We start from the raw sequence: 108311 nt of genomic DNA on the forward strand, positions 1-108311 counted from the left end.
TCGGGCAACGCGCCGCAGACCATCCGCGTCGCGGTCGATGTGCTGGAGGACCTGATGGTCCTGGTGAGCGAGCTGGTGCTGACGCGCAACCAGCTGATGCAGCTGGCCCGCGTGGAGGAGAACACGGCGTTCTCCGTGCCGCTCCAGCGCCTCTCGCAGATCACCTCGGACCTGCAGGACGGCGTGATGAAGACGCGCATGCAGCCCATCGGCAATGCCTGGTCCAAGCTGCCGCGCCTGGTGCGCGACCTCAGCCACGACCTTGGCAAGCGGATCGAGCTCGAGATGCGCGGCGCCGATACCGAGCTGGACCGCCAGGTGATGGAGCTGATCAAGGACCCGCTGACGCACATGGTCCGCAACAGCGCCGACCACGGCCTGGAGACGCCCGAGCAGCGCCGCGCCGCCGGTAAGAAGGAGACCGGGCGCATCCTGCTCAACGCCTTCCACGAGGGCGGGCACATCGTGCTGCAGATCGGCGATGACGGGCGCGGGCTGAACACCGACCGCATCAAGGCGAAGTGCATCGCGCAGGGCCTCGCCACCGAGGCCGAGCTCGCGACGATGAGCGAGCGCGACATCCACCGCTTCATCTTCCGCGCCGGCTTCTCGACCGCGGCGGAGGTCACCTCCGTCTCGGGCCGCGGCGTGGGCATGGATGTGGTGAAGACCAACATCGAGCGCATCGGCGGCACGGTGGACCTCACCTCGCGCGAGCACAAGGGAACCACCTTCAGCATCAAGATCCCGCTGACGCTCGCCATCGCCGCGGCGCTGATCGTCGAGGCGGGGGGCGAGCGCTTCGCCATCCCGCAGGCCGGCGTGCTGGAGCTGGTGCGCGTCGGCGGCGCCGATGGCCCGAAGGTGGAGCGCATCAAGGACAGCGCGGTGCTGCGCCTGCGCGGCCAGCTCCTGCCGCTGGTGCCGCTGAAGCAGGTGCTGCGCCTGGACAGCGAGGCCGGCGCGGAGACGGATGGCTTCGTCGTCGTCACCCAGGTGGCAGGGCAGCTCTTCGGCATCGTGGTGGACCGCGTCTTCGACACGGAGGAGATCGTGGTGAAGCCGGTGGCGCCCATCCTGCGCCACATCACGATGTTCTCGGGCAACACCATCCTCGGCGATGGCAGCGTCATCATGATCCTCGACCCCAACGGCATCGCCCGCGCCTCGGGCCTCGGCCTCGAGGGCAGCACGGAGAGCGGCGCGCTGGAGGAGGCCGCGGCGCTCAGCCGCCGAAGCGAGCGCCACACCGCCCTGCTGCTGTTCCGTGCCGGCCCCGGCGCACCCAAGGCGGTGCCGCTTGGCCTCGTCGCGCGGCTCGAGAACCTGGATGCCGCGCGCATCGAGCGCACGGGCGACAGCCTGGTGGTGCAGTATCGCGGCACGCTCATGCCGCTCATCCCGCTCGACCACGGCATCATGCCGCCCGAGACGGGCGAGCAGCCGGTGCTGGTCTTCGGCGATGGCGACCGCGCCATGGGCCTGATGGTGGACGAGATCCTCGACGTGGTGGACGTGCCGCTCGAGATGGACGCGGCCGGCCTGCGGCCGGGCTTCCTGGGCAGCTGCGTGGTGGACGGCAAGGTGACCGACCTGCTCGACACCGGCTACTGGCTGAAGCAAGGCCAGTCCGACTGGTTCGAGCCGCCCGTGGTCACCGGCGCCCGGCCGCGCGTGCTGGTGGCCGAGGACAGCGACTTCTTCCGCAACCTCATCGTCCCCGCGATCATGGCGGCGGGCTATGACGTGACCACCGTCAGCAACGGGCGCGACGCGCTGCGCCTGCGCGAGGCGGGCGAGCGCTTCGACGTCATCGTCTCCGACATCCACATGCCCGAGCTGGACGGCATGGCCCTGGCCCGCGCGGTGCGCGAGGGCGGGGCCTGGGCCGAGCTGCCGATGATCGCGCTGTCGGGCTCCGCCTCGCCCAGGGATGTGGAGCGCGGCCGGGAAGCCGGCTTCAGCGACTACATCGCCAAGTTCGACCGTGATGCGCTGCTGGCCAGCCTGCAGCACTGCCTCCAGCCCATGCTGGCCCGCTGAACCGAGGAAACCGCCATGCAGACCGCCCCCACCACACCGGCCGAGCCGCGGATGCCCGCCGCCTCGAACGGCCCTGAAGCCGCCAGCATGATGCTGACCCTCACCGTCGCGGGGCAGCCCTGCGCCGTCCCCGTGCTTGCCGTGCGCGATGTGCTGGGCGTGCAGGCCATCACCCGCATCCCGCTCGCCCCGCGCGAGGTGGCGGGCAGCCTGAACCTGCGCGGCCGCATCGTGACGGCGGTGGACCTGCGCGGGCGCCTCGGCCTGCCGCCGCGCGCGCCGGGCGAGGTGGCGATGTCCGTCGTCGTCGAGGTCGGCGGGGAGCTCTACTCGCTGCTGGCCGACCAGGTGGGCGAGGTGCTGACGCTGAACCCGGAGGAGCGCGCGCCCAATCCGCCGACGCTGGACCCCTCCTGGAAGGAATTCTCGCTGGGCGTGCATCGCCAGGATGATCACCTGCTCGTGCTGCTCGATGTTGACCAGTTGCTGGCGCTTGGCGCCTGAGGGAGCTTGCCATGAGCGGCGAATGCCTGGTGGTGGATGACAGCGCCGTCGTGCGCAAGGTCGCGCGGCGCATCCTGGAGCGATACGGCTTCACCGTGCGCGAGGCGGCGGACGGGCAGCAGGCGCTCGACGCCTGCCGCGCCGCGATGCCGCGCGCCGTCCTGCTCGACCGCAACATGCCGGTGATGGACGGCATCGGCTTCCTGCGCGCGCTGCGCGCCGAATTCGGGCCGGATGACCCGGTGGTGGTGATGTGCACCACCGAGGCTGGCACCGAGAAGATCCTCGAGGGTCTGGAGGCCGGGGCGCACGAATACGTGATGAAGCCCTTCGACGAGGAGATCCTGCGCGACAAGCTGGTGCAGGCCGGGCTGCTCGCCGAATGAGCCACACGGCCCCGAGCCCATCCGCGGCCGGCAAGCTGCGCGTGATGCTCTGCGACGACAGCGCCACCGTGCGCTCCGCGCTGGCGCGCGTGCTGGAGGCCGATCCCGCCATCGCCGTGGTGGCGCGGGTGGGGGATGGCGCGCAGGCGCTGGCCACGCTGGATGCGGCCCCGCCGGGCGAGCGCGCCCAGGTCGTCCTGCTCGACCTCGAGATGCCGGTGATGGACGGGATGACGGCGCTGCCGCTCATCCTCCGGCGTGAGCCGCGGCCCATCGTCATCGTCGCCAGCGCGCTGACGCAGAAGGGCGCCAGCGCCACGATGGATGCGATGCGGGCCGGCGCCTCGGACTACATCCCGAAGCCGGGTGCTGCGGGGGGCGGCCTGGCCGATCCGAATTTCCGCGCCGAGCTGCTGGCGAAGGTGAAGGGCTGGGCGCGGCTGCGCCAGCCCGCCGCGCGCGCGCCGCAGGCCGCGATGCGCCCCGCGCCCACCCGCGCGGGCGACCCGCCCAAGGTCGTTTGCATCGGCAGTTCGACCGGCGGGCCGCAGGCGCTGGCCGCGCTGGTGCGCCGACTGCCGCGGCGCATCGCCCTGCCGATGGTGATCGTGCAGCACATGCCGGCCGGCTTCACCGCGATGCTGGCCAAGCACCTGGACGCGCTGGGCGGCCCGCCCGTCTCCGAGGCGCGGCAGGGGGATGTGCTGGAGCCCGGGCGCATCTACCTGGCCCCGGGGGACCATCATCTGCTGGCGCGCGCCGAGGGCGGCCGCGCCATTCTCCACCTCTCCGACACACCGCCCGAGAATTTCTGCCGCCCGGCGGTGGACCCCACCCTGCGCAGCCTGATCGCCCTGCATGGCCGCGCCGTGCAGGCCGTGATCCTGACCGGGATGGGGCATGACGGCCTCGCCGGCTGCCGCGCCCTGGCCCAGGCTGGCGGCACCGTCTGGGCGCAGGATGAAGCCTCCTCCGTCGTTTGGGGCATGCCGGGCGCCGTCACGCGCGCCGGCCTGGCCACGGCGCAGGGAACCCCCGAATCGCTGGGCGACGCCCTGGCCCGAATCTGCGGAGCGCGCTCATGACCCCTTCCACTTTCGCCTTCCTCACCGAGATCGTGAAGACGCGCTCGGGCGGCATCATCGGCCCCGACCAGGGCTACATGCTGGAGACGCGGCTCGCCCCGCTGCTCAAGCGCGAATCCCTGGCCGATCTCGACGCGCTGGCCGCCCGCCTCAAGGCCCCGCGCGCGGATGCGCTGGCGCAGGAGATGACCGAGCTGCTCACCACGAATGAGAGCAGCTTCTTCCGCGACACCCGCCCCTTCGAGCATCTGCGCGCGCTTTTGCCGGAGATGCACAAGGCGCGCCCGGCCGGCCAGCCGCTGCGCATCTGGTCCGCCGCCTGCTCGACCGGGCAGGAGGCCTATTCCATCGCGATCATCCTGGCCGAGCTCGGCGAGGCCGATGCCTCCTTCAAGGCGCGGCGCGTGGAGATCCTGGGCACCGACATCACCACCGCCGTGCTGGCGCGGGCGCGGGCCGGGGTCTTCTCCCAATTCGAGGTGCAGCGCGGCATGCCCATCCGCACGCTGATGAAGCGCTTCGTCCAGGAGGATACGCGCTGGCGCATCCGCCCCGAGGTCGCCGCGCCCTGCCGCTTCGAGAATTTCAACCTGCTGGGTGATCCCCGGCGCCTCGGCCGGTTCGACGTGGTGTTCTGCCGCAATGTGCTGATCTATTTCGACGTGCCGACCAAGGCGCGGGTGCTGGGCGGCATCGCGCAGATCCTCGCCCCCGACGGCGCGCTCTATCTCGGCGCGGCCGAGACGGCGATGGGCGTGACCCAGGCGCTGGTGCCCAAGCCTGGCGAGCGCGGCGTCTATGGCCTGGCCGGAAGCGCGGAGCCTGCGCGCCTGCGCGCCTGAGCACTGGCCCGGTTGCCGGGGCGGAGGGCGGGCCGCACAATCGCGGCATGCCGCAAGAGATTCGCCTCAACGCCTTCGACATGGCCTGCGTGGGCCACATCCAGCACGGGATGTGGACCCACCCGCGCGACACCAGCGCGAACTACAACACGCTGGAACACTGGCTCGGCCTCGCGCGCCTGCTGGAACGCGGCCTGTTCGACGGGCTGTTCCTCGCCGATGTGCTGGGCGTCTATGACGTGCTGGATGGCAGCCCGGATGCGGCGCTGCGCGGCGCGGTGCAGGTGCCGCTGCTCGATCCCGCGATGATCGTGCCGGCCATGGCGGCGGTCACCTCCCAGCTCGGCTTCGGGATCACCGCCAACCTCTCCTACGAGACGCCCTACCTGTTCGCGCGGCGAATGACCACGCTGGATCACCTGACCAACGGGCGCATCGGCTGGAACATCGTCACCGGCTACCTCGACAGCGCCGCGCGCGCGATGGGGCTCGGCCGGCAGATGGCGCATGACGACCGCTACGACATGGCCGATGAATACATGGAGGTGGTCTATCGCCTCTGGGAGGAAAGCTGGGCCGATGACGCGGTGCGGCGCGACGCGGCGGCGGGCGTGTTCACCGACCCCTCCCGCGTGCGGCGCATCCGGCATGAGGGCAAGCAGTTCCGGCTGGATGCGGCGCATCTCTGCGAGCCCTCGCCCCAGCGCACACCGGTTCTGTATCAGGCGGGCGCCTCCTCGCGCGGAATGGTGTTCGCCGCAAAGCACGCGGAATGCGTCTTCCTCAATGGCGGGCCGGCGCCCGACGTGGCCAAGCAGGTGGCCGCACTCCGCGCCTTGGCTGCGCCGCGCCCGATCCGCGTCTTCGTCGGCGCCACGCTGGTGATGGGCCGCACGCGCGCGGAAGCGGAGGAGAAGCTCGCCGAATACCGCCGTCACTCCAGCGTGGAGGGCGCGCTGGCGCATGCCGCCGCCTCGCTCGGCATTGATTTCGGTCGCTACGGGATGGACGAGCCGATCGAGGCCGGGCCCGGCAATGCGATCCAGTCCAATGTCGCGGCGATGAAGCGCGCCACCGGGCCGCGCTTCACCAAGCGCGGGCTGATCGACCAGTTCATCCTTGGCAGTCGGCAGAAGCCGATGGTGGGCAGCGTGCAGGAGATCGCCGACCGGCTGGTGGCCTATGTCGAGGAGACGGGGGTGGATGGCTTCAATCTCTCGCGCACCGTCTTTCCGGAATGCCTGGTGGAGGTGGTGGACCAGCTCGTGCCCGCGCTGCAGGAGCGCGGTGCCTACAAGACCGCCTATGCGCCCGGCACCTACCGCGAAAAGCTCTTCGGCGCCGCGCGCCTCACGGATCCGCATCCAGCCGCGCTGGCGCGCGGGTGAGTTTTTGACGTCCTCTGACGCCGGGCGCGCTCCGCGCGCTGGGCTTCGCCGCGCGGCTGTCGTGTCGGGTTGTGCGCGCGGTTGGGCGGCGCTGGCCGCGTTGCGGCCGGATCATTTGGGGTGGACGGTCAGAGGCCGGCGCCGTCGCAGAGCGACTGGATGAGGAAATCCGCCAGGTAATGCGGCCCCGCCGGATTGGGCGCGGAGAACAGGCACATCTCGGCGGTGCCGAGCGGCGGCAATTCGGCCAGTTCCACCAGCCCCTCCGGCAATCCCGCACGGCCCATCACGGTCAGCGCGAAGCCGGCCTGCGCTGCCGCCGCGATCCCCATCAGGCTGGGCGAGGTATAGACCACCTCGGCCGCGATGCCGGCCCGCGCCAGCGCGGTCAGCGCGCGGTCGCGGAACATGCAGCCCTGCGGCAGCATCGCCAGCGGCAACGGCCGTTCCCGCGCCAGCGCGAAATCGGGTGCCGCGACCCAGACCACCGCCTCGGTGAAGATCACGCGGCCCTCGGTCTCGCCATCGCGGCGCTTGCCCAGCACCAGGTCCAGCTCCTCCCGCGCGAGCGCTGCGCGGAGTTCATGGCTGCGGCCCACCTCCACCTCGATCCGCAGTTCGGGCCAGGTGCGGGCGAAGCTCGCCAGCGCGGGCGCCAGGTGGCGCGGCACGAAATGATCCGCCACGCCCAGGCGAAGCCGGCCCGCGATCGGCGGCGCGACGAAGCGGCGCACCGCCTCCTCGTTCAAGGCCAGCATGCGGCGCGCATAGGTGAGCAGCGTCTCGCCCTCGCGCGTGAGGGAGACCTGTTTCGCGCCGCGCGTGAAGACCGGCTTGCCCAGCAGCTCTTCCAGTCGCTTCACCTTCAGGCTGATGGCGGATTGCGTGAGGCCGAGCACCTGGCCCGCCGCGGTGAAGCCGCCGCGCTCGGCGACGGTGACAAAGCCGCGCAGCAGGTCGAGGTCGAGATCGGGGACGCGCATGCGCCCTTATCGGCCGGACAGGGCGCAAAAAAAAGGGCGGCCGGAGCCGCCCTTTCCTGGAGGTTCAGCAGGCCAGGACCCGCCGAACGCTTGAAACCATCCGGCCGCCATGCGGCCGGCGCGCGAGGGCGTCGATCAAACGTCCTCGTCGTAGCCGCCGCCGGCATCGTCGTAGCTGCCGGCCGCGTCGTCATAGCCGCCGCCATTGTCGTAGCCGCCGCCCGAGGCGTCATTGCCGCCCCAGCCGGAATTGGCCGCCGCCGCGCCCGGATCGGTCCAGGCGGAGGAGGTGGGGACCGCTTCCTGGCCGAAGGCGCCGCCACCGGTGGCCGCCGCGGCCGAGCCGCCGCCCGAGAAGGCGTTCATCAGCATGTTGCCCAGCACCATGCCGCCGGCCACGCCGGCCGCCGTCATCATCGCGGTGCCCAGGAAGCCCGGGCCCTGGCGCTGCGGCAGCATGCCGCCCGGGGGCTGCATGGGCTGCGGGCGGGGCGGCATGGGCGCGGGGCGCGAGCCGCCGAAGCCCAGGAAGCCGCGGTTGTTCGCCGCCTGCGCCTGGCGCGTCGCATTCTCCAGCTCCCACTCCAGCTCCTGGATGCGGTTCTGCGCCTGGACCAGAGCGTGCTCCTGCACGAAGGCGGTCTGCGTCAGGCGGAAGCGCGCTTCCGGATACTTCTGGAAGAGCTCGGCGATGTAGGCATCCGCGGCGGGCTCGATCGGCGGCAGGTTCGCGGCCGGCTGCGCGCCCGTCTGCGGCACGCGGCCGCCCCAGGGGCTGCTGGAGGTCTGGGCGGCCTGCTGGACGCCGGCCACGCGCATCACATAATCGCCGATGATCCGGCGTTCTTCGTCAGTCATGGGGTCCTTCCCTTCAAAAAGGGGCGATTCGGGCCGCCCTGAATGGCAAGGGAAATGGCCCGGCGCCAGCGGCATTTCAAGAAGTTTAGCAAACCGTCATGCGGTGGAAATGCGATCGGGCAGGCGGGCCGGCCCCCATTCGATGACGGGGCAGCGGTCCATCACCACCGCCACCCCCTTCGCGCGGGCGCGGGCGGCGGCGGCCTCATCCACCACGCCCAGCTGCAGCCAGACGGCGCGGGCGCCCAGTTCCACCGCCTCGTCCATCACCGCCCCCGCCTCCTCGCTGCGGCGGAACACATCCACCAGGTCGAGCGGGCCGGCCTCGGCGAGGCGCGCCACGACGCGCTGGCCGTGGATCTCCTGCCCCGCCAGGCCGGGATTGACCGGCGTCACCGCATAGCCGCGGTCGAGCAGGAAGCGCATGACGCGGAAGGAGGCGCGGTCGGGCTTGAGGGAGGCGCCGACCAGCGCGATCCGGCGGGTGGAGAGCAGCAATTCGCGGATGTCCATGCGCGACATATGGGGATGGGCTTGTGCCGGTGCAGCGGGGGCGCACCTATGGGGCATGTGGAATCCCTTCGCCCCCCGCCCCCCCGTCGTCGCGCTTGTGCGGCTGGAGGGGCTGATCGCCGCCCGCACCGGCCCCTTCGGCGGGCTGAACGCCGCGGGCATCGAACCCATCCTGGCCCGCGCCTTCGGGCTGAAGCGGCTGGCCGCCGTGTTCCTGGCGATCAATTCGCCCGGCGGCTCACCCGTGCAGTCCTCGCTCATTGCCGGGCGCATCCGGCATTGGGCGGCAGAGAAGAAGGTGCCCGTCATTGCCTTCTGCGAGGATGCGGCGGCCTCGGGCGGCTATTGGATCGCCTGCGCGGCGGATGAGATCCATGCAGACCCCGCCTCCATCCTCGGCTCCATCGGCGTGATCTCCTCGGGCTTCGGCTTTCCGGAGGCGATCCAACGCCTGGGCGTGGAGCGTCGCATCCGCACCGCCGGCACCGACAAGTCGAGCAACGACCCCTTCCGCCCGCAATCGCCGGAGGAATTGGCGCGGCTGGATGGCCTGCTGGCCGGGCTGCATGTCGAGTTCAAGGACTGGGTGCGCGCGCGGCGCGGCGATCGCCTCAAGGCGAGCGAGGAGGAGCTGTTCAACGGCCGCTACTGGATCGGCCGCCGCGCGCTGGAACTTGGCCTCTGCGACGGGCTCACGACGCCGGAGGCCGAGGCCCGGCGCCGCTTCGGCGAGAAGGTGCGCATCATCCCGGTGGGCGCCCGCAAGCGGCGCTTCCCGATGAGCCTGCTGCCCGGGAGCCTGCTGCCGGGCGCCGGGGCCGCGCTCGTCCAGGTGATGGAGGAACGCGCGGCCTGGGCACGGATCGGGCTGTAGTCCTTAATCCCGATGCGACAGGTAATGCGCGAGCGCGATCAGATCCGCGTCTGACAGGCCCTGGACCGCGCCGTTCATCTGCGTGTCCGGCCCGGCGCGCAGCCCGTCGCGATACTGCGTCAGGGCGTGCAGCAGGTAGTCCTCCCGCTGCGCCGCGACGCGCGGGATCTGCGCGCGGCCGCCATAGTCGGAGACATGGCAGGTGGCGCAATGGCGCGGCCCGCTCAGCGCCTGGCCGGCGGCGAAGAGCGCGCGGTCGAGCGGGCGCCGGTCATCCGGCGGGCCCGGCGGCAGCGTGGCGAAATAGGCGGCGATGTCCTGGATGTCCTGGTCCGACTTGCCGGCGGCGAAGGGCTGCATGGCGGGCACGTTCCGCAGCCCCTCCCGCAGCAGGATCATCTGGATGGTGATGAAGTCGGCCGGCTGGCCGGCCAGCGAGGGAATGTCCGGCAACTGGCTGCGGCCATTGGCGCCGTGGCACTGGGCGCAGGGCGCGACGAGTTCGGCGCCGCGCCTGGCATCCTGGGCCAGCGCGGAGCCGGAGGTCGCGGCGGCCAACAGGGCCGCCGCCAAGGTCAGTCGAAGGCTCATCGGCGATAGGTGATGCGGTAGATCGCGCCCATCTGCTCGCCGGAGACCAGCATCGAACCATCGCGCAGCACATGCACCTCGGCCGGGCGGTCGGCGAAGCGCTGGTTCGCGTCGTCGCGGAAGCCGGTCAGGAACTCCTCCACGCGGGTCACGTTGCCCTGGGCGTCCAGATGGGCGACCACGACGTCATAGCCGCTGAGGCGCGAGCGGTTCCAGGAACCGCGGCGGGCGATGAAGATCTGGTTGCGATACTGCTCCGGGAACATGGTGCCGGTGTAGAAGCGCATGCCGAGCACGGCGGTGTGCGGGCCGAGCAGCGCGGCCGGCTGCGAGAATTCGCTGCAGGCGCGGCCGCGGTTGTACTGCGGGTCCGCCCAGGTGCCGAGGCAGTAGGGGAAGCCGAAATCCTCGCCGGCGCGGCGCACGCGCAGCAGCGAATCCTGCGGGTTGTCATCGCCCACCCAGTCGCGGCCATGGTTGGTGGCCCAGAGTTCGCGCGTCGTCGGGTGATGCGCGAAGCCCACCGAGTTGCGCACGCCGCGCGCCTCGATGCGGCGGTCACTGCCATCGGGGCGGAAGGAGACGAGGAGCGCGAACTTGTCGCGGTCCGTGTCGCACACGTTGCAGTTCACGCCGACGTTCGTATAGATCCGGCCATCGGGGCCGAGCGAGGCGTATTTCCAGTGGTGGTTGCCGCCATGCTCCTGCTCGGTCGGCAGGGCGAAGGCGGCGGTCAGGTCCACCGGCGCCGGCGGGTTGTCCAGGTTCGCCTCGACATTGTCATAGCGCAGCACGCGGTTGACGGCGAAGATGTAGAGGCTGTTGCCGATCATCACGAGGCCGTTCGGCTGGGCCAGGCCCTGGGCGAAGATGCGCGTGCGCGTCGTGCCGTCCGGGTTGCGCGTGATGGCATAGACGCGGCCGATGGCGCGCGTGCCGGCGAAGAGCGTGCCGCCCGGCGCTTCCGCGATGGCGCGCACGCCCGGGATGCCATGGGCGAAGACCTCGGCCTGGAAGCCCTGGGGCAGGCGGATCGAGGAGACCGGCACCTGGTCCAGCGGCGTCACCGTCAGGCGCGCCGCGTGCGGTGCGAGCGTCGAGCCCTCAGGGCGGCCAACGGCCCAGCCGGGCACGGGGGCCGGCGTGGCGGCGGGGGCCTGGGCGAAGGCGGGACCTGCCATCAGCAGCGCGGCCATGCCGAGCAAATTGCGTCGGATTGTCATTGGATGTTCTCCCTGCTCCCGGTTCGGGCGCCCTGTTGCGAGCGTTGCCAGGGCAGGGAAGGACGAAATCCGGTTGCTTGCAAGTCCTTGGTTACGCCCGCCGCGCGAGTTGCTTGTTCTCGAGCTTCGAGAGCAGCCGCACCACGGGCCAGAGCAGGATGAAATAGGCCACCGCCGCCGCCATGATCGGCGTCGCGTTGAAGGTGACGCTCTGCGCCTGGCGCGCCTGGAAGAGCAGCTCCGGCATCGCCACCACGGCGGCGATGGAGGTGAGCTTCACCACCTCCAGCGTGTTGGAGATGAGGTCGGGCAGCACGTTGCGCACCGCCTGCGGCAGCACGACGAGGCGCATGGTCTGCCAGCGGCTGAGGCCCATGGAGCGCGCGGCTTCCGACTGACCGGCCGGCACGCTGGCGATGCCGGCGCGCAGGATCTCGCCGTAATAGGCGCCGGTGTTGAGGAAGAAGCCGATGGCGACGGCGGCGAAGGCGCTGACTTCCAGCCCCGCGAAAGGCAGGCCGGCATAGACGAAGACCAGCAGCACCAGCGGCGGCAGCGCGCGGAACACATCCACCCAGGCCATGAGCGGCCAGCGCACCCAGCGGGTCTTCGCCGTGGAGAGGATGGCGAGGATCAAGCCACCCAGCAGGCCGAGCGGGACCACCACGGCCGAGAGCAGGAGCGTCTGCCCCAGCCCATCCAGCAGGATGGGCCAGGCTTCCATCAGGATCTGGATGTTGAAGAAGGCGTCGATGAAATCCTGCATGGCGTCAGCGCTTCGCCTTGTAGTGCTGCTCGACCCAACGGCCGGCGATCACCACGGGCAGGAAGAGGACGAGATAGGCGATGGCGCCGAGCGTGAGCGGCGTCGGGTTGAAGGAGAAGGACACGCCGGCCTGCGCCGCGCCGAGGATTTCCGGCACCGCCACGACGGAAGCCAGCGCCGTGCCCTTGGTGATGGCGATGGTGCGGTTCACCAGCGGCGGGATCACCATCCTGACCGCCTGCGGCAGGATGATGAGCGCGAAGGTGACGAGGAAGCCGAGCCCCAGGCTGCGCGACGCCTCCCATTGCCCGGTGGGGATGGCCGTGATGCCGGCCCAGAAGATCTCCTCCGCGAAGGCCATGAGCACGAGCGAGAGCGCGAGCCAGGCCGCGACGAAGCCGGACATGGAGACGCCCGCCGCCGGCAGCCCGAAATAGAGCAGCACGATGATGACGAGCGGCGGCAGCGCGCGGAACAGGTCCACCACGAAGATGATGAGCCAGTTCACGGGCCTGAGGCCCATGGCGCGGATCACCGCCAGCAGCAGCCCGACCAGCACGCCGGTCACGATGATGCAGCCCGCCAAGGCCAGCGTCAGCCATAACCCCTCGATGATCTTCGGGGTGTATTCGGCGGCGACGCGGGCGTTGAGGAAACTGTCGGCGAAGCGGTCCCATCCGCTCATGGGCGCAGCCCATGAGCGGTGACCGGCGGCATCAACCGCAACGCGGGTTCTGCGGCGTCGGGTCGTAGCCGGGCAGGCCGGGGGGGCCATAGCCCGGGAATTCGATCCGCTCCGCCTGGTCTGGCCCCGGCGCATTGCCGAACCAGCGCTCGCTGAGGCGGGCGATGGTGCCGTCACGCTTCATGCAAGTCAGCACGTCTTCCACCTGGTTGCGCAGCGCGCCGCTGTCCTGGCGGAAGGGCGTGCCCCAATGCAGGCGGGTGCCGGGCAGCACGAAATCCGCCACGTATTGCGGCGTGCGGCTGGCCGAGAAACGCACCACCGTGTTGCCTGAGAGATTCGCATAGGCGCGGCCCTGGATCACTGCCTGCACCGCATCGGGCTGGGTGTCGAAGGCGAGCAGGGTGAGGTTCAGGCGCTCGGCGTTGCGGGTCACCCACTGCTCATAGGGCGTGCCCTTGTTCACGCTGATGGTCTTTCCGCGCAGATCCTCTTCCGAGCGGATGGGCGGCGTGCCGCGGCGGATGCCGAATTGCAGTTCGGTCCAGAGATAGCCCTCGGTGAAGAGCAGGCTCGCCGCGCGCTCCGGCGTCACGGTCGTCGGCGCGCAGAGGAAATCATATCGCCCGGCATTCATCGCGGGGATGAGGCCGGAGAAGGAGGCGCTGTCGATCACGATTTCGCGCCCCATGCGGCGCGCCACCTCACGGAAGAGGTCGATCTGGAAGCCCTGCACGCCGCCTTGCAGCGAGGGGAAGGCGTGCGGCGCGAAGGTGCCGTCCACCGCGCAGCGCAGCGGCGGCTGGGCGGCCGGGGCCTGCGCGAAGGCAAGGCCGGGCAGGGCGGCGGCGAAGGCCGCGGCGGCAAGGAGAAGGCGACGCATGGGGGACCTCATCATTCCGAACAGGGAAGAAGCTTCCACCCGTTTTCGGCGTGACGCAACGTGCCCAGCGCCCAGGCAGGTCTGCCCTCAAATTGCCTCGCTTCGTCCCTTTTGCCGCCTGACCGCGCTGTCACAAGCTGCCTCCAGGAGATCATCGCCATGCAGCGCGTCGGGTTCAGCTTCGTCCTTTTCGGCCTCATCCTCATCCTGGCCGTCGTCGGCGTCCTGCTGACGGACGGGCTGGCGCCGGGCCGCGTGGCGCCGGGCTTCGCCGCGCTGGCGGCGGCGCTGGGCGGGCTGTGCCTGGTGCTCGGCCTCTACGGGCTGGAGCGCGGGCGCGACGTGACCCGCCACCTGGGCTGAGGGCCGCGCCTGGGGCTCAGGCCTTCTCGGGATACATCGCCAGCAGCGCGGCCTCATTCGCGGCGCAGCGGCCGCGCTCGGTGATGAGGCCGGTGACGAGCCGCGCGGGCGTCACGTCGAAGGCCGGGTTGGCGGCGGCGCTGCCGCCGGCCACCACGCGCACCGTCTCGATCCGCCCATCGGCGGTGCGGCCGGTCATCTCCGTGACTTCGGCGCCGCTGCGCTCCTCGATGGGGATTTCCGAGACACCGTCGCGCACGCGCATGTCGAGCGTGGAGTGCGGCAGCGCGACCCAGAAGGGCACGCCATTGTCATGCGCGGCGAGCGCCTTGAGGTAGGTGCCGATCTTGTTCGCGACATCGCCGGTGCGCGTCACGCGGTCGGTGCCGACGATGACGATGTCCACCTCGCCATGCTGCATGTAGTGGCCGCCGGCATTGTCGGCGATCACCGTGTGCTTCACGCCATGCGCGCCGAGTTCGAAGGCCGTCAGTGCCGCGCCCTGGTTGCGCGGCCGCGTCTCATCCACCCAGACATGCACGTCGAGCCCCGCATCATGCGCCATGTAGATGGGCGCGAGCGCCGTGCCCCAGTCCACGGTGGCGAGCCAGCCGGCGTTGCAGTGCGTGAGCACGTTCACGCGGCCCTTCCTCGCCGCGATCTCCTGGAGCAGGGGTAGGCCGTTCTCGCCGATGCGGCGGCAGGTCTCGGCATCGTCATCGGCGATGTGCGCGGCCTCGGCATAGGCGGCGGCGGCGCGCTGTCCGGCGGGCAGGTTGTGCAGGCGGGCGCGCTGGCGATCGAGCGCCCAGCGCAGGTTGATGGCGGTGGGGCGGGTTTCGTTCAGCGCCTCCAGCACCGGGTCGAGCGTCGCAGGGTCCTGACGCATCGCGAGGGCCACGCCATAGGCGGCGACGGCGCCGATCAGCGGCGCGCCGCGCACCTGCATGGAGCGGATGGCATGCGCGGCCTCCTGCCAGGTGGTGAGGCGGATCTGTTCCACCAGCCAGGGCAGCTTCGTCTGGTCGAAGATGCGGACGGACCACTGGTCCTGATCCAGCCAGACGGAACGGTAGGCGACACCATCGATCTTCATTGCTTCATGTCCTCAGACGCCGGGCGCGCGCTCCGCGCGCTGGGCTTCGCCGCGCGGAATCCGCGCCGGATGGAAAGGATGCCCGGGCGGCGCCGGACGCTTCGCGCCGGGATACCGGTGGCGCGTGGCGGAGCTCCGCAGCGCACCGCTAGACCCGCTGATGCAGGGCCGCGATCAGCGTGAACAACCGCCGCGCCGTCTCGAAATCCACCGCGATGCGGCCGTCCAGGCGGGTGGTGAGCAGTTCCGCCGCCTCGTTGTGCAGGCCGCGCCGGCCCATGTCGATCGCCTGGACGCGGGCGTCCATGGCGCCGGTGGTCACCGCTTCCTCATGGTTTTCCACCAGCATCAGGTAGTCCTTGATCAGCCGCCGGAAGGGGCCGAGGACGAGGATGATGGCGCGCAGCGGCGCGTCGTCCTTGTCGCGGATGTCCAGGATCAGCCGCCCCTCGCGCACCATCAGGTGCAGCGCGAAAGGGCCGGGGCCGAGGCCCACGGGGTCGAAGCGGTTGCCGCGCAGCAGGTCCTCGATGGCCTGGCGCCGGTCCGCCTCGGCATAGGCGGAGGGCGGCGGCGGCGCCTCGGGCAATTCGATGCGGATCAGGTGGCGGTCAGGCACGGATGGTCAGCCGGTGGTCTCGTTGCCGAAGCCGAAGCGGCTCATCAGCCCCACGGTGGCACCCTTCACCGGGCGCAGCAGCAAGGTGGTGGTGATGGCGAAGAGCGGAATCCAGACCGCCATCTGGATCCACATCTCCGGCGAATAGGCCTTCTCGATCCAGAGCACGGGCGGGATCAGCAGGTGACCCACCAGGAAGATGGTGAAATAGGGCGGCGCGTCATCGGCCCGCAGCTTGCCAAGTGGCGCGTGGCAGACCTCGCACTCCTTCGCGACGCGGAGATAGCCCTGGAACACATGCCCCTCGCCGCAGACCGGGCAGCGGTTGCGGGCGCCGCGCCAGAGCGAGACGCGCAGGGGCGGCAGCTCGGGGGCGGCTTCGGGCGCGGAGCGGTCCGGCTGCCAGAGGGTGGGGGGAGCGGTTTCGGGCATGTTGCACTGCACAAATGAACTGTTGCGCGCAGTGTGGCAAGAAAAACCGGTTCCTGCCATGCTGGTCGCATGCATGGCAGAATCCTCATCATCAATCCGAACTCCAGCCAGGCCTGCACGGCCGGCATCCGCGAGGCCGTGGCCCCCTTCGCCGGGCCCGGCCTGCCGCGCATCGAGGTGACGCAGCTGGATGAGGGCCCACCCGCCATCGTCACCTGGCGGGACTGGTTCGGCGTGGCCGAGCCGCTCTGCCGCCGCATCGAGGCCGAGCCGGCGGAGGCCTATGTCATCGGCTGCGTCAGCGATCCGGGTCTGGAGGCCGCGCGCGGCGTGACCGGCAAGCCGGTGGTGGGCATGTTCCGCTCGGCCGTCGCGGCCGCGCTGACGCGGGCCGAGCGCTTCGGCATCATCGGCTTCACGGAGAAGTCCCTGCCGCGCCAGCGCCGCGCCCTGCAATCCATGGGCGTCGAGGGCAACATGGCCGGCTGGATCCCGCTGAACCTGCCCATGCATGTGCTGACCGACCCCATCGCCCCCCAGGCGCGCATCGCCCAGGCGGCGCGGCAACTGGCCGACCAGGGGGCGGAGGTCATCGTCCTGGGCTGCGCCGGCATGGCCGGCCATGTGGGCGTGACCATGGAAGCCAGCGGCCTGCCGGTGGTGGAACCCTGCCAGGCGGGGGCCGCGGCCGCGTTGCTCGCCGTGGTGGGGGCGCGCATGCCGGCATTGCTCTCCGCGTGAGCGCCGATCTGCTGCGGCGCTACTACGCCGCCTTCAACGCCGCCGACTGGGACGGCATGCTCGCCTGCCTGACCGAGGATGTCGCGCATGACGTGAACCAGGGCGGGCGCGAGACCGGCCGCCCGGCCTTCGCGGCCTTCCTGGCCCGCATGGAGCGCTGCTACCGCGAGCGGGTGGAGGATCTGGTCGTGATGGTCAGCGCCGATGGCACGCGCGGCGCGGCGGAATTCACCATCCACGGCACCTATCTGGTGGCGGATGAGGGCCTGCCCCCGGCGCAGGGCCAGCGCTATGTGCTGCCCGTCGGCGCCTTCTTCGAGATCCGGGAGGGGGCCATCGCGCGGGTCACGAACTACTACAACCTGCAGGATTGGCTGCGGCAGGTGGGCGGCTGAAGCCGGGATGTTCCGCCGCGTGATGGTCTATCTCCTCGCGGCGCTGCCGCTGCTGCTGGTCCTCGCCGTCTGGTGGCTCTACACGCCGGACAAGCCGCGCGCCGAGTTGGAGGCGCGCCATGCCGCGGCCCCCTCCCAATTCGTCGAGCTGGACGGGCTGCGCCTGCACCTGCGCGACACCGGGCCGCGCGATGCGCCGCCGGTCCTCTTCCTGCACGGCTTCGGTTCCTCCCTGCATACCTGGGAGGAGGTGGCGGCGGCGCTCGACCGCGATTTCCGCGTCATCCGGCTCGACCTGCCCGGCTTCGGCCTGACCGGGGCGGACCGCACGGGCGACTACAGCGATGCGCGCAGCCATGCCGTGATCCTCGCCCTGATGCAGCGGCTGGGGCTGGCGCGCGTGGCGCTGGTCGGGTCCTCCATGGGTGGGCGCATCGCCTGGAGCTTCGCCGCCGCGCATCCCGATCGCGTCACGCGCCTGGTGCTGATGGCGCCGGACGGCTTCGCCAGCCCGGGCATCGGCTACGACCAGCCGCCCCGCGTGCCGCTGCTGCTGCGCGTGCTGCCCTATACCCTGCCCGAGGGGATGCTGCGCGGCTCGCTCCGCCCCGCCTATGGCAATCCGGACGTGCTGACCGAGGCGCTGTTCGAGCGCTATCGCGACATGATGCTGGCCCCCGGCGTGCGCCAGGCGATTCTCGACCGGATGGGCCAGCATATGCTGCGCCCGCCCGAGCCGTTGCTGGCGCGTATCCCCGTGCCGGTGCTCCTGCTCTGGGGGGACCGGGATGCGATGGTGCCGGTCAGCAACGCGCAGGATTACCTGCGCGCCCTGCCCGATGCCCGGCTCGTGACGCTGCCAGGCATCGGCCATGTGCCGATGGAGGAGACCCCCGCCGAGGTGGCGCGGGTGCTGCGGGACTTCCTCAGCGCGCGCTGATTTCGCGGATCAGATCCGGAAATACGCCGTCATCACCAGCGCGAAGCCCACCAGCGCGGTGAACACCGGGATGAACAGGCTCGGCATCGGCTCGTCCGGATCGGCCAGCGCGACCAGGCCCGCCGCGCGGCCGCCGCCGGCGAAGCCGAGGCCGAGGCCCAGCACCGCCATGATGGCCGTGTTCAGGCGCGCATGCTCCGCGTCGAAGGCGAGCAGCCCATCGCGCGCGGCCTCGGCCGCGGCGAGCATGTCCACCGTCAGGAAGAGCTGGCCGAGCAGCCAGAGCGCGGAACCGGCGAAGACCAGCGGCAGGGCGATGCTCATGAAACCGCCCTGCTGGCCGGTGAGCCTGCGCGTCTCGGCCAGGACAAAGGAGGCGGCGAGAAGCCCGAGCGGAATCCAGATCGTCACGCTATTCTCCGAGTGGTGAAGTCGGATGTTGGTCACCACACCGGGAGGCATTTGGCAAGCGCGGAGTTGGCAAGGTTTTGGCAACTCCGCCCGTGGCAGCCCATCTGTGGCAGCCCGCCCGTCGCAGCCGCCCCGGCTCAGGCGCGCATGCGGCCCGGATTGAGCAGGCCGCGCGGGTCCAGCGTCGCCTTCACCCGCCGCGCGATGGCGGCAAGCGGCGGCGCCTCCTCGGGCAGAACGGGGACGGTGGCGGCGAGCGAAGCCGGGGCGCGGAACAGGGTGAAGCTGCCGCGCGCGCCGGCGGCCGCCTGCATCACCGCGCCATGCGCGCGCTCGGTCGCCGGGCCCGCCACCCAGATCAATCCGCCGCCCCAGTCGAGCAGCAGCTTCGCGTCGAAGGCGGCGCGCAGCGCGATGACGGCGCGCGGCGCGGCTGAGGGGGCGACGGAAAGGCGCCAGATCGCCTCCTCCGGCGCGGCACCCAGCGGCTCGGCGTCGCGCACGGCGCGCCAGAGCGCGTGGGAGGCGTCGGTGTCGAGCAGGGTGGCCTCACCCAGCGCCGCCAGCTCGTCCCGCAGCTTGCCCATGCGGTAGGTGACGCTCTCGCGGAAATCCTCGATGCGGGCGAGGGCGACGAGGCCCGAGAGGCCCATGGGCGCGTGGCCCTCCATCAGCAGCGCGGCGCCGCTCACGCCATAGGGCGAGCCGAGCGCGGCGCTCAGCGCCGCGACCCCGCGCGCGACGTCGGGCACGCGGATGGCGAGCGTGCCGGTGGCCTCGGCGCGGGGCAGCACCTTCAGCGTCACCTCGGTCAGCACGCCGAGCGTTCCATGCGCGCCGGTCAGCAGCTTGCAGAGATCAAGCCCCGTCACGTTCTTCAGGACGCGCCCGCCGGAGCGGAACACCTCGCCCTCGCCGGTTACGGCGCGGATGCCCAGCACATGGTCGCGCATGGCGCCCCACATGATGCGGCGGGGCCCCGAAAGGTTGGTGGAGACCATGCCGCCCAGCGTCGCCGCCTCGCTGGCGCCGAAGAGGGCGGCGAGGTCGGGCGGTTCGGCGATGATCTGCTGGTTGTTCTCGGCCAGCGCGGCCTCGATCTCGGGGATGGGCGTGCCGGCGCGGGCGCGGATCATCAGCTCGGTCGGGCGGTAGAGCACGATGCCGGTGAGGTTGCGGGTGGACAGCGTGCGGGCGGCCTGGACCGGCCGCAGCATGGCGCGCTTGGTGCCGCGGCCCTCGATGCCCAGCGGCTCGCGCGCGGCATGCGCGCGTGCGATCTCGGCGGCCAGCGCCTCCTCAGTGGCGGGAGCGGTGGCGCTCATGCCGCGATCTTCGGATTGTCGGTGAGCGGGAAGACCTTGGCGGTGTTCAGCAGCCAGTCGGCGTCGAAGGCGGTCTTGATGGCGCGCTGCAGGTCCAGCTCGCGCGTGGTGAACTGCGCCGTCATCAGGTCGCGCTTCTCGACGCCTACGCCGTGCTCGCCGGTCAGGCAGCCGCCGACCTCGACGCAGAGCTTGAGGATGTCGGCGCCGAATTCCTCGGCCTTGCGGAAGCTCGACGGGTCATTCGCATCGAACATGATGAGCGGGTGCAGGTTTCCGTCGCCCGCGTGGAACACATTCGCCACGCCCAGGCCGTATTGCACGCTCATCTCGCCGATGCGCTTGAGCACATGCGGCAGCTCGCCGGTCGGGATGGTGCCGTCCATGCAGAGATAATCGGGGCTGATGCGGCCCACCGCGCCGAAGGCGCCCTTGCGCCCTTTCCAGATGGCGAGCGACTGCTCGGCGCTTTCGGCGAGCTTCATGCTGATCGGCTTGAAGCGCGCGCAGATGTCGCGGATCTTGCCGAGCAGCATGTCCTGCTCCTCGGTGCTGCCTTCCACCTCGATGATGAGCATGGCCTCGGCATCCAGCGGATAGCCGGCATGGGCGAAGGCCTCGCAGGCATGGATGCAGGGCTTGTCCATGAATTCCAGCGCGACGGGGATGATGCCCGAGCCGATGATGGCATCCACCGCCGCCCCCGCGACCTCCACGGAATCAAACGCCGCCAGCATGGCGCGCGCGCCCTCCGGCCCGCGCAGGATGCGCACCGTCACGTCCGTCACCATGCCGAGCTGCCCCTCGCTGCCGGTGATGAGGCCGAGCCAGTCATAGCCCGCGGCATCCAGGTGATTGCCGCCGATCTCCAGCACCTCGCCCTCGATGGTCACGAAGGTGACGCCCAGCAGATTGTTCGCCGTCACGCCGTATTTCAGGCAATGCGCGCCGCCGCTGTTCATCATCACATTGCCGCCGATCATGCAGGCGAGCTGGGAGGAGGGGTCGGGCGCGTAGAAGAAGCCATCGCCCTCCACCGCCTTGGTGATGCCGATATTGGTCACGCCCGCCTCGACCACGGCGTAGCGGTCCTCGAGGTTGATCTCCTTGATGCGGTTCATCCGCATCAGCCCCACCACCACCGCATCCGAGAGCGGCAAGGCCCCACCCGAGAGAGATGTGCCCGCCCCGCGCGGCACCACGCGGATGCCGTTCGCATGGCAATAGCGCAGCACCTGCGCGACCTCCTGCGTCGTGCGCGGCAGGACGACGGCGAGGGGCATCTGCCGGTAAGCGGCCAGTCCGTCCGTCTCATAGGGCTTCATGCGGATCTCCTCGCCGATCACCGCATCGGCGGGGAGCAGGCGGCGGAGGTCGGCCAGGATCGTCTCGCGCCGGGCGAGGATCTCGGGCTTGGGGGCAGGAAGGCTGATCATGGGGCGCTGTCCGCGGGTGTCTCTGGCCCGCAACATGTCGTCGGGGGGGCTTTCCCGCAAGCGGTGGGCCGCCCATGCTTTCGGCCCCTCTCGCCCGGAGCCCCGCATGCAAGCCTGGCGCGCCAGCCTGCCCATGTACAACCTGCCCGAGATGCGGGCGGAGAACGCCGCCTTCTGGGCCGCGCTTTACGTCGAGCTGGGGGCCGAACTGGGCCCCGAGGGCATGACCCACCTGCCCGAGGAACTCACCTTCGACCGGCCGCCCGTGCCCGGCGCCATCGAGGCGGAAAACCTCTTCACCCAGGTCTGCGGCTATCCCTTGCAGACCATCTTCCGCGGCCAGGCCCGGCTGCTGGGCGTGCCGACCTACATGGTGGAGCATTGCGCGCCCGGGCGGCATGCGGCGGTCTTCATCGTGCGCGCCGATGCGCCGTATCGCGCGCTGGCCGATCTGCGCGGGGCGAAGTTCGTCTTCAACAGCCCGCATTCCAATTCGGGCATGAACCTGCCGCGCCTGGCGCTGGCCCGCTTCGGCGCCCGCGCGCCCTTCTTCGGCTCCATCACCGAGACGCACAGCCACCCCGCCAATGTGGAGCGCGTGGCGAAGGGCGAGGCGGATGCGACCTGCGTGGACAATGTCACCTACGCCTTCATGCTGCGGCACCGGCCCTGGGTGGCGGAGCGGACGCGCATCCTGGCGCCGACGCCGAGCACGCCCGCCATCCCCTTCGTCACCGCCATCACCACGCCCGAGCCGATCGTCGCCGCGCTCCAGGCCGCGCTGGGCCGCGTGGCGCGTGATCCGCGCTGGGCGGTGGCGCGGGCGGGGCTGATGCTGGCCGATATCCTGCCGCCCGAGGGGACCGACTACCCCGAGCAGCTCCGCTTCGTGGAAGAGGCCGCGGCGCTGGGCTACCCCGAGTTTCGCTGAGCCGCTTGTTCCTTGACCGTAATGGCGGCCGGGCGCAGCCTTCCTGCAACACAGGAGGAAGACCCATGCCCCGATTCCCTTGGCGCGCCCCCTTGCTGGCGCTCGCCGGCCTTGCGCTGTCCTTCGCGGCGTCGGCGCAGCCGGCCGCCCCCGCCTCCAACACGCTGGATCAGGTGCGCGCGCGGGGCACGCTGGCCTGCGGCGTGAACGCCAATACCCCTGGCTTCACCACGGTGGACAGCCGGGGCGAGTTCCGCGGGATGGTGGCCGATCTCTGCCGGGGCCTGGCCGCCGCCATCTTCGGCGACGCGACCAAGGTGCGCTTCGTGCCGCTCTCCTTCGCCACGCGTTTCACGGCACTCGGCGCGGGCGAGGTGGACCTGCTCTTCCTCACCAGCACGCAGACCGTGCTGCGTGACACGACCCTCGGCCTGCGCTTCGTGCATCCCTACTTCTATGACGGCCATGGCTTCATGGTGCGGCGCGACGCCAATGTGACCGAGGCGCGCGGCCTGGCCGGCGCCACCATCTGCCTGCAGCCGGGCACGACGAACGAGCAGATCACGGCCGAGTATTTCCGCAGCCAGAACCTTGCCTTCCGGCCCGTGCTCTTCGAGCAGAACGAGCAGGTGCGGGCCGCTCTCGCCGCCGGGCGCTGCGACGCCTTCGGCTTCGACGCCTCGGGCCTCGCCGCCATGCGCTCCTCCCTGCCCGACCCCAATGCCTGGGTCATCCTGCCGCAACTCTTCTCGAAGGAGCCCTATTCCGCCGTGATCCGGCGCGGCGACGAGGGCTGGTTCGAGCTGCTGCGCTGGTACACCTTCGCGCTCTTCGAGGCGGAGGAGGCCGGCGTCACCGCCGCCAATGCGGATCAGATGCGCCGCACCACGCAGGATGCGAATCTGCGCCGCCTGCTGGGCGCCCTGCCGGAGGTGGGCCAGGCGCTGCGGGTGGATCCCGCCTGGGCGCTGAACGCCATCAAGGCCATCGGCAATTACGGCGAGCTCTATGCGCGCCACCTGGGCCCCGCCACGCCCCTCGCCATGCCGCGTGGCAGCAATGAACTCTGGACGCGCGGCGGGTTGCACTACGCGCCGCCGTTTCGCTGAAAAGGGGAATTACAATGCGGTCACGCCGACATCAGATCGGTTGACTCGCATGGCGATCCCGCCCGACCATCCCACTCAGAAAATCAAGGTTGAGGCAGGCAAAGCATGAAGTGGGATCGGTCCATCCGAGCCGCGCTGGCGGCAGCATGTGTGGCATTCTTCGGAACGGCGGCACAGGCCGGTCCGACGCTCGATCAGGTCCGCGCACGCGGCACCCTGGTCTGCGGCATCCACACCGGCGTCGCGGGCTTCGCGCTGCCCGACAGCCGCGGCACCTGGCAGGGCCTCGACGTGGATCTCTGCCGCGGCCTCGCGGTCGCCATCTTCAACGACGTGTCGAAGGTGCGCTTCGTCCCGCTCTCCTCCTCCACGCGCTTCACCGCGCTGGGCTCGGGCGAGATCGACGTGCTGTTCCGCACCTCGACGCAGACCATGCTGCGCGACACCACGCTCGGCCTGCGCCACGTCACCACCTATTTCTATGACGGCCACGGCTTCCTGGTCCGCAACAGCCTCGGCGTGCGCCAGGTGCGCGAGATGAACGGCGCCACCATCTGCCTCATCCAGGGCACGACGAACGAGCAGGTCACGGCCGACTACTTCCGCAGCGTGAACGTGCCCTTCCGCCCCGTGGTCTTCGAGCGCACCGACCAGGCGGCCGCCGCCCTGCAGGCCGGCCGCTGCGACAGCTTCGGCTCCGACGCCTCGCAGCTCGCCGCCGTGCGCTCCACCATGCAGAACCCGCGCGAATGGACCGTCCTGCCCGAGCGCTTCAGCAAGGAGCCCTACGGCGCCTATGTCCGCCGCGGCGATGACGACTGGTTCGAGCTGGTCCGCTGGTACACCACCGCCATCATCGAGGCGGAGGAGCAGGGCGTCACCGCCGCCAATGCCGAGCAGATGCGCCGCACCAGCACCAACCCCAACACGCGCCGCCTGCTGGGTGTCACGCCGGAGCTGGGGCAGTCCTTGAAGCTCGATCCGCTCTGGGCCTACAATGTGATCCGCGCCATCGGCAACTACGGTGAGCTGTATGAGCGCACGATGGGAGAGAATACGCCCGTGGCATTGCCGCGAGGCCCGAACAACCTCTGGACCAATGGCGGGCTGATGTACCCCCTGCCGATGCGGTGACCAGGGTGACGAGATAAGGTCCGGCCCCGACACAGGGCTGGATCATTCGCGGCGAAAGCCGGGACTGAGCCCCCTTCGGCCGCAAGGTCGGGGGGGTTTTTCGTTGGCCAGGCCTAGACGGTGAAGAGGCGGCCGTGCTGCGGCATGGCATCGCCGATGCCGCAGGCCCTGAGCGCGCGCCAATAGCTCACCGGGTTGCTGGCCAGCACCGGCTTGCCGATCTCGCGTTCGGCCAGGCGGGCCACGCCGGCGAAGGGCAGCCCGGTGCCGACCTGGATGATCACCTCCACCTCCGGCCCGTTCAGCTCCGTGACGGCGGCGCGCAGCCGCTCCAGCGGGACGCGCCCGATCGAGGCCGGGCTGGGGGCGCGCAGGCCGATGAGCCGCACCACCTCATGCCCCGCCTCCTCGAAGATGCGGCGGGCCGCGGCATCGCCGATCGGCAGGAAGGGCGTCAGCAGCCCGATCCGCAGCTTGCGGCCGAACAGCGCGTCCAGCGCCAGGCGGATCGCCGAGGTGTAGTCGGTGACGCCGCAGCCAAGCCGCTCGCCCACCTCGCGCACCAGGGCCTCGCCCGCGCCACCTCCGCCCACGAAATTCTCGACCATGACCCCGAGGATCACATGGTCCGGCCGGCAGGGGGCGAGCGTGTCCACCGCGCCCATCAGGCCGCCCACCATGGCCGCGCGCACGGCCAGCGTATCGGCATCGGCGGCGACGCGCTGCTCCGGGTTGGCGATGCGGGCATGGGCGTTGATCACGCCCTCCGGCCGCAGGTCATCCATCTCGGCCTGCACGGCGGTGTTGGTGGCGGGGGCCACCACGCCCATCAGGCAGCGGTGGCCGAGCGTGTCGCGCGGGTTGATCTCATCCATGCGGCCCAGATTGTGGTCAACCGCGGTGGACCACAATCCGGGCTGGCCCCGCTACGGCACCACCCCCGCCGCCTGGTTCACGCGGGAGCGCGCACGGCTGGCCGCGATGCTGGCGGCCCCCTCGTCATTCGCCGCCTCCAGCCGGAGCTGGCGGACGCGGAACAGGTCGAAGGTGCCGGTCTCGCCGGCGCGGAAGGCGCGCAGCGCGACCGCCTCCTGCTCGCGCGCCACGGCGAGGCGCTGGCGGGCGATGGCCAGCGCGGCATCCGCCGCGCGCAGTTCGGCCTGGGCGCGGGCGGTGGCCGCCTGCACGAGCCGCCGCGCCTGGGCCAGCTCGGCCGTTGCGCGCGTCACCTCGCTCTCGGCCTCGGCGCGGCGGGGGGCGTTGCGCGCCTCGGTGCCGAGCGGGATGCGGACCCGCAGGCCGAGGCTGGTCGTGTCACTCATGCCCGTGCCGCCCTCCTGCCGACCGAAGAGGCCGAGCTCGGGGTTGTCGCGCGGGGTGGCGGCCACGAGGCGCTGCCGCGCCTCGGCATGGGCCAGCGCCGCCTCGGCCGAGACCAGCGCCGGGTGGCGCGCGGCCTGGCGGGTCGCCTCCACCGGCAGGTTGGGCTCCAGCCCGCCGGTCAGCGTGCGGTAATTGGCCACGGCCTGGGCCGCCGCCGCTTCCGCCTGGGCCAGCCCCAGCTCCGCGCTCAGCGTCTCGTTGCGGGCGAGCAGCGCCTCGGTGGGCGGGATATCGCCCAGCTCGGCGCGGCGCGCCACGTCACGCGCGATCTCGCGCGCCGTGCTCAGCCGCTCGCGCGCGAGCTGGGCTGAACGGCGGGCTTCCGCCGCGTCCCACCAGGCCTCGCGCAGCTGCCCCGCCACTTCCAGGCGGCGCAGCGCGATGCGGCTCTCGACCTCGTTCACGGCGCCATCCACCGTCCCTTGCAGCGCGCCGCGCTGGCCGGGCAGCCACATCGGCGCGGCGAGCTCGAGATCCAGCTCGCGCACCTGGCCCGGGCCCTGCGTGCCGGAGCGCAGCGAGCCGCCCAGCGCGGGCGAACCCGCGATGGGCGAGCGCGCGGTCGCACCGCGCGCCGCCGCGGCCCCGCGCTGCGCCTCCAGCGCGCGCAGGCCGGCATCCAGCGCCAGCGCCGCCTCCAGGTGGCGCGAGAGCTGGCCCTGCCCCTGGCCCTGCCCCTGGGCCAGCGCCGGCGCGCCGGGCAGCATCAGCGCCGCCAGCACCGCCGCCACCGCCACCGCCTTCACCCGCGGCAGGGCGAAGCGCTCATAGAGGATGGGCAGCAGGATCAGCGTCAGGCTCGTCGCCGTCACCAGCCCGCCGATGACGACGATGGCGAGCGGCCGCTGGATCTCGCTGCCCGGGCCCGTCGCAAAGAGGAAGGGCACGAGGGCCAGCGCCGCGATCATCGCCGTCAGCACCACCGGCGTCATCCGGCGCTTGGCGCCCTCGCGCACCGCCTGTTCGAGCGACAGGCCCTCCTCCGCGATCAGCCGGTTGATGTAGCTGATCAGCACCACGCCGTTCAGCACCGCGATGCCGATCAGTGTCAGGAAGCCGACCGAGGCCGGGACGGAGATGAACTCGCCCGAGGCCCAGAGGGCGATGACGCCGCCGATCAGCGCGAAGGGCACGTTGCAGAAGACCAGCGTCGCCTGCCGCGCGCTGCCGAAGGTCAGGTAGAGCAGCAGGAAGATGGCGCCGAGCGCGATCGGCACCACGATGGCGAGCCGCGCCTGCGCGCGCTGCTGGTTCTCGAACTGCCCGCCCCAGACGAGGCGGTAGCCCTGCGGCAGCTGCACGCGCTCGGCGACGCGGGCCTGCGCCTCCGCCACGAAGCCGCCGATGTCGCGGCCGCGGACATTGCTCAGGACCGTGGCGAAGCGCTCGGCCTGTTCGCGGATCACCTGCACGGCGCCCTCCTCTTCGCGGATTTCCGCCACCTGGCTCAGCAGCACCGTGCCGCCGGCCGGAAGGGCGATCTGGACGCGCGCGAGATCGGCCGCGGAACGCCGCAGGCCCTCCTCGCCGCGCAGCAGCAGCGGGATGCGGCGGTCGCCCTCCAGCACCTGGCCGACATTGCGGCCATCCACCCAGACGCGCAGCGCCTCCTGCACGTCGCTCGCGTTCAGGCCGAGGCGGCCGGCGGCGAGGCGATCCACGCGGACGGTGAGATACTTCATCCCCTCGTTGCGCAGCGCGAAGACGTCGGCGCTGCCGGTGATGCCGCGCACCGCCTCGGCCACCTCGCGGCCGATGCGGTTCAGCTCGGGGATCTCGGGGCCGAAGACCTTGATCACCACGTCCCCGCGCGCGCCGATGATCATCTCCTGTACGCGCATGTCGATGGGCTGGCTGAAGGAGAAGCTGGTGCCGGGGAAGCCGTCCAGCACCTGGCGCACCTGCTCCAGCACCCAGGGCGTGCCGCCGGCCTTCGCCTCGGCCCGCCACTCGGCCTCGGGGGCCATGGTGAAGAACATGTCCGTCTCGTTCAGGCCGACCGGGTCGATGCCGAGTTCGTCGGCGCCGGCGCGGGTCATGATGCCGCGCACCTCGGGCACGCGGGCAATGATCTCGCGTGCGATGCGCTGGTCGGTCTCGGCGGCTTCCTCGATGCCGATGGTCGGGTGCTTGCGGACCGTGACCACGGGCGTGCCCTCATCCATGACGGGGATGAAGATGCTGCCGATCTGGGTGAAGGCGAGGCCGGCGAGCACGAGGCCCACGCCCGCCGTGGCCGCCACGCGGAAGGGGCGCGCCATGGCCCATTCGAGGAAGGGGTCATAGGCGGCGTGCAGCTTGCGGACGAGCCAGGGCTCCTGGTGATGGCCGCCGCGCAGCAGGAAGGCGCACATCACCGGCACCACCGTCAGCGCCAGCGTGAGCGCGGCCACCAGCGCGAAGGCGATGGTGAGCGCCACCGGCCCGAAGAGCCGCCCCTCCAGGCCCTGCAGCGAGAGCAGGGGCACGAAGACCGCGATGATGATGATGACGCCCGAGACGAGCGGCACCATCACCTCGCGCGTCGCCTCCGCCGTGAAGCGGATGCGCTGGGCGATGGTGAGCTTCGACAGCTTCTCCATGCCGAAGCGGTGCGCCGCGTTCTCCACCACCACCACGGCGCAGTCCACCAGCAGGCCGATGGCGATGGCGAGGCCGCCCAGCGACATGATGTTCGCGGACAGCCCGAAATAATGCATGAGCCCGAAGGTCACGAGCACGGCGAGCGGCAGGCTGAGCGAGACGACCAGCGCCGCGCGCCAGTTGCCGAGGAAGAGGATCAGCAGCACGACGACCAGCGCGATCGCCTCCAGCAGCACCTTCTGCACGGTCCAGACCGCCTTCCCGATCAGGTCGGCGCGGTCATAGAAGACGACGAGGTTCACGCCGTCCGGCAGGGCGTTCTGGATGGCCGGGAAGCGCTCGCGCGCGCCCTCCACCACCGAGCGCGCATTGGCGCCGCGCAGGCCGAGCACGATCCCCCAGACCGCCTCGCCCTCGCCGTCGCGCGTCACCACACCGTTGCGGGGCAGGGCACCGAAGCGGACATCGGCCACGTCGCCCACGCGCACCACGCCGGCATCCCGCGCCAGCAGCACGATGGCGCGCACATCCTCCAGCGTCTGGATGCGGCCCTCGGCGCGCACCAGCAGCGCCTCCTCGCCGTCGCGGATGCGGCCCGCGCCGTCATTGCGGTTGTTGCGCTCCAGCGCCTCCTCCAGCATGGCGGTGGAGATGCCGCGCGCGGCCATGGCGGCGGGGTCGGGCACCACCTCATAGGTGCGGACGAAGCCGCCCAGCACGTTCACGTCGGCCACGCCCGGCACGGCGCGCAGCTGCGGCCGCACCACCCAGTCCATCAGCGTCCGCGCCTCGGTGGGCGAGAGGTTCCCGCCCTCCAGCGTGAACATCAGCATCTCGGCCAGCGGCGTGATGATGGGGGCGAGGCCGCCCGAGACGCCGTCGGGCAGCTGGTCCTCCAGCTCGTTCAGGCGTTCGTTCACCTGGGCGCGCGCCCAGTAGATGTCGGTGCCCTCGGCGAATTCGAAGGTCATCAGCGTGACCGAGAAGCGCGTGACCGAGCGCATGAAGACGAGGTTCGGGATGCCGCGCATCGCGAGCTCGATCGGGTTGGTCACGCGGCGCTCCAGCTCCTCCGGCGTCAGGCCGGGGGCGCGCATGGAGACGAGCACCTGCGTCGGCGCGACGTCGGGGAAGGCATCGATCGGCAAGGCGCGATAGGATTGGAAGCCCCAGACGGCGAGGCCGAGGGCGGCGATGAGCACCAGCAGCCGCTGGCGCAGCGCCGTATCAACCAGCTTGGCGAGCATGGATCAGCCCCCATCCGCTTCGGACAGCTCGGCCAGCAGGGCGAGCAGGCCACGCGTGGCGATCTGGTCGGTGGGCGCGAGGCCGCCGCGGATCGAGGTGAATTGCGCCGTCTCGTTCAGCACCGTCACGGGGCGCGCGGTGAAGCCCGTGGGCGTGCGGATGAAGACCCAGCTGCGCTCGCGGTGGCGCACCACGCTGCCGGCGGGCACGCGGTATTGCGGCATGCCGTTGGCGCGCAGCTGCAGTGCCACGGTCACCGCCTGGCCGGGGCGCAGCGCGTCGGCGCCGCGATGCATCTCGGCCACCGCCGTCACGCTCTGCGTCGCGGCGTCGGCGGTGCGGCCGATGCGCAGCACGAAGCCTTCTGCGCCCTGCGCCGGGACCAGCACGCGAGCATTGGCCTCCAGCGCCGGCGCGCGGGAGAGCGGCACCTGGATGTTGACCCAGAGCGTGGAGAGATCGCCGATGGTCATCAGCGGCGCGGCCTGGGCCACGCGCTCGCCCGGCGTCGCGGCGCGGCCGAGGACCACGCCCGCGACCGGGCTCGTCACCGTCAGTCCCTGCTGGATGCGGCGGCTGCGGCGAAGTTCCGCCACCTCGGGATCGGTGAGGCCGAGCAGGTTGAGCAGCTGCGTGCGCTCATCCAGCGCGGCGGCGGCACCCGTGGCCTCGGCGCGGGTCACGATCAGGCGGCGCTCGGCGATCACGCGCTCGCGGAACAATTCCTCGTCGCGGCGGAGCTTTTCCTGCGCGAGCTCGGCGGCGGTGGCTGCCTCGAGGAAGAGGCGCTGCGCCTCCACCAGCTCGGTGCTGCGCAGGCGGGCCACGGCCTGGCCGGCGCGCACCCGCTCATCCGGGGCGACGAAGAGGCTCTCGATCAGCCCCGCCGCGGGTGCGGCGATCACGCGCAGCTGGGTCGGCGGCACCACCACCTGGCCGGGGAGGAGGATCTCGGAGGGGCCGGTCTCGGGCTCCACGCGGCCGAGTTCGAAGCCGCCGGCGCGGAACTGCCGCTCATCCAGCCGGATCTGGACATCGGCCGTGCCGGGTTGTGCCGGGGCAGGGCGCGCCACCAGGGGTTGCAAGGCGGCAAGCATAAGCATGGGCGCGCAGAAACGGCGCGCGATGCGGGCATACATCACGACTCTCCAAACATGTGTCTTCTGGAGAGCGCACGGCTCAGCGCTCAGGGTCCCGGACGGGGTCCGGAAGTCGGCTCAACAGGCCCCTTGGACAGATGGGACGTGTCGCATGCCTGCGATCTCCAGCGCCGGCCGACAGATGACATTTGGTTCATCTTACGGAAGGTTTCAAGTCCCGGCGTGGCGGGGCATTACAGAGCGCCGCCTTGACCCTGCCTGAACCGAGGCTTGCGCCAAACTGAACGGAGCATTCGCATGATCATCCTCGTCACCGGCGCGACCGCCGGCTTCGGCCGCGTCATCGCCGCGCGCTTCGCGGGCACGGGCGCGCGCATCATCGCCGCGGGGCGCCGCGTGGAGCGGCTGGAGACGCTGCGCGCCGAACTGGGCGCGGATCGCGTGCTGCCGCTGACGCTGGACGTGCGGGACCGCGCGGCGGTGGCCGCCGCCATCGCGAACCTTCCGGCCGAATGGGCCGATATTGACGTCTGCGTGAACAATGCGGGCCTGGCCCTCGGCCTCGCCGGCGCGCAGGACGCGGACCTCGATGACTGGGACGCGATGGTGGACACCAACATCAAGGGCCTGATGTATGTGACGCGCGCCGTGCTGCCGGGGATGGTGGCGCGCAACCGCGGGCACATCATCAACATCGGCTCCACGGCGGGCGAATTCCCCTATCCGGGCGGCAATGTCTATGGCGCGAGCAAGGCCTTCGTCCGCCATTTCAGCCTGAACCTGCGCGCCGACCTCTGGGGCACCAGGGTCCGCGTCACCGACATCGAGCCGGGCCTGGTGGGCGGCACGGAGTTCAGCAATGTCCGCTTCCATGGCGATGACGCGAAGGCGGCCGGCATCTATGCCGGCGCCGAGCCGCTGACGCCGGAGGACGTGGCCGAGGCGGTGCATTGGTGCGCCACGCTGCCCGCCCGCGTGAACATCAACACGCTGCAGATGATGCCGGTGGGCCAGGCCTTCGGCCCGCTGCGCGTCCACAAGGAATGAGCGGCACGACGCCGCCCTTCCCGCCGCGCCACCGGGGCGAGGTCCCGGTCACCGATCTGCTCGCCAAGGCCTCCCGCAGCCTGCTGGAGGTCTGGGGCGAGGAGATGTTCCGCAATGCCGGCACGAAGCTGGAGGTGCTGGGCCAGCGGCTGATCGTCTTCAACCGGCCCGCCGCCATCGAATCGGTGCTGGTGACGCAGGCGGAGGTCTTCGCCGCCAAGCCCGCCCAGCTCACCAAGCTGCTGGCGCCGCTGCTGGGGCCCGGGCTCTTCGTGGCCGAGGGAAGGGCCTGGCGCGGCCGCCGCGCGGTGGTGGAGGCGGCGATGGCCGCGGCCCTGGACGGCGCGGGCGGCGCCACCGCCACCGGCTGGGCCGCCCGCCCCGAGGGGGCCGCGCTGGACGTGATCGCGGAGATGGAGCGGCTTTCGGCCGGGCTGCTGCTGCGCCTCATCTTCGGCGAGGCCGCGGGCGAGCCGGACGAGATCGTGCGCCTGGCCCGCGCCTATCGCGCCAAGATCAGCGGCGGCGGGCTGCTGACGCTGATGGCCCTGCCCGATCCGCTGGTGCGGCTGCGCCTGGGCGGCGATGCGAAGCGCATCCGGGCCGTGGTGGAGCCGCTGCTGGCGCGGGCGCGCCGCTCGCGCACGGGTCTCGCCGCCGCCCTGCCGGCGGAACTGGCGCGGGACGAGGTGATCTCGCTCTTCGCCATCGGGCATGACGCGCTGTCGGGCCTGCTCGCCGCCGCCTGGTTCCTGCTGGGCCAGGCGCCGGAGGTGGAGGCGGCGCTGCATGCGGAACTGGATTCGGGCGCAGCGGAGGCCCCCCTGCTGCGCGCCGTCCTGCAGGAGGCGTTGCGCCTCTATCCGCCGCTGCCGCTCATCGCGCGGGTGGCGGGGCGGGCGACGGAGGTGGCAGGCCTGCCCGTGCCCAAGGGCAGCATCGCCTTCGTGGCGCCCTGGCTGGTGCACCGCCACACCGCCCACTGGGAGGCGCCGGACGAATTCCGCCCCGCCCGCTTCCTGCCCGGCGCGCCACCGCCGCCGCCCTTCAGCTACCTGCCCTTCGGCCTCGGCCCGCGGCAATGCGTGGGCGAGGCCTTCGCGATGCGGGCCGCGATGCAGGCGATCGCCACCCTGGCCCGCCGCTTCCGGCTGCGCCCGCTGCCCGGGCCGGCCGTGGTGCCCACCGCGGGGCTGACGCTCACCCTGGCCGAACGGCTGCCCATGCGGCTGGAGCGGCGCGATTGCCCCGGGGGCTGATCCGCGCTTCAACCGCGGCATGAGCGACACGCCCCGCCTTTCCCTCGCCGAAGCCCGTGCCCTGGCCGCCGCCGCGCTGGCCGCCGCCGGCGCCAATCCGGAAATGGCGGCGCTGACCGCCGCGGCCCTGGCCGATGCCGAGGCGGAAGGGCAGGGCGGGCACGGCCTCTCGCGCGTCGCCATGTATGTGGGCTTCCTCCGCGAGGGGCGCGCCGATGGCGCGGCCGTGCCACGCGTGACCCATGCGCGGGGCGGCGCGGCGCTGGTGGATGCGGGCAACGGGCTCGCCTATCCCGCGCTGCACCTGGCGGAGGCCGAGGCGGCGCGGCGCGCGGCCGAGCACGGCGTCGCCTTCATCGCTGTCACCAACAGCCACCATGCGGGCGCCATGGCCCTGCCGGTCCGGCGCCTCGCCCGCCAGGGGCTGGTGGCGCTGGCCTTCACCAATTCGCCCTATGCCATGCCGGTGCCGGGCGGCAGGCGCCCGCTGCTGGGCACCAACCCGGTCGCCGCCGCCTTCCCGCGCCGGAATGCGGCGCCGATGGTGGTGGACCTCGCCCTCTCGGAAGTCGCGCGCGGCAAGATCATGGTCGCCGCCAAGGAAGGCCGGCCCATCCCGGAGGGCTGGGCGCTCGATGCCGAAGGCCGCCCCACCACCGACGCCAAGGCCGCGCTGGACGGCGCCATGCTCGCCATGGGCGGCACCAAGGGCGCGGCGCTCGCGCTCGTGGTCGAGGTGCTGTGCGTGGCGCTGGGGGGCGCCGCCTTCGGCTTCGAGGCGGACAGCTTCTTCGCCCCCTCGCCCAACCCGCCGCGGCTCGGGCATGCCATCCTGGCGGTGGACCCGGGCGCGCTGTCCGGCAACGACGCCTTCCTGGACCGCATGGAAGCCCTGGTCACCGCCATGCTGGGCGATGAGGGCGTCCGCCTGCCCGGCGCGCGGCGGGATGGGCTTGCCGCCCGCGCGGAGGCCGAGGGCATCGCCGTGCCCCCGGCCCTGCTGGCGCAGCTCAAGGCCATGGCGGATGTCTGAATTCCGCGGCGGCTACGGCCCCTCCAGCTTCCCACCCCCGCCGCGCCGGCCGGAGCCGCAGCGCATCTGTGGGGTGAATGCGGTGCGGGCCCTGTTCCTCCGGCGGCCCGAGGCGGTGCAGCGCCTGCACTACCTGGCCGAGCGCCGGCCGGTGGCGGGCCCGCTCTGCCGCTACCTCGCGCGGCACAAGAAGGCCTATCGCGAGGTGCTGGAGGATGAACTGGCGCGCATCGCGGGCACCGAGCACCATGGCGGCATCGTCGCCATCGCCGATCCGCGCAGGGCGCTGCCGATCCCCACGCCGCCGCCGCCTGTGCTCTTCGCCGCGCCCGTGCTGCTGGTGCTGGATGGCATCGGCAACCCGCACAATCTCGGCGCCATCGCCCGCGCGGCGGCCTTCTTCAACGCCAAGGCGCTGCTGCTCTCGGGCGATTCGCGCCAGGCCGACCTCTCGGACGCCGCCTTCCGCACCTCGGAGGGCGCGCTGGAGCATCTGGCGGTGTTCCGCGCGGAGGATCTGGGCAGCACGCTGCGCCGGTTTTCCGGGCAATGGCATGTGGTGGGCGCGGTCGCCTCGGGCGGGCTGCCGCCGGCCCGGATCGCGCGGACCAAGCCCATCGCGCTGGTCATGGGCGCGGAGGAGACGGGTCTCTCGCCCGACATCCTGGCCTGCTGCGCCGAGCGGGTGACGCTGCCGGGCTCGGGCCTCGTCGAGAGTCTCAATGTTGCGGCAGCCACGGCCGTGCTGCTGCATGCGTTGCAAGGCTGACATCCGGGGAAAGTCCTTGAAGCCCCACACGCGGGACGTGCATGGTCCCGGCCAGATGCCAAGCGCCCCCTTCCAGGCCGAGACCGAGGCCGGCCGTCTCGTCCTGCGCTTCAGCGGCACGCTCGACACCGCCGCAGCCGCTTCCGGCTGGGACGAGGCGCACCGTGCCACCAAGGCCGGTGCGCCGGTCACGCTGGATGCGGCGGGGGTGACGCAGCTTGATTCCGGCGGGGCGGCCCTGCTGGTTTCGCTCGCGCGGCGGGCGGGCGAGGCGGAGTGGCGCGAACCCGAGGAGGCCAATCCGCGCGCCGCGCTCGAGCGCTTCCGCAAGGCCATCCCGCCCGAGCCACCGCCGCCGCCGCCCCGGCCCTTCCGCCCGCTGACCGCCATCGGCGCCGCGACGCTGGACAAGCTGCGCGGCATGGCCGGCCGCATGGTCTTCCTGGGGGAGACGGTGCTTGCCTCCGCGCGGCTCATCCCGCGCCCCTGGCGGCTGCGCTGGGCCGAGGTGCTGCGCCACCTGGATGAGGCGGGCACGCGCGCCTTTCCGCTCTGCATCCTGCTCGGCACGCTGATCGGCGTGATCCTGGCCTTCCAATCCTCGGTGCCGATGCGGCAATTCGGCGCGGAGATCTTCATCCCGCAGCTCGTCGGCATCTCGCTGACCCGCGAGCTGGGGCCCCTGCTCGCCTCCATCATCCTGGCCGGACGCACCGGCTCCGCCTATGCGGCCGAGCTCGGCACCATGCGCGTGAACGAGGAGGTGGACGCGCTGAAGATCATGGGCCTCGACCCCGTGGCCTGGCTGGTCGTGCCGCGCATCCTGGCCTCCACCCTCGTCATGCCGGCGCTGGCCATGGTGATGAACGTCACCGGCATCATCGGCATGATGATCGTGATGGCGGCGCTGGGCTTCCCGCCCGTGGCGGTGCTGAACCAGCTGGAGCAATGGCTCTCGCTGCAGGACCTGGCCGGCGGCCTGGGCAAGGCCGCCATCTTCGGCCTGGCGATCGGCTATATCGGCTGCCAGGCGGGGCTTTCGGCCGGCCGGGGCCCGCGCGCGGTGGGCGATGCCGCGACCTCGGCCGTGGTGGGCGGCATCGTGGCCCTGGTGGTGCTGGACGGCATCTTCGCCATCCTCTTCTTCCGGCTGGGCTGGTGATGGTGGAGACCCCGAATGCGCCGGCGGTGCTGAAGGCCGAGGGCGTCGCCATGCGCTTCGGCGCGCGCACCATCTTCAAGGACGTGACCTTCGAGGTCCGCCGCGGCGAGGTCTTCGTCATCCTGGGCGGCTCGGGCTGCGGCAAATCCACCCTGCTCAAGCTGCTGATCGGCCTGATGCCGCCGACCCATGGCGAGATCCGCGTGCTGGATGGCGACTGGACGGCGCTGGAGGGCGAGGCGCGGCGCGCGCTGCTCCGGCGCATCGGCGTGATGTGGCAATCGGGCGCGCTGCTCGGGTCGCTGACGCTGGCCGAGAACGTCATGCTGCCGATCGAGGCGCATACCAAGCTGCCCCAGGCGGCACGCGCCCTGGTGGCCAGCGCCAAGCTCGGCCTGGTCGGCCTTGGTGACGCGCAGGACCGGTTGCCGGCGGAGATCTCGGGCGGCATGCTGAAGCGGGCCGGCATCGCGCGGGCCATGGCGCTGGACCCCGAGATCCTGTTTCTCGACGAACCGAGCGCGGGGCTTGATCCCATCACCTCGGCCGGTCTGGACGCCTTGATCCTCTCGCTCGCGCGCGAGACGGGAACGACCTTCGTGGTGGTGACGCATGAGCTGCAATCCATCCTGGCCATCGGGGACCGCTGCATCATGCTGGACAAGGAGGCTCAGGGGATGATCGCCGAGGGCGACCCGAAGCGGCTGCGCGACGAGAGCGAACACCCCACGGTGCGCGCCTTCTTCCGGCGGGAGGCCCCAAGGGAGAACCCAGGGGGGGCGATGTAGATGGCCAGCATGCGCAAGATCCAGCTCTCGGTCGGGCTGATGGTGGTGGTGGGCCTCGGGCTGCTCGTGGGCGTCGTGCTCTTCCTGACGCAGAACCGCCTGGGCCGCAGCGACGTGATGTTCGAGACCTATATCCGCGAATCCGTGCAGGGGCTCGAGGTCGGCTCGCCCGTGCGGTATCGCGGCGTGGCGGTGGGGCGGGTGACGGAGATCGGCCTCGCCGCCGCCGAATACCGCCGGCCGGAGGGGGAGGCCTTCGCGGCCGCCTTCCAGCTCGTCGTGGTGCGCTTCGCGGTCAGCCTGTCGCGGGTGGGGGATGTGCCCTCCACCGATGACGCGGTGGCGGCCGGGCTGCGCGCGCGGCTGGCGAGCCAGGGCATCACCGGCGTCGCCTATATCGAGCTCGATTTCCTGGATGCCGAGCGCTACCCGATCCCGGCCCTGCCCTGGACGCCGCGCTTCGCCTGGATTCCGGCCGTGCCCTCCACGGTCGCGCAGGTGACCAGCGCGGCCGAGATGCTGCTGCGGCAGGTCCAGGGCATCGACTTCGTGGGGATGGCGGCGAACATCAACGACCTCTTCCTCGACCTGCGGCGCCAGACCGACACGGGCGAGATCGCGGTGGCCCTGCGCGAGGCGGCGACGCTGATGCAGGAGCTGCGCGCCATCGCCAGCGCGACGGATGTGCCCGGCGCGGTGGCCGAGCTGCGGGCCACGGCGGGCGCGATCCGGAACCTGACCGAGGGGCCGCATGTGCGGGAGACGCTGACCGCCATGGGGGCGGCGGCGCAGGATCTGCGCCGGGCGACGGCGCGGCTGCCGGGGACGATCGGGCAGCTGGATTCCAGCCTGCGGGCGGCGCGCAACGCCACCACCGATGTCCAGGCCGATCTGGCCCCCGTCCTGCGCGACCTGCGCGCGGCGACGGCCAATCTGCGCGAAACCACCGAGGCGCTGAGGCGCTCGCCCTCCCAGGCCTTGTGGGGCGCGCCGCCCCCGGCCCCCGCCGGAGCCAACCGATGAACCGTCGCCTCGTCCTGGGCCTGCCGCTGCTGGCGGCCGGCTGCTCGGTCCTGCCGGACCGGCCCTTCATCGAATCCCAACGCTTCACCCTGTCTCCTCGGCGGGAGGGCCCGCCCGGGCGGCGGCTGCGCCACGCGCTGCTGCTGCGGAGCATGCGGGCCGCGCCGGGGATGGAGCAGCGCGGGCTGCGCCGCGTGCGGAGCGAGGGCCGGGTGGAGGTGGCGCCCTATGAGGAATGGCTGGCCCCACCGGGCGAATTGGCCGAACTGGCGCTGCGGCAATGGCTGGTGGCCTCGGGCCGATTCACGGCCGTGACGGCGCCTGGTTCACGTTTGGCGACATTTCTCGTTTTAGAGACAGAATTGGTCGCCTTACAGGTGGAGCCCGATGGCGCCCGCGCGGCGGTGGCGGCGCTGCTACTGGGGCAGGCGGAAGGCCTCGGGGATGCCCGCGTGCTCGGGCAAACCTTGGTGGAAGGCCGCTCTCCCGTCGCGTTGGAGGCGGATGCGCCGCAACGGGCCGGGGCGATGCAGGCGGCCCTGGGCCAGGCCTTCGCGCAGCTCGAGTCTTGGATTGTCTCCAACGTCTCAGTTTAGGAACGCGATTAACCAAGAATAAACGCTTTTCCCGACATATTCTCAAAATGGAGACTTTGCTCCGATTTGAGCTTCAGTCATTCTCGGTCTGGGGAATATGGGGGATTTAAGATGACGACCACGTGTCTCAATACGTGGGACGAGGTCTGGGCGGAGTTTGACGCCCGCCAGGCCGCTCGTTCCGAAATGTCCAACCCGGCGGCGATGGTGGCGGGGGCCACCGCAGCCGCACCGAGGAAGGACCCGGTCGCCCGTTTGCGCGGCCTCATCCATGCGCGGCGCAGCCGTGCCGACGCCATCCGGCGTCCCTTCCTGGAAGACGCCGTCGAGCGCTGGAGCACAGAGGCCGAGCGCCTGCGTGCCGCCCAGGCCGCCCGCCGGCGGGCCCAGCCGAAGCGCGGGCTCGGGCGCTTCAAGCGCGTCCTCGCCGTCATGGCGTGCACGCTGGTCGCGGTCTATGCGGGCTCGCCCGTCGCCTCCGCCGTGCAGGTGGCCGCCGCCATCCAGCGGGGCGATGCCGCGGCGCTGGCCCACTACATCGACTGGAATACGCTGCGCCCCGCGCTGAACGCGGCGCTCGCCGCCGAGACGCAGCGCAATTCCAGCGCGCCCATGCCGGACTTCATCACCGGCATGGCGCAGGACATGGCCGACCGCCTCGCCTCGCCCGCCGGTCTCGCGCTGCTGCTGAACGAGCGCCTCGCCGCCGGCGGCGCCCAGCCCGCGCGGGACATGCTGAGCCGCGTGCGCCTGATCGAGGCCGGGCTGTGGGAGGTGACGCTGACCTCGGTCAATGTGCCCGACCGCTCGGCCACGCTGACCCTGGCCCTGACCGACCCGATGCGGCTGCGCTGGGAAGTCCAGGCCATCCAGCTTCCGGCGCAGCTGCCCGCAAGGCTGCGCTGAACCCCCTCCCCCCCCGGGGATGGCCGGGAGCGTGATGGACGGGCAGGCCCTGTCCATCGCCCTCCCGGCCCCGACGGGGCCGGGGGTCATTTTCCCTCTTCGTGCCAGCGGCGCAGCAGCAGGTGCGAAATGAGGGTAAGGCTCAGGAAGATCAGGATCCCGAAGCCCGAGACCAGGACGAGTGCGGCGAACATGCGCGGGATCTGCAGCTGGTAGCCGGTCTCCAGGATGCGCGAGGCAAGCCCCGAGGAGGAGCCACCCGTGCCGGCCACGAATTCCGCGACGATCGCGCCGATCAGCGACAAGCCGCCCGAGATGCGCAGCCCCGCCAGGAAATAGGGCAGGGCCGTCGGCAATTGCAGCCGCACCAGCACCTGCCAGCGGCTGGCGCGATAGAGGCGGAACAGGTCCCGTAAATTGGGGTCCACGCTGTTCAGCCCGGTGGTGGTGTTGGCGAGGATCGGGAAGAAGGCGACGATCCACGCGCAGATCAGCAGCGCCAGCCAGAGATTGTCCGCCCAGATGATGATGAGCGGCGCGATGGCGACGATGGGCGTCACCTGCAGGATCACCGCATAGGGGTAGAGGGACATCTCCACCACACGCGACTGCGCGAAGAGGATGGCCAGCGCCAGGCCCAGCGTGGCCGCGACGAAGAGCGCCGCGAAGGTGATCTGCGCCGTGATGAGCAGCGAGGGCAGCAGCGAGGCCCAGTCCCGCACCAGCGTCTGCGCGATCAGCAAGGGCCCGGGCAGGATGTAGGGCGGGATGTCCTGCGCCCGCACCAGCCATTCCCAGCCGAGCAGGAAAAGCACGCCCACCAGCGTCGGCGCCGCGATGCCGAGCGCCCGGTTCATGCGGCCATCGCCGCCGACAGTGCGTGGGAGACGGCGCGGCAATGCGCCGCATAGGCCGCGGAGGTGCGGAATTCCGGCGTGGCGCGATCCCCTGGCGGGACATGCAGCTCGGCGGCGATGCGGCCGGGGCGGGGTGTCATCACCAGGATGCGCTCGGCCAGGAAGACGCTCTCGAAGGTGGAATGGGTGACGAAGACCACGGTGAAGCGCTCGTCGCGCCAGAGGCGCAGCAGGTCCTCGTTCAGCCGGTGGCGGGTGATTTCGTCCAGCGCGGCGAAGGGCTCGTCCATCAGCAGCAGGCGTGGGCGGGTGACGAGCGCGCGGGCGATGGAGACGCGCATCTTCATGCCGCCCGAGAGCATGCGCGGATAGGCGCCCTCGAAGCCGGTAAGGTCCACGCGGGCCAGGGATTCGCGCGCGCGGCGCTCGGCCTCGGCGCGGGGCGTGCCGGCCAGTTCCAGGGGCAGCGCCACGTTCCGCAGCGCCGTCGCCCAGGGCATCAGCGTCGGCTCCTGGAAGACGAAGCCGACCTTCCCGGTGACATCGGCCTGCCAGCCGAGCCGGCCTGCGCTGGGTTCGATCAGCCCCGCGATCATCCGCAGCAGGGTGGACTTGCCGCAGCCCGACGGGCCGAGCAGGGCGAGGAAATCGCCCTCGGCGATGGCGAGGGAGACGTTCTCGACGGCGGTCACGCCCGTCGGGAAGCGCTTCCCGACGGCGTCCAGCCGCAAGAGAGGGATCAGAGCCCGACCCGCTTGTTCACGAAGCGCAGATCATAGCCGCGCTTGAAGTCGAGCCCGGCGGGATAGATCCCGGCATCGCGCATCGTGTTGTAGAAGCGCTCCCACCGCGCATCGGTCATCGCACCCACGCCCATCGTGTTGGCATCGCCCGAGATGACGATGCCCTGCTCGTTCATCACGCGGATGGCGTAGGCGATGCGCTCCTCGTTCATCTCCGGGTTGTCGCGGATGATGAGGCGGTTGGCGGCGGCGATGTCCTGGCCGCGCATGTATTGCGTCCAGCCCTCGATGCTCGCGTTGATGAAGCGCTGCACCACATCGGGCCGCGCCTCCATCTGGGAGCGCATGATGTCCACGGTCGTCTGGTAGTTCTCATAGCCGGCATCGGCGATGAGGAAGACCTTGGGGCGCGCGCCGGCCTGGATGGCCGAGAGCGGCTCGGACGACAGAAAGCCCTGCTGGATGGCCATGCGGTCCACCAGCCAGGGCTGGATGTTGAAGGTGTAGGGGCGCACCTGGTCATCGGTGAAGCCGAAGCGCGCCTTGAGGAAGGGCCAATAGGTGACCCGCCCGCCGGAGCCCACCAGGATGGGCCGGCCGCGCATATCCTCGAAGCTGTTGATGCCGTTGCCTTCATGCGTCATCAGGACCTGCGGGTCCTTCTGCATCATGGCGGCGATGGTGAGTGCCGGCACGCTCTCGCGCACATAGGTCAGCGCCTGGAAGCCGTTGGACATGATCATGTCCACCCGGCCGGCGACCAGCAGCCGGACCGGGTCGAGATTCGGGCCGCCCTGGCGGAGATCCACCTCGAGGCCGGCGCGGCGATACAGCCCGGCGGCGACGGCCTGGTAGTAGCCGCCATGCTCGGCCTGGGCCCGCCAATTCGTGTGGAAGGAGACGCGGTCCAGGCTCTGCGGGACCGCGACGCGCGCGCCGGGCACGGCGGCAAGGGCGAAGGCGGCGCCGCCGCCCAGCAGGGCACGGCGTTGGATGCGGTAGCGGGTGCGCATGGCTCTCTCCTGCGGGGCTTCGGCGATTATGTGATGCCGGGCCCCCGATGCGCCAGGGGTTCTGAAATCACCCCCCGCGTGACGTTCCGCGCAGCATGTTGATGATGCCGGAAAAGTCGGACCCGGCGCCGCCCTCGGCCGCGAAACGCTCGTAGAGCGCGAGAGCGGCCGCACCGAGCGGCGTGGCCGCCCCCGCGGCTTCCGCCGCCTGCTGCGAGAGGCCGAGATCCTTCAGCATCAGCGCGGTGGCGAAGCCCGGCTTGTAGTCGCGGTTGGCGGGGCTGCCGGGCACCGGCCCCGGGACCGGGCAATAGGTGGTCAGCGACCAGCACTGGCCGGAGGATTTGCTCGCCACCTCGAAGAGCGCCTCATGGCTGAGGCCGAGTTTTTCCGCCAGCGTGAAGGCCTCGCTGGTGCCGATCATGGAAATCGCCAGCAGCATGTTGTTGCAGAGCTTGGCCGCTTGGCCCGCGCCCGCCTCGCCGCAATGGACGATGGTACGGCCCATCTTCTCCAGGATGGGCCTGGCCTTGGCGAAGCTCGCCGCATCGCCGCCCACCATGAAGGTGAGGGTGCCGGCCTCGGCGCCCATGGTGCCGCCGGAGACGGGCGCGTCCAGCATCGGCTTGCCGGCGGCGACCTGGCGGGCGGTCTCCACGTCGATGGTCGAGCAATCGATCAGTACGGCATGCGGCTCGGCCACCGGCGCCATCTCGGCCCAGGCGGCGCGGACATGGGCGCCGGCCGGCAGCATGGTGATGACGATGTCGGCGCCGCGCGCCGCGTCGGGCGCGGATTGCGCGCGCTGGATGCCGCCTTCTGCGGCCGCGTCCATGGCGTCGGCGCTCAGGTCATAGCCGCGCACCTCATGCCCGGCCTTGGCGAGGTTGCGGGCCATGGGCAGGCCCATATTGCCGAGACCGACGAAACCGATGCGTGCCATGAAGCGTCCTCCGTGTTTGCGGGAAGGCTAGTCCAAGCCTCAGGCGCGCTCCACCCCGCCGCCGCGCAGCGACGTGACGAAATGCCCGGCGGTTGTCAGCGGCGCGTCCGGCTGCTGCACGAAGGGGACGGCGCGGTAGATGGCGTGCAACTGGTCGCGCCCGGCCACATGCAGCGTGTAGCCGCGCCGGTTGCTGTTGAACCTGAGGTGCGGGTTCGCGGCCATGATCTCGGGCGCCGTTGCCTGGATGTCGCTCCCATCGCCCTCGCTGCTGATGGAGGTGCCGACGAATTCCACCAGCGGGCCGACCTCATTCGCCCAGGCGCGATGCACGTCGCCGGTCAGGACCACGCCGCCGGGACGCCCGGCGAACATGTCCAGCAGGCGCTGGCGGGCGGCGGGGTAGCCGTCCCAGCTGTCCATGCTGAGCGTGCCGCGCGGGAAGCGGCGCGGGGCGAGGAAGATCTGCTGCGCCAGGACGCGCCAGGTTCCGGGGCTGGCGTTGACGTTGGCACGCAGCCAAGCCTCCTGCGCCGTGCCCAGCACCTGGGCGTCGGGCCGATCCACTGCCGCACAGGGCACAACATTGCCATCGCCACAAGGCTGGTCATCGCGGAAGCGACGTGTGTCGAGTACGTGCAGGTCCAGCCGCCGGCCGAAGCGCAGGCGGCGATAGGCGGTGATCTCCGTGCCACGCGGCTTCGCGGCGGGCCGCACCGGCATGTGCTCGTACCAGGCCTGGAAGGCGGCGGCGGCGCGGAGCGCGAAGGTCTCGGGCGGCGTCGCCACCGGGAAGCGCGCCCCCCCGTCACGCTGGCTGATGAGGCCGACCCAATTGTTCTCCACCTCGTGGTCGTCATAGGTGACGACGAAAGGGTGCGCCGCATGCGCGGCGGCGAGGTCAGGGTCGGTGCGGTATTGCGCGTAGCGCGAGCGGTAGTCGTCCAGCGTCAGCGTCTCGCCGCCGTGATGCGTGCGGACCACCGGCCCCCAGCCGCGCGAACCCGACTGGCGGCCGGCATATTCGTAGATGTAGTCGCCGTAGTGGAAGACGAAGTCGATCTGTTCCTCGGCCGCCGCGTGGCGCCAGGCGGTGAAGTGGCCATGCTCGAAATTCTGGCAGCCGGCGTTGAGGAAGCGGATATCCCTATCCGTGTCGGGCCCGGGCGCGGTGCGGGTGCGGCCGATGGGTGTCTCGAAGGCGCCGAAGCGGAAGCGGTAAAAATAGGTTCGCGCGGGTTCGAGGCCGTAAAGGACGAGATGGACGGAATGCGCTTCCTCGGGCCGCGCCACCACCTCGCCGGAACGCAGGATGCGGCGCATCTGCGCATCGGCGGCGAGCTCCCAGCGGAGCGTGACCGGCACGGGCGCCATCCCGCCGCCGGGCTCGAGCGGCGCGGGGGCGAGGCGTGTCCAGAGGACGACGCTGTCTGGCCAGGGATCGCCGGAGGCGACGCCGAGCGTGAAGGGGTTGCCCGGCGCCTGGGCCCGGGCGCGCGGCGGCTGCGCCACGGCGAGGGCGGCGAGGCCGGTCGCGCCGCGCAGCAATCCCCGCCGGGCGAGGGCGAGGATGTCGCGCGCCGCGCTATCCATCGGCCAGGGCGTCGCGCACCACGGAGCGGAACTCCCGCCGGTGCAATTCGCGCAGCACGAGCAGCGAGGCCAGGATGAGCGCCACCGGATGGATGATCCAGGCGAGTGCCGCGAGGCCGAAGTAATAGGCGCGCAGCCCGGTGTTGAAGTGCCGCGCCGCGCGGTTCGCCACCTTCGCCGCCATCTCGGCCTGGGGCGTGAAGCTGGGGCCCAGGCCGATGCCGCCGATCACGATGGAGCAGTAGTTGAACTGCCTGAGCGCCCAGGTCAGCTCGAAGAAGGCGCGCACGAAGATCAGCACGAGCAGCGCGATCCGCATCTCCCAGGCGATGTCGCTGACCGGCGCATCGGTGAAGGGAAGCGCCGCCAGCACCCGCCGCCCCAGATCGGGCGAGCCGAGCAGCGCCACCAGGCCCGCCAGGATGAAGATGGAGGTGTTGGCGAGGAAGCCCGTGCTTTGCATCAGGTTGCCGATGATCGCCGTGTCGCTGATGCGGTTCTCGCGGTCCAGCAGGGCGATCATCCACCGCCTGCGGTGCTCGTCCATCGCGGCGATGACCGAGCGGCGCTGGATGCGCGGCACGCGATCCACCACGGCGGTATAGCCGGCCCAGCAGGCGAAGAAGACCGCCAGCGCCACGGCATCCAGGGGCGTCAGCAGCCCGCCCATCATCGGCCGGCGAGCTTCCTCTCGACGAAGTCCAGCCGGTCCTGGCCCCAGAAGATCTCGCCGTCGATGACGAAGGAGGGCGCGCCGAAGACGCCACGGGCCAGTGCGGCCTCGCTGTCGGCCTGGCGCATCGCCGCCCATCGCGGATCGGCGCCCTGCGCCAGCAGGGCCGCGCCGTCCTGACCGCATTCGGCGGCGAGTGCGGCGAAATCGGCCACGGGGTCACGATCCTCGGCCCAGAGGGCGGCCATGATCCGGTGCGCGAGGCGGATGGCGGGCGCGTCGCCCTGCGTCTCGCGCAGCGCGATCACGGCGTTCGCCAGCGCGGCCTCGGGGAAGGGGAAGTGCTTGGGCTCGAGCGTGAGCGGCAGGCCGGTCGCCATGCGCCAGCGGCGCAGCTCCATCATCCGGTAGGCCTGGCGCTGCGGCGAGCGCTTGGGCAGCGGCAACCCGCCCGAAGCCGGGAAGATCAGCCCGAAATCCACTGGCCAGAATTTCAGCGTGGCCCCATGCGCCGCGCAGAGCGCCTCGATCCGGGCCGAGCCCAGATAGGTCCAGGGGGAGTTCAGGGAACCGTAGTAGTCAACATGCATGGCCAGCATCCTCCAGATGGATGCAGCCTGGGGGAAAAATCCGCCCCCCGAAACCCTCCCGTGGCTTTGCCACGGGAGGAAGAGTCGAGCCCCGGAGAATCAGAACCAATCCGGGGTCCCAAGGAAGACGCGAAGCGGCTTTTTGGGGGGTTAGGCCATCGCCTTCTTCAGGTTCTCGTCCAGCGCGGCCAGGAAGGCCTGGGTGGAGAGATAGGGCTGGTCCTTGCTGATGAGGATCGCGAGATCCTTCGTCATCTGCCCGCCCTCGACGGTGGAGATGCAGACCTTCTCCAGCGTCTCGGCGAAGTTCACCACATCCGGCGTGTTGTCGAACTTGCCGCGATAGGCGAGGCCGCGCGTCCAGGCGAAGATCGAGGCGATCGGGTTCGTGCTCGTCTCGCGGCCCTTCTGGTGCTCGCGATAGTGGCGCGTCACCGTGCCGTGCGCCGCCTCGGACTCGACGGTGTTGCCGTCGGGCGAGAGCAGCACCGAGGTCATCAGGCCGAGCGAGCCGAAGCCCTGCGCCACGATGTCCGACTGCACGTCGCCATCGTAGTTCTTGCAGGCCCAGACATAGCCGCCTTCCCACTTCAGCGCGCAGGCCACCATGTCGTCGATCAGGCGATCCTCGTAGACGAGGCCGGCGGCCTTGAACTTGTCGGCGAATTCCGCGTCGAACACGCGGCGGAAGATGTCCTTGAACTCGCCGTCATAGGCCTTGAGGATCGTGTTCTTGTGGCTGAAATACACCGAGTAGCCACGCGAGAGGCCGTAGTTCAGCGAGGCGCGGGCGAAGCCCTCGATGCTGGCGCGGGTGTTGTGCATGCCCATGAGCACGCCGCCACCGGCCGGGAAGTTGGTCACTTCCAGCTCGACCGGCGCGCCGCCATCGGCGGGCGTCCAGGTCAGCGTGGCCTTGCCGGCGCCGGGGATCTTCGTCTCGGCGGCGCGGTAGATGTCGCCATAGGCATGGCGGCCGACGACGATCGGCTTGGACCAGTGCGGCACCAGGCGCGGCACGTTCTTGCAGATGATCGGCTCGCGGAAGATCGTGCCGTCGAGGATGTTGCGGATGGTGCCGTTCGGGCTGCGCCACATCTTCTTCAGGCCGAATTCGGCGACGCGCGCCTCATCGGGGGTGATGGTCGCGCACTTCACGCCCACGCCATACTGCTTGGTGGCGTTGGCGGCATCCACCGTCACCTGGTCATCGGTCTGGTCGCGATACTCGATGCCGAGGTCGTAATACTTCAGGTCGATGTCGAGATAGGGCAGGATCAGGCGGTCCTTGATGAACCCCCAGATGATGCGCGTCATCTCATCCCCGTCCATCTCGACGACGGGGGTCTTCACCTTGATCTTTGCCATATCCTCAATCCCTCGTGCCGCCTTGGCGGCGCCCGGCGGATGCCGGCCGGCTGGCGGTCGCCCTTGATGTTGCACTGCGGCGCGCAACATCGCACCGGCGCCCGGCCTGGACAAGCCCGCGGGAAAAGCCGCCATGGGAATGTGCCGCTTGCGGCACGGAGTCTCTGTCTGTTTATTGGAACAAACACCCTGGGGGTTTCCAGGCCATGGCCCCGTCCGGCCGCGCGCTGATCCATTCCTTGCTGCACCGCTCCTCCATCGCCTTCATGCTGCTGGTGACGACCCTGCTGGTCGCGAGCTGGCTGCTGATCGAGGATGGCACGCATGGCCTGCGCCAGGCGGCGCTGGCGCAGGCCACCCAGGCCTCGGCCCGCGCCGCCCTGGCCGTGAAGGATGAGCTGCAGCCGGCCGAGGCGCGGCTGATGCAGGCGCAGCGCGAGGGCCGGCCCGGCCCCGGCGTCGCGATGGCCGTCCTGCCGCCCGATGTGACCGCCACGCTCTCGGGCGCCGAGGCCGGGCAGCTCCGCTTCTGGCCGCTGCCGCGCGGCGGGGGGGCGCCGCCCGAGGTGCTGGCCTTCCTGGTGCCGGCGCAGCCGGGCGCCGCCACGCCGATGCTGCGAATCCCCGTCGCGACCCTGGAATCGCTGCTGGCGCCGCCGCCCGGGACGGCGCTCAGGCTGGTCACGGGCCTGGGCACGGAACTCGCCGCCGCCGGCACGCCGGGCGATGTCACGGCCAGCCTCTGGGTGCGGGAGGGCGCGCTGCGGGTGGATGCCAGCGCCACGCCCGCCCGCATGTCGCTCGCCGTGCTGCTGATTCCGTTCTTCGGGCTGGGGACGCTCGGCTTCATCTTCCGCCGGCACCTCCAGCGGACCGACCGGGTGGAGCTGAAGCTGACGGCGCTGCGCGGCAGCCTCGCGCGGCATGCGGCGCAGCTCAGCGTGAACGAGGCGCGGATGCGTCTCTCCCAGAACGAGCGGCTGGCGGCGGAGCGGCGGCAGCAATCACTGGTCGAGGCCTGGCCGGTGCCGGTGGCGCTGCTCGACCCGGAGGGGAAGCTCTCCGCCTGGAACGAATCCTTCGAGGCCCTGCTGCCGCCCGAGACGCTGCGGCGGGACCTGCCCTCGGGCATGCTGACCCGGCACCTGGATATCCGCGCGCCCGGCAAGGACAATGGCCGCCGCGGCCCGGGCAACCGGCCGCGCGTGCGCTCCATCAGCATGGCCGATGGCAGCCGCCTGCTGGAGGCGCTGCCCGATGCGCCCGCCAAGGGGCTGGATGAGGCGCGGCTGCTCTGCCGCGAGGAGATGCTGGCCCTGGCCCCGCAGCTGCGGGAGGCGGTGCGGCTGGGCGATGGCGCGGCGGCGCGGCGCCAGGCGCATGCGATGCGAGGGCTCGCGGCCAATTTCGGCCTCTCGGCGCTGGTGCCCGTGCTCCAGGCGCTGGAGACCGCCGCCGCCGCGCCGCAGATGGCGGGGCTGGATTCGGCGCTGGCCGCCTTCGAGGGCGAATTCGACGCCGCCCTCCGGCAATTGGGCAGTGCCACGGCCTGAGGGGTGCTGCGCGGTTGCGCGGGCCGGGGCGAAGCGCGAGACTGGGTGCCGAACCAACCCCTCGGAGGGCCATCAGCCATGGATATCGTCATCGCCTCCGCCGCGCGCACGCCGGTGGGCAGCTTCAACGGAGCCTTCGCCAGCCTCGCCGCCCATGACCTCGGCAAGGTCGCGATCGAGGCCGCGCTCTCCCGCGCGGGCGTCGCGCCCGCCGATGTGGATGAGGTGATCCTGGGCCAGATCCTCGCCGCCGGCGCCGGGCAGAACCCGGCCCGCCAGGCCGCGGTGAATGCGGGCATCCCGGTCGAGCGCACGGCCTTCGGCATCAACCAGCTCTGCGGTTCGGGCCTGCGCGCCGTGGCGCTGGCGGCGCAGCAGATCTCCTGCGGGGATGCCTCGATCGTCGTGGCCGGCGGGCAGGAGAGCATGACCCAGGCGCCGCATTGCGCGCAGATGCGCGCGGGCCAGAAGATGGGCAGCCTGGAGCTGGTGGACACCATGCTGCGGGATGGCCTGATGGACGCTTTCCACGGCTACCACATGGGCAACACGGCCGAGAACGTGGCGCAGAAGTTCCAGCTGACCCGCCAGGAGCAGGATGAATTCGCCGCCGCCAGCCAGCGCAAGGCGGGCGAGGCGATGGCGGCCGGCCGCTTCAAGGACGAGATCGCGCCCGTGACCGTGAAGACCCGCAAGGGCGAGGTCGTGGTCAGCCAGGACGAATACCCGAAGCCCGAGACGACGGCCGAGGTGCTGGCCAAGCTGCGCCCGGCCTTCAACAAGGAGGGCACGGTCACCGCCGGCAATGCCTCGGGTATCAATGATGGCGCCGCCGCCGTGGTCGTGATGTCGGCCGAGGAAGCGCGCCGCCGGGGCATCACGCCGCTGGCCCGCATCGTGAGCTGGGCGACGGCGGGCGTGGACCCGTCGGTGATGGGCACGGGCCCGATCCCGGCGAGCCGCAAGGCGCTGGCCAAGGCCGGCTGGACGGTGGGCGACCTCGACCTGATCGAGGCGAACGAGGCCTTCGCGGCGCAGGCCTGCGCGGTCAACAAGGACCTGGGCTGGGATACCAGCAAGGTGAACGTGAATGGCGGCGCCATCGCGCTCGGCCATCCCATCGGCGCCTCGGGCGCGCGCGTGCTGACCACGCTGCTCTACGAGATGCAGCGCCGGGACGCGAAGAAGGGCCTGGTCACGCTGTGCATCGGTGGCGGCATGGGTGTCGCCATGTGCCTGCAGCGCGACTGAGGGACGGAGCGGGGCCGGTTTCGCCGGCCCCCTTCAGATGAATTGCCCGCGCAGGAAGCCCAGCGCGGGCAGCGGCGTCCATTTGCGTGGCAGGTCCGAGCGCCGGATGGGCGCGACGGAATAATGCGGCAGCGGCTGCTTCGAGCGTTCCAGGAAATCGGCATAGGCCCGCACCTGCTGGGCCCGCCAGGCGCGGTCCTCCAGGGCGGCGGCGCGGCTGCGGAAGATCTCGGCCACGCGGTTGGCACGGCCGACGGTGGCGACCACCGCCCACAAGGTATCCTCGTCGCCTCGCGGCAGCGATGTGATGTCCCGCATGCCCTCACATAAGGAAATGACCGGTGGCCGGGTCAAGCGGTTCCTGCGGCGCGGGGGCTGAAAAAACCGCCATGAAAAAGGCGCCGGAGGTTGCCCCCCGGCGCCCGTGATTCCCCCGGAAGGGTGGCGGCCTACCCCAGGCGCTCGCCATGCTGCGTGACGTCGAGGCCTTCGCGCTCCTCCTCCTCCGAGACGCGGAGGCCGACCATGGCGTCCACGATCTTCAGCAGGATGAAGGTGGCGACGGCGGAGTAGGCGATCGTCACCAGCACGGACTTCACCTGGATCCAGAGCATGTCCGGGTTGCCGTAGAGCAGGCCGGAATAGGCCAGCGCGGCTTCGGCGTCGTCCGTCTTGTAGAGCATGCCATAGGCGAAGACGCCGGTGAGGATGGCACCCACGATGCCGCCCACGCCGTGCACGCCGAAGGCGTCCAGGCTGTCATCGTAGCCGAGCGCCTTCTTCAGCGCCGTCGCGGCCCAGAAGCAGATCACGCCGGAGGCGCCGCCGATGATCAGCGCGGCGCCGGGGAAGACCCAGCCCGAGGCCGGCGTGATGGCGACGAGGCCCGCCACCGCGCCCGAGATGGCGCCCAGTGCGGAGGGCTTGCCCTTGGTGGCCCACTCCGCGAAGACCCAGGTGAGCGTGCCCATGGCGGCGGCCACCATCGTCACCAGCATCGCCATGCCCGCACGGCCATCGGCCGCGAGCGAGGAGCCGGCGTTGAAGCCGAACCAGCCCACCCAGAGCAGCGCGGCGCCGATCATGGCGAAGGCGAGGTTGTGCGGCGACATGTTGTCATGCCCGTAGCCCACGCGCTTGCCGAGGACGATCGCGGCCACCAGGCCCGCGACGCCCGCATTGATGTGCACCACCGTGCCGCCCGCGAAGTCCAGCGCGCCCCAGGCCCAGATCAGGCCGGCCGGATGCCAGACGGCATGCGCGATCGGCGAATAGACCAGCAGCGACCAGGGCACGATGAAGAGGCAGACGGCGCTGAACTTCATGCGGTCCGCCACGGCGCCGAAGATCAGCGCCGCGGTGATGATCGCGAAGGTCATCTGGAACATGGCAAAGACCGTCTCGGGGATGGTCGTCGCGACTTCGCTCTCGCCACCCAGGCCCTTGCCCAGGATGAAGGGACCGTTCCACTCGATGCCCGCGAGCATGACCTTGGAGAAGTCGCCGAAATAGAGGCCGCCATTGCCGAAGGCGATGGAATAGCCCGCGACCATCCAGGTGACGGCGATGAGCGCGGCCACGAAGAAGGACTGCATCATGGTGGCCAGCACCGTCTTCTTGCGGACCATGCCCGCGTAGAAGAGGGCGACGCCCGGGATGGTCATCATCAGCACGAGGCAGGTGGCGACGATCATCCAGGCGGTGTTGCCGGCGTCGAGCTTGGGCTCGTCGGCCGCCATCGCCGGCAGCGCGGCCAGCGCCAGCATCGGGGCGGCGAGCAGCGCGCCACGCATCCAGGGTTTCATGGTCAGGCTTCTCCCAGGGGAAAGGGCGCGAGACAGCGCCGTGTCAGGTTGTGTGGGCCGGCTCACAGGGCGGAGCCGTCGGTTTCGCCGGTGCGGATGCGCAGCGCGCGGTCGAGGTCGAGGACGAAGATCTTGCCGTCGCCGATCTTGCCGGTGCGGGCGGCGCCGGCGATGGCCTCCACCACCGCATCCGCCAGTTCGGCGGCCACGGCGACCTCGATCTTGAGCTTGGGCAGGAAGCTCACCTGGTATTCGGCGCCGCGGTAGATCTCGGTCTGGCCCTTCTGCCGCCCGAACCCCTTCACCTCCGTCACCGTCAGCCCCTGCACGCCGAGCGGGGTGAGCGCGTCGCGCACCTCGTCGAGCTTGAAGGGCTTGATGATCGCCATCACGAGCTTCATCCGCCTGCCTTTCATGCAAAAAAAACGCCGGCCCTGGTCCGGCCCCTGGCTTGCCATCCAAGACTCGTGCCAGCCGGGAAAGCCTTGGGAAAACCCTTGCGGGACCGAGTCTTGCGCGTGGTGCTGCACAATTTGCGGGCAATTGTGCAGGCGCGAAGGCGAGTCTTTCGGCCCTCGCGCCCCCCGTCTCTTGCGTTACGCGGGAATGGCCTAAGCTCTGGGGCATGAACCTCATCGCCGCCCCTGACCTGATCTCGACTCCCAGCCTCACGGTCGCCGTCGCCATCATCGGCGCGGGGCCGGTGGGCGCCACGCTGGCCGCGGCCCTGGCCGCCCGCGGCGTCCCGGTGGCGGTGGTGGATGCGGCGCCGCTGCCGCCCATGGAGCTCGCCGGATTCGACGGCCGCGCCTATGCCATCGCGCTCGCCTCCAAGCGGCTGCTGGAGCAGGCGGGCATCTGGGAGCGCCTGCCCGGCGCGCCCTGCCCGATCGAGGGCATCAAGGTGGCCGATGGCCGCGTGGGCGAGGCGCCCTCCTCGCTCGACCTGGATTTCGAGGCGTCAGAGGTGGCGGACGAGCCCTTCGGCTGGATGGTGGAGGCCCGCGCCCTGCGCGTCGCGCTCAATGCGCGGCTGCCGCATCTTGCGCATCTGCAGGCCTTCGCGCCGATGACGGCGAAGGTGACGCGCGGGCCGGAGGGCGCCGTGGTGACGCTGGCCGATGGGCGGGTGATCCATGCCGCCCTGGTGGTGGGCGCCGAGGGGCGGGGCAGCCCGCTGCGCCAGCAGGCCGGCATCGGCACGGCGCGGCATGATTACGGGCAGATCGGCATGGTCGGCGCCTTCGCGCATGAGAAGCCGCACCACAACCGCGCGCTGGAACTCTTCCTGCCGGCCGGCCCCTTCGCGCAATTGCCGCTGGCGAGCCTCGGCAGCTATGGCACCGGCACGCTGCCTCATGCTTCCTCCTTCGTCTGGACCGAGCGGCGCAGCGTGGCGACGCGCATGCTGGCGCTGTCGGATGCGGATTTCGCGCGCGAATTGCGGCGCCGCATCGGCGACCACCTGGGCGCCATCGAGCCCATCGGCCGCCGCTGGCACTACCCGCTGACGGCGATGCACGCGACGCGCTACGTGGCCGAGCGCCTGGCCCTGGTGGGGGATGCGGCGCATGGCATGCACCCCATCGCCGGGCAGGGACTCAACATCGGCTTCCGCGATGTGGCGGCGCTGACCGAGCTGGTGGCGGATGCTCATGCGGCGGGCGAGGATGTGGGCAGCGCCGCGCTGCTCGCGCGCTACCAGGCGAGGCGGCGGCCGGATGCGCTGATGATGATCGGCGCGACCCATGTGCTGGAGAAGCTGTTCGGCAACGATGTGGGCCCGGTGCGCTGGGCGCGGCGCCTCGGCATTGCGGCGGTGGATCGGATTCCCGGCCTCAAGCGCGCCTTCGCGCGGCAGGCGATGGGGCTGCCGCTGCGCGGCTAGGCGATGTCGGGAGGCGGAGTGGTGGAGCTGAGGGGAATCGAACCCCTGACCTCGTCATTGCGAACGACGCGCTCTACCAACTGAGCTACAGCCCCGCACCACATCACCGGCGCTGTCGCACCGGCTGCGGGGCGCGTCATGCGGGATGAGGGCGGGGGTGTCAAGCGTCCCCCCGGGGGCGGCAACCGCACTCCCCCTTGCCGGTTCAGCGACCTTCCGCGACAAGGAACCCTTCACGCCGTCCCTTTCGGAGCGCCGACGTCCATGATCCTCGACGCCTTGTTCTTCCTGGTCCAGGCGGGGCTCACCCTGTTCTTCTGGGCCATCCTGATCGCGGCGGTGCTCTCGCTGCTCATCGGCTTCAACGTGCTGGACACGCGCAACCGCGTGGTCTGGACCATCTCCGACTTCTTCTACCGCGTGACCGAGCCCGCCATGCGCCCGGTGCGGAACAGGCTTCCAAATCTGGGGGGCATTGATCTCTCGCCGCTGGTCGTCCTGCTGCTGGTCCAGGCCGCCATGCTGCTGGTCGCGGCCATCAAGGGCTACATGATCGCCTTCGGCCTGTATTTCTGAACCATGGCGAAGATCCTTGACGGCAAGGCGGTGGCCGAGCGCCTGCGCGGCCAGCTCGCCACCCGGATTGCGGCGCTGGACTTCCGGCCCGGCCTGGTCGTGCTCCGCGTGGGCGAGGACCCGGCGAGCGGTGTCTATGTCCGCAACAAGGACAAGGCGGCGACGGCGGCCGGCTTCGCCTCCCGCACGCGGCATCTGCCCGAGAGCACGACGGAAGCCGAGCTGCTGGCCGAGATCGCGGCCCTGAACGCGGACCCGGCGGTGGATGGCATCCTCGTCCAGCTCCCGCTGCCCGCCCATATCCGCGCCGAGGCGGCGATCGCGGCGGTGGACCCGGCGAAGGATGTGGACGGCTTCCATCCGATCAATGCCGGGCGGCTCGCCTCCGGCCTGCCGGGACTTGTTCCCTGCACCCCGCGGGGCGCGATGCACCTGCTGGCCGAGGCCGGGGCCAGCCTGCGCGGCGCCCGGGCCGTGGTGGTGGGCCGCAGCCAGATCGTTGGCCGGCCCATGGCGCAGCTGCTGCTGGCGGCCGACTGCACCGTGACCATCGCCCATTCCCGCACGCGGGACCTGCCGGAGGAATGCCGCCGCGCGGACATCCTGATCGCCGCCGTGGGCCGGCCCGAAATGATCCGCGGCGACTGGGTGCGCGAGGGCGCGATCGTCATCGATGTCGGCATCAACCGCCTGCCGGATGGCAGGCTCGTGGGCGATGTCGCCTATGCCGAGGCGCTGCCGCGCGCGGCCGCCATCACGCCGGTGCCGGGCGGCGTCGGCCCCATGACCATCGCCTGCCTGCTCGAGAACACGCTCGAAGCGGCCCTGGCGCGGCGTGGGCGCAGGGTTGGTGTGGCGGCTGCGCCCCAGGGAAGACCATGATCCTGCACCGCGCCTTGCAGGTGTTTGGCGGCCTGGCCTTGCTGGCCTGCCTGCATCTGGCCTGGGGGGCCACGCCCTGGGGCGGCGAGGGCTGGTCCCGCGCGCGCATGCTCTATGCCGGGGCGGGGGGGGTCTCCTCCCTCGCGCTGATCGCCATCGGCGGCCTCGGCATCACGCTGCGCCGCCAGCAGGAGGCACTGGCCCGGATCGAGGCCCTGCTGCGCCAGAAGCAGGGCTAAGGCCGGCTTCCATCAACCTCCTTCTCGCCACGCTCTACGTGCTGATGTGGGGCTCCGCCTTCAATGCGGCGCGCCTCGTCGCGCTGGAATGGCCGGCCCTCTGGGCCCTGGCCATCCGTTTCGTCGCGGTGGTGCCGCTGCTCTGGCTGATCTGGCGCTGGCGGCGCGTGCCCTTCCCGGTGGGCGAGGATCGCTGGCGCCTCGCGCTGATGGGCGCCTTCGGGATGGGCGGATACCTGGCCTGTGCCTGGGTCGCCTCGGCGCATGTGCCTTCGGGGCTGGTGGCGCTGCTGGCCGCCTGCGCGCCGCTCTTCGTGGCGCTGGGCGAGGCCTGGCGCGGGCAGCGACTGAGTCCGGGCGGGTGGCTTGGCCTGGCCCTCGGCTGGATCGGCGTCGCGACGCTCGGCTTCCTGCGCTCGGCCGACGGGCTGGAGGCGGCCGAGGCCTGGGGCATCGGCCTCGCGCTCTGCGGCGCCTTCCTCCAGGCGGTGGGCGTTCTGGCCTATGCCCCGGCGCGCGCCCGGATGGATCCCTGGGCCGCCAATCTCGGCCAGACGGCGGTGGCGAGCCTGGTGCTGATCCTGCTCACCGTTGGCCTGGGCGGGCCGCCGCCCAAGGAGGCCAGCGGCACGCTGATCCTTGCCATGGTCTATTCCTGCCTCGCGGTCGGGATCGCCGGCTATGGGCTGTTCTTCGTGGTGATCCGCCGCTTCGGCGCCTCCAACGCGGCGGCGCTGCAGCTCATGGCGCCGCCCGTCGCGGCCGTGCTCGGCTGGGCCTTCATGGGCGAGCGGCTGGCCTGGGGTGACCTGCTGGGGGGTGCGATCACGCTGGCCGGCCTGTTGCTCATGTTCCGGGCGCGCTGAGCCGGGCGCGCGGTGACTTTGCCCTTTCGCCGGATCCCGGCCTAACTTCGCGTCATGCTTCACGGCCGCAAGATCCTGCTGATCGTCTCGGGCAGCGTCGCCGCCTTCAAGGCGCTGATGCTGGTCCGCCTGCTCCGCGCCGAGGGCGCCACGGTGCGCGCCGTGCTGACCGCGGGCGGCGCCCGCTTCGTTACGAAGGAGTCGCTCGCCGCCATCACGGGCGAGCCGGTGCAGGACGACCTCTGGGCGGCCGAGGCCGAGATCGGCCATATCCGGATGGCGCGCTGGGCCGACCTTGTGGTGGTCGCCCCCGCCTCGGCCAACCGCCTGGCGCAGATGGCCCAGGGCCTCGCCCCCGATCTCGCCGGCTGCATCCTGCTGGCGACGCGCGCGCCCGTGCTGGTGGCGCCGGCGATGAATCCCGCCATGTGGGCGCACCCCGCCACGCGCGCGAACATGGCCACACTCCTGGCGCGCGGCGTGCGGGTGGTGGGGCCCGAGGATGGCCCGATGGCCGAGCCGGAATCCGGGCCGGGGCGGCTGGCCGAGCCCGAGGCCATGGCGGCGGCGATCCGCGCCGTCTTTGCCACCGGTCCGCTCTCGGGCCTGCACGCGCTGGTGACGAGCGGGCCGACGCATGAGCCGATTGATCCGGTGCGCTACATCGCCAATCGCAGCAGCGGCAAGCAGGGCCACGCCATCGCGGCGGCGCTGGCCGCCCTCGGCGCGCGCGTGACGCTGGTGAGCGGCCCCGTCGCCCTGGCCGACCCGCCCGGCGTCACGGTGCGGCGCGTGGAGACGGCGCGCGAGATGCTGGCCGCCTGCGAGGCCGCCCTGCCGGCCGAGATCGCCATCTTCGCCGCCGCCGTCGCCGATTGGCGCGTGGCACGGGAGGCCGGGCAGAAGCTGAAGAAGCAGCCGGGCGAAGCCGCGCCCACGCTCGGCATGGCGCTGAACCCGGACATCCTGGCCACGCTCTCGCGCCACGCGCAGCGCCCGCGGCTCGTCATCGGCTTCGCCGCCGAGACCGAGCATGTCGTGGAGCACGCGCGGCAGAAGCTGGCGCGCAAGGGCTGCGACTGGATCGTGGCGAATGACGTTTCCGGCGATGTGATGGGTGGTGCGGAGAATGCCGTGCACCTGGTCACCGCCGCCGCCGTGGAGGACTGGCCGAGGATGCCCAAGGAACAGGTCGCGGCGCGGCTCGCCGCCCGCATCGCGGAGCAGCTCGCATGAAGGTCCTGGTCCAGCGCCTGCCGCATGCCGAGGGCCTGCCGCTGCCCGCCTATGCCACGCCCGGCTCGGCCGGGATGGACCTGCTGGCGGCGCGCGAGATGGTGATCCCGCCCGGCGGCCGCGCCCTGGTGCCGACGGGCCTGGCCGTGGCCATCCCGGATGGCTTCGAGATGCAGGTGCGCCCGCGCTCCGGCCTCGCACTCAAGCATGGCGTGACGGTGCTGAACGCGCCGGGCACGGTGGACAGCGACTATCGCGGCGAGGTGGGCGTGATCCTGCTCAACACGGCGGCCGAGCCCTTCGCCATCGCGCGGGGCGAGCGCATCGCCCAGGCGGTCTTCGCGCCGGTGACGCGCGCCGTCTGGGAAGAGGTGGTGGTGCTGCCCGAGACGCAGCGCGGCACGGGCGGCTTCGGTTCGACCGGGCGGGGCTAGAGGAAGACGCGTTGAGGCGGAATCGCCGAAGCGCGGAATTATCCGCCCAGGAGAGGCCTGACCCTGCGGCGTGAACGCAGCGTGGTCTATCGCCTGCGGGGGAGCATCCGCTCCAGCAGCCCGTCGCGCAGGATGTACTGGTGGAAGATCGCCGCCGCGGCATGCAGCAGGGCGAGGATCACCAGCGCGTTGGAGGCGAGCTCATGCGCGCCCTTCAGCGTGCGGGAGAAGGCGCGGTCCGGCGTCATCGGCGAGGGCAGGGGGATGAAGCCGAGGAAGGACATCTCCGACCCGCGCGCCCAGAGCGCCGCGAGGCCGAGCGCCGGCGCCAGCAGCATCGTCACGTAGAGCGCCACATGGGCGAGATGCGCCGCGCGCGCCATCCAGGCGCCCATCGGCACCGGCGCGGGATGCGGGGCGAGGCCGCGCCAGAGGATCCGGATCAGGCTCAGCCCGAACACGGCGAGGCCGAGCGAGCCGTGCAGGTTGGTGCCCGGCCCGCCCCGCCCCTGGGCGAGCTCGCTGGTCACATAGGCGCCCAGGATCAGCAGCGCGATCAGCCAATGCAGGGCGAGCGTCAGGGGGTCGTGGCGGGGGTGGGCCATGGGGTTTTTTTCTCCGGCCCGGAGGGATTGGCACGGCGCGGGCGGCCGCGCCTTGATCGGGCGCAAGCCGCATGGCTTGCCGAAGCGGCCGCGCCGGGCCACCTCTGTGCCATCATGCGCCCGAACCGCCCGATCTACCTCGACCACCACGCCACCACCCCGCTCGACCCGCGGGTGCTGGCCGCCATGCGCCCCTGGTGGGAGGAGAATTTCGCCAACCCCCATTCCGTCGAGCACGCCATGGGCCGCGCGGCGGAGGAGGCGGTGGAGGCGGCCCGCGCCCAGGTGGCGGAGCTGATCGGCGCCGACGCGCGCGAGATCATCTTCACCTCCGGCGCCACCGAGGCGAACAACATCGCCATCAAGGGCGCCGCGCGCTTCGCCGCCGCCGATGGCCGCGCGCCGCGCCGCATCATCACCCTCGCCACCGAGCACAAATGCGTCCTCGAATCCGTGCGCGACCTCGCGGCCGAGGGCTTCGAGCCGGTGATCCTGCCGGTGCGGCCCGATGGCCTGCTCGACCTCGACCTGCTGCGGGCGGCGCTGGAGGTGCCCACGCTGCTCGTCTCGGTCATGGCGGTGAACAACGAGACGGGCGTGGTGCAGGACCTGGCCGCCATCGGCGCCCTGGCGAAGGAGGCGGGTGCCCTCTTCCACACCGACGCCGCCCAGGCGGCCGGCCGCATCCCGCTCGACGTGGAGGAAATCCGGGCCGACCTGCTCTCGCTCTCGGGCCACAAGATGTATGGGCCGAAGGGGGTGGGCGCGCTCCATGTCCGCCGCCGGCCGCGCGTTCGCCTCGCCCCGCTCTTCAGCGGCGGCGGGCAGGAGCGGGGGCTGCGCAGCGGCACGCTGCCGGCGCCGTTGCTGGTCGGCATGGGGGAGGCGGCGCGCATCGCCGCCGCCGAGGGGATGCTGGATTCCGGCCGCATCACCGGCCAGCGCCAGCGCCTGCTGGACGGGTTGATGGCCGCCATCCCGGGCCTGCGGATCAACGGCACGATGGAGAGCCGGGTCGCCGGCAATCTGAACCTGACCTTCCCCGGCGTGGAGGCGCAGGCCCTGCTGGCGGCCCTGCCCGATCTCTGCCTCTCCACCGGCTCGGCCTGTTCCTCGGCCGAAATCGCCCCCTCCTATGTGCTGGGCGCGATGGGAATTCCCGATTCCGAGGCTCGGGCCACCTTGCGGATTGGGCTGGGGCGTTTTACCTCGCCCGCCGAGATGGACCGTGCGGCCGCCCTGATCGGCGCCGCCTGGCAGCGCCTTTCCTCAACCCAGCACGCCGCGGAGTAGTATCGAACCATGCCGAAGATGACCTTCATCGAGCGCGACGGCACGCGCCGCGAAGTCGAGGCGGCGCTCGGCCTGTCCGTGCTGGAGATCGCGCATCGCCATGGCGTGGACATCGAGGGCGCCTGCGAGGGCAGCCTCGCCTGCTCCACCTGCCATGTGATCGTGGACGCCGCCTGGTTCCCCAAGCTGGCGGAGCCGACCGAGGATGAGGAAGACATGCTCGACCTCGCCTTCGACCTGCAGGAGACCTCGCGCCTCGGCTGCCAGCTCATCATGACCGAGGCGCTGGACGGGCTGGTGGTCAAGCTGCCCGCCGGCAGCCGCAATGCCGGCTGACCTGACCACGGCCGATCCGCTGGCCTTCGGCGCCGAAGGCGGCCTGTTCCGCAGGCTGCGTGACGCCTCGGGCGCGGATTGGACGGGCTACACCTGGCATCCCTTCGTGCAGCAGCTTTCCGCCGGAACGCTGCCGCTGCCGGCCTTCCAGCACTACCTGATCCAGGACTACCTCTTCCTGATCCATTTCGCGCGCGCCAAGGCGCTGGCGGTTGTGAAGGGCGAGAGCCTGCAGGCGATGCGCGACAAGGCGGCCGCCGTCCTCGCCATCCTGGACGAGACGCTGCTGCACCTGAAGTATTGCGCGGAATGGGGCCTCTCCGAGACGCAGGTCACGCAGATCCCGGAAACGCTGGAGACGGTGTCCTACACCCGCTGGGTGCTGGATCGCGGCCTCGCGGGGGACATCCTGGACCTTGAGATCGCGCTCGTGCCCTGCACCGTGGGCTATGCCGAGGTGGCGCGGCGCATCATGGCCGATCCGAAGCGGATGGTGGCGGGCAACCCCTACCAGTCCTGGATCGAAAGCTATGCCGGCGAAGGCTACCAGAGCATGGCCGAAGCCGCCGCGCGGCGCATTGACGCGCTGGGCGTGAGCCATGGCGGGGAGGCGCGCTTCGCCTCGCTGCTGCGCGACTTCTCGATGGCGGCGCGGCTGGAACAGGGCTTCTGGCAGCAGGGGCTGGATGCCGCTGGGCTTGCCAAGACCCCATGAAAATCCTCGTCGCCATGTCGGGCGGCGTGGACAGCAGTGTGGTCGCCGCACTGCTGCATGAGCAGGGGCATGAGGTCGTCGGCGCCACCCTTCAGCTCTACGACCACGGTGCCGCCGTGCAGAAGAAGGGCGCCTGCTGCGCCGGGCAGGACATCCATGACGCGCGCAACGTGGCCGAGCATCTCGGCATCCCGCATTACGTGCTGGACCGCGAGCAGCGCTTCCGCGACGCGGTGATCCAGGATTTCGCCGACAGCTACGCGCGCGGCGAGACGCCCATTCCCTGCATCCGCTGCAACCAGACGGTGAAGTTCCACGACCTGACGGAGCTCGCCGCCGATCTCGGCTGCGAGATGCTGGCGACCGGCCATTACGCCCGCCGCCTGGACGGGGCGCAGGGGGCGGAGCTGCACCAGGCGGTGGATCCGGTGCGGGACCAGAGCTACTTCCTCGCCCACACCACCCGCGCGCAGCTGGAACGCACGCTGTTTCCGCTCGGCGGCTTCGCCAGCAAGGCCGAGGTGCGCGCCCACGCGGCGCGGCTGGGCGTGGCGGTGGCCGAGAAGCCGGACAGCCAGGACATCTGCTTCGTGCCCACCGGCAGCTACGCCGATGTGGTCCAGAAATTCCGCCCCGAGGCGCTGGAGCCCGGCGAGATCGTGGACACGGAAGGCCGCGTGCTCGGCCAGCATCGCGGCCTCGCGCGCTACACGGTGGGGCAGGGGCGGGGCCTCGGCCTCTCGCGGCGCGAGGATGAGGAAGCGCTCTATGTGGCGCAGCTTGATGCGCCGCGCCGCCGCGTGGTGGTGGCGCATCGCCCGGCGCTCGCCCGCGCCAGGATTGCCGTGGGCGAGGTGAACTGGCTGATCGCGCCGCCCGCGGGCGCCTTCCGCTGCGAGGCGAAGCTGCGTGGGCGCGAGCAGCCCGCGCCGATGATGGCCGAATGGGACGGCGCGACGCTGGCGCTGACGCCCGATGAGCCCGCCATCGCGGCGCCGGGCCAGGCGGCGGTGCTCTATGACGGCGCGCGCGTCCTGGCGGGTGGCTTCATCCGCGCCTGAGGGCGCTTCTTTGCCCGCCGGCATTCATGCTTTCGCAACCAGCGCGCGCGCAATCTGCCCGTGCGGGGGTCCGTCCCCCCGCGCTGGCCGGTTGCGATTCTGGCCAGCCTCGCGGTTTGTCAGGAAAGGATTTCCGGCATGAACTTGGCCAATACGGCCCCCGGCCCCGTGCCCTGGGGCGGCGCCCCGCCGCTTGCCCTGCCGGCATCGGCTTTCGTGTCGCTCCAGCTCAGCTTCGACCTGGCGGCCCCGCCGGAGCCCGCCTCCGGGGCGCCCCCTTCCTGGTTCGCGCTGAGCGAGGTGCGCGACAGCTCCCGCCATGGCGCCGAGGTCGCGGCGCTGCTCGTCATGCTGCAGCCGGTCGAGAGTGGCTTCGCGCCCCTGCTGGCCGAGGCCGCGCCCCCCGCGCTGGAGCAGGCGCCCCCCCTTCCGCCGCCCGAGCCGGCGGCCTGGATGCCGCCCCCCGCGGTCAGCCTTCCCCCGCCCGACTGGCTGATGCTCTGACCCATCGCGGGCCGGCGGATCACCTGGCCGGGAAGTGGATTTCCTGGACAGGAGCCGTCCAAAATTGTTTAATAGTTAAAGTGCCCTGCACACGCCCCAGGCGGTCTCCCGGCCGGGTTCCCCCCCGTCGGACGGTATGCATCCTGGCAGGTTTTCATGTAATCCGCTCGGGCGGGTGGCGGCCCGGCAGGCCGTGGGGCGCGCTGACAGGTCATGGCCCAAGGGCTTTCGATTCCACGCGGTGTGGAAAAGGTGCGCAAGTGATGTCTCGACGGGATCCGAAGGCCATGCAGACGGGCCACGGCGCATGAGCGGCACCCAGGCCGCCCGCGGGGCCGTGCCGCTCGCGGAGACGCCGCTCGGCAAGGCGCTCGCCGTCTGCCGCCGCCAATTCTGGCTGGTCGCCGCCTTCTCGGGCGTGGTGAACCTGCTCCAGCTCACCGTCTCGATCTACATGATGCAGGTGTTCGACCGCGTGCTCGCCACGCGCAACACCGACACGCTGCTCTACCTCACCCTCGTCGCGATCTTCGCGCTGATGATCCTCGCCATGCTCGAGGCGGTGCGCAGCGTCATCATGCAGCGCATCGCCGCCTGGGTGGAGCATCGCGTGGCGCCGGAGGGCTTCATGCGCGCCGTGGAGGGCCAGCTGCGCGGCGGCAACTACCGCATGGAGGCGCTGCGCGACCTCGGCATGTGCCGCGCCTTCCTGGGCTCGCCCGGCATGCTCGCGTTGTTCGACCTGCCCTGGGTGCCCGTCTATATCGGCCTCGTCTTCCTGCTGCACCCGATGCTGGGCTGGCTCGCGCTCGGCGGCGCCATCATCCTCTTCATCCTGACGCTGACGAACGAGGCCATCACCTCCAAGGCGCTGCAGACGGCCGGCGTCGCCGCCATGCAGGGCCATCGCCGGGCCGAGGCCATCGCCCGCAACGCCGAGGTGATCGACAGCATGGGCATGATGCCCGCCGTGCTGCGGCGCTGGCGCGGCGTGCTGGCCAATGCCCAGGAACCGCAGGAGACGGCGGCCGATCGCGCGGCCATCATCCTCTCGCTCATCAAGTTCTTCCGCCTTGCCGTGCAGCTGGCCGTGCTCGGCCTCGGCGCCTGGCTGGTCCTCCAGCAGGAGCTGACCTCGGGCGCCTCCATCGCCGCCTCCATCGTGATGGGCCGCGCGCTGGCGCCGGTCGAACAGGTGGTGGGCTCCTGGAAGCAGCTGGTGCAGGCGCGCTCCGCGCTGCGCCGCCTCAAGGTCTTCCTGACCATGCCGCGGCTGCGCCCGGCCGGCATGCCGCTGCCTGCCCCCCGCGGCGACCTCTCCGTCGAGCGGGTGAGCTACAATTTCCCGGGCCAGAACGTCTCCATGATCAAGGGCGTCAGCTTCGCGCTGGCCGCCGGCGAGAGCCTCGCCATCATCGGCCCCTCGGCCGCGGGCAAGACGACGTTGGTCCGCATGCTGATCGGCACGCTGCCGCCCACGGCGGGCGCCGTGCGCCTCGACGGCGCCGACGTCTTCCTCTGGCAGCGCGAGGATTTCGGCCGCTACCTCGGCTACCTGCCGCAGGATGTGGAGCTGTTCGAGGGCACCGTCTTCGACAACATCGCCCGCCTTTCCGAGGCCGAGCCCGAGGCCGTGTTCGAAGCCGCGAAGCTTGCCGGCTGCCATGAGATGATCCTGCGCCTGCCCGCCGGCTATGAGACCGAGATCGGCGATGCCGGCGCGCATCTCTCGGGCGGGCAGCGGCAGCTCGTCGGTCTCGCGCGCGCGCTGTTCGGCGCGCCGCGCCTCGTCGTGCTGGACGAGCCCAACAGCAACCTCGATGGCGACAGCGAGGCCGCGCTTGGCCGCGCGCTCCAGCGCCTGAAGGCGCAGGGCGTCACCGTCGTCCTCGTCTCCCACCGGCCGGCCCTGGTGCAGGAGGTGGACAAGGTCCTGGTCATGAAGGACGGCGCGGCCGAGCTCTTCGGCCCGCGCGCCGAGGTGCTCAAGCGCCTTTCCGGCCCGCCGCGCCCGGTGCAGCTCGCCTCCGCCGGAGGGAGTGGCGCCTGATGCTCGACACCACCGAGACCCGGCTCCCCGTGCCGCGCCCCGCGGTGCAGCCCGCGCGCATGCCGCCCGAGATCGAGACCGAGGCGCCGCGCACGCGGGGCGTGGTCCTGTTCGGCCTCATCGTCATGTTCGGCTTCTTCGGCGGCTTCATGGCCTGGGCCGTCTTCGCCCCCCTCTCCGAGGCGGCGATCGCGCCGGGCATGATCAAGGTGGAGGGCACCCGCCGCACGCTGCAGCACCTGGAAGGCGGCATGGTGCGCGAGATCCTGGTGCGCGATGGCGACCAGGTGCGCGAGGGCCAGGTGCTGATGCGGCTGGATGACGTGCAGTCGGGCTCGGCGGTGGCGGGCCTCGTCGCGCAGCGCGATGCCTTCCTGGCGCAGCAGGCGCGCCTCGTGGCCGAGCTGGAGCGCGCCGAAAGCATCACCTTCCCGCCGGAGCTGCTGGCCTCGCGCGAGCCGCGCGCGGCCGAGGCCATGGCCGGGCAGCGCAACCTCTTCCAGGCGCGCCAGGCGAGCCTCTCCAGCCAGCTGAACGTGCTGACCAACCGGCGCGACCAGGCGCGGGGCACCATCGCCTCGGCCGAGGGGCAGATCGAGGCGGCGCGCCGCCAGCTCACGCTGCTGGTGCAGGAGGAGGCGATGCGGCGCGGCCTCGTCCAGCAGGGCCTGGCCCGCCTGCCCGAACTGCTGGCGCTGCAGCGACAGCTCGCCGCGACCGAGGGCCTGATCGCCGACCTGACCGGCCAGATCCGCCGCGCCAATGCCGCCGTCGAGGAGGCCGAGAGCCAGACCCGCCAGGCGACGGACCAGCGCCTGCAGGAGGCCGGGACCGAACTGCGCGAGGTGGTGGGCCGCCTCGCCGAGGTGGAGGAGCGGCTGCGCGCCGCGGCCGACATCTCCACCCGTCGCGACATCGTGGCCCCCGAGGACGGGACCATCGTGAACCTGCGCGTCTTCAACCTGGGCGCCGTGCTCCGCCCGGGCGACCCGGCGATGGAGCTGGTGCCGGTGCGCGACCGGCTGATCGCCGAGGTGCATGTGCAGCCCATGGACATCGACGTGGTCTTCACCGGCCTGCCGGCGGAAATCCGCCTGCCCGCCTTCAAGCAGCGCCTCGTGCCCTACCTGCATGGCGAGGTCACCTTCGTGGCGCCGGACATCACGGTGGACCCGCAGACGCGCGCCAGCCACTACCGCGCGCATATCCGCATCGATGCCGAGCAGCTGGCCCGGCTGCCCGCCGTCTTCCTGACGCCGGGCATGCCGGTGGAGGCGCATATCCAGCTCGGCAGCCGCACCTTCTGGCGCTACATCACGCAGCCCGTGGTGGACAGCTTCCACCGCGCCTTCCAGGAGCCCTGAGCCGGCCAGACCAGGCTGCGTTCACTGCGCATGGTCCAGGCTTGGCTGGGAGGATGCTTCGGCGATTCCGCCCCGATCTAACCGCCGCGCGGCGCCTCGGCCCGGGTGGCGCGCAGGGCGCGGCGAAGCTTGGCGATGCCGGTCCGCACATGGCCCGAGGCGCAGAGCCGCTTGCCCTCCTCGGCCAGCTCGCGCGGGGTGCCGCTGACCGGTGTCGGGCTCGCGGCCAGGCGGGCGGCCAGCGCCTCGCAATACTCGGCATTGTCGGTGGTGGTGCGCGACGTGCCCTCATCGGCCCGCGCGGGGCCGAACGACAGCAGGATGACAGCGAGGGTGGCGAGGCGACGCATGGCCCAGACATGCGCCGCGCGGCGTCTCGGGGGGATGGGCCGGCCGTGAAGCCTTGGTCATGGAGGGCGAGCTATTCGGCCGGGGCGTCGAGTCCGGCCCCGGGCAGGAGCAGCGCCACCTTGAGCCCGGGCGGCTCGGCGCCGGGTTTCGCATCGGCCAGCATCACCTCGCCCGCATGCAGCTGCGCCACCGCCCGCACCAGCGCGAGGCCAAGGCCGGAGCCGGGCAGGTTGCGGGAGGCATCGGCGCGGAAGAAGCGGTCCATGGCCCGCGCGCGGTCCTCGGGCGAGAGGCCGGGGCCGGAATCGCTCACCGCGATCTCGATGCCCCGTTCGTCCTGGCGGGCGGTCAGCCGGACCACGCCGCCCACGGGCGTGAACTTGATGGCGTTGTCGAGCAGGTTCGCCACCGCCTGCAGCAGCAGGTCGCGGTCGCCCAGCATGGGCAGGTGCTCGGGCATCCCGGTCTGAAGGGTCTGCTCGCGGGCCTCGGCCATCACCTCGTAGAATTCGGCGGCGTCGCGCAGCACCTCGGGCAGGTCGAGCGGCGCGAAGGCGGCGCGGCGGGCGCCGGCCTCGGCCTCGGCGATGCGCAGCAGGGCCTGGAAGATACGGGTGATGTTGTCGAGGTCGGCGATGCCCTCCTCCACCGCGGCGCGCAGCTCCTCCTCGGTGGCGGCGGTGGCGAGGCTGCCTTCCAGCTTGCCGCGGGCGCGGGCGATGGGGGTGCGAAGGTCATGCGCGATGGCATCCGCCACGCCGCGCATCCCCGCCATCAGCGCCGCGATCCGGTCCAGCATGGCGTTCATGGTCGCGCCCAGCCGGTCGAACTCGTCACCCTGCGGGGAGAGGGGGACGCGCTGCGAGAAATCCCCCGCGGCGATGCCCTGCGCGGTGGCGACGGCCGGGCGCATGCGGTTCTGCAGCGCCCGGCGGATCACCGCCGCGCCCATGACCGCGAAGAGCAGCACGGCGCCGAGCGACCAGGCGACGCCCTCGGTCAGCAGCAGGCGGAGCTGCACGCGCTCGCTCTCGTCCCGGCCGACGAGCAGGCGCAGCCCCGGCAGGTCGCGCCGGTGGACGCGCGCCTCGGCAGTCGCGCCGTCATGCAGGATGCGGGTGCGGAACCAGGCGCCCTCCTCGCCGATGGCGGTGGGCCAGGTGGTAAGGTTGCCGGCCAGCTTCACGCCTTGCGCGTTCACCAGCAGGTAGATGGTCTCGTTCTCGGCATCGAGGGCGAGGCGCTCCTCGATCGCGTCGATCAGGCCCTGGGCGCCGGCATCGCGATAGCGCTCGACCAGGGCCGAGGCATCGGTGCGGATGGCGGCGATGGTCTGCCGGTCCAGCGCGCCCGCCGTCGCCCACCAGAGCACCGCCACCAGGAAGGCGGCGGCGACCGAGAAGATGCCGACGAACAGCAGGGCGAAGCGGAACCCGGCCGATTGCAGCAGGCGGGGGGCCTGCGCCGCGCGCGGCATCAGGCGGCCGGTCAGGCCTCGGCCCGGATCATGTAGCCGGCGTTCCGGACCGTGTGGATCAGCGGCTTGTCGAAGCCCTTGTCGAGCTTCTGGCGCAGGCGGCTGACATGCACGTCGATCACGTTGGTCTGAGGGTCGAAATGGTAATCCCACACCTTCTCGAGCAGCATGGTGCGCGTCACCACCTGGCCGGCATGGCGCATCAGGTGCTCCAGCAGGCGGAATTCGCGCGGCTGCACGTCAATCTTGCGGGTGCCGCGCATCACGGTGCGGCTGAGCAGGTCCAGCTCGAGATCGGCAACGCGGAGCTTCGTCACCGGCGCCTCGGAGGAGGGGCGGCGGCCCAGCGCCTCGACGCGGGCGAGCAGCTCGGCGAAGGCGAAGGGCTTCACCAGATAGTCGTCGCCGCCGGCCTTGAGGCCCTTCACCCGCTCATCCACGCCCGAGAGGGCGGAGAGGAAAAGCACCGGGGTGCGGTTGCCCTGCTGGCGCAGCGTCTCGACCAGGCGGACGCCGTCCACCCCGCCGGGCAGCATGCGGTCCAGCACCAGCATGTCGAAGGATTCCGAGGCCGCGAGGAACAGGCCATCCCGCCCGTTCGCCGCATGCTCCACCGTGTGGCCGGCCTCCTGCAGGCCCTTCTTCACGAAGCGGGCCACCTCGACGTCATCTTCCACGAGAAGGATGCGCATCATGTTGTCTTGTCCTTCAATCGGGCCCGGGCTTCCTCATCCCGGGCCGGGGGGCCGGCGCCCCACTTGCAACGTAACCTCCTGCGTGCGTCCGTCGCGGAGAACCGTCAAGCGCACATTCTGCCCGGGCGGCACGGCGGCGACGCTGCGGATGAGCCCGCGCGAGGTTTCCGTCCGTTCGCCATTGATGGCCAGCACCACATCGCCCACGCGCAGACCGCCGCGCCCGGCGGGCCCCGAGCGCTCGACGCCCGCGATGAGCACGGCGCGCCGGCTGGCGCGCGGGTCCTCGGCCACCAGGTCCTGCACGGAGACGCCGAGCCAGCCGCGCTCCACCCGGCCCTCGCGCCGCAGCGTCTCGATCACCGGGCGCGCGAGGTCGGAAGGGGTGGCGAAGCCGATGCCGGCGCTGGCGCCGGAGGGCGAGTAGATGGCCGTGTTGATGCCGATCACCTCGCCCGCCATGTTGAAGAGCGGGCCGCCGGAATTGCCAGGGTTGATGGCGGCGTCGGTCTGGATGAAGTCGTCGAAGGGCCCGGCGCCGATGTCACGCCCGCGGGCGGAGACGATGCCTGAGGTGACGCTGCCGCCCAGGCCGAAGGGATTGCCGGCGGCCAGCACCCATTGGCCGATCCGAAGCGACGCGCTGCTGCCGAAGCCCACGGCCACGAGCGGGGTGCGGCTCTCGACGCGCAGCAGCGCGAGGTCGGTCAGTTCATCGCCGCCGATGACGCGGGCCGGGAGTTCCTGCCCGCCCTGCACGCCGACCATGACGCGCTGCGCCTGGCCGACCACATGGTTGTTGGTGACCACGAGGCCAGAGGGATCAATGACGAAGCCCGAGCCCGCGCCCTGCACGCGCTCCCGCCGGCCGCGGAAATAGCGCTCGAACGGCGTGCCGCGGAATTCGGGCGGGGGCTGGACGCTCTGCTCGCCGCTCACGGCGATGTTGACCACGGCGGGCAGCACGCGCTCGGCCAGGTCGGCGAAATCGGGCAGCAGGCCGCGCTGCGCCACGGCCGGCCCGCTCCCGCAGCCGGCCAGCGCGGGCGGCAGCAGCAGCGCGCCCAGCACGGCCCGGCGGCGGCTCAGGAAGGGGGTGGACAGCGGCGGCATGGACGGGTCCGGCGGTTCCTTGGCCAGGGGCCGCCCGCGAATCGGGGCGGGCGGCGCCATTACAGTCCTTATCATCTGGCCAGAGCGGGGCCGGATGCAAGCAGGCCCGCGCGGGTGCCCGGCCTAGAGGTCCTTCAGTACCGCCCAGAGGTCGTTCTTCACCTCGAAGCCGATGCCCGGCACGTCGGGCATGGCGACGCGGCTCTTCTCGACCGGCACGCCGCTGGCGAAGCCGCCGAAGGGCGCGAAGACCTCGGGATAGCTCTCATTCCCGCCCAGGCCGAGGCCGGTCGCGATGTTCAGCGCGAACTGGTGGCCGCCATGCGGCACGCAGCGGCGGGGCGACCAGCCATGCTCCCGCAGCATGGTCAAGGTGCGGAGATACTCGACCAGGCCGTAGGACAGGGCCGGGTCGAATTGCAGGATGTCGCGGTCGGGGCGCAGGCCGCCATGGCGGATCAGGTTCCGCGCATCGAGCATGCTGAACAGGTTCTCGCCGGTGGCGAGCGGCGGCGCGTAGTGCTCGGCCAGCGTCGCGTGGGTGGAATAGTCCAGCGGGTCCAGCGGCTCCTCGTACCAGCGCAGGCCGAAGCCCTGGATGGCGGCGGCGTAGCTGAGCGCCGCATGCAGCCCGAAGCGGCCATTCACGTCCACGCAGAGGCGCGAACCGTCGCCATCCAGCAGCTTCAGCACCGCCTCGATGCGGCTGAGATCGAGCAGCAGGGCCTCGCGCAGGGGCATGCCGGGCGAGCCGCCGATCTTCATCTTCACGACCGAATAGCCCATGCCGAGGTAGCGCTTCATCTCCTCGACCAGGCCATCCACATCCTTGCCGGGGTGGTAGTAGCCGCCCGCCGCATAGACCCAGGCGGTCGCGTCGCTGCGGCCGCCATTGAAGCGGTTGGAGAGAAGCTTCCAGAGCGGCAGGCCGGCCAGCTTCGCCGTCGCGTCCCAGAGCGCCATGTCGAGCACGCCGACGGCGACCGAGCGGTCGCCATGGCCACCGGGCTTCTCGTTCTTCATCATCGCCGTCCAGGCGGGGACGGGATCGAAGCCGCCATCCTCATGGGCGGGCAACTCGCCCGCCTCTTCCAGGCGGGGGATGAAGCGCTCGGCCAGCAGGCCGGGCTGCGCGTAGCGGCCATTGCTGTTGAAGCCATAGCCCGTGGCCTTGCGGCCATCGCCGGATTCCACCGTGATGGCGACGACGCTCGCCGTCATCTTGGAGAAGTCGATATAGGCGTTGGCGATGGCGCTCATGATGGGCAACACGCCCTGGCGGATCGAGGTGATCTTCACCGTCAGATCGCCTTCTGCGCGCGCAGCGCCGCGATCTCATCCGCCGAGAAGCCGAATTCGGCCAGCACCTCCTCCGTGTGCTCGCCGCGCTCGGGCGTGGGGCGGCGGGCGCATTCCACGCCCTCGATCTGCATGGGCGCGCGCACCGTCTTGATCTGGCCCAGCAGCGGGTGCTCCACCGGCATCTCCATGCCCAGATGCTGCACCTGGCGGTCGGCGAAGACCTGGTCCATCGAATAGACCGGGCCGCAGGGGACGCCGGCCTCGTTGAAGCGGCTCACCCAGTACTCGCTGGTGTTGGTGCCGATCACGGCCTGCAGCATGGCGTTGGTCTTGGCGCGGTTCTTCGTGCGCAGCTTGTCGTTCGCCACATCGGGGTCCTTGGCCTCCTCCTGGATGCCGAGGACGGCGACGATGCGCTCCCACATGTTCTGGCCGCCGCCGGCGAGATTCACCACGCCGTCGGTGGTTTGGAAGAGGCCGGTGGGGGTGGTGGTCGGGTGGTCATTGCCGGCCTGCTTCGGCACCTCGCCCTTCATGGTCCAGCGGGTGGCCTGGAAGTCCATCATGCCGATCATCGCCTCGAGCAGGCTGACATGGACCCAGCGGCCCTTGCCCGTCTGCTCGCGCTCCAGCAGCGCCACCAGGATGCCGATGGCGCAATAGAGCCCGGAGGTGAGGTCGGCCACCGGGATGCCGACGCGCACCGGCCCCTGGCCGGGCAGGCCGGTGACCGACATCAGCCCGCCCATGCCCTGGGCGATCTGGTCGAAGCCCGGGCGCTTGGCATAGGGGCCGGTCTGGCCGAAGCCGGAGATGGAGCCCAGTACGATGCGCGGGTTGATCTTCGACAGAGTGTCATAATCCAGGCCGAGGCGCGCCTTCACGTCGGGGCGGTAGTTCTCGACCACCACATCGGCCTTTTCCACCATGCGGTGGAGCGTGGCGCGGCCCTCGGCGGACTTCAGGTTCAGCGTCATGCCGCGCTTGTTGCGATGGACCAGCTGGAAATCGGGGCCATGGCGCTCGCCGCCCATGCCCTTGCTGGTGTCCACCTCGTCCGTCGCCTCGATCTTGATGACATTGGCGCCCCAATCGGCGAGCTGCCGCACGCAGGTCGGACCGGAACGGACGCGGGTGAGGTCGAGGACGGTGAAGCGGCTGAGCGGCATCATGGTGGGAGGTCTCCGGAGGGGTCCGATCGCCGCAGGCGTGAATCGGCCGCCCGGCATCGGTTGGCAGGCATCTTCCACCGGAGGGCTTTCGCTGCAACCCTCCCCGCCACAGGAACTTGAGAGGAACCCGCCATGTCCGATGAACTTCTGCCCAAGGAGCTTTTGGTCGAACGCCGCGACGGCATCGTCTTCGTCACGCTCAACCGGCCCCAGGCCCGCAATGCGCTGACCTTCCCGATGTATGAGGGGCTGGCGAAGCTCGCCACCGAGGCCAACACGGATGACAGCGTGAAGGTCATCGTCATCACCGGTGCGGGCGAGAAGGCCTTCGCGGCGGGGACGGACATCAGCCAGTTCACCAATTTCCGCACGGCGGCGGATGCGCTGGCCTATGAGGAAAAGATCGACCGGATCATGACCGCGCTCGAGACCTGCGTGAAGCCGACCATCGCGGCCATCGCTGGCGCCTGCACGGGCGGTGGGGCGGGCATCGCCTCGGTCTGTGACCTGCGCATCGGCGCGGCCAATGCGCGCTTCGGCTTCCCCATCGCCAAGACGCTGGGCAATTGCCTCTCCATGGCGAATTACGCGCGGCTGGCCACCATGATGGGGCCGACGCGCGTGATGGACCTCGTCTACACCGCGCGGCTGCTGGATGCGGAGGAGATGAAGGCGGTGGGGCTGCTGAGCGAGATCCTGCCGGACCATGCGACCCTCCAGGCGCGCGCGGCGGAGTTGGCGGAGACGCTGACGCGCCACGCGCCGCTCACCATGCGCGCGACGAAGGAGGCGATGCGCCGCCTGCGCGCGCCGCTGCGCGAGATCCATGGCGATGACCTGGTGGAGATGTGCTTCACCAGCGCCGATTTCGCGGAGGGCGTTTCGAGCTTCCTGGCCAAGCGCCCCGCGGAGTGGAAGGGGAAGTGATGGGGAAGGGGGCGCGCTGAGCGCCCCCGCCCGGATCAGAAGGCGACCTGGTCGCCGCCCTTGAGCTGGAGCATTTCGCGGGCCTCGTCCGGGCTCGCGATCTCCAGGCCCAGGCCCTCGATGATCTGGCGCACCAGGCGCACCTGTTCGGCATTGCTGGTGGCAAGGCGCCCGGGGCCGGCCCAGAGGCTGTCCTCCAGCCCCACACGGACATTGCCGCCCATCGCCGCCGCCATGGCGGCGATCTTGAGCTGGTTGGCGCCCGCACCCAGCACGGACCACTGGTAGTTGTCGCCAAAGAGGCGATCGGCCGTGCGCTTCATGTGCATCACATCATCCGGATGCGCGCCGATGCCGCCTTGCAGGCCGAACACGGTCTGGATGAAGAGCGGCGCCTTCACCAGGCCCTGATCGAAGAAATACTTCAGGTTGTAGAGGTGCGAGGTGTCGTAGCACTCGAACTCGAAGCGCGTGTTGTTCCCGGCGCAGGTGGTCAGGATGTACTCGATGTCCTGGAAGGAATTGCGGAAGATGATGTCCTTGTTCGCCAGGTAGGCGGGCTCCCAGTCATGCTTGAACTCCTTGAAGCGGTTCAGCATGCCGAAGAGGCCGAAATTCATCGAGCCGAGGTTGAGCGAGGCGACCTCCGGCTTGTGCAGGGCGGCGGGGCGCACGCGCTCCTCGATGGTCATCGTCGGCGCGCCGCCGGTGGTGATGTTCACCACACAATTGCTGGCCTGCTTGATGATGCCGAGGAAGGGCGCGAAGGCCTCGGGCGACTGGTCGGGCCGGCCATCCTCGGGGTTGCGCGCGTGCAGGTGGACGATGGCGGCCCCCGCCTCCGCCGCGCCGATGGCGGCTTCGGCGATCTCGGCCGCGGTGATGGGCAGGTGCGGCGACATGCTGGGCGTGTGGATGGCGCCGGTGACGGCGCAGGTGATGATGACGCGGCGCGGCTTGGCCATGATGCGTTTCCCCTTTGGATGTGCGTGGAGTTTGGGCGAAGCGCCGCTAATCGGAAATAGGCCCCGAGCGGAGTTTCTTCGTGGCGCCCCGCTTGGTCTTGCTGTCCATGCGGCGGATCTGCGAGCCCTTGGTGGGCTTGGTCTTGCGGCGCTTGGGGGGCGGCGGCTTCGCGGCCTCGTCCAGGAGTTCCTGCATGCGGGCCAGCGCATCCTCGCGGTTGCGCTCGCGCGTGCGGTGGGCCTGGGCCGCGATGATGACCACGCCCTCCTTCGTCATCCGCCGCCCGGCGAGCGTCTTCAGGCGGGCGAAGACGCGCTCATCCAGGCCCGCCTCGGCGGCGCGCCAGCGGAGCTGGACGGCGGTCTCCAGCTTGTTGACGTTCTGCCCGCCCGGGCCCGAGGCGCGGAGGAAATCCTCCTCCAGCAGCAGGGGATCGAGCGTGCGCGCCATTACTGTCTCTGAATGCCGAGATCGGCCAGCAGCGCGCGGTTCACCTGGGATTCCGCGATGAACCGGGCGCGGAATTCGGCGCCCGTCTGGAAGCTCGGCACGGCGTTCAGCCGCTCGGCGATGGTGCGGAAGCCCTCGCTGGTGACGGCGGTGCGGCAGGCGCGCTCGATCGTCTCGGCGATGGCGTCGGGCAGGCCGGCGGGCGCGATCAGCCCGCCATAGGTGGTGCCGGCCATGGGGTAGCCGAGCTCACCTGTGCTGGGCACGTCCGGCAGCGCCGCCATGCGCCGCGTGCCCAGCACCGCCAGCACCGGCAGGCCGGTGGAGGCGGGGATGGAGGCGGCCTCGACGAAGGCCATGATCTGCCCGGCGAGGGCGGCCTGCGACATGGGGCCCGCGCCGGTGAAGGGCACGTTCAGCCCATCCACGCCGGCGGCGCGCAGCAGCTGCGCGATCAGGATGTGCTGCGTGCTGCCCACGCCGGGCGAGCCGAAGACCAGCGCCTCGCGCCCCGAACGCGCATGCGCGATCATGCCCGCGAAGTCGCGGAAGGGCGCGTTGCGGCCGAGGATCAGCACCTGCGGATTGTCATAGACGAGGCAGAGGTAGCGGAAGCTCTCGGGCGTATAGGTCACGTTCTGCAGGAAGGGCTGCGTGGTGATGGCGTTGTTCGGCGAGATGCCGATGGTGTAGCCATCCGGCCGCGCGCGCGCGAGTTCCGCATTGCCGATCGCCCCCGCCGCGCCGCCGCGATTCACCGCCACCACCTGCTGGCCGAGCGCCTTGGACAGCTCGGCCTGGAGTGCCCTGGCCATGAGGTCCGTGTTGCCGCCGGGTGGGAAGGGGATGATGAGCTGGACGGCGCGGCTGGGGTATGCCTCCCCTTGGGACTGCGCCGCTGCGGGCAGGGCCAGCATGGCGGCCAGCATGAGGGTGATCCAGCGCATTCTTGCCTCCCTGGGATTGTTGCGGGGAAGGCTACTCCAGAAGCGGCGCCGCCGTCATGTCGTCCTTCAGCGCCACACCGGTCGCCCCCAGGGCGCGGGCGCCGCGCAGCAGCCAATGCACCTTGGCGGCGGCATCCCGCAGGCTGATCCCGCCGGGGCGGATGTTGCTGATGCAGTTGCGCTCGGCGTCCGTGCGGCCGCGGCGGGGCTGCCAGGTGAGGTAGATGCCCATGCTGTCCTGCGCGGAGAGCCCCGGCCGCTCGCCGATCAGCACCACCACGGCCTCCGCGCCCATTGCCTCGCCGATGTCGTCGCCGATGGCGACGCGCGCCTGCTGGACGATCACCACCGGCCATTCGGCCTCCAGCGCGCGCACCATCGCCGCTGCCTGGCGCTGCACGCCGGAGGCGCAGAGACCGTCCGCCACCACGATCACGGTGCTGCCGGTGCGGGGCAGGCTCTCGCGGTCGGCGGCGCGCATCCGGCGACCGAGATCGGGGCGGAGGAGGTAGGTGCGGCGATCCTCGGCCTCGCTGTGCAGGACCGGCACGGGGCCGAGTTCGGCGCGCAGCGCCTCCACATCCAGCGCGGACCAGACGGCATCGCGCGCCGCCGCATGCGCCTCCTGGAAGTCGAGATGCGCAGCCGTGGGCACCGCATTGCCGGCGCGGCCCAGGCCGACGCGGGCCTCGGTGAAGCGGCGGAGGTCGGACCAGCGGGTGATGCTCATGACAGGCCGATCAACGCGGGCGACAGGCTGGCGGGAATCGCCTCTCCCGGCCCGATCCCCATCCGCTCCAGCCAGGCGGCGAATTCCGGCGCGGGCGTCTTGCCGAGGGCCGCGCGCGCATAGAGCCCGTCATGGAAGGAGGTGGACTGGTAGGCCAGCATCACGTCATCCGCGCCCGGCACGCCCATGATGTAGGTGACGCCCGCCACGCCCAGGCTGGTCAGCAGCGTGTCCATGTCGTCCTGGTCGGCCTCGGCGTGGTTGGTGTAGCAGATGTCCACCCCCATCGGCAGGCCGAGCAGCTTGCCACAGAAGTGATCCTCCAGCCCTGCGCGGATGATCTGCTTGCCGTCGAAGAGGTATTCGGGGCCGATGAAGCCGACCACGGAATTGACCAGCAGCGGCGCATGGGCGCGCGCCACGCCATAGGCCCGCGCCTCGATGGTCTGCTGGTCCACGCCGTGATGCGCCTCGGCACTCAGCGCGCTGCCCTGGCCGGTTTCGAAATACATCACATCCTGGCCGAGCGTGCCGCGCTTCAGGCTGAGTGCCGCGTCCTCCGCCTCGCGCAGCAGGGCGAGCGTCACGCCGAAGCTCTCATTCACGCCTTGCGTGCCGCCGATGGACTGGAACACCAGGTCCACCGGCGCGCCGCGCTCCATGGCGAGCAGCGCGGTCGTCACATGGCAGAGGACGCAGCTTTGCGTCGGGATGTCGAAGCGGGTGCGGACCTCGTCCAGCATGGTCAGCAGGCCCAGCACCTGCTCGATATTGTCGGTGGCCGGGTTCACGCCGATCACGGCATCGCCGGCCCCCATCAGCAGCCCATCCAGCGTACTGGCGGCGACGCCGCGCAGGTCATCCGTCGGGTGGTTGGGCTGCAGGCGGATGGAGAGCGTCCCTGCAAGCCCAATGGTGTTGCGGAAGCGCGTCACCACACGGCACTTCTGGGCCACGGCGATCAGGTCGCTGATGCGCATGATCTTCGACACGGCCGCCACCATCTCGGGCGTCAGGCCGCGGCGCAGCGGCGCCAGCACCTCGGGCTCGGCGGCCAGCAGCCAGTCGCGGAAGCCGCCGACGGTGAGGTGCGCGATGGGCGCGAAGGCGGCGGCGTCGTGACTGTCCTGGATGAGGCGCGTCACGTCATCCTTCTCGTAGGGGATGACGGCCTCGTTCAGGAAGTGCCTGAGCGGCAGGTCGGCCAGGGCCCGCTGCGCGGCCACGCGCTCGGCCGCGCTGGTGGCCGCCACGCCGGCCAGCGCATCGCCCGAGCGGAAGGGGGTGGCGCGGGCCAGCAGCGTCCGGAGGTCGTCGAAGACGTGCGTGGTGCCGCCGATGGCGTGACGGAAGGGCATGCGTCTCTCAATCACGGGGAATGCGTTGAAATCAAGGGTTGATGACTTGTCAGCCGCCGTCATGCGGCGGAAACTTGCCGCAACGGAGGATGTCCATGAACCAGCACCAGGTGGAGAGCGCGCCGGATGCGGCGGCCGATTGGCCGGATCGCATCTATGATCTGCTCAAGCAGTACAACGTCCGGCAGGTGGCGCTCGTGCCCGATGCCGGCCATTCGCGCCTCATCAAGCGCTGCCTCGCTGACAACACGCTGCGCGTCGTCACGCTGACGACGGAGGAGGAGGGCATCGCCCTCATGCAGGGCGCCTGGCTGGGCGGGGATCGCTCGGTCCTGCTCATGCAGTCCTCGGGTGTGGGCAACTGCATCAACATGCTGTCGCTCTCGGGCATCCATCGCACGCCGATGCCGATGATCATCACGATGCGCGGCGACTATGGCGAGTTCAACCCGGCGCAGATCCCCATGGGCCAGGCGACGCAGGCGGTGCTGGAGGCGATGGGCACCATCGTCCATCGCGCCGATGCGGCGGAAGACGTCGCCTCCACGGTGGAAGCCACGCTCAAGCTCGCCTTCAACACGTTCCGGCCGACGGCAACGCTGCTCGGCCAGCGCCTGCTCGGCGCCAAGACCTTCGGGAAGGATTGATCGCCATGGTGGGTGTGGGCGCTTCCGGGAAGATCGACCGGCGGGATCTGGCGCGCGTGCTGCTGGAGGATCGCGGCGGCATGCTGGTGGTGGCGGGGCTTGGTGCGCCCGCCTGGGACATCACGGCCGTCGGCGACGGGCCGCAGAACTTCCCGCTCTGGGGCGGCATGGGGGGCGCGGCCATGATCGGCCTCGGCCTCGCGCTCGCGCAGCCGGAGCGGCAGGTGCTGGTGCTGACCGGCGATGGCGAGATGCTGATGGGCATTGGCAGCCTCGCCACCGTCGCGCACCAGGCGCCGAAGAACCTCGCCATCGTCGTGCAGGACAACGAGCATTACGGCGAGACCGGCATGCAGGAGACGGCGACGCGCCACGGCACGGATCTCGTGAAGATGGCCGAGGGTGCGGGCATCAAGCGCACCATGCTGGTGACGGAGCCGGGGCAGGTGACGGCACTCAAGGCTGCCATCCACCGACAGGAAGGGCCGTTCTTCGCGGTGGTGAAGATTGATCCCGCGAGCAAGCCGCTGGTCCTGCCGCCGCGCGAGGGCGCGATCCTGCAGGCGCGGATGCGCGAGCACCTGATGGGCCCGGCGGCGCATCTCGCATGACAGCGAGGGGCTTTGCCCCTCGCACTCCCCAGCAGGGAACGTGTTCCCTGCACCCATATTCGATCGAAGGTGCAGGAAACTGAGTTTCCTGCCGGGGTCCAGGGGCGGAGCCCCTGGCTTTGAAGGGAAACAAAATGCCGCACGTCGTCCTCCTCCGCTCCCTCCATCCCGACGCCGAAGCGGCGCTGAAGGCCGAGCCCGGCTTCACCGTCGAGACGGTGCACGACACCAGCCGCGAGAACCTGGTGAAGGCGATGGAGCGCGGCGAGGCGATCATCGTGCGCGCCACGCCGATCAACGCGGATTTCCTCAGCTTCTCGCCCAAGCTCGCCATCGTGGCGCGGCATGGCGTGGGCTATGACCAGGTGGACGTGCCGGAGCTGACCAAGCGCGGCATTCCGCTCACCGTCACGGCGGACGCGAATGCGCTGAGTGTCGCCGAGCACGCGATGATGCTGATGCTCACCATCGCGCGCCAGGTGCAGACCTATGACGCCAACACCCGCGCCTTCAAATGGAGCAGCGTGGAGGCGCCCACCACCTGGGACCTGGCGGGGATGACGTTGCTGGTGGTGGGCTTCGGCCGCATCGGCGGGCGCGTCGCGCGGCTGGCGGCGGCCTTCGGGATGGATGTGGTGGTGCATGACCCCTATGTGGCCATGAACACCGTGAAGGGCGCGGGCTTCCGCTACGCGAAGACCTTGCAGGAAGGACTGGCGCAGGCGGATTGGGTGACGATGCATTGCCCGTCCAACGCCGAGAATCGCGGCATGGTGAATGCGGAATTCCTCGCCGCCATGAAGCCCGGCGCCCGCTTCGTGAACACGGCGCGCGGCACGCTGGTGCAGGAACAGGCGCTGGCGGGCGCCCTGCGCAGCGGGCATGTGGCGGCCGCGGGGCTGGACGTGTTCTGGGACGAGCCCGTGGTGAAGGACAACCCGCTGCTCGGCGTGCCCAATGTGGTGATGACGCCGCACACGGCGGCCGCCACGGTGCAGGGCATGCGGCGCATGGGCCTCTCCTGCGTCGATTCCATCATCCGCCACTTCAAGGGCGAGATCGATGTGGACATGGTGATCAACAAGGAAGTGCTGCGGAGCAACCGTTGAACCCTCTGCCCATCCTGGCCGAGCACGCGGCCTCCTGGCGCACGGCGCCGCTCAGCTCGGATGTGGAGCACGCCGCCCGCCGCGCGCTGATCGACTGGTTCGCGGCGCTGCTGCCCGGCTGCCGCCAGCCGCCCGCCACGCTGATGGCCCGCGCGCTGGCGGATGAGCGTGGATCGGGCCGCGCCGTCTCCTACGTGGATGGTGCGCGCACCGGGTTGCGCCATGCCGCGCTGATCAACGGCACGGCCAGCCATATCGTCGAGTTCGACGACATCTGGCGCTGGGGCGTCTATCACCCGGGCTGCCCGACGGTGGCCGCCGCGCTGGCGGCGGCGCAATCGCGCGGCACCGACATGGCGGCGCTGCTGCGCGCGCTGGTCGCGGGCTATGAGGTCTCCTGCCGCATCGCTCAGGCGGTGCAGCCCTCGCATTACGATTACTGGCACACCACCGGCACGGTCGGCACCTTCGGCGCCGCCGCCGCCGTCGCCGTGCTGCTGGATTGCGATGCGGCGCAAACCGCGCATGCCATCGCCACCGCCGCCACCATGGCGGGCGGGCTGCAGCAGGCCTTCCGCGGCGATGGCATGAGCAAGCCGCTGCACCCCGGCCACGCGGCGGAGGCGGGCGCCTTGGCCGCCATGGCCGCGCGCGAGGGGATGACCGGCGCGCTTGACGTGCTGCACGGCCCGGCCGGCTTCGCCGCGGCCACCAGCGCGGATACCGGGAAGTGGGACAAGGCCATCGCCGCCATCGGCAAGCCGCTCACCATCACGCAGATGACGGTGAAGAACCATGGCTGCTGCGGCCATATCTTCGCGGCGCTCGACGCCACGCGCGACCTGCAGCGCGAGCACGGCTTCACGGCGAATGACGTCGAGAGCCTGCATGTCGGCGGCTATGCCGCCACGAAGAATGTGTGCGACCGCCCGCATGCGACGACGGAGCAGGAGGCGCGCTTCTCCACGCAGTTCACCATCGCGAGCATCATGCTGTACGGCGGCGTCCGGCTCGATGCCTTCATGCCCGCCCGCCTCACCGATCCCGCGATCCGCGCGGTCATGCCGCGCATCACGGTCAGCCTGGATGAGGAATGCGAGGCGGCCTTCCCCGGCGCGCGCAGCGCCAAGGTGACGATCCGCCTGCGCGACGGGCGGGAACTGTACCGCCACCAGCCGACCCGCAAGGGCGACCCGGATGCCCCGCTCTCCGACCTCGAACTGGACGAGAAATTCCTGGAGCTGGCCGGGCCGGTGCTGGGCGAGGCCGAGGCGGCGCATTTCCTCGGGCAGCTGCGCGGTAGCGACGAATTGCCGGGTGAACTGAAGCTGCGCGGCTGAGCCGGGCCCGCGGTGTGGCCACCACGGGAAACGCCCGGCTGAAGCCTATTGGCGCGCCTGCATCTGCTGGAGCTGGCCGCGCATCGCGGTCAGCAGGGCGGAGACCTGGTTGCCGCCGCGCTGCACCACCGCGCTGTATTCGCTGCGCTGGGTGAGGCGGAGCGAGGTGCCCTCCGCCACCAGATCCACCACGCGGGGCTGGCCGTTCACGTCGGCCACGCGCCAGTCGAGGTTCACGACCGGCGTGCCCGGGCGCTCGACGATGGTGGTGACCAGCACGTCCTCCTCGGTGCGCTGCTGGCTGCGGCCCAGCGTGAAGCGCACGCCCTGATACTCGCCGAGGCGGGTGGCCAGGTTGCGGATCAGCGTCTCCTCGAAGAGGCGGAGATATTCCTGCTGCTCGGCCGGGGTGGCCACGCGCCACCAGCGGCCCAGGATGAAGCGGCCCGTGCCCTCCATGTCCACCGCCTGGCGCAGGATGTTGGCCACGCGCTCGCGCCGCTGGGCGGGGTTCATGGTGGTGCTGTTCAGAGCCTCGACCAGGGCGTTGCCGGTGGTCTGGATGAAGGCCACGGCGCGCGTCGCGTCCATCTGCGCGGCGGCGGGGCGGGGCAGGGCGAAGGGGGTGGCCAGCGCGAGGCCGGCCAGGAGGGCGGCGCGGCGACCGACGGAGAGGGTTTTCATCGGAAGATCACTCAGCGGGAGGGTTGGGGCGTCGTCGCGGGCGGCAGCGTCACGCCGAGGCCCACGCCGAAGCCCGTGCTGCCGGCGGCGTCGGGCGCCACGGGGCCGGTGTTGCTGATCTCGTTCTGGCGGCGCTGGCGATAGGCGCTGCGCAGCGTGGAATAGGGATCGAGCGAGGTGGCATAGAGCGTGTCGAGCGTGTCGAGCACGCCCTCGCGCGCATCGAGCACGGTCATGCCGGCGCGGACCCAGCGCAGCGCCTCGACCACCTCGCCCTGGCCGAACCAGAACCAGGGGCTGGCCACCGCATCCACACCGGCACCCGTCAGGTCACGGAAGTTGGAGGGACCGAGCACGGGGATGAAGAGATAGGGACCTTCGCCGACGCCCCAGGTGGCCAGCGTCTGGCCGAAATCCTCGCCATGGCCGGGGATGCCGAACTGCCAGGCGGCGACATCCACGAGACCGCCGATGCCGAGGGTGGAGTTGATCAGGAAGCGGGCGGCGGTGCGGCCGGCGCGGTCCATCTCGCCCTGCAGGATGTCGTTCATCAGGATGGTGGGGGCGCGCAGATTGCCCAGGGCATTGCGCACGCCCTCGCGCACCGGCGGCGGCACGGCGGCGCGATACACCACGGCGGCCGGGCGCAGCACGACCGCGTCGATCACGTTGTTCACGTCATAGAGGCCGCGGTTCAGCGGCTCCAGCGGGTCATTGTTCGCCTCATATTCGGCGAGCGCCTCCGGATCGGAGGCATCGGGGCGCGTGGCGCAACCCGCAAGCCCGATCACGATCAGGGCGGTAGCCAGGAGAGGGCCGAAGCGCATGGGTTGAACCGGACCTTTCTCGACGGTGCCGAAAGCGGCGACGGCGGCGAATCCCTACGCCGCGGGTGAGATGCACCCTAAGAAGCACAACCTGCCCCATTGGGGCAAGTTGCTGGCGTGTCACGAAAAGTCACCAAGGGGTCAGCAACACCCTTGCGAAAACCCCGGACCGACGCCAAACCCTGGCCCATGGACACCGCCCCGAACAACACGCTCGAACGCTGGCTGACCGGCCCCCGCTTCGGCTCCCTGCCTTCGCCCAGCAGCCTGCCGGCGCCGAAGCTGTCCTTCGAGTTCTTCCCGCCGAAGAACGAGAAGCTGGAGGCGGATCTCTGGACCTGCATCCGCCGGCTCGAGCCCCTCGGCCCGCGCTTCGTCTCCGTCACCTATGGCGCGGGCGGCTCCACGCGTGCCCGCACCCATGACACGGTGGCCCGCCTGGCGCGCGAGACCAGCCTGACGCCCGCCGCCCACCTGACCTGCGTGGGCGCGACGCGCGAGGAGGTGGACGAGGTGGCCCGCGCCTATTGGGAAGCGGGCGTCCGCCACATCGTGGCCCTGCGCGGCGATCCGCCGGCCGGCGCCAGCCAGTACACCCCGCATCCGGGCGGCTACGCCCAGGCCGAGGACCTGGTGCGCGGCCTGCGCCGCATCGCCGATTTCGACATCAGCGTCGGCGCCTACCCCGAGGTGCACCCGGCCGCGCTCTCGGCCGACGCCGACCTTGATTTCTTCAAGCGGAAGATGGATGCCGGCGCCAACCGCGCCATCACGCAGTATTTCTTCGACACGGATGTCTATCTGCGCTTCCTCGACCGCTGCCACGCGGCCGGGATCACCCTGCCCATCGTGCCGGGCATCATGCCGGTCACGAATTTCGCCAGCGTGAAGCGCTTCTCCGCCATGTGCGGCGCCTCGGTCCCAGCCTGGCTGGAAAAGCTCTTCGAGGGGCTGGACGAGGATGAGGGCACGCGCCGCATGGTGGCGGCGACGGTGGCGGCCGAGCAGGTGCGGATCCTCCAGGCCAATGGCGTGGACGAGTTCCACTTCTACACGCTGAACCGGCCGGACCTGACCTACGCCATCGCGCATATCCTGGGCGCGCGGCCGACCGCCGCGGCCTGAGCCGCGGCAATCCCTGGCGGGCTGGCCTCAGAACTTCAGCCCGGCCAGCCAGAAGACGAAGACCAGGAAGGCGAGGCAGGCGAGGCCCGTGCCCCAGTAGGAGAGGGCCGAGGGCTGCTCGGGCTGCTGGCGCTGGCGGCGGATGGCGGCGTAGCTCTGGGACATGATCCAACTCCTGGTCTGGGTGGGTTGTGACCAGGTCGTTGCATCCGCCATGCCAGGGCCGGATCAGCCCCGGGCGGCGGCGATCAGCCCCTTCATGCGCCGGATCGCGGTGGGCAGCCCCTCGAAGACCGAGGTCGAGATCAGGAAATGGCCGATCGAGACCTCGCTGATTTCGGCGATGGCGGCGATGGGCGTGATGGTCTCGTAGCTCAGGCCATGGCCAGCATGGCATTGAAGATCCAGGGTTTTTGCATAGCGCGCCGCCTCAGCGAGCCTGGCCGCCAGCGCCGGCCTGGCCTCGGCCGGGGCATCGGCATAGGTGCCGGTGTGCAGCTCGATCGCCTGGGCGCCCAGCTCCGCCGTCCTTGCAATTTGCAATGCGTCCGGCTCCACAAAAAGCGAGACCTCGATGCCGAGGCCGGCCAGGCGGCGGATCGCCTCGGCCAGGAAGGGACCGGCGCGCAGCACGTCGAGCCCGCCCTCGGTGGTGAGTTCGGCCCGCTTCTCGGGGACGATGCAGACGGCGGGCGGGCGCAGCCGCTCGGCCAGCGCCACCATCTCCTCCGTCGCGGCCATCTCGAAGTTCAGGCGGGTCTCGACCTCGGTCGCCACCCGTTCCAGGTCGCGGTCGCGGATGTGCCGGCGATCCTCGCGCAGATGCATGGTCACGCCATCGGCGCCCGCCGCCATGGCGAGGCGCGCGGCCTCCACCGGGCATGGGAAATGGCCGCCGCGCGCGTTCCGCAGCGTCGCCACATGGTCCACGTTCACGGAGAGGCGCATCAGCGGCGGTTCCTTCGATGATCTGCGAGTTGGGCGGCGAGGCGGATGGCCGCGATGAGGCTTTCGGCGCTGGCCACGCCCTTTCCGGCGATATCCAGCGCCGTGCCGTGATCGGGGCTGGTGCGGATGATGGAGAGGCCGAGCGTGACGTTCACGCCGCCCGCCATGTCCAGCGTCTTGATCGGGATGAGGGCCTGGTCGTGATAGAGGCAGATGGCGGCGTCATACAGCGGACGGGCATGCGCCGTGAACATGGTGTCGGGCGGCCAGGGGCCGGTCGCGGCGATGCCCAGCGCCTTCAGCTGCGCCACGGCCGGGGCGACGATGGCCTGGTCCTCATGGCCCAGCGTGCCGGCCTCTCCCGCATGCGGGTTGAGCCCGGCGACGGCAAGGCGGGGGGTGGCGATGCCGAAATCCCTCACCAGCGCATCATGCGTGATGCGGGCATGCTCCACGATCAGTTCGGGCGTCAGCCGGGCGATGGCGCGGGCCAGCGGCTCATGCACCGTGACCGGGACGACGCGCAGTTGCGGGCAGGCGAGCATCATCACGGGCGGCACGCCGGTGCCGGCCAGCTCGCCCAGGAACTCGGTATGGCCCGGATGGGCGAAGCCCGCCGCGGTGAGGACGGATTTCTGGATCGGGTTGGTGACGACGCCGTCCACCGCGCCGGATTGCGCCAGCGCCACCGCCTCGCGGATCGCGGCGATCACGGCGGGCGCGGTGGCGACGCTGGGGCGGCCGGGCGTGGCGGGTGTGGGGAGCGGGCGATGCAGCACGGGCAGGGCCTCGGCGAAGCGCGCCTCGGCGGGGGCCGTGATGCGCTGCACCGGGGCGCCGGCGATCCGGTCCGCGTCGTCCAGCAGCAGGAAGGCGGGGCCGGTGGCGCGCAGCGCGTGCCAGGCCTTCACGGCGATCTCGGCGCCGATCCCGGCGGGTTCGCCCATGGTCAATGCAAGCATGACCCTGCTGTAGCAGAGCCCCGCCTGGGGCACGATAGGCGAGGGGCCTTGCGGCGGCGCAAGGATGCCCTGTTCGGAGGGGGTTAGAAGGGTCCGTGCTCGCCAATTGCCTTCATGATCTCGCGGCCCTCGGCCCCGCCGGTGTGCCGGCCCTGATGGGCGCGCTCTTCCTCGCCGGGCTGGCGGGCGGCCTCGCGCATTGCACGGTGATGTGCGGGCCCTTCGTGCTGGCCCAGGCGGCGGCGACCGCGGATGCGAGCCTCGGCGGCGGCATGCTGCGGCGCCTCGGCGGTGCGGCGCTGCTGCCCTATCACCTGGGGCGCGGCCTTGGCTACGCGCTGCTGGGCGCGGTGGCGGGCGGGGCGGGGGCGCTGCTGGCACAGGCGAGCGGGCTGCGCTGGCTGGCCGCCATCCTGCTGCTGCTGGCGAGCCTGCTGATGCTGGCCCAGGCCTCCTCGCGCCTCGCCGCGCTGCTGCCCCGGCTGCCGGCGCCCCGCCTGCCACGGGTGCTGGAGGCGCAGCTCGGCGGCCTGCTGGCGGCGCCCACCGGCTGGCGCGGCGTGCGGCTCGGCCTGCTGCTCTCGGCGCTGCCCTGCGGGCTGCTCTATGCGGCGCTGGCGGCGGCGGCGGGCTCGGGCAGCGCGCTGGCGGGCGGCCTCGCCATGCTGGCCTTCGTGCTCGGCACCGTGCCGGCGCTGGCGGGCGTGGCCCTGCTCGGCCGCTTCTTCGGCCAGGCGGTGGGGCCGCGCTGGCGCGCGGTGGGCGGCCTGCTCTTCCTGCTGAACGCGGCGGTCCTGGCCGGCCTCGCGGTGCAGATGCTCACCCGGGGCGCCGTCCACTGAGCTGACCGCAGCGGCGCGCCGCGCTTCACGCTTGCTTCACCAACCGCATGGCATCTCCCCCCCGAGGCCGGACTGGCGCGGCCTGGAGCAGGAGGCTGGGACAGGATGTCGCGCATCGCGGTCACGGGCTCATTGCCCGGCTCGATCAACGAGAACACGCCCCTCTGGGACTGGATCGGCCAGTTGCGCATCAGCATCGACCCGGGGCTGATCCGCTTCGTGGAGGTGATGGGCTTCGGCGCCAACTTCTTCGATGTGTCGCTCAACCGCAGCACCGGCGTCCTCACCATCACGCCGCTGTCGCGGGCCGATCATGAATGGTTCGTCGCCAACGGCCTCTCGGCCAACATCGCCTTCTCGCTGCGCTTCTTCATGATGGATGGCAGCGTGATGGAAAGCCTGAACGGCTGGTCCGTCGGCGTGGTCAACCTGGACGACACGCCGCCGCAGGCCCTGCGCTTCCTGACGGGCGGGACGGTCGCGGCCGGCGCGGCCGGCGCCACCATCGGCCGCCTGCAGGTGACCGACCCCGACACCAGCACGGGCTTCACCTTCACCATCCGCGAGGATGACGACTGGCTCTTCATGATGGTGGGCGACACGCTACGCCTGCGCCCCGGCCTCTCCATCCCGCTGGCCGACGGGCCGGAGCGCGAGCTGGTGATCACCGTCTCGGACGGGTTCCAGTCCAGCGCGCTGACACTTTCGATCGGCGTCACCGCGCTGGGCATCAACAGCGGCGGCACAGTGGACCTGTTGGAGACGCATGAGGCCGCGCATGGCTTCCGCTGGGCCGGCCCGGGCAACCTCTTCTCGATGCGGATGAGCCACGAGATCGCCTCGATCCGTGACTATGGCTCCATCATCCACCTGCAGATGCGCGACGGCAGCGGCGTGACGGTGGAGCAGCCCTCCGTCATCGACCTGATGGATGGCTACATCACCTTCGCGGGGAATGGCCTGCCCGCACGGGTCTGGGCGATCTACGAGACGGTGCTCAACCGTGACCCGCGACATGGCGAGATGGCGGCGGGCGTGGCGCGGCTGGCCGCCGGCGGCACCACCCAGGCCCTGGCCAATGACCTGCTGGCGAGCGCGGAATTCGCCTCCCGCTCCGGCGGGCGCAGCAACACCGGCTTCGCCGAGCTGATGTACGCGAACAGCGTCGGCTGGATCGATTCGGGCGGGGTCGGCTTCCACGCCGCCCGGCTCGACCAGGGACGCAGCCGGGCGGACCTGGTGGATGACTTCGTGAAGTGGCGGATGGATTCGCTCGGCCATGGGCGGCAGCGGGCCGAGAATGGCGGCCTCTTCGTGCCGCGCGACTGGGTGGACCGGCTGGATGACCTGACCCCCCGGCAGCTCGACGCGATGAGCTTCGGCCATTGGTGGGCGATCCAGATCCTCTCCGGCGACACCCGCATGCGCGACCTGCCGGACGTCTTCCACCAGGTGCAGGGCCCGCTGCCGCAATTCACGCTGTTCAGCACCCTGCTGGAGCGGCTCTTCATGACGACCACCGCCGCCCCCGCCGCCTCGCGCTGGTCGGAGGCGCTGGGGGAGGAACTGCTGAAGCGCGGCGTCTCCTCCTCGGAATACCTCATCGGCCTGGTGCGCGACCTGGAGCTGGACGAGACGCAGGCCCACATGCTGCCCCAGGGCACCGCCTTCCAGGCCGGCTGGTAGGCGTCAGCGCGCCACCAGGTCCCTGTAGGCATGCCAGGTGGCATGGCCGATCAGCGGCAGCGCGATGACGAGGCCGAGGAAGAAGGGCACCAGCGCGAGGCCGGTGAAGACCACGATCAGTCCGGCCCAGAGCGCCATGGCGCGCCAGTTCTCCATCACCGCCTGGATCGAGACCGTCACCGCCTCCAGGAAGCTGCAGTCCGGCCGGTCGAGCAGCATGGGCACCGAGACCGCGGCGACCGAGAAGGTGACCGAGGCCAGGATGAAGCCGAGGCCGGTGCCGATCACCAGGAAGGGAAACAGGTCGTCGCTGCGGAGCAGGGCGACGGGCAGCTCGGCCAGCGAGGGCGCGAAGTTGATGCCGAAGAACAGCGCGAAGAGCAGCCCCGCCACCCGCACCCAGAAGAGGTGCAGCACCAGCAGCAGCACGCCGATCATGGCGATCTGCGTCGGGTTGCGGCGGAAGCCGCCGATCGCCTCGGCCAGCGTCGCGCTCTCGCCCGCCTCGCGGCGGCGGCTCGTCTCGTAGAGGCCGGTGGCGAGCAGGGGGGCGAGGATGAAGAAGCCGGCCGTGGCCGGCAGGATGGCCCAGGCGGTGCCGACCTCGAACATGAGCCAGGCGAAGATCCAGCCGCCCAGCGCCAGGACCGCGCCGTAGCTGAGGCTGACCGCCTTGTTGGCCATCATGTCCTGCCAGCCCAGCGTGAGCCAGGTCCAGGGGCGATCCGTGCTGACGCGCCGGATCCGGCTGGCGCTGATGCCGGTGCCGTCGATCGTTTCGCTGTTCATTCCTGCGCTCCCGTGCCGGTTCGGGGCCAAGTGTAACATCCTCCGATGCGGCCCGCGCAATTGAGCACCGCCTGCCACGCAACGCGCATTGATCCTGATCAAGGACGTTGCCCCCTTTGGATGCTTCCGTCCGACCGTGGATCGGGCAAGGCGCCGCGCTGCGCCCCTATGAGGAAGGACAAAGACCGATGGCCCTGGCAGGTGCCGCCCCATCTGGAGCAATGGCTGTGCGCAGCCGACCCGACTATGTGGAGGCGCCGATCCGCGCCTTCGCCGTCGCCACCATGTTCTGGGGCGTGGTGGGCTTCCTGGTGGGGGTGGTCATCGCCTCCCAGCTGGCCTTCCCGCTCCTGAATCTCGACCTGGAATGGACCAGCTTCGGCCGGCTGCGCCCGGTGCACACCAGCGCCGTGATCTTCGCCTTCGGCGGCAATGCGCTGATCGGCACCAGCCTGTTCATCGTGCAACGGACCTGCCGCGCGCGCCTCTTCGGCGGCGAGGAGATGGGCTGGTTCATCTTCTGGGGCTACCAGTTCTTCATCGTCACCGCCGCCCTCGGCTACGTGCTGGGCGTGACGCAGGGCAAGGAATACGCGGAGCCCGAGTGGTTTGCGGACCTCTTCCTGACGGTGCTCTGGGTGATCTACCTGGTGGCCTTCGGCGGCACGATCGTCCGGCGCGAGGAGCCGCACATCTATGTGGCGAACTGGTTCCTGCTCGCCTTCATCATCACGGTCGCCGTCCTGCACATCGGCAACAACATCTCGCTGCCGCTGAGCTGGGGCAGCACCTTCTCCTATGCCGCGCCGGCGGGCGTGCAGGGGGCGATGATCCAGTGGTGGTACGGCCACAACGCGGTGGGCTTCTTCCTGACCGCGGGCTTCCTCGGCATGATGTACTACTTCATCCCGAAGCAGGCGGACCGGCCGGTCTATTCCTACCGGCTCTCCATCGTGCACTTCTGGTCCATCATCTTCCTCTACATCTGGGCGGGGCCCCACCACCTGCACTACACCGCGCTGCCCGACTGGGCGCAGACGCTCGGCATGGTGTTCTCGGTGATGCTGTGGATGCCGAGCTGGGGCGGGATGATCAACGGAATCATGACGCTCTCGGGTGCCTGGGACAAGCTGCGCACCGATCCCGGCCTGCGCTTCTCGGTCACCGCCGTCGCCTTCTACGGCATGTCCACCTTCGAAGGCCCCGTCATGTCCATCAAGGCGGTGAACAGCCTGTCGCACTACACCGACTGGACGATCGGCCATGTGCATTCGGGCGCGCTCGGCTGGAACGGCTTCATCACCTTCGGCGCGCTCTACTGGCTGGTGCCGGTGCTGTGGAAGAAGCGCGAGATGTTCAGCTCGCGCCTGATCGAGTGGCACTTCTGGTTGGCCACCCTCGGCATCGTTCTCTACATCACGGCGATGTGGGTCTCGGGCATCATGCAGGGCCTCATGTGGCGCGCGTATGACGAGCTGGGCTTCCTGCAATACAGCTTCGTCGAGACCGTCGCCGCCATGCATCCCTACTACGTGATCCGCATGCTGGGCGGCCTGCTCTACCTGACCGGCGCGCTGCTGATGGCGTGGAACATGTACAAGACCATCACGAGCGACGAGGCGGTGGCCACCCTGCCCGCCCGTGCCGTCCCGGCCGAGTGAAGGAGGCTCCCATGCTCAAGAAATTCTCCCATGGCATGATCGAGCGGAACGTCATCCTGCTCGGCGTGCTCACCCTCATCACCATCTCCATCGGCGGGCTCGCGCAGGTGGTGCCGCTCTTCACGGTGGAGAGCACGATCGAGCGCGTGCAGGGCGTGCGTCCCTACACGCCGCTCGAACTGATGGGCCGCAACATCTATGTGCGCGAGGGCTGCTACGCCTGCCACAGCCAGATGGTGCGCCCCTTCCGCGACGAGGCGGAGCGCTACGGCCATTTCAGCCTGGCGGCCGAGAGCATGTATGACCGCCCCTTCCAGTGGGGCAGCAAGCGCACCGGCCCCGACCTCGCCCGGGTCGGCGGCAAGTATTCGGATGACTGGCAGGCGCAGCACCTGCGTGACCCGCGCTCGCTGGTGCCCGAGAGCATCATGCCGCCCTACTCCTTCCTGGACCGGCCGCTCGACTACCGGAACATCCAGTCGCACCTGCGCGCCCAGCGCGCGCTCGGCGTGCCCTACAGCGAGGAGATGATCGCCAATGCCCGCGCCGACCTCGAGGCGCAGGCACGGCCCGACGCGGATGGCGCGGCCTTCTCCAGCCGCTACGCTCGCGCGCGCCAGGGCGCCTTCGACGGCAACCCGGCCGTGGTCACGGAGATGGATGCGCTGGTCGCCTACATGCAGATGCTGGGCACGCTCGTGCAGTTCCGCGACGTGACGCCCGAACAGCTGCGGCAACAGTGAGGAGGGCGCGCCATGCATGAGCTGCAATCCCTCTTCAACTCGCTCTGGGTCGCCTGGTTCTTCCTGCTCTTCGGCGGAATCCTGATCTGGACGCTGCGCCCCTCCAAGCGGGCGGAATGGCAACAACGCGGAAGCATGATCTTCCAGGACGATGAAGACAGGAGGCGCTGAGACATGCCCACCAAGATCGAGAAGGACAGCGTCTCCGGCCAGATGACCACGGGCCACGAGTGGGACGGGCTGAAGGAACTGAACACGCCGCTGCCCAAGTGGTGGCTCTACACCTTCTACGCGACCATCCTCTTCTCCCTCGTCTGGGTCGTGCTCTACCCGGCGCTGCCGATCAGCGGCGCCACCGGCCTGCTCGGCTGGACGGCGCGTGGCGCGCTGCCGGCGCAGCAGGCGGCGGAACGCGCGCGGATCGAGCCGATGATGGCCCGCCTGCGCGCGGCCACGCCCGAGCAGATCGCGGCCGACCCGGAACTGCGCGCCTTCGCGCTGGCCGGCGGGCGCGTCGCCTTCGCCAACAACTGCGCCGGCTGCCACGGCGCGGGCGGGCAGGGTGCGCCGGGCGGCTTCCCGAGCCTCGCGGATGACGACTGGATCTATGGCGGCAGCTTCGACGCCATCCAGCACACCATCCGCCACGGCGTGCGCGCGAATGAGAGCGACGAGCAGCGCGGCGTCGCCATGCCCGCCTTCCAGGCGACCGGCATGCTGAACGCGGCGCAGGTGAGCGACACGGCGGAATTCGTGCTGAGCCTGACCGGCCGCAGCACCGATCCCGCCGCCGTCACCCGCGGCGAGGCGCTCTACGCCGAGAACTGCGCGAGCTGCCATGGCGACCGCGGCGAGGGCAATCGCGACCTGGGTGCGCCGCGCCTGAATGACCGCATCTGGCTCTATGGCGGCGAGAAGGCGGACATCATGCGCAGCATCGCCAACAGCCGCGCCGGCGTCATGCCCTCCTGGCAGGGCCGCCTCGACCCCGCGATGATCAACATGCTCACCGTCTACGTGCATGCCCTGGGCGGGGGAGAATAAGGTAGCGTCATGTCCGTGATCCCGCCCCGCGCGCCGCAGATCGAGGAAGGCCCGCTCTACGCCTCGCACCAGAAGGTCTATCCGCGCGCGGTGCAGGGCGTGGTGCGACGGGTGAAATGGGCCGTGCTCATCCTGCTGCTGGGGCTCTACTACATCGTGCCCTGGCTGCGCTGGGACCGCGGACCCAATGCGCCGGACCAGGCGGTGCTCGTGGATATGGGCCATGCCCGCCTGTTCTTCTTCTGGTTCGAGCTCTGGCCGCAGGAGATCTACTTCCTCACCGGCATCCTCGTGCTGGGCGCCATCGGCCTCTTCGCGGTGACCTCGCTCTTCGGGCGGGTCTGGTGCGGCTTCACCTGCCCGCAGACGGTCTGGACCGACCTCTTCATGTGGATCGAGCGCAGGATCGAGGGCGACCGCAACGCCCGTATCAGGCTCGACCAGGGCCCGAAGGACCGCGCCTGGTGGCGCGCCAAGCTCATCAAGCACGGCGCCTGGCTCGCCATCGCCATGGCGACGGGCGGTGCCTGGATCATGTATTTCAACGATGCGCCCACCGTGACCTGGGCGATGCTGACGGGCCAGGCGAGCCTGACCGTCTATGGCTTCTTCGCGCTCTTCACGGCCACGACCTATGTGCTGGCGGGCGCGGCGCGCGAGCAGGTCTGCACCTACATGTGCCCCTGGCCGCGCTTCCAGGGCGCCATGCTCGACGAGAACAGCCTCGTCGTCACCTATCGGGACTGGCGGGGCGAGCCGCGCGGCAAGCCGACCGACCCGGGGGCGGGCGATTGCGTGGACTGCAAGGCCTGCGTGCATGTCTGCCCGACGGGCATCGACATCCGCGACGGGCAGCAGCTCGAATGCATCGGCTGCGGGCTCTGCGTGGATGCCTGCGACGACGTGATGAAGCGCCTCGATCGCCCCACCGGCCTCGTCGCCTTCGAGACGCTGAAGAACCTCGCCGCCAGCCAGGCCGCGACCAAGGGCATGGCGCCGGGGCCCGAGCGTCTCGCGCGCGGCATGGCGGTGCGGACGCGGCAGAAGGTGATCCGTCCGCGCACGCTGGTCTATGCCGGCGTGATTGGCGCCGCGCTCATCGTCATGCTGGGCGCCTGGCTGCTGCGCGAGACGCTGACGCTGACCGTGCTGCGCGACCGCGCGCCGCTCTATGTGCGCCTCTCCGATGGCGGGCTGCGGAACGGCTACACGCTGAAGCTCGCCAACAAGCTGCGTGGCGAGCTGGCGCTGCCGCTGGTGCTGGAAGGCCCGCCCGGCCTGCGCCTCGTCGTGCAGGATGCGGCGCTGGACGCCGAGGGCCGCCCGCTGCTGACGACGCGCGATGACGGCATCACGCAGTGGCGCGCGCTCGTCACCGCGCCCGAGGGGCTGCGGCTGCGCGGCAGCACGCCCATCAGCTTCCGCCTGCTCGATGCGGAGGGCCGCACCCTCCTGCGCCATTCCACCGTCTTCCTGGGACCCGACCGATGAGCATCCAAGCCCATGACCCCAATCGCGGCCGCTGGATCCCCTGGGTCTTCGTCGGCGGCATGCTCGTGGTGGTGCTGGTCAATGCGGTGCTGATCACCCAGGCCATCGGCACCTTCACCGGTGTCACGGTCGGCCAGTCCTATGACCGGGGCCGCACCTACAACAACGTTCTGGCCGAGGCGGCGCGGCAGGATGCGCTGGGCTGGACGCTGAACACGCGGCTCGATGCCGGGTGCCTCGTCGTCAATGCGCGCGACCGCGGCGGCGCGCCGGTGCAGGGCGTGCTGGAGGGCCACATGCTGCGCCCGCTGGATGGCGAGCGTGTGGCCCTGCCGGAGGCCGCCGGCACCGGGCGCTTCACCGTCGAGTTGCCCGAGCTGCGCGCCGGGCTGTGGGAATTCCGCGGCCTGCTCGTCTCCCCGCAGGGCGAGCGGCATGACGTGCGGCAGCGTTTCACGCTTCCATGAGCCATATCGGCCGCCCCGTCTGCGCGCATTGCGGCGCGCCCAGCGTCACCCGCTTCTGCTGCACGGGGTGCGAGGGCGCGCATGCGCTGGTGCAGGGCCTCGGCCTCGATGCCTTCTATCGCCGGCGTGAGGGCGCGGAGGGCCAGCTCAAGCCACTCGATCCACCGAGCGCGGACTTCACCGGCCTCGCCCATCCCAACCGGGACGGCACGCAGACGCTGGAGCTGATGGTGGCGGGGCTGACCTGCGGTGCCTGCATCTGGCTGGTGGAGCAGGCGCTGGCGGCCGAACCCGGCGTGACGCGCGCGCGTGCCAATCTCTCCACCCGCCGGCTCTCCGTGACCTGGCGGGGCGAGGCGGCGCGCGGCAACGACCTGGCGGCGCTGGTCGCGCGCCTCGGCTTCCGCGTGGCGCCCTTCTCCCCCGCCTGCCTGCGCGCCAGCGAGGATGCGGAGGGCCGCGAACTCACGCGCGCCCTCGGCATCGCGAGCTTCGGCGCGATGAACGTGATGCTCGTCTCCGTCGCGGTCTGGGCGGGCAGCGACATGGGGCCCGACACGCGCCACATGATGCATTGGCTGGCGGCGCTGATCGGCATGCCGACCATCGCCTATGCCGGCATGCCGCTGTTCCGCTCGGCCTGGCGCGGGCTGCGCGCGGGCCGGCTCAACATGGACTGTGCGGTCTCGCTCGGCATCCTCGCCACCACGGCGATGTCGCTCAGCGAGACGATGCGCAATGGCGACTTCACCTGGTTCGACGGCGCGACCACGCTGCTGGCGCTGATGCTGGCCGGCCGCGTGCTGGACCGCGCGGCGCGGCGGCGGGCGCGGCAAAGTGCGGCCGAACTGCTCGCCCTGCAGGAAGGCAGCGTCACCGTGCTGGGCGAGGCCAATGCCGCGCCCATGGCCGTGCCGATGGAGCGCGTGCCGGTCGGCGCGCGCATCCTGGTGGCGAGCGGCGAGCGCCTGCGCCTGGATGCGGTGCTGGAAGATGCGAGCGCACTGCTCGACACCGCCGCCACCACGGGCGAGAGCCTGCCGCGCCCCTTCGCGCAGGGCGAGGCGCTGGCGGCGGGCGGCGTGAACATGGGCGCGCCCTTCGTGGCGCGCGTCACGGCGGCGGCGGGCGATGGTTCGCTGGCCGCCATGGGCCGCATGCTGGAGCGCGCGGAGCAGGCGCGCGGGCGCTACACTTCGCTCGCCGACCGCGCGGCGCGGATCTATGTGCCCATCGCGCATGTCGTCGCCCTCTGCACCTTCCTGGGCTGGTGGCTGCTGGCCGGCGCGAGCTGGCAGGCGGCGCTGGTGCCGGCGGTGGCCGCGCTCATCATCACCTGTCCCTGCGGGCTGGCCATCGCCGTGCCGGCGGTGCAGGTCGTCGCCTCTGGCGCGCTGTTCCGGCGTGGCGTGCTGCTCTCCTCGCCCACCGGGCTGGAGCGGCTGGCGAGTGCCGATCATGTGGTGCTGGACAAGACGGGCACGCTGACGGAAGGCCGCCCGCGCCTGCTGCCGGGCGGCTGGGGCGAGGATGATCTGCAACTGGCGGCGAGCCTCGCCGCCACCAGCCGCCACCCGCTGTCGCGCGCGCTCAGCCGTGCCTGCCCGGATGCGGCGCCCGCTTCGGGCGTGGTGGAGGTGCCGGGGGCGGGGCTGGTTCAGGGCGAGACGCGCCTCGGCTCGGCCGCCTTCCTGGGCCTGGCCGAGGATGCCGGCATGGCGCTGCACCTCGTGCGGCCGGGCCGTGCGCCGGTCACCTTCCGCTTCGAGGATGCGCTGCGCCCCGATGCGGCCGCGGCCGTGCAGGCCTTCCAGCGCGCGGGCCTCGGCGTCGAGCTCCTCTCGGGCGATGCGCCCGAGGTGGTGGAACGCCTGGCGCGGGAGGCGGGGATCACCCTCTTCACCGCGCGCGCCACGCCCGAGGCGAAGGCCGCGCGCATCACGGCCCTCGCCGCGCAGGGCCGCCGCGTGCTGATGGTGGGCGACGGCATCAATGACGCGGCGGCCCTGGCGGCCGCGCATGTCTCCGCGGCGCCGGCCGAGGGGACCGACCTCGCCCAGGCGGCAAGCGACTTCGTGCTGATGGGCGGCGGGCTGCTGCCGTTGGCCGAGGCGGTGGGCCGCGCGCGGCGCGCGCAATCGGCGGCGCGGCAGAACATCGCCTTCGCCTTCACCTACAACATCATCGCCGTGCCGGTGGCGGTGGCGGGCTTCGCCACGCCGCTCATCGCGGCGCTGGTGATGGCAAGCTCCTCGCTCGCCGTCATCGGCAACGCACTCAGGGTGGGACGCTGATGGACACGCTGGTCTGGCTCATTCCGCTGGCGCTGGTGCTGGGCGGCCTCGCCCTCATCGCCTTCATCTGGGCGATGCGCTCCGGCCAATACGAGGATCTGGACGGTGCCGCCGCCCGCATCCTCTTCGACGACGACCTCAAGAAAGGAGGCTGACCCGATGCCGATCTCTTCCGGCTTCTTCATCGCCCTGTATCTCGTTTTCGCGCTGGTCGGCCTGTTCGGCGCGGCGCGGGCGGAGGGCTATCTCAACGCCTTCTCGCTGATGCTGCTGGCCTTCGCGCTGTGGATGGCCTTCGGCGTCATCAAGCGCCACTTCGACGCGAAGCAGCCGCACTAGGCGGGCTGGGCCGCCCGCGCCGGCTGCACGATCCGCCCATCCTCCATCGCCACGATGCGGTCGGCGATGTCGAGGATGCGGGGGTCATGCGTGACGAGCAGGATGGGCACGCCGCGCGTCTTTGCGAGGTCACGCAGCAGGCGCACCACCTCCTGCCCGCTCACCTTGTCGAGCGCCGCGGTGGGTTCGTCGGCCAGGATCAGGCCGGGTTCGCCGGCGAGTGCCCGCGCCACGGCCACGCGCTGCCGCTGCCCGCCCGAAAGCCGTGAAGGCGGCTTTTCCGCGTGATCGGCGAGGCCGACGGCGGCCAGCATCTCGCCCGCGCGGGCGAGGCGCTCGCCCTCGCTCATGCCGCCATGCAGTTCGAGCGACATGGCGACATTCTGCCGCGCGGTGAGGAAGCCCAGCAGGTTGTGGTTCTGGAAGATGAAGCCGATCCGCCCGCGCAGGCGGACGCGGTCGCTCTCGGCCGCGCCGGCGAGTTCCTGGCCCAGCACCCGCGCCTGGCCGTCCTGCATGGCGCGCAGCGCGCCGATCAGCGTCAGCAGCGTCGTCTTGCCCGAGCCCGAGGGCCCGGTGAGCAGCACGATCTCGCCGGGTGCGATGGAGAGATCCACCTCGCGCAGCACCTCGCGCCGCAGCGCGCCCTCGCCATAGGCGAAGGTGATGCCCGACAACTCGACAGGGTTCACAACTCACCTCGCAGCAAAAGCGCGCCAACCGAACGATCCGTGCCCCGCCCACTGGCCGCCCCCCGGTGGGCGGCGCGGCTTCGCCGCGCCAACCAGCCGAAGCGCCCAGAACCAGCACCAACCGGGGCCCCCGCAAAGACGCGAAGCGGGTTTGTGGGGAAATTCAAAACATATCCGCCGGATTGGCGTCCCTCAGCTTGCGCATGGCGAGCAGCCCCGCCGCCGCGCACATGGTGAAGATCATCAGGAAGACCGTCAGCGCGCGTTCGGGATACATGGCGAGCGGCAGGAAGGTCGCCGCCCCCACCCAGTCGTAGAGCCAGGCCGAGAGCAGCAACCCCGGGATGAAGCCGATGATGGCGAGGATGAAGGCCTCGCTCATCACGACGCGCGAGAGATACCCGTTGGAATAACCCATCGCCTTGAGCGTGGCGTATTCCGAGATGTGGCTCGCGATGTCGGAGAAGAGGATCTGGTAGACGATCACCATGCCGACCACGAGGCCCATCAGGCTGCCGAAGACGAAGATGAAGCCGATGGGCGTGCCGTTCTCCCAATAGGCGCGCTCATGCGCGACGAGTTCGGCATGGGTCATCACCATCACGTCGCCCGGCAGCAGCTCGCGCAGGCGGGCCTGCACGGCGCGCGGGTCGGCGCCCTCATGCAGCTTCAGCGCGACGAGGTCGGTGTTGGAGACGCGGCGCTCGAAGACGCGGCGGAAATTCGTCTCGCTGAGGACGACATTGCCATCCGCGCCGAAGCTGGGACCGATCTCGACGAGGCCGACCAGGCGCATCTCGCGGTGGCCCACCTGCACCTGGAAGGGTCCGCGCTCGGCGAAGAGCTGGCCGATCGGGCCGAATTCCGGGCGGGAGCGGACGTCGAAGGCGACGGTGTCCGGCTGCTTCAGCGCCTCGACCAGCGGAGCGAGGCCGGTGAAGCCGACCGCGCCCGCCTCGGCATCCAGGCCGATGAGCTGCACGGCGCGGCGGCGGCCGGTCTCCGGGTTCCGCCAGCTCGCCTGGGCCAGGTAGATCGGCACGGCGACGGCGACATCGGGGTCGGCCAGCGTCTGGAAGGCGCGCGCGCGGGGCAGGGGTTCGGGCCGGAAGCTCGCATCCGTCATGGGGTGCATGAGGAAGAGGTCGGCCCGCATGGCGCCCAGCATGTTGGTCGCGCTGTCGAAGAGCGCGCCGCGGAAGCCGAGCTGCATGAAGACCAGCACGCAGGCGAACATCACGCCGGCCATGGCGGCGAGCAGGCGGGATTTCTCCGCGCGCAGCTGCCGCCAGGCGAGGCGCAGCGGCAGCAGCAGGAAGGCGGCGGGGCCGGGGGCCACGCGCGGGCGGGGCGGAATGGGCTCGCCGGTGAGTTCCGGTGCCCAGGGGAGGAGATTCCCGGGGAGGAGGCTCTCCGTGCCGCTGATCTGGTTCATCGGGCGGCCACCGCGGGGTCATGCGCGCGGATCGCGACCTGCACCTGCATGCCGGTGCGCCGTCGCAGCAATTCGGCGCCCTCCTCCGAGAGGGCGAGGCGGACCTCCACCGTGCGGCTGTCCACCGCGGCCACGGGGTCGGTGCCGGCTTGGGTGGTGCGGCGCACCTGCCAGCCGATGTCGCGCAGCGTGGCGACGGCCCGCTGGCGCTCGCCGGGGATGATGATCTCGGCCGTCATGCCGGGGCGGAGGCGGCCGAGATCGGTCTCGAAGACGTCGGCCACCACGTCCATGCGCGTCAGGTCGGCCAGTTCCATCAGGCCGTCATTGCCCACTTGGTCGCCGGGGCGGGCGAAGATGCGCAGGATGGTGCCGGCGATGGGTGCGCGCACGCGGGCGAGTTCCGCATCGGCGCGGGCCTTGGCGAGCGCCGCCTCGGCGCCGGCGACGCGCGCCTCGGCGAGGCGGAGATCCTCCTCGCGCGGGGTGGAGAGGGTCTGCAGGTCGGCCTCGGCCTGGGCGCGCTCGGCCGAGAGGCGGAGCAGGAGGAAGCGGTTGCGCTCGGCCGCCGCCTCGGAGCCGGCGCCGGAGGGGACGAGGCGGTCGGTGCGGTTGGCGTCGCGCCGGGCGATCTCCTCCTGGGCGGAGAGGGCGGCGATGCGGGCGCGCTGGGCGGCGACCTCGGTGGCGCGGCCGGCCTCGCGCACGCGGGCCAGGGCGGCCCGCATCTCGGCGAGATGCGCCTCGGCCTGCTGGGCGGCAGCGTCCTTCATCCCGGCATCGGCGAATTCGGCGAGAAGCTGGCCCTCGGTGACGAAGTCGCCCTCGGTCACGAAGACGCGGGCGAGGCGCGTCACGGCCATGCCGCCCGGCTGGTTCAGCTTGCGGATGCGCGAGGCGGGCTCGACCCGGCCCAGCGCGCCGACGCCGAGCGGCACGGCCGGGGCGGCGATGACGGGCGCGGGTGGCGGCGGCGCGGCCTGGTTGGCATAGACGTAGTATCCGGCCCCGGCGGCGAGGAGGGCGGCGCCCAGCAGCAGCTTGCGGTTCATGCGCGCGCCTCCTGCACGAGGAATTCGAGCGCGGCGCGGATGGCCTGCTGGTCCTCCGCCGTCTGCTCGTACATGCCGAAGAGGCGGCCGAAGAAGAGGCCGTCGCTGGCGGCCATCAGGGCGAGGGCGCGGCCCGGCGGCAGCTTGTCGGCGCGCAGATGGTCGCGGATGCGGGCGAAGACGGCGCGGATGGGCGCCAGCATGGCCGGGTCATGGTGGAAGACGGCGAGGAAGACGGCGCCGGCGCGCTCATGCTCCTCGCAGACCTGCTCGGGGTCGTCGAAGATCCAGGAGAGGATGGCGCGGCTGGCGGGCGCGGGGCCGGACTGGGCCGCGAGCACCGCCTGGAAATCCTGCTCCACCGATTCCGCGAGGCGGGCGACGAGGCCGTTCAGCATCGCCTCCTTGGAGGCGAAATGATAGAGCAGCCCGCCCTTGGAGATGCCGGCGCCGCGGGCCGCCGCCTCCAGCGTCAGGGCGGGGACGCCCTTTTCCTGCACGATCCGCTCGGCGGCATCGAGGATGCGGGTCCGGGCATCGGCCAAGGGAACGGCGGGCGGAGTGGCAGGGGGTGGCGCATCAAGCATGCGCCAGAACTATACCGGCTGGACGGTTTGTCAAGAATTCAGTGTACCGGCTGGACGGTTCACGGCCCCTGGTTGAGCCCGGCCCGCAGCGCCCGGCCTTCCACGCCGTCGGGGTCGATCAGCCCCTCGCGCAGGAACAGGTCGATCAGCACCAGGTTCACGTTGAACTTGATGCTCTCGGTCTCGCGCAAAGCCTCCAGCAGGCGGGGGGCGGGCCAGAGCTCGAAGCGCTCCACCTCGTCATCATGCGGGGCGGGGGTGAAGCTCTCGGGCAGGTCGAGGTCGAAGACGTGCAGCACGTCCCGCCGCAGGCCTTCCTCGGCGTTGAGGATGTAGGAGATGCGTCCGGTGCGGCGCGCCTGCGCGGCCAGCTCGGCCGGGAGCGAGGCCTCCTCACCCGCTTCCTTCAGCAGGCATTGCTCCGCATCGAGCCCGGCCGGGATGCCGCCGGCGACGAGGTTGTCGAGCTGGCCGGGGGCGATGGCCTTGTTGCGGGCGCGCACGCCGACCCAGACATGCAGGCCGCCATCCTTTCCCGGGGGACGGCGCACCAGCCCGTTCAGGTGCACGCCCTGCCCGATCACGCCGAATTGCGGGATCATCCCGCGATCGAGCGTGCCGAGCACCGGGCTTTCGGCGGTGGCGCGGATGTCGAAGAGTTCGCCCCGGACGCGGCCGAAGCCCTGCTTCGCCAGCACGCGGGCGGCCGCGGCCAGCGCATCGCTGCGCTGGGCGGCGCCGCGCAGGCGCCCGGCCATGGCGACCCCGCCGCCATCGAAGTGGAAATCGCGCGGCAGGAAGGTCAGCGCATGGGCCAGTTCCGGCGTCACCCAGCCCACCTGCTCCGTCCCGAAGCGGAAGGGCAGGAGATGCGCGGGGGAGGGCGCGTTGTTGCAGGCCTCGATGTGCCGGTACAGCGGTTTGCTCATCGCTGCCATGTGGCAGCGACGGCGCCGGGCGGGAAGGGCCGTGGTTCCCAAAACCCGCCGCACGGGCCACATGAAGGGCATGAGCGCGAAGCAGCCGACGAACCACCTCCGCACCGTGCGGTCCATCCTCCCCTACCTCTGGCCCGAGGGGGAGCGCGGGCTGAAGATCCGGGTGGTGCTGGCGGTGCTCTGCCTCATCGCGGCCAAGGCGGCCAATGTGCTGGTGCCCATCATCTATGCGCGGGCGGTGGATGCGCTGGCGCCGAAGGACGGGGTGGGGGCGATGCTCGCCATCCCGGTGGCGCTGGTCATCGGCTATGGCCTGCTGCGCGTCATGGCCTCGGCGCTCGCGGAACTTCGCAACGCGGTCTTCGCCAAGGTGCAGGCGCGGGCGGCGCGGCGGGTCGCGCTCAGCGTGTTCCGGCACATGCATGCGCTCTCCATGCGGTTCCACATGGACCGCGCGACGGGCGGCCTCTCCCGCGTGATTGAAAGAGGTACGCGTGGCATCGCAGTGGTGCTGAACTTCATGCTGTTCAACATCCTGCCGACCATCGTGGAGATCTTCCTGGTCGCCGCGATCCTGTGGTGGATGTTCGCGCTCTCCTTCGCGCTGACCGTGCTGCTCACCATCGGCGGCTACATCACCTTCACGCTGCTCTTCACCAATTGGCGCCTCGCCTTCCGCCGCGTGATGAACGACACGGACCAGGAGGCGAACACCAAGGCGGTGGACAGCCTGCTGAACTACGAGACGGTGAAGTACTTCAACAACGAGCGGCACGAGGCGCGGCGCTACGATGAGAGCCTGACGCGCTACGAGGCCGCCTATGTGCGCTCCGAGACCACGCTGAACATGCTCAACGCCGGCCAGGCGACGATCATGGCGGCGGGGCTGACGGTGGTGATGCTGCTGGCCGGGCGCGGCATCGCGGGCGGGACCATGACGGTGGGCGATTTCGTCATGGTGAACGCCTATCTGATCCAGCTCTATCTGCCGCTGAACATCCTCGGCTTCGCCTATCGCGAGATCAAGCAGGGCCTGACCGACATGGAGGAGATGTTCCTCCTGCTGGACGTGCCCGCCGAGATCGCGGACGCGCCCCATGCCCCCGACCTCGTGGTGACCGCCGGCGCGGTGCGCTTCGATGATGTGCGCTTCGCCTACCGGCCCGATCGCGAGATCCTGAAGGGCGTGAGCTTCGAGGTGCCGCCCGGCCGCATGCTCGCCATCGTCGGGCCCACCGGGGCCGGGAAATCCACCATCTCCCGCCTGTTGTTCCGCTTCTACGACGTGACCGGCGGCGCGGTGCTGATCGACGGGCAGGATGTGCGGAGCGTGACGCAGGACAGCGTGCGCCGCGCCATCGGCGTGGTGCCGCAGGACACGGTGCTGTTCAACGACACCATCCGCTACAACATCGCCTATGGCCGTCCGGGCGCCACCGATGAGGAGGTGGAGGAGGCCGCGCGCCTCGCCCAGGTGCATGACTTCGTCCTCAAGCTGCCCGATGGCTACAAGACCCGCGTGGGCGAGCGTGGCCTCAAGCTCTCGGGCGGCGAGAAGCAGCGCGTGGCGATCGCGCGCACCATCCTGAAGGACCCGCGCATCCTCATCCTGGACGAGGCGACCAGCGCGCTCGACACCCGCACCGAGCAGGAGATCCAGGCGGCGCTGCGCGACGTCTCCCGCGGGCGGACCACGCTGGTCATCGCGCACCGCCTCTCCACCGTGGTGGAGGCGGATGAGATCATCGTGCTGGAGGAAGGGCGCATCGCCGAGCGGGGCACGCATGGCGCGCTGATCGCGGCCGATGGCCTCTATGCCGAGATGTGGCGCCGCCAGTCCGAGGCGGTGGCGGCGGCCGAGGCGGCGGCGCTGGCCCAGGCCCAGGCGGAATTCGGCAGCGGCGTGAGCGCCCGGGCGGCGGGCGAGGCGCGGATGACAAAGCCTTAATCCTGGCGCTCTTCCCTGGCCGCGCTCCAGGCCCCATCTGGCTGGAAAGATTGGAGTTGCCGGACAATGCAAGCAGCGGATGGGGATGCCCCCGAGGATCTGAGCCACGCCGGCTCGGTGGTGGACAAGGCGATCGAGTACATGCTCGAGCAGCAGATCGCCCCGATCTCCGCCGCGTCCGCGCTGCTGGGCGGCGCACTGGGCCTGCTGTCGCGCAGCATGGATGACCGCTCCATCGCCGGCGTGCTGCGCCAGGCGTTGGCGAGCGTGGAGGCCGGCGAGCTTCGGCAATTGCCGACGCTGCCGAAGGGCTGAGCGCCGCGCGCGCCTGACCCGCGCCTGACCCGCGCTTGACTCAGGGGCGCGGCTGCCGCAAAAGCCGCGCTCCGATTTACCGCCGCGCCGGGGGACCCCGTGCGCGCCCAGTTTGCAGGATCATCACCATGGCTCGCCGCTGCGGCATCACCGGCAAGGGCGTTCAGTCTGGCAACAATGTCAGCCACGCGAACAACAAGACCCGTCGGCGCTTCCTGCCCAACCTGCAGGAAACCTCCTTCTACTCCGACGTGCTGGCCACCTCGATCCAGCTGCGGCTGACCACGTCGGGCATCCGCACCATCGAGCACAATGGCGGCATCGACGCCTTCCTGCTCACCACCAAGCCGCGCAACCTGCCGCCCGAGGCGGTGGTGCTCAAGCGCCGCATCCTGCGCGCCCAGGCCAAGAAGGCCGCGGCGGCCTGAGTCCCGCCGGCCGGGGCATGGCCCCGCGCCGCGGATTCTGCACGAATTACTGAGGCTGCAATGCCGCGAATCGGGCCAAATGCCCGATTCGCGGCATTTGTGTTTGGGGCGCCCGGCCGCGGGGCCGCGCCTTGAGACGTCGGGAAATCGTTGTCTTTCCGTATCATAAAGGCCGATCGGGCAAGTCGGGCTTGGTTTTCGGGATTCGTCCCAGGGCCGTTTTAACCGGCTGTTAACCGAATCGGGCGAGAATCACTCGCATGATGACCGACGCCCTCCCCGATGCCCTCCCCGCCGCCCTGGCCGTCCTCGCCGCCGCCGGCGGGCTTGCCGCCATTGCCGGTCTCGGCCGCGCGTCGCGCCTCGCGGCGGAGCTGACCACCCTGCGCGGCCTGGCCGAGGGCCGGCGCCGCAGCTTCGGCCTGCTCGCGCGGGACATGAACAGCCTGGGCCTGGCCCTGCTGGGCCGCGCCCAGCTCCTGGCCACGCAGTCCGGGGGAGAGGAAGCCGGCCGCGCCTTCGAGGGGGAGGCGCGGCACCTTCTCGCCCTGGCCGATGCCGCCGCCGAGGAAGCGGGCGGCGCCGTGCCCGCGCGCGGCCTGCAGGAGGAGCGCTTCCCGCTCGCGCCCATCCTGCGCGAGGCGGTGGCCATCGCCAGCGCGCAGCTTGGCCCCGGCAAGCGGCATTGGCGCATCGCGCCGGCCATCGAGAACCTGGCCGTGACGGCCGACCGGCGTGCCCTGCGCGGTGCCCTGGTTCAGGTGCTGGGCCGCGCCGCCCGCGCCACGGCCGAGGCCGATGTGATCGAGATCCGCGCGGATCTGAGGCCGCATGCCGCCTCGATCATCATCGAGGATGAGGGGGTGGGCCTCGCCATCGAGGATCTGGCGCCCATCGCCCATGATGGCGGGGCCGACCGCTCCCGGGGCCTGGGCTTCGGGCTCTCCCTGGCGCGCTCGCTGCTGCGGGCCCATGGCGGGGAGCTGGTGATCGAGGCCGCGCCGGGGATCGGGGCGCGCGCCTTCCTCTCGCTGCCGCCGGAGCGGATGGCGGCGGTCGCCTGAACCCGGCCTACCAGTGGCGGCGGGGGCCGCCGCGCCAGGGCCGGCCGTAATAGTGCCGGGGCGGCCCGTAATAGACCGGCGGCGCGTAGAAGCGCGGCGGCGGCGGGGGCACGAAGACCACGGGCGGCGGCACGAAGAGCGGCCGCGGCGGCGCGTAATAGACCGGCGGGGGCGGGACGTAGCGATAGGCCGGCGGGCCGAAGCCCGGCTTGTCCCAGTATTGCGCCTGGGCGCCCCCCGGCTGCAGCAGGCCCAGGGCCAGGGCGCCGGCGATGATCAGGCTGTGGAACGGTCGCATCGGAGAAGCCTCCTTCACTCGTCACAGGGAACACGGCCAGCATGGCCGAAGCGTGGCGCGATCATGGCGTCAGCCGCCGCGCCAGCCCCGGTAGGGGCCGCCGCGATAGGGCCCGCCATAATAGCGCGGCGGCCCATAGAAGCGGGGCGGCGGCGCGTAGTAGCGCGGGGGCGGCGCGTAGAAGCGCGGCGGCGGGGGGGCGTAGTAGCGCGGCACGGGCGCGTAGTAGCGGGGCGCCGGCGCGACATAGGCCGGGCCGACATAGCCGCCGCCATAGACCGGCCCGCCGACATAGCCCGGGGCACAGGCCGTGAGCGACGCCAGGGCGCCCAGGATCACACCTGGCTTCAGCCATCGCATGGCATGTTCCTCCCGCGTGGCCGGCAAGGCGGTGGCCACGGCCAAGACATGGTGGGGCGACCGATCCTGCCAACGCGCCTTGCGGCGTCCGGTTGCGGCCAGGGGGGATGACGCGCCCCGCTCATGGCGGAAGCAAGGCGAAACCGGGGTGATTTGAGGCTCAGAACCCGCCGGGCGGCACGCGCAGGCTGGGCGGGGCCGGGCGCATCGCCGCGCGCAGCAGCGTGTCCAGCTCCGAGAGGAAGCGCGAGCGATCGGCCGGCGTCATGCCCGAGGGCCCGCCGGTGCGCGCGCCGGTGGAGCGCAGATGCTCCGCCACCGCGCGGCCGGCCAGCGCATTGCCGATATTCTCCAGCGTCCAGCGGTGGCCCTTGGCGTTCAGCGCGCGCGCGCCCTTCTCCAGGCAGCGCGCGGCGAGCGGGATGTCCTGCGTCACGCAGACATCGGCCGCCGTGATGCGATCGGCGATCCAGTCATCCGCCACATCCGCGCCTTCGGTGACGATCACGCGATGGATCAGCGGGCTCTCGGGCAGCAGGATGCCGCGCGCGCCGTTGGAGACGACATGGGTGTGCAGCTGCAGCCGCGCGGCGACCCGGAACGCCTCCTCGCGCACCGGGCAGGCATCGGCGTCGAGGTAGAGCGCCGTCACGCGGTTCCGAACACACGGGCGAAGATCGTCTCGACGTGGCGGAAATCGAGCTGCGGATCCATCACGCGCGAGAGCGTGGCCGCATCCATCACCGCCGCCACCTCGGGCCGCGCCAGCAGGTTCTCGGCGAAGCTCTTCACATCGGGCTGGCCGAGCTTCAGCCAGGTCGCCATCGCGGCCTGCTGCACGGCGGCGTAGCTGTCCTCGCGCGAGAGGCCGGCCTGCGTCAGCGCCAGCAGCACCTTCTGGCTGTGCACCACGCCGCCCAGGCCTTCCAGGTTCTCCGTCATCCGCACGGGATAGACGGTCAGCTTCTCCATCATGCCGGCGAGGCGCATCAGCGCGAAATCGAGCGCGATGGTGGCGTCCGGCCCGATCACGCGCTCCACGCTGGAATGGCTGATGTCACGCTCATGCCAGAGCGTGATGTTCTCGAGCGCCGGCATGGCATAGCCGCGGACGAGGCGCGCGAGGCCCGTAATGTTCTCGCTCAGCACCGGGTTGCGCTTGTGCGGCATGGAGCTGCTGCCCTTCTGCCCGGCGTGGAAGAACTCCTCCGCCTCGCGCACCTCGGAGCGCTGCAGGTGGCGCACTTCCGTCGCCAGCCGCTCGATCGCGCCCGCCACCACGGCGAGCGTCGCGAAGAAGGCCGCGTGGCGGTCGCGCGGGATGACCTGGGTGCTCACCGGCTCGATGGCGAGGCCGAGCGACTTCGCCACATGCGCCTCGACGCGCGGGTCCACGCTGGCGAAGGTGCCGACGGGGCCGGAGATGGCGCAGGTGGCGACCTCGGCGCGGGCGGCGATCAGCCGCTCCCGGTTGCGGGCGAATTCGCAGTAATGCCCGGCGAGCTTCAGGCCGAAGCTGGTGGGCTCGGCATGGATGCCGTGGCTGCGGCCGATGGTGGGGGTGAACTTGTGCTCCATCGCGCGCGCGCGCAGCGCCGCCATGACGGCCTCGACATCCGCGATGAGCAGATCCGCCGCGCGCGTCATCTGCACGGCGAGGCAGGTGTCGAGCACGTCGCTGCTCGTCAGGCCCTGGTGCATGTAGCGCGCATCCTCGCCGATGCCCTCGCCGAGCCAGGTGAGGAAGGCGATCACGTCATGCCGCGTGACGCGCTCGATCTCGTCGATGCGCTCGACATCGGCGGGGCCCATCGCGGCCACGCGCGGCGCGCCGCCCTGGCGGATGGAGATGGCGGCGCTGGCGGGGATGGTGCCGATCTCGGCCATCGCCTCGGCGGCCAGCGCCTCGATCTCGAACCAGATGCGGTACCGCGTCTCGGGCGACCAGATCTCGGCCATGGCAGGGCGGGAATAACGGGGGACCATCGCAGCCTCTCAACAACGCGGGATGGTGTTTGCCGCCTGCGGCAAATCCCGACAAGCGGGCTTGGCGCGCGCCGCGTCCTCTGCCAAACAAATGCGACTTCTTTGAACATTCCCCTGGATTACAATCCGTTTATTTTTGAAGGACGCTACGATGCCCGAATGGTTCGTACCGCTCATGCAGGTTTTGATGATCGATATTGTCCTGGCGGGGGACAATGCG

At 71.0% G+C, this 108311-nt stretch carries 115 protein-coding genes, 1 tRNA gene and 1 pseudogene (2 of these 117 cut by a window edge); 61 read left to right on the top strand and 56 right to left on the bottom strand.

What is annotated here, in order from left to right:
- The 6 genes in view from R9Z33_RS02115 to R9Z33_RS02140 are tightly spaced (at most 47 nt apart) and all read left to right on the top strand, a layout consistent with a single transcriptional unit that may run on beyond the window.
- A protein-coding gene (locus R9Z33_RS02115; protein ID WP_318649656.1) for a hybrid sensor histidine kinase/response regulator crosses the window boundary here: on the top strand, positions 1-2043 show its 3' portion. 477 nt of this gene lie to the left of the window's left edge; the window shows 2043 of its 2520 coding nt (coding positions 478-2520); its start codon lies off the left edge, out of view; its stop codon occupies positions 2041-2043.
- Positions 2044-2058: 15 nt separating this feature from the next.
- Positions 2059-2547: a chemotaxis protein CheW gene (locus tag R9Z33_RS02120; protein ID WP_404830642.1), complete on the top strand. Its 489-nt coding sequence runs from the start codon at positions 2059-2061 to the stop codon at positions 2545-2547.
- 11 nt (positions 2548-2558) lie between these two features.
- Entirely contained in the window at positions 2559-2933 is a 375-nt protein-coding gene (locus R9Z33_RS02125; protein ID WP_318649658.1) for a response regulator, read from the top strand.
- The gene (gene cheB / locus R9Z33_RS02130; protein ID WP_318649659.1) at positions 2930-4018 is read left to right on the top strand and encodes a chemotaxis-specific protein-glutamate methyltransferase CheB; all 1089 of its coding nucleotides are present in this window, start codon (positions 2930-2932) and stop codon (positions 4016-4018) included. The genes R9Z33_RS02125 and cheB overlap by 4 nt, the downstream gene beginning before the upstream one ends.
- The gene (locus R9Z33_RS02135; protein WP_318649660.1) at positions 4015-4860 is read left to right on the top strand and encodes a CheR family methyltransferase; all 846 of its coding nucleotides are present in this window, start codon (positions 4015-4017) and stop codon (positions 4858-4860) included. Before cheB ends, R9Z33_RS02135 begins: the two co-directional genes overlap by 4 nt.
- Positions 4861-4907: 47 nt before the next feature.
- Positions 4908-6248: an LLM class flavin-dependent oxidoreductase gene (locus tag R9Z33_RS02140; RefSeq protein WP_318649661.1), complete on the top strand. Its 1341-nt coding sequence runs from the start codon at positions 4908-4910 to the stop codon at positions 6246-6248.
- Between the two features lie 128 nt (positions 6249-6376).
- Here the strand turns inward: R9Z33_RS02140 and R9Z33_RS02145 are convergent, their stop codons facing one another.
- From R9Z33_RS02145 to R9Z33_RS02155, 3 genes are all read right to left on the bottom strand, one after another.
- On the bottom strand, positions 6377-7231 hold the full coding sequence (locus R9Z33_RS02145; RefSeq protein ID WP_318649662.1) for a LysR family transcriptional regulator: 855 nt from the start codon (positions 7229-7231) through the stop codon (positions 6377-6379).
- Positions 7232-7366: 135 nt separating this feature from the next.
- Positions 7367-8089, bottom strand: a complete 723-nt coding sequence (locus R9Z33_RS02150) for a DUF2076 domain-containing protein (protein WP_318649663.1) — start codon at positions 8087-8089, stop codon at positions 7367-7369.
- A gap of 96 nt (positions 8090-8185) precedes the next feature.
- Complete coding sequence (locus R9Z33_RS02155; RefSeq protein WP_318649664.1) at positions 8186-8602, bottom strand: CoA-binding protein; 417 nt, start codon at positions 8600-8602, stop codon at positions 8186-8188.
- Between the two features lie 55 nt (positions 8603-8657).
- Between R9Z33_RS02155 and R9Z33_RS02160 the strand changes: the two genes are divergently transcribed.
- Positions 8658-9476, top strand: coding sequence for a S49 family peptidase (locus R9Z33_RS02160; RefSeq protein ID WP_318649665.1), 819 nt, complete (start codon positions 8658-8660; stop codon positions 9474-9476).
- Between the two features lie 3 nt (positions 9477-9479).
- On the opposite strand, the gene R9Z33_RS02165 is transcribed toward R9Z33_RS02160, so the two are convergent.
- The 5 genes from R9Z33_RS02165 to R9Z33_RS02185 form a co-directional block, all read right to left on the bottom strand.
- Positions 9480-10067 carry a c-type cytochrome gene (locus tag R9Z33_RS02165; RefSeq protein WP_318649666.1) on the bottom strand — a complete coding sequence of 196 codons (588 nt, stop codon included), beginning with the start codon at positions 10065-10067 and terminating at the stop codon, positions 9480-9482.
- Positions 10064-11290, bottom strand: coding sequence for a PQQ-dependent sugar dehydrogenase (locus tag R9Z33_RS02170; protein ID WP_318649667.1), 1227 nt, complete (start codon positions 11288-11290; stop codon positions 10064-10066). The genes R9Z33_RS02165 and R9Z33_RS02170 overlap by 4 nt, the downstream gene beginning before the upstream one ends.
- A gap of 91 nt (positions 11291-11381) precedes the next feature.
- Positions 11382-12056 (bottom strand): amino acid ABC transporter permease, encoded by a 675-nt coding sequence (locus R9Z33_RS02175; RefSeq protein WP_318649669.1) that lies wholly within the window; start codon positions 12054-12056, stop codon positions 11382-11384.
- A 4-nt stretch (positions 12057-12060) separates the two neighbouring features.
- Positions 12061-12741, bottom strand: coding sequence for an amino acid ABC transporter permease (locus R9Z33_RS02180; RefSeq protein WP_318649670.1), 681 nt, complete (start codon positions 12739-12741; stop codon positions 12061-12063).
- A gap of 31 nt (positions 12742-12772) precedes the next feature.
- On the bottom strand, positions 12773-13624 hold the full coding sequence (locus R9Z33_RS02185; RefSeq protein ID WP_318649671.1) for a transporter substrate-binding domain-containing protein: 852 nt from the start codon (positions 13622-13624) through the stop codon (positions 12773-12775).
- Between the two features lie 159 nt (positions 13625-13783).
- Between R9Z33_RS02185 and R9Z33_RS02190 the strand changes: the two genes are divergently transcribed.
- Complete coding sequence (locus R9Z33_RS02190; protein WP_318649673.1) at positions 13784-13987, top strand: hypothetical protein; 204 nt, start codon at positions 13784-13786, stop codon at positions 13985-13987.
- A gap of 16 nt (positions 13988-14003) precedes the next feature.
- Here R9Z33_RS02190 and mtnA read toward each other — a convergent pair whose 3' ends face one another.
- The 3 genes from mtnA to R9Z33_RS02205 all read right to left on the bottom strand — a co-directional run bounded on the left by mtnA (position 14004) and on the right by R9Z33_RS02205 (position 16134).
- The gene (gene mtnA / locus R9Z33_RS02195) at positions 14004-15083 is read right to left on the bottom strand and encodes an S-methyl-5-thioribose-1-phosphate isomerase (protein WP_318649674.1); all 1080 of its coding nucleotides are present in this window, start codon (positions 15081-15083) and stop codon (positions 14004-14006) included.
- Positions 15084-15231: 148 nt separating this feature from the next.
- Positions 15232-15702, bottom strand: a complete 471-nt coding sequence (locus R9Z33_RS02200) for a UPF0262 family protein (RefSeq protein ID WP_404830644.1) — start codon at positions 15700-15702, stop codon at positions 15232-15234.
- 6 nt (positions 15703-15708) lie between these two features.
- A complete protein-coding gene (locus R9Z33_RS02205) occupies positions 15709-16134 on the bottom strand; it encodes a DUF983 domain-containing protein (protein ID WP_318649675.1) in 426 nt (141 codons plus the stop codon).
- 69 nt (positions 16135-16203) lie between these two features.
- On the opposite strand from R9Z33_RS02205, the gene R9Z33_RS02210 reads away from it, so the two are divergent.
- Genes R9Z33_RS02210 through R9Z33_RS02220 form a run of 3 tightly spaced genes read left to right on the top strand, consistent with a single transcriptional unit; the run spans position 16204 to position 18210 of the window.
- Positions 16204-16875 (top strand): aspartate/glutamate racemase family protein, encoded by a 672-nt coding sequence (locus R9Z33_RS02210; RefSeq protein ID WP_318649676.1) that lies wholly within the window; start codon positions 16204-16206, stop codon positions 16873-16875.
- Positions 16872-17270: a ketosteroid isomerase-related protein gene (locus R9Z33_RS02215; RefSeq protein WP_318649677.1), complete on the top strand. Its 399-nt coding sequence runs from the start codon at positions 16872-16874 to the stop codon at positions 17268-17270. Before R9Z33_RS02210 ends, R9Z33_RS02215 begins: the two co-directional genes overlap by 4 nt.
- Positions 17271-17277: 7 nt before the next feature.
- On the top strand, positions 17278-18210 hold the full coding sequence (locus R9Z33_RS02220; protein ID WP_318649678.1) for an alpha/beta fold hydrolase: 933 nt from the start codon (positions 17278-17280) through the stop codon (positions 18208-18210).
- Between the two features lie 9 nt (positions 18211-18219).
- On the opposite strand, the gene R9Z33_RS02225 is transcribed toward R9Z33_RS02220, so the two are convergent.
- The 3 genes from R9Z33_RS02225 to R9Z33_RS02235 form a co-directional block, all read right to left on the bottom strand.
- Complete coding sequence (locus R9Z33_RS02225; protein ID WP_318649679.1) at positions 18220-18621, bottom strand: hypothetical protein; 402 nt, start codon at positions 18619-18621, stop codon at positions 18220-18222.
- 137 nt (positions 18622-18758) lie between these two features.
- On the bottom strand, positions 18759-19946 hold the full coding sequence (locus tag R9Z33_RS02230; RefSeq protein WP_318649680.1) for an FAD-binding protein: 1188 nt from the start codon (positions 19944-19946) through the stop codon (positions 18759-18761).
- Positions 19943-21382 (bottom strand): FAD-linked oxidase C-terminal domain-containing protein, encoded by a 1440-nt coding sequence (locus R9Z33_RS02235; protein ID WP_318649681.1) that lies wholly within the window; start codon positions 21380-21382, stop codon positions 19943-19945. The genes R9Z33_RS02230 and R9Z33_RS02235 overlap by 4 nt, the downstream gene beginning before the upstream one ends.
- A gap of 106 nt (positions 21383-21488) precedes the next feature.
- Between R9Z33_RS02235 and R9Z33_RS02240 the strand changes: the two genes are divergently transcribed.
- The 3 genes from R9Z33_RS02240 (at position 21489) to R9Z33_RS02250 (ending at position 24556) form a co-directional block, all read left to right on the top strand.
- Positions 21489-22313 (top strand): phosphate/phosphite/phosphonate ABC transporter substrate-binding protein, encoded by an 825-nt coding sequence (locus tag R9Z33_RS02240; protein ID WP_318649682.1) that lies wholly within the window; start codon positions 21489-21491, stop codon positions 22311-22313.
- 65 nt (positions 22314-22378) lie between these two features.
- On the top strand, positions 22379-23422 hold the full coding sequence (locus R9Z33_RS02245) for an amino acid ABC transporter substrate-binding protein (protein WP_318649683.1): 1044 nt from the start codon (positions 22379-22381) through the stop codon (positions 23420-23422).
- A 150-nt stretch (positions 23423-23572) separates the two neighbouring features.
- Positions 23573-24556: an amino acid ABC transporter substrate-binding protein gene (locus R9Z33_RS02250; protein WP_318649684.1), complete on the top strand. Its 984-nt coding sequence runs from the start codon at positions 23573-23575 to the stop codon at positions 24554-24556.
- Positions 24557-24669: 113 nt separating this feature from the next.
- Here the strand turns inward: R9Z33_RS02250 and R9Z33_RS02255 are convergent, their stop codons facing one another.
- From R9Z33_RS02255 to R9Z33_RS02265, 3 genes are read right to left on the bottom strand one after another with little or no spacing between them, the layout of a single operon-like run.
- Positions 24670-25431: a maleate cis-trans isomerase family protein gene (locus tag R9Z33_RS02255; protein ID WP_318649685.1), complete on the bottom strand. Its 762-nt coding sequence runs from the start codon at positions 25429-25431 to the stop codon at positions 24670-24672.
- Between the two features lie 51 nt (positions 25432-25482).
- Positions 25483-29769: a CusA/CzcA family heavy metal efflux RND transporter gene (locus R9Z33_RS02260; protein ID WP_318649686.1), complete on the bottom strand. Its 4287-nt coding sequence runs from the start codon at positions 29767-29769 to the stop codon at positions 25483-25485.
- 3 nt (positions 29770-29772) lie between these two features.
- Positions 29773-30843, bottom strand: a complete 1071-nt coding sequence (locus R9Z33_RS02265; protein WP_318649687.1) for an efflux RND transporter periplasmic adaptor subunit — start codon at positions 30841-30843, stop codon at positions 29773-29775.
- A 324-nt stretch (positions 30844-31167) separates the two neighbouring features.
- Here R9Z33_RS02265 and R9Z33_RS02270 point away from each other — a divergent pair, with 324 nt between their 5' ends.
- From R9Z33_RS02270 to R9Z33_RS02310, 9 genes are all read left to right on the top strand, one after another.
- Positions 31168-31917, top strand: a complete 750-nt coding sequence (locus tag R9Z33_RS02270) for an SDR family NAD(P)-dependent oxidoreductase (RefSeq protein WP_318649688.1) — start codon at positions 31168-31170, stop codon at positions 31915-31917.
- Positions 31914-33176 carry a cytochrome P450 gene (locus R9Z33_RS02275; protein WP_318649689.1) on the top strand — a complete coding sequence of 421 codons (1263 nt, stop codon included), beginning with the start codon at positions 31914-31916 and terminating at the stop codon, positions 33174-33176. Before R9Z33_RS02270 ends, R9Z33_RS02275 begins: the two co-directional genes overlap by 4 nt.
- Positions 33177-33195: 19 nt before the next feature.
- Positions 33196-34209 (top strand): Ldh family oxidoreductase, encoded by a 1014-nt coding sequence (locus R9Z33_RS02280; protein ID WP_318649690.1) that lies wholly within the window; start codon positions 33196-33198, stop codon positions 34207-34209.
- The gene (locus R9Z33_RS02285) at positions 34202-34978 is read left to right on the top strand and encodes a TrmH family RNA methyltransferase (RefSeq protein WP_318649691.1); all 777 of its coding nucleotides are present in this window, start codon (positions 34202-34204) and stop codon (positions 34976-34978) included. The genes R9Z33_RS02280 and R9Z33_RS02285 overlap by 8 nt, the downstream gene beginning before the upstream one ends.
- A 16-nt stretch (positions 34979-34994) precedes the next feature.
- Positions 34995-36140, top strand: coding sequence for an ABC transporter permease (locus tag R9Z33_RS02290; protein ID WP_318649692.1), 1146 nt, complete (start codon positions 34995-34997; stop codon positions 36138-36140).
- The gene (locus R9Z33_RS02295) at positions 36140-36928 is read left to right on the top strand and encodes an ABC transporter ATP-binding protein (protein WP_318649693.1); all 789 of its coding nucleotides are present in this window, start codon (positions 36140-36142) and stop codon (positions 36926-36928) included. Before R9Z33_RS02290 ends, R9Z33_RS02295 begins: the two co-directional genes overlap by 1 nt.
- Positions 36929-37951, top strand: coding sequence for an MlaD family protein (locus R9Z33_RS02300; RefSeq protein ID WP_318649694.1), 1023 nt, complete (start codon positions 36929-36931; stop codon positions 37949-37951).
- On the top strand, positions 37948-38547 hold the full coding sequence (locus R9Z33_RS02305; RefSeq protein WP_318649695.1) for an ABC-type transport auxiliary lipoprotein family protein: 600 nt from the start codon (positions 37948-37950) through the stop codon (positions 38545-38547). Before R9Z33_RS02300 ends, R9Z33_RS02305 begins: the two co-directional genes overlap by 4 nt.
- 111 nt (positions 38548-38658) lie before the next feature.
- A complete protein-coding gene (locus R9Z33_RS02310) occupies positions 38659-39453 on the top strand; it encodes a DUF2939 domain-containing protein (RefSeq protein ID WP_318649696.1) in 795 nt (264 codons plus the stop codon).
- 86 nt (positions 39454-39539) lie between these two features.
- Here R9Z33_RS02310 and R9Z33_RS02315 read toward each other — a convergent pair whose 3' ends face one another.
- From R9Z33_RS02315 to R9Z33_RS02350, 8 genes are all read right to left on the bottom strand, one after another.
- Complete coding sequence (locus tag R9Z33_RS02315; RefSeq protein ID WP_318649697.1) at positions 39540-40310, bottom strand: ABC transporter permease; 771 nt, start codon at positions 40308-40310, stop codon at positions 39540-39542.
- Positions 40307-41041 (bottom strand): ABC transporter ATP-binding protein, encoded by a 735-nt coding sequence (locus R9Z33_RS02320; RefSeq protein ID WP_318649698.1) that lies wholly within the window; start codon positions 41039-41041, stop codon positions 40307-40309. The genes R9Z33_RS02315 and R9Z33_RS02320 overlap by 4 nt, the downstream gene beginning before the upstream one ends.
- An 8-nt stretch (positions 41042-41049) precedes the next feature.
- Positions 41050-42066 carry an ABC transporter substrate-binding protein gene (locus R9Z33_RS02325; protein ID WP_318649699.1) on the bottom strand — a complete coding sequence of 339 codons (1017 nt, stop codon included), beginning with the start codon at positions 42064-42066 and terminating at the stop codon, positions 41050-41052.
- A gap of 67 nt (positions 42067-42133) precedes the next feature.
- Positions 42134-43009: a 3-hydroxyisobutyrate dehydrogenase gene (gene mmsB, locus R9Z33_RS02330; protein WP_318649700.1), complete on the bottom strand. Its 876-nt coding sequence runs from the start codon at positions 43007-43009 to the stop codon at positions 42134-42136.
- 39 nt (positions 43010-43048) lie between these two features.
- A complete protein-coding gene (locus R9Z33_RS02335; RefSeq protein ID WP_318649701.1) occupies positions 43049-44602 on the bottom strand; it encodes an alkaline phosphatase D family protein in 1554 nt (517 codons plus the stop codon).
- Positions 44595-45272, bottom strand: coding sequence for a DUF599 domain-containing protein (locus R9Z33_RS02340; protein ID WP_318649702.1), 678 nt, complete (start codon positions 45270-45272; stop codon positions 44595-44597). Before R9Z33_RS02340 ends, R9Z33_RS02335 begins: the two co-directional genes overlap by 8 nt.
- A complete protein-coding gene (locus R9Z33_RS02345) occupies positions 45272-45865 on the bottom strand; it encodes a 2-hydroxychromene-2-carboxylate isomerase (RefSeq protein ID WP_318649703.1) in 594 nt (197 codons plus the stop codon). Before R9Z33_RS02345 ends, R9Z33_RS02340 begins: the two co-directional genes overlap by 1 nt.
- Before the next feature lie 150 nt (positions 45866-46015).
- Positions 46016-47233 (bottom strand): NADP-dependent isocitrate dehydrogenase, encoded by a 1218-nt coding sequence (locus R9Z33_RS02350; protein ID WP_318649704.1) that lies wholly within the window; start codon positions 47231-47233, stop codon positions 46016-46018.
- A 206-nt stretch (positions 47234-47439) separates the two neighbouring features.
- Between R9Z33_RS02350 and R9Z33_RS02355 the strand changes: the two genes are divergently transcribed.
- Both R9Z33_RS02355 and R9Z33_RS02360 read left to right on the top strand, forming a co-directional pair.
- Positions 47440-48786 carry an Hpt domain-containing protein gene (locus tag R9Z33_RS02355; RefSeq protein ID WP_318649705.1) on the top strand — a complete coding sequence of 449 codons (1347 nt, stop codon included), beginning with the start codon at positions 47440-47442 and terminating at the stop codon, positions 48784-48786.
- Positions 48787-48864: 78 nt separating this feature from the next.
- On the top strand, positions 48865-50037 hold the full coding sequence (locus R9Z33_RS02360; RefSeq protein WP_318649706.1) for an acetyl-CoA C-acetyltransferase: 1173 nt from the start codon (positions 48865-48867) through the stop codon (positions 50035-50037).
- A 33-nt stretch (positions 50038-50070) separates the two neighbouring features.
- On the opposite strand, the gene R9Z33_RS02365 is transcribed toward R9Z33_RS02360, so the two are convergent.
- From R9Z33_RS02365 to R9Z33_RS02375, 3 genes are all read right to left on the bottom strand, one after another.
- A complete protein-coding gene (locus R9Z33_RS02365; protein WP_318649707.1) occupies positions 50071-50355 on the bottom strand; it encodes a hypothetical protein in 285 nt (94 codons plus the stop codon).
- A 131-nt stretch (positions 50356-50486) separates the two neighbouring features.
- Complete coding sequence (locus R9Z33_RS02370; RefSeq protein ID WP_318649708.1) at positions 50487-51842, bottom strand: ammonium transporter; 1356 nt, start codon at positions 51840-51842, stop codon at positions 50487-50489.
- A gap of 62 nt (positions 51843-51904) precedes the next feature.
- Positions 51905-52243: a P-II family nitrogen regulator gene (locus R9Z33_RS02375; RefSeq protein WP_318649709.1), complete on the bottom strand. Its 339-nt coding sequence runs from the start codon at positions 52241-52243 to the stop codon at positions 51905-51907.
- 224 nt (positions 52244-52467) lie between these two features.
- Here R9Z33_RS02375 and R9Z33_RS02380 point away from each other — a divergent pair, with 224 nt between their 5' ends.
- Positions 52468-53730: a UbiH/UbiF/VisC/COQ6 family ubiquinone biosynthesis hydroxylase gene (locus R9Z33_RS02380; protein WP_318649710.1), complete on the top strand. Its 1263-nt coding sequence runs from the start codon at positions 52468-52470 to the stop codon at positions 53728-53730.
- A 19-nt stretch (positions 53731-53749) separates the two neighbouring features.
- Here the strand turns inward: R9Z33_RS02380 and R9Z33_RS02385 are convergent.
- Positions 53750-53825, bottom strand: a tRNA-Ala gene (locus tag R9Z33_RS02385).
- Positions 53826-53994: 169 nt separating this feature from the next.
- Here R9Z33_RS02385 and R9Z33_RS02390 point away from each other — a divergent pair.
- Genes R9Z33_RS02390 through dut form a run of 6 tightly spaced genes read left to right on the top strand, consistent with a single transcriptional unit; the run spans position 53995 to position 57963 of the window.
- Entirely contained in the window at positions 53995-54306 is a 312-nt protein-coding gene (locus R9Z33_RS02390) for a YggT family protein (RefSeq protein ID WP_318649711.1), read from the top strand.
- A gap of 3 nt (positions 54307-54309) precedes the next feature.
- Positions 54310-55188 carry a bifunctional methylenetetrahydrofolate dehydrogenase/methenyltetrahydrofolate cyclohydrolase FolD gene (gene folD / locus R9Z33_RS02395; RefSeq protein WP_318649712.1) on the top strand — a complete coding sequence of 293 codons (879 nt, stop codon included), beginning with the start codon at positions 54310-54312 and terminating at the stop codon, positions 55186-55188.
- Positions 55185-55427, top strand: coding sequence for a hypothetical protein (locus tag R9Z33_RS02400; RefSeq protein ID WP_318651703.1), 243 nt, complete (start codon positions 55185-55187; stop codon positions 55425-55427). The genes folD and R9Z33_RS02400 overlap by 4 nt, the downstream gene beginning before the upstream one ends.
- A gap of 11 nt (positions 55428-55438) precedes the next feature.
- A complete protein-coding gene (locus R9Z33_RS02405; protein ID WP_318651602.1) occupies positions 55439-56293 on the top strand; it encodes a DMT family transporter in 855 nt (284 codons plus the stop codon).
- 54 nt (positions 56294-56347) lie between these two features.
- On the top strand, positions 56348-57529 hold the full coding sequence (coaBC, locus tag R9Z33_RS02410; RefSeq protein WP_318649713.1) for a bifunctional phosphopantothenoylcysteine decarboxylase/phosphopantothenate--cysteine ligase CoaBC: 1182 nt from the start codon (positions 56348-56350) through the stop codon (positions 57527-57529).
- Positions 57526-57963 carry a dUTP diphosphatase gene (dut, locus tag R9Z33_RS02415; protein ID WP_318649714.1) on the top strand — a complete coding sequence of 146 codons (438 nt, stop codon included), beginning with the start codon at positions 57526-57528 and terminating at the stop codon, positions 57961-57963. Before coaBC ends, dut begins: the two co-directional genes overlap by 4 nt.
- 86 nt (positions 57964-58049) lie before the next feature.
- Here dut and R9Z33_RS02420 read toward each other — a convergent pair whose 3' ends face one another.
- Complete coding sequence (locus tag R9Z33_RS02420) at positions 58050-58568, bottom strand: cytochrome b (protein WP_318649715.1); 519 nt, start codon at positions 58566-58568, stop codon at positions 58050-58052.
- Positions 58569-58682: 114 nt separating this feature from the next.
- Between R9Z33_RS02420 and R9Z33_RS02425 the strand changes: the two genes are divergently transcribed.
- From R9Z33_RS02425 to R9Z33_RS02455, 7 genes are all read left to right on the top strand, one after another.
- Entirely contained in the window at positions 58683-59861 is a 1179-nt protein-coding gene (locus R9Z33_RS02425) for a cysteine desulfurase family protein (protein ID WP_318649716.1), read from the top strand.
- 9 nt (positions 59862-59870) lie between these two features.
- Entirely contained in the window at positions 59871-60197 is a 327-nt protein-coding gene (locus R9Z33_RS02430) for a ferredoxin family 2Fe-2S iron-sulfur cluster binding protein (protein WP_318649718.1), read from the top strand.
- A complete protein-coding gene (locus R9Z33_RS02435) occupies positions 60187-60912 on the top strand; it encodes a TenA family protein (RefSeq protein ID WP_318649719.1) in 726 nt (241 codons plus the stop codon). The genes R9Z33_RS02430 and R9Z33_RS02435 overlap by 11 nt, the downstream gene beginning before the upstream one ends.
- Positions 60909-61973 carry a tRNA 2-thiouridine(34) synthase MnmA gene (gene mnmA, locus R9Z33_RS02440; RefSeq protein ID WP_318649720.1) on the top strand — a complete coding sequence of 355 codons (1065 nt, stop codon included), beginning with the start codon at positions 60909-60911 and terminating at the stop codon, positions 61971-61973. Before R9Z33_RS02435 ends, mnmA begins: the two co-directional genes overlap by 4 nt.
- A 138-nt stretch (positions 61974-62111) precedes the next feature.
- Entirely contained in the window at positions 62112-62477 is a 366-nt protein-coding gene (locus R9Z33_RS02445) for a hypothetical protein (RefSeq protein WP_318649721.1), read from the top strand.
- A 307-nt stretch (positions 62478-62784) separates the two neighbouring features.
- Positions 62785-64527: a type I secretion system permease/ATPase gene (locus R9Z33_RS02450; RefSeq protein WP_318649722.1), complete on the top strand. Its 1743-nt coding sequence runs from the start codon at positions 62785-62787 to the stop codon at positions 64525-64527.
- Complete coding sequence (locus R9Z33_RS02455) at positions 64527-65891, top strand: HlyD family type I secretion periplasmic adaptor subunit (protein WP_318649723.1); 1365 nt, start codon at positions 64527-64529, stop codon at positions 65889-65891. Before R9Z33_RS02450 ends, R9Z33_RS02455 begins: the two co-directional genes overlap by 1 nt.
- Before the next feature lie 77 nt (positions 65892-65968).
- Here the strand turns inward: R9Z33_RS02455 and R9Z33_RS02460 are convergent, their stop codons facing one another.
- The 6 genes from R9Z33_RS02460 to R9Z33_RS02485 all read right to left on the bottom strand — a co-directional run bounded on the left by R9Z33_RS02460 (position 65969) and on the right by R9Z33_RS02485 (position 72001).
- A complete protein-coding gene (locus R9Z33_RS02460) occupies positions 65969-66241 on the bottom strand; it encodes a hypothetical protein (RefSeq protein WP_318649724.1) in 273 nt (90 codons plus the stop codon).
- 71 nt (positions 66242-66312) lie between these two features.
- On the bottom strand, positions 66313-67719 hold the full coding sequence (locus R9Z33_RS02465) for a HAMP domain-containing sensor histidine kinase (RefSeq protein WP_318649725.1): 1407 nt from the start codon (positions 67717-67719) through the stop codon (positions 66313-66315).
- Positions 67720-67730: 11 nt separating this feature from the next.
- Positions 67731-68411, bottom strand: coding sequence for a response regulator transcription factor (locus R9Z33_RS02470; protein WP_318651603.1), 681 nt, complete (start codon positions 68409-68411; stop codon positions 67731-67733).
- Between the two features lie 36 nt (positions 68412-68447).
- Positions 68448-69527, bottom strand: a complete 1080-nt coding sequence (locus R9Z33_RS02475; RefSeq protein ID WP_318649726.1) for a trypsin-like peptidase domain-containing protein — start codon at positions 69525-69527, stop codon at positions 68448-68450.
- A gap of 123 nt (positions 69528-69650) precedes the next feature.
- Positions 69651-70826 (bottom strand): enolase C-terminal domain-like protein, encoded by a 1176-nt coding sequence (locus R9Z33_RS02480; protein WP_404830645.1) that lies wholly within the window; start codon positions 70824-70826, stop codon positions 69651-69653.
- 2 nt (positions 70827-70828) lie between these two features.
- Entirely contained in the window at positions 70829-72001 is a 1173-nt protein-coding gene (locus tag R9Z33_RS02485) for a CaiB/BaiF CoA transferase family protein (protein WP_318649727.1), read from the bottom strand.
- Positions 72002-72133: 132 nt separating this feature from the next.
- Between R9Z33_RS02485 and R9Z33_RS02490 the strand changes: the two genes are divergently transcribed.
- Positions 72134-72928, top strand: a complete 795-nt coding sequence (locus R9Z33_RS02490) for an enoyl-CoA hydratase (RefSeq protein WP_318649728.1) — start codon at positions 72134-72136, stop codon at positions 72926-72928.
- Between the two features lie 35 nt (positions 72929-72963).
- Here the strand turns inward: R9Z33_RS02490 and R9Z33_RS02495 are convergent, their stop codons facing one another.
- The 5 genes from R9Z33_RS02495 to R9Z33_RS02515 are packed head-to-tail and all read right to left on the bottom strand — an operon-like array spanning position 72964 to position 77379.
- Positions 72964-73893 carry a BKACE family enzyme gene (locus R9Z33_RS02495; protein ID WP_318649729.1) on the bottom strand — a complete coding sequence of 310 codons (930 nt, stop codon included), beginning with the start codon at positions 73891-73893 and terminating at the stop codon, positions 72964-72966.
- Positions 73894-73939: 46 nt separating this feature from the next.
- Positions 73940-74344: an alternative ribosome rescue aminoacyl-tRNA hydrolase ArfB gene (gene arfB / locus R9Z33_RS02500; RefSeq protein WP_318649730.1), complete on the bottom strand. Its 405-nt coding sequence runs from the start codon at positions 74342-74344 to the stop codon at positions 73940-73942.
- Positions 74344-75291, bottom strand: a complete 948-nt coding sequence (locus R9Z33_RS02505; protein WP_318649731.1) for a tripartite tricarboxylate transporter substrate binding protein — start codon at positions 75289-75291, stop codon at positions 74344-74346. The genes arfB and R9Z33_RS02505 overlap by 1 nt, the downstream gene beginning before the upstream one ends.
- Before the next feature lie 31 nt (positions 75292-75322).
- Positions 75323-76021 carry an ethanolamine ammonia-lyase subunit EutC gene (gene eutC / locus R9Z33_RS02510; protein WP_318649732.1) on the bottom strand — a complete coding sequence of 233 codons (699 nt, stop codon included), beginning with the start codon at positions 76019-76021 and terminating at the stop codon, positions 75323-75325.
- A complete protein-coding gene (locus R9Z33_RS02515; RefSeq protein ID WP_318649733.1) occupies positions 76018-77379 on the bottom strand; it encodes an ethanolamine ammonia-lyase subunit EutB in 1362 nt (453 codons plus the stop codon). Before R9Z33_RS02515 ends, eutC begins: the two co-directional genes overlap by 4 nt.
- 95 nt (positions 77380-77474) lie before the next feature.
- Here R9Z33_RS02515 and R9Z33_RS02520 point away from each other — a divergent pair, with 95 nt between their 5' ends.
- From R9Z33_RS02520 to R9Z33_RS02535, 4 genes are all read left to right on the top strand, one after another.
- Entirely contained in the window at positions 77475-78026 is a 552-nt protein-coding gene (locus tag R9Z33_RS02520; RefSeq protein WP_318649734.1) for a phosphonopyruvate decarboxylase, read from the top strand.
- 5 nt (positions 78027-78031) lie between these two features.
- A complete protein-coding gene (locus tag R9Z33_RS02525) occupies positions 78032-78637 on the top strand; it encodes a thiamine pyrophosphate-dependent enzyme (protein ID WP_318649735.1) in 606 nt (201 codons plus the stop codon).
- 134 nt (positions 78638-78771) lie between these two features.
- Entirely contained in the window at positions 78772-79746 is a 975-nt protein-coding gene (locus R9Z33_RS02530) for a hydroxyacid dehydrogenase (RefSeq protein WP_318649736.1), read from the top strand.
- On the top strand, positions 79743-81086 hold the full coding sequence (locus R9Z33_RS02535; protein WP_318649737.1) for an MmgE/PrpD family protein: 1344 nt from the start codon (positions 79743-79745) through the stop codon (positions 81084-81086). The genes R9Z33_RS02530 and R9Z33_RS02535 overlap by 4 nt, the downstream gene beginning before the upstream one ends.
- A gap of 45 nt (positions 81087-81131) precedes the next feature.
- On the opposite strand, the gene R9Z33_RS02540 is transcribed toward R9Z33_RS02535, so the two are convergent.
- Positions 81132-81770, bottom strand: coding sequence for an MlaC/ttg2D family ABC transporter substrate-binding protein (locus tag R9Z33_RS02540; RefSeq protein ID WP_318649738.1), 639 nt, complete (start codon positions 81768-81770; stop codon positions 81132-81134).
- An 11-nt stretch (positions 81771-81781) separates the two neighbouring features.
- The gene (locus R9Z33_RS02545; protein WP_318649739.1) at positions 81782-82597 is read right to left on the bottom strand and encodes an MlaA family lipoprotein; all 816 of its coding nucleotides are present in this window, start codon (positions 82595-82597) and stop codon (positions 81782-81784) included.
- Positions 82598-82786: 189 nt separating this feature from the next.
- On the opposite strand from R9Z33_RS02545, the gene metF reads away from it, so the two are divergent.
- Positions 82787-83722 carry a methylenetetrahydrofolate reductase [NAD(P)H] gene (gene metF, locus R9Z33_RS02550; RefSeq protein ID WP_318649740.1) on the top strand — a complete coding sequence of 312 codons (936 nt, stop codon included), beginning with the start codon at positions 82787-82789 and terminating at the stop codon, positions 83720-83722.
- Positions 83723-83749: 27 nt separating this feature from the next.
- On the opposite strand, the gene R9Z33_RS02555 is transcribed toward metF, so the two are convergent.
- The 3 genes from R9Z33_RS02555 to pdxA all read right to left on the bottom strand — a co-directional run bounded on the left by R9Z33_RS02555 (position 83750) and on the right by pdxA (position 85617).
- Positions 83750-83887 carry a hypothetical protein gene (locus tag R9Z33_RS02555; RefSeq protein WP_318649741.1) on the bottom strand — a complete coding sequence of 46 codons (138 nt, stop codon included), beginning with the start codon at positions 83885-83887 and terminating at the stop codon, positions 83750-83752.
- Between the two features lie 63 nt (positions 83888-83950).
- Entirely contained in the window at positions 83951-84670 is a 720-nt protein-coding gene (locus R9Z33_RS02560; RefSeq protein WP_318649742.1) for a pyridoxine 5'-phosphate synthase, read from the bottom strand.
- Positions 84670-85617 (bottom strand): 4-hydroxythreonine-4-phosphate dehydrogenase PdxA, encoded by a 948-nt coding sequence (gene pdxA / locus R9Z33_RS02565; RefSeq protein ID WP_404830646.1) that lies wholly within the window; start codon positions 85615-85617, stop codon positions 84670-84672. Before pdxA ends, R9Z33_RS02560 begins: the two co-directional genes overlap by 1 nt.
- Before the next feature lie 110 nt (positions 85618-85727).
- Here pdxA and R9Z33_RS02570 point away from each other — a divergent pair, with 110 nt between their 5' ends.
- Both R9Z33_RS02570 and R9Z33_RS02575 read left to right on the top strand, forming a co-directional pair.
- Complete coding sequence (locus tag R9Z33_RS02570; protein ID WP_318649744.1) at positions 85728-86474, top strand: urease accessory protein UreH domain-containing protein; 747 nt, start codon at positions 85728-85730, stop codon at positions 86472-86474.
- A 105-nt stretch (positions 86475-86579) separates the two neighbouring features.
- Positions 86580-88160, top strand: coding sequence for a hypothetical protein (locus tag R9Z33_RS02575; RefSeq protein WP_318649745.1), 1581 nt, complete (start codon positions 86580-86582; stop codon positions 88158-88160).
- A gap of 3 nt (positions 88161-88163) precedes the next feature.
- On the opposite strand, the gene R9Z33_RS02580 is transcribed toward R9Z33_RS02575, so the two are convergent.
- On the bottom strand, positions 88164-88949 hold the full coding sequence (locus R9Z33_RS02580) for a DUF2189 domain-containing protein (protein ID WP_318649746.1): 786 nt from the start codon (positions 88947-88949) through the stop codon (positions 88164-88166).
- A 227-nt stretch (positions 88950-89176) separates the two neighbouring features.
- On the opposite strand from R9Z33_RS02580, the gene ccoN reads away from it, so the two are divergent.
- The 9 genes from ccoN to R9Z33_RS02625 are packed head-to-tail and all read left to right on the top strand — an operon-like array spanning position 89177 to position 96988.
- Positions 89177-90610, top strand: coding sequence for a cytochrome-c oxidase, cbb3-type subunit I (gene ccoN, locus R9Z33_RS02585; protein WP_318649747.1), 1434 nt, complete (start codon positions 89177-89179; stop codon positions 90608-90610).
- Positions 90611-90621: 11 nt separating this feature from the next.
- A complete protein-coding gene (gene ccoO / locus R9Z33_RS02590; RefSeq protein ID WP_318649748.1) occupies positions 90622-91353 on the top strand; it encodes a cytochrome-c oxidase, cbb3-type subunit II in 732 nt (243 codons plus the stop codon).
- 12 nt (positions 91354-91365) lie between these two features.
- Positions 91366-91524: a cbb3-type cytochrome c oxidase subunit 3 gene (locus tag R9Z33_RS02595; RefSeq protein ID WP_318649749.1), complete on the top strand. Its 159-nt coding sequence runs from the start codon at positions 91366-91368 to the stop codon at positions 91522-91524.
- Positions 91525-91527: 3 nt separating this feature from the next.
- Positions 91528-92397, top strand: coding sequence for a cytochrome-c oxidase, cbb3-type subunit III (gene ccoP / locus R9Z33_RS02600; RefSeq protein WP_318649751.1), 870 nt, complete (start codon positions 91528-91530; stop codon positions 92395-92397).
- A gap of 9 nt (positions 92398-92406) precedes the next feature.
- Complete coding sequence (ccoG, locus tag R9Z33_RS02605) at positions 92407-93888, top strand: cytochrome c oxidase accessory protein CcoG (RefSeq protein WP_318649752.1); 1482 nt, start codon at positions 92407-92409, stop codon at positions 93886-93888.
- A complete protein-coding gene (locus R9Z33_RS02610; protein ID WP_318649753.1) occupies positions 93885-94355 on the top strand; it encodes a FixH family protein in 471 nt (156 codons plus the stop codon). Before ccoG ends, R9Z33_RS02610 begins: the two co-directional genes overlap by 4 nt.
- A complete protein-coding gene (locus tag R9Z33_RS02615) occupies positions 94352-96649 on the top strand; it encodes a heavy metal translocating P-type ATPase (RefSeq protein ID WP_318649754.1) in 2298 nt (765 codons plus the stop codon). Before R9Z33_RS02610 ends, R9Z33_RS02615 begins: the two co-directional genes overlap by 4 nt.
- A complete protein-coding gene (gene ccoS, locus R9Z33_RS02620) occupies positions 96649-96804 on the top strand; it encodes a cbb3-type cytochrome oxidase assembly protein CcoS (RefSeq protein WP_318649755.1) in 156 nt (51 codons plus the stop codon). Before R9Z33_RS02615 ends, ccoS begins: the two co-directional genes overlap by 1 nt.
- Positions 96805-96808: 4 nt before the next feature.
- On the top strand, positions 96809-96988 hold the full coding sequence (locus R9Z33_RS02625) for a hypothetical protein (RefSeq protein ID WP_318649756.1): 180 nt from the start codon (positions 96809-96811) through the stop codon (positions 96986-96988).
- Here the strand turns inward: R9Z33_RS02625 and R9Z33_RS02630 are convergent.
- The 5 genes from R9Z33_RS02630 to R9Z33_RS02650 form a co-directional block, all read right to left on the bottom strand.
- Complete coding sequence (locus tag R9Z33_RS02630) at positions 96985-97680, bottom strand: ATP-binding cassette domain-containing protein (RefSeq protein WP_318649757.1); 696 nt, start codon at positions 97678-97680, stop codon at positions 96985-96987. The two genes, R9Z33_RS02625 and R9Z33_RS02630, sit on opposite strands and share 4 nt — an antisense overlap.
- 163 nt (positions 97681-97843) lie before the next feature.
- Positions 97844-99115 carry an ABC transporter permease DevC gene (gene devC, locus R9Z33_RS02635; RefSeq protein ID WP_318649758.1) on the bottom strand — a complete coding sequence of 424 codons (1272 nt, stop codon included), beginning with the start codon at positions 99113-99115 and terminating at the stop codon, positions 97844-97846.
- Entirely contained in the window at positions 99112-100167 is a 1056-nt protein-coding gene (locus R9Z33_RS02640; protein ID WP_318649759.1) for an HlyD family efflux transporter periplasmic adaptor subunit, read from the bottom strand. Before R9Z33_RS02640 ends, devC begins: the two co-directional genes overlap by 4 nt.
- Positions 100164-100712, bottom strand: a complete 549-nt coding sequence (locus R9Z33_RS02645) for a TetR/AcrR family transcriptional regulator (RefSeq protein WP_318649760.1) — start codon at positions 100710-100712, stop codon at positions 100164-100166. Before R9Z33_RS02645 ends, R9Z33_RS02640 begins: the two co-directional genes overlap by 4 nt.
- A gap of 101 nt (positions 100713-100813) precedes the next feature.
- Positions 100814-101683 (bottom strand): NUDIX hydrolase, encoded by an 870-nt coding sequence (locus R9Z33_RS02650; protein ID WP_318649761.1) that lies wholly within the window; start codon positions 101681-101683, stop codon positions 100814-100816.
- Positions 101684-101762: 79 nt separating this feature from the next.
- Between R9Z33_RS02650 and R9Z33_RS02655 the strand changes: the two genes are divergently transcribed.
- From R9Z33_RS02655 to R9Z33_RS02670, 4 genes are all read left to right on the top strand, one after another.
- A complete protein-coding gene (locus R9Z33_RS02655; protein WP_318649762.1) occupies positions 101763-103640 on the top strand; it encodes an ABCB family ABC transporter ATP-binding protein/permease in 1878 nt (625 codons plus the stop codon).
- 66 nt (positions 103641-103706) lie between these two features.
- Positions 103707-103955 carry a hypothetical protein gene (locus tag R9Z33_RS02660; protein WP_248709269.1) on the top strand — a complete coding sequence of 83 codons (249 nt, stop codon included), beginning with the start codon at positions 103707-103709 and terminating at the stop codon, positions 103953-103955.
- Positions 103956-104083: 128 nt separating this feature from the next.
- Entirely contained in the window at positions 104084-104383 is a 300-nt protein-coding gene (rpmB, locus tag R9Z33_RS02665; protein ID WP_318649763.1) for a 50S ribosomal protein L28, read from the top strand.
- 263 nt (positions 104384-104646) lie between these two features.
- Positions 104647-105447, top strand: a complete 801-nt coding sequence (locus R9Z33_RS02670) for a sensor histidine kinase (RefSeq protein WP_318649764.1) — start codon at positions 104647-104649, stop codon at positions 105445-105447.
- 7 nt (positions 105448-105454) lie between these two features.
- On the opposite strand, the gene R9Z33_RS02675 is transcribed toward R9Z33_RS02670, so the two are convergent.
- From R9Z33_RS02675 to purB, 4 genes are all read right to left on the bottom strand, one after another.
- Positions 105455-105745 (bottom strand): hypothetical protein, encoded by a 291-nt coding sequence (locus R9Z33_RS02675; protein WP_318649765.1) that lies wholly within the window; start codon positions 105743-105745, stop codon positions 105455-105457.
- Positions 105746-105814: 69 nt separating this feature from the next.
- On the bottom strand, positions 105815-106105 hold the full coding sequence (locus R9Z33_RS02680) for a hypothetical protein (protein WP_318649766.1): 291 nt from the start codon (positions 106103-106105) through the stop codon (positions 105815-105817).
- A gap of 160 nt (positions 106106-106265) precedes the next feature.
- A complete protein-coding gene (locus tag R9Z33_RS02685; protein ID WP_318649767.1) occupies positions 106266-106757 on the bottom strand; it encodes a YaiI/YqxD family protein in 492 nt (163 codons plus the stop codon).
- The gene (gene purB, locus R9Z33_RS02690) at positions 106754-108091 is read right to left on the bottom strand and encodes an adenylosuccinate lyase (RefSeq protein ID WP_318649768.1); all 1338 of its coding nucleotides are present in this window, start codon (positions 108089-108091) and stop codon (positions 106754-106756) included. Before purB ends, R9Z33_RS02685 begins: the two co-directional genes overlap by 4 nt.
- A 151-nt stretch (positions 108092-108242) precedes the next feature.
- Between purB and R9Z33_RS02695 the strand changes: the two are divergent.
- A pseudogene (locus R9Z33_RS02695) lies at positions 108243-108311 on the top strand (TerC family protein) (its annotated part continues 543 nt past the right edge of the window); the annotation flags it as partial.

Source organism: Sediminicoccus rosea (assembly GCF_033547095.1).
Lineage (GTDB): Bacteria > Pseudomonadota > Alphaproteobacteria > Acetobacterales > Acetobacteraceae > Roseococcus > Roseococcus rosea.

What these genes read in the sequence shown, in the direction of transcription:
- R9Z33_RS02365 (WP_318649707.1), bottom strand. Translation starts at nt 50,355, where the DNA reads ATGCGGGACATCACATCGCTGCCGCGAGGCGACGAGGATACCTTGTGG.
- R9Z33_RS02350 (WP_318649704.1), bottom strand. Translation starts at nt 47,233, where the DNA reads ATGGCAAAGATCAAGGTGAAGACCCCCGTCGTCGAGATGGACGGGGAT.
- R9Z33_RS02670 (WP_318649764.1), top strand. Translation starts at nt 104,647, where the DNA reads ATGACCGACGCCCTCCCCGATGCCCTCCCCGCCGCCCTGGCCGTCCTC.
- R9Z33_RS02245 (WP_318649683.1), top strand. Translation starts at nt 22,379, where the DNA reads ATGCCCCGATTCCCTTGGCGCGCCCCCTTGCTGGCGCTCGCCGGCCTT.
- mnmA (WP_318649720.1), top strand. Translation starts at nt 60,909, where the DNA reads ATGAAAATCCTCGTCGCCATGTCGGGCGGCGTGGACAGCAGTGTGGTC.
- R9Z33_RS02185 (WP_318649671.1), bottom strand. Translation starts at nt 13,624, where the DNA reads ATGCGTCGCCTTCTCCTTGCCGCCGCGGCCTTCGCCGCCGCCCTGCCC.
- R9Z33_RS02455 (WP_318649723.1), top strand. Translation starts at nt 64,527, where the DNA reads ATGCTCGACACCACCGAGACCCGGCTCCCCGTGCCGCGCCCCGCGGTG.
- R9Z33_RS02650 (WP_318649761.1), bottom strand. Translation starts at nt 101,683, where the DNA reads ATGAGCAAACCGCTGTACCGGCACATCGAGGCCTGCAACAACGCGCCC.
- R9Z33_RS02175 (WP_318649669.1), bottom strand. Translation starts at nt 12,056, where the DNA reads ATGCAGGATTTCATCGACGCCTTCTTCAACATCCAGATCCTGATGGAA.
- R9Z33_RS02335 (WP_318649701.1), bottom strand. Translation starts at nt 44,602, where the DNA reads ATGGATAGCGCGGCGCGCGACATCCTCGCCCTCGCCCGGCGGGGATTG.
- R9Z33_RS02145 (WP_318649662.1), bottom strand. Translation starts at nt 7,231, where the DNA reads ATGCGCGTCCCCGATCTCGACCTCGACCTGCTGCGCGGCTTTGTCACC.
- R9Z33_RS02485 (WP_318649727.1), bottom strand. Translation starts at nt 72,001, where the DNA reads ATGATGCCGCTCAGCCGCTTCACCGTCCTCGACCTCACCCGCGTCCGT.
- R9Z33_RS02430 (WP_318649718.1), top strand. Translation starts at nt 59,871, where the DNA reads ATGCCGAAGATGACCTTCATCGAGCGCGACGGCACGCGCCGCGAAGTC.
- R9Z33_RS02505 (WP_318649731.1), bottom strand. Translation starts at nt 75,291, where the DNA reads ATGCGCTGGATCACCCTCATGCTGGCCGCCATGCTGGCCCTGCCCGCA.
- R9Z33_RS02675 (WP_318649765.1), bottom strand. Translation starts at nt 105,745, where the DNA reads ATGCGACCGTTCCACAGCCTGATCATCGCCGGCGCCCTGGCCCTGGGC.
- R9Z33_RS02305 (WP_318649695.1), top strand. Translation starts at nt 37,948, where the DNA reads ATGAACCGTCGCCTCGTCCTGGGCCTGCCGCTGCTGGCGGCCGGCTGC.
- R9Z33_RS02625 (WP_318649756.1), top strand. Translation starts at nt 96,809, where the DNA reads ATGCCGATCTCTTCCGGCTTCTTCATCGCCCTGTATCTCGTTTTCGCG.
- R9Z33_RS02255 (WP_318649685.1), bottom strand. Translation starts at nt 25,431, where the DNA reads ATGGATGAGATCAACCCGCGCGACACGCTCGGCCACCGCTGCCTGATG.
- R9Z33_RS02160 (WP_318649665.1), top strand. Translation starts at nt 8,658, where the DNA reads ATGTGGAATCCCTTCGCCCCCCGCCCCCCCGTCGTCGCGCTTGTGCGG.
- ccoG (WP_318649752.1), top strand. Translation starts at nt 92,407, where the DNA reads ATGTCCGTGATCCCGCCCCGCGCGCCGCAGATCGAGGAAGGCCCGCTC.
- R9Z33_RS02260 (WP_318649686.1), bottom strand. Translation starts at nt 29,769, where the DNA reads ATGCTCGCCAAGCTGGTTGATACGGCGCTGCGCCAGCGGCTGCTGGTG.
- purB (WP_318649768.1), bottom strand. Translation starts at nt 108,091, where the DNA reads ATGGTCCCCCGTTATTCCCGCCCTGCCATGGCCGAGATCTGGTCGCCC.
- R9Z33_RS02475 (WP_318649726.1), bottom strand. Translation starts at nt 69,527, where the DNA reads ATGCCGCCGCTGTCCACCCCCTTCCTGAGCCGCCGCCGGGCCGTGCTG.
- R9Z33_RS02205 (WP_318649675.1), bottom strand. Translation starts at nt 16,134, where the DNA reads ATGCCCGAAACCGCTCCCCCCACCCTCTGGCAGCCGGACCGCTCCGCG.
- R9Z33_RS02530 (WP_318649736.1), top strand. Translation starts at nt 78,772, where the DNA reads ATGCCGCACGTCGTCCTCCTCCGCTCCCTCCATCCCGACGCCGAAGCG.
- R9Z33_RS02400 (WP_318651703.1), top strand. Translation starts at nt 55,185, where the DNA reads ATGATCCTGCACCGCGCCTTGCAGGTGTTTGGCGGCCTGGCCTTGCTG.
- R9Z33_RS02390 (WP_318649711.1), top strand. Translation starts at nt 53,995, where the DNA reads ATGATCCTCGACGCCTTGTTCTTCCTGGTCCAGGCGGGGCTCACCCTG.
- R9Z33_RS02655 (WP_318649762.1), top strand. Translation starts at nt 101,763, where the DNA reads ATGAGCGCGAAGCAGCCGACGAACCACCTCCGCACCGTGCGGTCCATC.
- mmsB (WP_318649700.1), bottom strand. Translation starts at nt 43,009, where the DNA reads ATGGCACGCATCGGTTTCGTCGGTCTCGGCAATATGGGCCTGCCCATG.
- arfB (WP_318649730.1), bottom strand. Translation starts at nt 74,344, where the DNA reads ATGGCGCGCACGCTCGATCCCCTGCTGCTGGAGGAGGATTTCCTCCGC.
- R9Z33_RS02230 (WP_318649680.1), bottom strand. Translation starts at nt 19,946, where the DNA reads ATGAGCGCCACCGCTCCCGCCACTGAGGAGGCGCTGGCCGCCGAGATC.
- R9Z33_RS02155 (WP_318649664.1), bottom strand. Translation starts at nt 8,602, where the DNA reads ATGGACATCCGCGAATTGCTGCTCTCCACCCGCCGGATCGCGCTGGTC.
- R9Z33_RS02370 (WP_318649708.1), bottom strand. Translation starts at nt 51,842, where the DNA reads ATGAAACCCTGGATGCGTGGCGCGCTGCTCGCCGCCCCGATGCTGGCG.
- folD (WP_318649712.1), top strand. Translation starts at nt 54,310, where the DNA reads ATGGCGAAGATCCTTGACGGCAAGGCGGTGGCCGAGCGCCTGCGCGGC.
- R9Z33_RS02270 (WP_318649688.1), top strand. Translation starts at nt 31,168, where the DNA reads ATGATCATCCTCGTCACCGGCGCGACCGCCGGCTTCGGCCGCGTCATC.
- R9Z33_RS02545 (WP_318649739.1), bottom strand. Translation starts at nt 82,597, where the DNA reads ATGCGCTTCGGCCCTCTCCTGGCTACCGCCCTGATCGTGATCGGGCTT.
- R9Z33_RS02595 (WP_318649749.1), top strand. Translation starts at nt 91,366, where the DNA reads ATGCATGAGCTGCAATCCCTCTTCAACTCGCTCTGGGTCGCCTGGTTC.
- R9Z33_RS02135 (WP_318649660.1), top strand. Translation starts at nt 4,015, where the DNA reads ATGACCCCTTCCACTTTCGCCTTCCTCACCGAGATCGTGAAGACGCGC.
- R9Z33_RS02220 (WP_318649678.1), top strand. Translation starts at nt 17,278, where the DNA reads ATGTTCCGCCGCGTGATGGTCTATCTCCTCGCGGCGCTGCCGCTGCTG.
- R9Z33_RS02120 (WP_404830642.1), top strand. Translation starts at nt 2,059, where the DNA reads ATGCAGACCGCCCCCACCACACCGGCCGAGCCGCGGATGCCCGCCGCC.
- ccoO (WP_318649748.1), top strand. Translation starts at nt 90,622, where the DNA reads ATGCTCAAGAAATTCTCCCATGGCATGATCGAGCGGAACGTCATCCTG.
- R9Z33_RS02375 (WP_318649709.1), bottom strand. Translation starts at nt 52,243, where the DNA reads ATGAAGCTCGTGATGGCGATCATCAAGCCCTTCAAGCTCGACGAGGTG.
- R9Z33_RS02515 (WP_318649733.1), bottom strand. Translation starts at nt 77,379, where the DNA reads ATGCCCTTCCGTCACGCCATCGGCGGCACCACGCACGTCTTCGACGAC.
- R9Z33_RS02235 (WP_318649681.1), bottom strand. Translation starts at nt 21,382, where the DNA reads ATGATCAGCCTTCCTGCCCCCAAGCCCGAGATCCTCGCCCGGCGCGAG.
- R9Z33_RS02165 (WP_318649666.1), bottom strand. Translation starts at nt 10,067, where the DNA reads ATGAGCCTTCGACTGACCTTGGCGGCGGCCCTGTTGGCCGCCGCGACC.
- R9Z33_RS02325 (WP_318649699.1), bottom strand. Translation starts at nt 42,066, where the DNA reads ATGCGCACCCGCTACCGCATCCAACGCCGTGCCCTGCTGGGCGGCGGC.
- R9Z33_RS02315 (WP_318649697.1), bottom strand. Translation starts at nt 40,310, where the DNA reads ATGAACCGGGCGCTCGGCATCGCGGCGCCGACGCTGGTGGGCGTGCTT.
- R9Z33_RS02445 (WP_318649721.1), top strand. Translation starts at nt 62,112, where the DNA reads ATGAACTTGGCCAATACGGCCCCCGGCCCCGTGCCCTGGGGCGGCGCC.
- ccoP (WP_318649751.1), top strand. Translation starts at nt 91,528, where the DNA reads ATGCCCACCAAGATCGAGAAGGACAGCGTCTCCGGCCAGATGACCACG.
- R9Z33_RS02360 (WP_318649706.1), top strand. Translation starts at nt 48,865, where the DNA reads ATGGATATCGTCATCGCCTCCGCCGCGCGCACGCCGGTGGGCAGCTTC.
- R9Z33_RS02575 (WP_318649745.1), top strand. Translation starts at nt 86,580, where the DNA reads ATGTCGCGCATCGCGGTCACGGGCTCATTGCCCGGCTCGATCAACGAG.
- R9Z33_RS02615 (WP_318649754.1), top strand. Translation starts at nt 94,352, where the DNA reads ATGAGCCATATCGGCCGCCCCGTCTGCGCGCATTGCGGCGCGCCCAGC.
- R9Z33_RS02580 (WP_318649746.1), bottom strand. Translation starts at nt 88,949, where the DNA reads ATGAACAGCGAAACGATCGACGGCACCGGCATCAGCGCCAGCCGGATC.
- dut (WP_318649714.1), top strand. Translation starts at nt 57,526, where the DNA reads ATGAAGGTCCTGGTCCAGCGCCTGCCGCATGCCGAGGGCCTGCCGCTG.
- R9Z33_RS02355 (WP_318649705.1), top strand. Translation starts at nt 47,440, where the DNA reads ATGGCCCCGTCCGGCCGCGCGCTGATCCATTCCTTGCTGCACCGCTCC.
- R9Z33_RS02340 (WP_318649702.1), bottom strand. Translation starts at nt 45,272, where the DNA reads ATGGGCGGGCTGCTGACGCCCCTGGATGCCGTGGCGCTGGCGGTCTTC.
- R9Z33_RS02525 (WP_318649735.1), top strand. Translation starts at nt 78,032, where the DNA reads ATGGTGGGTGTGGGCGCTTCCGGGAAGATCGACCGGCGGGATCTGGCG.
- R9Z33_RS02345 (WP_318649703.1), bottom strand. Translation starts at nt 45,865, where the DNA reads ATGCATGTTGACTACTACGGTTCCCTGAACTCCCCCTGGACCTATCTG.
- R9Z33_RS02170 (WP_318649667.1), bottom strand. Translation starts at nt 11,290, where the DNA reads ATGACAATCCGACGCAATTTGCTCGGCATGGCCGCGCTGCTGATGGCA.
- R9Z33_RS02555 (WP_318649741.1), bottom strand. Translation starts at nt 83,887, where the DNA reads ATGTCCCAGAGCTACGCCGCCATCCGCCGCCAGCGCCAGCAGCCCGAG.
- coaBC (WP_318649713.1), top strand. Translation starts at nt 56,348, where the DNA reads ATGCTTCACGGCCGCAAGATCCTGCTGATCGTCTCGGGCAGCGTCGCC.
- R9Z33_RS02420 (WP_318649715.1), bottom strand. Translation starts at nt 58,568, where the DNA reads ATGGCCCACCCCCGCCACGACCCCCTGACGCTCGCCCTGCATTGGCTG.
- rpmB (WP_318649763.1), top strand. Translation starts at nt 104,084, where the DNA reads ATGGCTCGCCGCTGCGGCATCACCGGCAAGGGCGTTCAGTCTGGCAAC.
- R9Z33_RS02310 (WP_318649696.1), top strand. Translation starts at nt 38,659, where the DNA reads ATGACGACCACGTGTCTCAATACGTGGGACGAGGTCTGGGCGGAGTTT.
- R9Z33_RS02300 (WP_318649694.1), top strand. Translation starts at nt 36,929, where the DNA reads ATGGCCAGCATGCGCAAGATCCAGCTCTCGGTCGGGCTGATGGTGGTG.
- ccoS (WP_318649755.1), top strand. Translation starts at nt 96,649, where the DNA reads ATGGACACGCTGGTCTGGCTCATTCCGCTGGCGCTGGTGCTGGGCGGC.
- R9Z33_RS02610 (WP_318649753.1), top strand. Translation starts at nt 93,885, where the DNA reads ATGAGCATCCAAGCCCATGACCCCAATCGCGGCCGCTGGATCCCCTGG.
- eutC (WP_318649732.1), bottom strand. Translation starts at nt 76,021, where the DNA reads ATGAGCATCACCCGCTGGTCCGACCTCCGCCGCTTCACCGAGGCCCGC.
- R9Z33_RS02680 (WP_318649766.1), bottom strand. Translation starts at nt 106,105, where the DNA reads ATGCGATGGCTGAAGCCAGGTGTGATCCTGGGCGCCCTGGCGTCGCTC.
- R9Z33_RS02140 (WP_318649661.1), top strand. Translation starts at nt 4,908, where the DNA reads ATGCCGCAAGAGATTCGCCTCAACGCCTTCGACATGGCCTGCGTGGGC.
- R9Z33_RS02540 (WP_318649738.1), bottom strand. Translation starts at nt 81,770, where the DNA reads ATGAAAACCCTCTCCGTCGGTCGCCGCGCCGCCCTCCTGGCCGGCCTC.
- cheB (WP_318649659.1), top strand. Translation starts at nt 2,930, where the DNA reads ATGAGCCACACGGCCCCGAGCCCATCCGCGGCCGGCAAGCTGCGCGTG.
- metF (WP_318649740.1), top strand. Translation starts at nt 82,787, where the DNA reads ATGGACACCGCCCCGAACAACACGCTCGAACGCTGGCTGACCGGCCCC.
- R9Z33_RS02640 (WP_318649759.1), bottom strand. Translation starts at nt 100,167, where the DNA reads ATGAACCGCAAGCTGCTGCTGGGCGCCGCCCTCCTCGCCGCCGGGGCC.
- R9Z33_RS02210 (WP_318649676.1), top strand. Translation starts at nt 16,204, where the DNA reads ATGCATGGCAGAATCCTCATCATCAATCCGAACTCCAGCCAGGCCTGC.
- mtnA (WP_318649674.1), bottom strand. Translation starts at nt 15,083, where the DNA reads ATGAAGATCGATGGTGTCGCCTACCGTTCCGTCTGGCTGGATCAGGAC.
- R9Z33_RS02180 (WP_318649670.1), bottom strand. Translation starts at nt 12,741, where the DNA reads ATGAGCGGATGGGACCGCTTCGCCGACAGTTTCCTCAACGCCCGCGTC.
- R9Z33_RS02450 (WP_318649722.1), top strand. Translation starts at nt 62,785, where the DNA reads ATGAGCGGCACCCAGGCCGCCCGCGGGGCCGTGCCGCTCGCGGAGACG.
- R9Z33_RS02460 (WP_318649724.1), bottom strand. Translation starts at nt 66,241, where the DNA reads ATGCGTCGCCTCGCCACCCTCGCTGTCATCCTGCTGTCGTTCGGCCCC.
- R9Z33_RS02435 (WP_318649719.1), top strand. Translation starts at nt 60,187, where the DNA reads ATGCCGGCTGACCTGACCACGGCCGATCCGCTGGCCTTCGGCGCCGAA.
- R9Z33_RS02660 (WP_248709269.1), top strand. Translation starts at nt 103,707, where the DNA reads ATGCAAGCAGCGGATGGGGATGCCCCCGAGGATCTGAGCCACGCCGGC.
- R9Z33_RS02490 (WP_318649728.1), top strand. Translation starts at nt 72,134, where the DNA reads ATGTCCGATGAACTTCTGCCCAAGGAGCTTTTGGTCGAACGCCGCGAC.
- devC (WP_318649758.1), bottom strand. Translation starts at nt 99,115, where the DNA reads ATGAACCAGATCAGCGGCACGGAGAGCCTCCTCCCCGGGAATCTCCTC.
- R9Z33_RS02190 (WP_318649673.1), top strand. Translation starts at nt 13,784, where the DNA reads ATGCAGCGCGTCGGGTTCAGCTTCGTCCTTTTCGGCCTCATCCTCATC.
- R9Z33_RS02560 (WP_318649742.1), bottom strand. Translation starts at nt 84,670, where the DNA reads ATGCGCCTCTCCGTGAACGTGGACCATGTGGCGACGCTGCGGAACGCG.
- R9Z33_RS02285 (WP_318649691.1), top strand. Translation starts at nt 34,202, where the DNA reads ATGTCTGAATTCCGCGGCGGCTACGGCCCCTCCAGCTTCCCACCCCCG.
- R9Z33_RS02150 (WP_318649663.1), bottom strand. Translation starts at nt 8,089, where the DNA reads ATGACTGACGAAGAACGCCGGATCATCGGCGATTATGTGATGCGCGTG.
- R9Z33_RS02295 (WP_318649693.1), top strand. Translation starts at nt 36,140, where the DNA reads ATGGTGGAGACCCCGAATGCGCCGGCGGTGCTGAAGGCCGAGGGCGTC.
- R9Z33_RS02520 (WP_318649734.1), top strand. Translation starts at nt 77,475, where the DNA reads ATGAACCAGCACCAGGTGGAGAGCGCGCCGGATGCGGCGGCCGATTGG.
- R9Z33_RS02425 (WP_318649716.1), top strand. Translation starts at nt 58,683, where the DNA reads ATGCGCCCGAACCGCCCGATCTACCTCGACCACCACGCCACCACCCCG.
- R9Z33_RS02470 (WP_318651603.1), bottom strand. Translation starts at nt 68,411, where the DNA reads ATGCGCATCCTTCTCGTGGAAGATGACGTCGAGGTGGCCCGCTTCGTG.
- R9Z33_RS02280 (WP_318649690.1), top strand. Translation starts at nt 33,196, where the DNA reads ATGAGCGACACGCCCCGCCTTTCCCTCGCCGAAGCCCGTGCCCTGGCC.
- R9Z33_RS02275 (WP_318649689.1), top strand. Translation starts at nt 31,914, where the DNA reads ATGAGCGGCACGACGCCGCCCTTCCCGCCGCGCCACCGGGGCGAGGTC.
- R9Z33_RS02495 (WP_318649729.1), bottom strand. Translation starts at nt 73,893, where the DNA reads ATGGCCAAGCCGCGCCGCGTCATCATCACCTGCGCCGTCACCGGCGCC.
- R9Z33_RS02240 (WP_318649682.1), top strand. Translation starts at nt 21,489, where the DNA reads ATGCAAGCCTGGCGCGCCAGCCTGCCCATGTACAACCTGCCCGAGATG.
- R9Z33_RS02465 (WP_318649725.1), bottom strand. Translation starts at nt 67,719, where the DNA reads ATGCCGCGCGCGGCGCAGGCCCCCCGCCTGCTGCAATCGGCCGGGTTC.
- R9Z33_RS02380 (WP_318649710.1), top strand. Translation starts at nt 52,468, where the DNA reads ATGAACCTCATCGCCGCCCCTGACCTGATCTCGACTCCCAGCCTCACG.
- pdxA (WP_404830646.1), bottom strand. Translation starts at nt 85,617, where the DNA reads ATGGGCGAACCCGCCGGGATCGGCGCCGAGATCGCCGTGAAGGCCTGG.
- R9Z33_RS02125 (WP_318649658.1), top strand. Translation starts at nt 2,559, where the DNA reads ATGAGCGGCGAATGCCTGGTGGTGGATGACAGCGCCGTCGTGCGCAAG.